This is a genomic window from Pseudovibrio exalbescens (genome assembly GCF_028737195.1).
In the GTDB taxonomy this organism is placed as follows: domain Bacteria; phylum Pseudomonadota; class Alphaproteobacteria; order Rhizobiales; family Stappiaceae; genus Pseudovibrio; species Pseudovibrio zosterae.
Map to the genome: position 1 here is coordinate 115,344 of NZ_JAQZAJ010000005.1, position 113,088 is coordinate 228,431.

112 protein-coding genes and 1 riboswitch (2 of these 113 running past the window's edge) are annotated in these 113,088 nt (G+C 55.9%); of the genes, 57 read left to right on the top strand and 55 right to left on the bottom strand.

Annotation, left to right across the window (positions count from 1 at the left end; translation table 11 throughout):
- From PUV47_RS14630 to PUV47_RS14645, 4 genes are all read right to left on the bottom strand, one after another.
- Positions 1–1,819, bottom strand: partial view of an efflux RND transporter permease subunit gene (locus PUV47_RS14630; RefSeq protein ID WP_274219322.1) — the 5' portion only. 1,568 nt of this gene lie to the left of the window's left edge; the window shows 1,819 of its 3,387 coding nt (coding positions 1–1,819); it begins with the start codon at positions 1,817–1,819; its stop codon lies beyond the left edge, outside the window.
- Positions 1,820–1,862: 43 nt separating this feature from the next.
- Positions 1,863–3,242 carry an efflux RND transporter periplasmic adaptor subunit gene (locus PUV47_RS14635; RefSeq protein WP_274219323.1) on the bottom strand — a complete coding sequence of 460 codons (1,380 nt, stop codon included), beginning with the start codon at positions 3,240–3,242 and terminating at the stop codon, positions 1,863–1,865.
- A gap of 228 nt (positions 3,243–3,470) precedes the next feature.
- On the bottom strand, positions 3,471–4,460 hold the full coding sequence (locus PUV47_RS14640; protein WP_274219324.1) for an Hsp33 family molecular chaperone: 990 nt from the start codon (positions 4,458–4,460) through the stop codon (positions 3,471–3,473).
- Positions 4,461–4,782: 322 nt separating this feature from the next.
- On the bottom strand, positions 4,783–5,964 hold the full coding sequence (locus PUV47_RS14645) for an aspartate aminotransferase family protein (protein WP_274219325.1): 1,182 nt from the start codon (positions 5,962–5,964) through the stop codon (positions 4,783–4,785).
- 719 nt (positions 5,965–6,683) lie between these two features.
- Here PUV47_RS14645 and PUV47_RS14650 point away from each other — a divergent pair.
- The 3 genes from PUV47_RS14650 to PUV47_RS14660 all read left to right on the top strand — a co-directional run bounded on the left by PUV47_RS14650 (position 6,684) and on the right by PUV47_RS14660 (position 9,088).
- Positions 6,684–7,277 carry a GcrA family cell cycle regulator gene (locus tag PUV47_RS14650; RefSeq protein WP_274219326.1) on the top strand — a complete coding sequence of 198 codons (594 nt, stop codon included), beginning with the start codon at positions 6,684–6,686 and terminating at the stop codon, positions 7,275–7,277.
- Between the two features lie 520 nt (positions 7,278–7,797).
- Complete coding sequence (locus PUV47_RS14655) at positions 7,798–8,760, top strand: DMT family transporter (RefSeq protein WP_274219327.1); 963 nt, start codon at positions 7,798–7,800, stop codon at positions 8,758–8,760.
- Positions 8,756–9,088: a GcrA family cell cycle regulator gene (locus tag PUV47_RS14660; protein WP_337994507.1), complete on the top strand. Its 333-nt coding sequence runs from the start codon at positions 8,756–8,758 to the stop codon at positions 9,086–9,088. Before PUV47_RS14655 ends, PUV47_RS14660 begins: the two co-directional genes overlap by 5 nt.
- A 75-nt stretch (positions 9,089–9,163) precedes the next feature.
- Here the strand turns inward: PUV47_RS14660 and PUV47_RS14665 are convergent, their stop codons facing one another.
- From PUV47_RS14665 to PUV47_RS14705, 9 genes are all read right to left on the bottom strand, one after another.
- On the bottom strand, positions 9,164–9,736 hold the full coding sequence (locus PUV47_RS14665) for a DJ-1/PfpI family protein (RefSeq protein WP_274219329.1): 573 nt from the start codon (positions 9,734–9,736) through the stop codon (positions 9,164–9,166).
- A 404-nt stretch (positions 9,737–10,140) separates the two neighbouring features.
- Positions 10,141–10,836 carry a phosphate regulon transcriptional regulator PhoB gene (gene phoB, locus PUV47_RS14670; RefSeq protein WP_274219330.1) on the bottom strand — a complete coding sequence of 232 codons (696 nt, stop codon included), beginning with the start codon at positions 10,834–10,836 and terminating at the stop codon, positions 10,141–10,143.
- A 31-nt stretch (positions 10,837–10,867) separates the two neighbouring features.
- Complete coding sequence (phoU, locus tag PUV47_RS14675) at positions 10,868–11,569, bottom strand: phosphate signaling complex protein PhoU (protein ID WP_274219331.1); 702 nt, start codon at positions 11,567–11,569, stop codon at positions 10,868–10,870.
- Between the two features lie 36 nt (positions 11,570–11,605).
- Positions 11,606–12,352, bottom strand: a complete 747-nt coding sequence (gene pstB / locus PUV47_RS14680) for a phosphate ABC transporter ATP-binding protein PstB (RefSeq protein ID WP_274219580.1) — start codon at positions 12,350–12,352, stop codon at positions 11,606–11,608.
- Positions 12,353–12,457: 105 nt separating this feature from the next.
- Positions 12,458–14,278 carry a phosphate ABC transporter permease PstA gene (gene pstA / locus PUV47_RS14685; RefSeq protein ID WP_274219332.1) on the bottom strand — a complete coding sequence of 607 codons (1,821 nt, stop codon included), beginning with the start codon at positions 14,276–14,278 and terminating at the stop codon, positions 12,458–12,460.
- Positions 14,271–15,659: a phosphate ABC transporter permease subunit PstC gene (gene pstC, locus PUV47_RS14690; protein ID WP_274219333.1), complete on the bottom strand. Its 1,389-nt coding sequence runs from the start codon at positions 15,657–15,659 to the stop codon at positions 14,271–14,273. The genes pstA and pstC overlap by 8 nt, the downstream gene beginning before the upstream one ends.
- Positions 15,660–15,761: 102 nt before the next feature.
- The gene (locus PUV47_RS14695; protein ID WP_274219334.1) at positions 15,762–16,781 is read right to left on the bottom strand and encodes a substrate-binding domain-containing protein; all 1,020 of its coding nucleotides are present in this window, start codon (positions 16,779–16,781) and stop codon (positions 15,762–15,764) included.
- Between the two features lie 156 nt (positions 16,782–16,937).
- Entirely contained in the window at positions 16,938–18,305 is a 1,368-nt protein-coding gene (locus PUV47_RS14700; protein ID WP_274219335.1) for an ATP-binding protein, read from the bottom strand.
- A 369-nt stretch (positions 18,306–18,674) separates the two neighbouring features.
- Positions 18,675–19,172 carry an ATPase gene (locus tag PUV47_RS14705; protein WP_274219336.1) on the bottom strand — a complete coding sequence of 166 codons (498 nt, stop codon included), beginning with the start codon at positions 19,170–19,172 and terminating at the stop codon, positions 18,675–18,677.
- Between the two features lie 314 nt (positions 19,173–19,486).
- Here PUV47_RS14705 and PUV47_RS14710 point away from each other — a divergent pair, with 314 nt between their 5' ends.
- Positions 19,487–20,398: an MBL fold metallo-hydrolase gene (locus tag PUV47_RS14710; RefSeq protein WP_274219337.1), complete on the top strand. Its 912-nt coding sequence runs from the start codon at positions 19,487–19,489 to the stop codon at positions 20,396–20,398.
- A 128-nt stretch (positions 20,399–20,526) separates the two neighbouring features.
- Complete coding sequence (locus tag PUV47_RS14715; RefSeq protein ID WP_274219338.1) at positions 20,527–21,723, top strand: MalY/PatB family protein; 1,197 nt, start codon at positions 20,527–20,529, stop codon at positions 21,721–21,723.
- Between the two features lie 56 nt (positions 21,724–21,779).
- Here PUV47_RS14715 and PUV47_RS14720 read toward each other — a convergent pair whose 3' ends face one another.
- From PUV47_RS14720 to PUV47_RS14730, 3 genes are all read right to left on the bottom strand, one after another.
- Complete coding sequence (locus tag PUV47_RS14720) at positions 21,780–22,676, bottom strand: DUF1499 domain-containing protein (protein WP_274219339.1); 897 nt, start codon at positions 22,674–22,676, stop codon at positions 21,780–21,782.
- A 65-nt stretch (positions 22,677–22,741) separates the two neighbouring features.
- Positions 22,742–24,367, bottom strand: coding sequence for a long-chain-fatty-acid--CoA ligase (locus PUV47_RS14725; protein WP_274219340.1), 1,626 nt, complete (start codon positions 24,365–24,367; stop codon positions 22,742–22,744).
- 138 nt (positions 24,368–24,505) lie between these two features.
- A complete protein-coding gene (locus PUV47_RS14730; protein ID WP_274219341.1) occupies positions 24,506–25,225 on the bottom strand; it encodes an HAD family hydrolase in 720 nt (239 codons plus the stop codon).
- Positions 25,226–25,732: 507 nt separating this feature from the next.
- Between PUV47_RS14730 and PUV47_RS14735 the strand changes: the two genes are divergently transcribed.
- A complete protein-coding gene (locus PUV47_RS14735; protein WP_274219342.1) occupies positions 25,733–25,912 on the top strand; it encodes a hypothetical protein in 180 nt (59 codons plus the stop codon).
- A 56-nt stretch (positions 25,913–25,968) separates the two neighbouring features.
- On the opposite strand, the gene pdxH is transcribed toward PUV47_RS14735, so the two are convergent.
- Positions 25,969–26,607 (bottom strand): pyridoxamine 5'-phosphate oxidase, encoded by a 639-nt coding sequence (gene pdxH / locus PUV47_RS14740; protein ID WP_274219343.1) that lies wholly within the window; start codon positions 26,605–26,607, stop codon positions 25,969–25,971.
- A 180-nt stretch (positions 26,608–26,787) separates the two neighbouring features.
- On the opposite strand from pdxH, the gene PUV47_RS14745 reads away from it, so the two are divergent.
- Both PUV47_RS14745 and PUV47_RS14750 read left to right on the top strand, forming a co-directional pair.
- Positions 26,788–27,177: an RT0821/Lpp0805 family surface protein gene (locus tag PUV47_RS14745; RefSeq protein ID WP_274219344.1), complete on the top strand. Its 390-nt coding sequence runs from the start codon at positions 26,788–26,790 to the stop codon at positions 27,175–27,177.
- A 198-nt stretch (positions 27,178–27,375) separates the two neighbouring features.
- Positions 27,376–28,377: a J domain-containing protein gene (locus tag PUV47_RS14750; RefSeq protein WP_274219345.1), complete on the top strand. Its 1,002-nt coding sequence runs from the start codon at positions 27,376–27,378 to the stop codon at positions 28,375–28,377.
- 59 nt (positions 28,378–28,436) lie between these two features.
- Here PUV47_RS14750 and PUV47_RS14755 read toward each other — a convergent pair whose 3' ends face one another.
- The 3 genes from PUV47_RS14755 to PUV47_RS14765 are packed head-to-tail and all read right to left on the bottom strand — an operon-like array spanning position 28,437 to position 31,862.
- Positions 28,437–29,303 carry an SDR family oxidoreductase gene (locus PUV47_RS14755; RefSeq protein ID WP_274219346.1) on the bottom strand — a complete coding sequence of 289 codons (867 nt, stop codon included), beginning with the start codon at positions 29,301–29,303 and terminating at the stop codon, positions 28,437–28,439.
- A gap of 32 nt (positions 29,304–29,335) precedes the next feature.
- A complete protein-coding gene (locus PUV47_RS14760) occupies positions 29,336–30,064 on the bottom strand; it encodes a crotonase/enoyl-CoA hydratase family protein (RefSeq protein ID WP_274219347.1) in 729 nt (242 codons plus the stop codon).
- A 19-nt stretch (positions 30,065–30,083) separates the two neighbouring features.
- Complete coding sequence (locus PUV47_RS14765; RefSeq protein WP_274219348.1) at positions 30,084–31,862, bottom strand: acyl-CoA dehydrogenase family protein; 1,779 nt, start codon at positions 31,860–31,862, stop codon at positions 30,084–30,086.
- A gap of 160 nt (positions 31,863–32,022) precedes the next feature.
- On the opposite strand from PUV47_RS14765, the gene PUV47_RS14770 reads away from it, so the two are divergent.
- The 12 genes from PUV47_RS14770 (at position 32,023) to PUV47_RS14825 (ending at position 44,432) form a co-directional block, all read left to right on the top strand.
- A complete protein-coding gene (locus PUV47_RS14770; RefSeq protein ID WP_274219349.1) occupies positions 32,023–33,012 on the top strand; it encodes an L-threonylcarbamoyladenylate synthase in 990 nt (329 codons plus the stop codon).
- A gap of 452 nt (positions 33,013–33,464) precedes the next feature.
- Positions 33,465–34,394 (top strand): histone deacetylase family protein, encoded by a 930-nt coding sequence (locus PUV47_RS14775; protein ID WP_274219350.1) that lies wholly within the window; start codon positions 33,465–33,467, stop codon positions 34,392–34,394.
- 54 nt (positions 34,395–34,448) lie between these two features.
- Positions 34,449–34,703 (top strand): exodeoxyribonuclease VII small subunit, encoded by a 255-nt coding sequence (locus PUV47_RS14780; RefSeq protein ID WP_274219351.1) that lies wholly within the window; start codon positions 34,449–34,451, stop codon positions 34,701–34,703.
- A gap of 652 nt (positions 34,704–35,355) precedes the next feature.
- Positions 35,356–37,263 (top strand): 1-deoxy-D-xylulose-5-phosphate synthase, encoded by a 1,908-nt coding sequence (gene dxs / locus PUV47_RS14785; protein ID WP_413697788.1) that lies wholly within the window; start codon positions 35,356–35,358, stop codon positions 37,261–37,263.
- 119 nt (positions 37,264–37,382) lie between these two features.
- Positions 37,383–38,786 (top strand): MFS transporter, encoded by a 1,404-nt coding sequence (locus PUV47_RS14790; RefSeq protein ID WP_274219353.1) that lies wholly within the window; start codon positions 37,383–37,385, stop codon positions 38,784–38,786.
- 469 nt (positions 38,787–39,255) lie between these two features.
- The gene (locus tag PUV47_RS14795; protein ID WP_274219354.1) at positions 39,256–39,741 is read left to right on the top strand and encodes a copper chaperone PCu(A)C; all 486 of its coding nucleotides are present in this window, start codon (positions 39,256–39,258) and stop codon (positions 39,739–39,741) included.
- Positions 39,742–39,748: 7 nt separating this feature from the next.
- A complete protein-coding gene (locus tag PUV47_RS14800; RefSeq protein WP_274219355.1) occupies positions 39,749–40,357 on the top strand; it encodes an SCO family protein in 609 nt (202 codons plus the stop codon).
- Positions 40,358–40,591: 234 nt separating this feature from the next.
- The gene (locus PUV47_RS14805; RefSeq protein ID WP_274219356.1) at positions 40,592–41,323 is read left to right on the top strand and encodes a TlyA family RNA methyltransferase; all 732 of its coding nucleotides are present in this window, start codon (positions 40,592–40,594) and stop codon (positions 41,321–41,323) included.
- A gap of 51 nt (positions 41,324–41,374) precedes the next feature.
- On the top strand, positions 41,375–42,631 hold the full coding sequence (locus PUV47_RS14810) for a class I SAM-dependent RNA methyltransferase (protein WP_274219357.1): 1,257 nt from the start codon (positions 41,375–41,377) through the stop codon (positions 42,629–42,631).
- A gap of 11 nt (positions 42,632–42,642) precedes the next feature.
- Positions 42,643–43,692, top strand: coding sequence for a class I SAM-dependent methyltransferase (locus PUV47_RS14815; protein WP_274219358.1), 1,050 nt, complete (start codon positions 42,643–42,645; stop codon positions 43,690–43,692).
- A 101-nt stretch (positions 43,693–43,793) separates the two neighbouring features.
- Positions 43,794–44,093 (top strand): hypothetical protein, encoded by a 300-nt coding sequence (locus PUV47_RS14820; protein WP_274219359.1) that lies wholly within the window; start codon positions 43,794–43,796, stop codon positions 44,091–44,093.
- Positions 44,094–44,141: 48 nt separating this feature from the next.
- Positions 44,142–44,432 (top strand): DUF1330 domain-containing protein, encoded by a 291-nt coding sequence (locus tag PUV47_RS14825; RefSeq protein WP_274219360.1) that lies wholly within the window; start codon positions 44,142–44,144, stop codon positions 44,430–44,432.
- Between the two features lie 8 nt (positions 44,433–44,440).
- Here PUV47_RS14825 and PUV47_RS14830 read toward each other — a convergent pair whose 3' ends face one another.
- The 7 genes from PUV47_RS14830 to fabI all read right to left on the bottom strand — a co-directional run bounded on the left by PUV47_RS14830 (position 44,441) and on the right by fabI (position 50,733).
- Positions 44,441–45,169, bottom strand: coding sequence for a class I SAM-dependent methyltransferase (locus tag PUV47_RS14830; RefSeq protein ID WP_274219361.1), 729 nt, complete (start codon positions 45,167–45,169; stop codon positions 44,441–44,443).
- Positions 45,170–45,324: 155 nt separating this feature from the next.
- Positions 45,325–45,873, bottom strand: coding sequence for a hypothetical protein (locus tag PUV47_RS14835; RefSeq protein ID WP_274219362.1), 549 nt, complete (start codon positions 45,871–45,873; stop codon positions 45,325–45,327).
- Between the two features lie 32 nt (positions 45,874–45,905).
- Complete coding sequence (ribB, locus tag PUV47_RS14840; RefSeq protein WP_274219363.1) at positions 45,906–47,225, bottom strand: 3,4-dihydroxy-2-butanone-4-phosphate synthase; 1,320 nt, start codon at positions 47,223–47,225, stop codon at positions 45,906–45,908.
- Between the two features lie 195 nt (positions 47,226–47,420).
- Positions 47,421–48,506: a chorismate synthase gene (gene aroC, locus PUV47_RS14845; protein WP_274219364.1), complete on the bottom strand. Its 1,086-nt coding sequence runs from the start codon at positions 48,504–48,506 to the stop codon at positions 47,421–47,423.
- Between the two features lie 134 nt (positions 48,507–48,640).
- Positions 48,641–49,072 (bottom strand): N-acetyltransferase, encoded by a 432-nt coding sequence (locus tag PUV47_RS14850; RefSeq protein ID WP_274219365.1) that lies wholly within the window; start codon positions 49,070–49,072, stop codon positions 48,641–48,643.
- Between the two features lie 3 nt (positions 49,073–49,075).
- Positions 49,076–49,699, bottom strand: coding sequence for a histidine phosphatase family protein (locus tag PUV47_RS14855; protein ID WP_274219366.1), 624 nt, complete (start codon positions 49,697–49,699; stop codon positions 49,076–49,078).
- Positions 49,700–49,911: 212 nt separating this feature from the next.
- Positions 49,912–50,733: an enoyl-ACP reductase FabI gene (gene fabI / locus PUV47_RS14860; protein ID WP_274219367.1), complete on the bottom strand. Its 822-nt coding sequence runs from the start codon at positions 50,731–50,733 to the stop codon at positions 49,912–49,914.
- A 175-nt stretch (positions 50,734–50,908) separates the two neighbouring features.
- On the opposite strand from fabI, the gene PUV47_RS14865 reads away from it, so the two are divergent.
- On the top strand, positions 50,909–52,321 hold the full coding sequence (locus tag PUV47_RS14865) for an FAD-binding oxidoreductase (RefSeq protein ID WP_274219368.1): 1,413 nt from the start codon (positions 50,909–50,911) through the stop codon (positions 52,319–52,321).
- Positions 52,322–52,369: 48 nt separating this feature from the next.
- On the opposite strand, the gene PUV47_RS14870 is transcribed toward PUV47_RS14865, so the two are convergent.
- Entirely contained in the window at positions 52,370–53,125 is a 756-nt protein-coding gene (locus tag PUV47_RS14870) for an SOS response-associated peptidase (RefSeq protein WP_274219369.1), read from the bottom strand.
- 88 nt (positions 53,126–53,213) lie between these two features.
- Between PUV47_RS14870 and PUV47_RS14875 the strand changes: the two genes are divergently transcribed.
- The 4 genes from PUV47_RS14875 to PUV47_RS14890 all read left to right on the top strand — a co-directional run bounded on the left by PUV47_RS14875 (position 53,214) and on the right by PUV47_RS14890 (position 55,279).
- Positions 53,214–53,726 carry a hypothetical protein gene (locus PUV47_RS14875; protein ID WP_274219370.1) on the top strand — a complete coding sequence of 171 codons (513 nt, stop codon included), beginning with the start codon at positions 53,214–53,216 and terminating at the stop codon, positions 53,724–53,726.
- Between the two features lie 33 nt (positions 53,727–53,759).
- Complete coding sequence (locus PUV47_RS14880) at positions 53,760–54,152, top strand: NUDIX hydrolase (RefSeq protein WP_274219371.1); 393 nt, start codon at positions 53,760–53,762, stop codon at positions 54,150–54,152.
- Positions 54,153–54,288: 136 nt separating this feature from the next.
- Complete coding sequence (locus PUV47_RS14885) at positions 54,289–54,741, top strand: TIGR02301 family protein (RefSeq protein ID WP_274219372.1); 453 nt, start codon at positions 54,289–54,291, stop codon at positions 54,739–54,741.
- Positions 54,742–54,994: 253 nt separating this feature from the next.
- Positions 54,995–55,279 carry a hypothetical protein gene (locus PUV47_RS14890; protein ID WP_274219373.1) on the top strand — a complete coding sequence of 95 codons (285 nt, stop codon included), beginning with the start codon at positions 54,995–54,997 and terminating at the stop codon, positions 55,277–55,279.
- Between the two features lie 2 nt (positions 55,280–55,281).
- Here PUV47_RS14890 and PUV47_RS14895 read toward each other — a convergent pair whose 3' ends face one another.
- Positions 55,282–55,923: a LysE family translocator gene (locus PUV47_RS14895; RefSeq protein ID WP_274219374.1), complete on the bottom strand. Its 642-nt coding sequence runs from the start codon at positions 55,921–55,923 to the stop codon at positions 55,282–55,284.
- Positions 55,924–56,101: 178 nt separating this feature from the next.
- On the opposite strand from PUV47_RS14895, the gene PUV47_RS14900 reads away from it, so the two are divergent.
- On the top strand, positions 56,102–56,743 hold the full coding sequence (locus tag PUV47_RS14900; RefSeq protein WP_274219375.1) for a hypothetical protein: 642 nt from the start codon (positions 56,102–56,104) through the stop codon (positions 56,741–56,743).
- On the opposite strand, the gene PUV47_RS14905 is transcribed toward PUV47_RS14900, so the two are convergent.
- Positions 56,740–57,390, bottom strand: a complete 651-nt coding sequence (locus PUV47_RS14905; protein WP_274219376.1) for a class I SAM-dependent methyltransferase — start codon at positions 57,388–57,390, stop codon at positions 56,740–56,742. The two genes, PUV47_RS14900 and PUV47_RS14905, sit on opposite strands and share 4 nt — an antisense overlap.
- Positions 57,387–58,568 carry a DUF3419 family protein gene (locus PUV47_RS14910; protein ID WP_274219377.1) on the bottom strand — a complete coding sequence of 394 codons (1,182 nt, stop codon included), beginning with the start codon at positions 58,566–58,568 and terminating at the stop codon, positions 57,387–57,389. Before PUV47_RS14910 ends, PUV47_RS14905 begins: the two co-directional genes overlap by 4 nt.
- Before the next feature lie 320 nt (positions 58,569–58,888).
- On the opposite strand from PUV47_RS14910, the gene PUV47_RS14915 reads away from it, so the two are divergent.
- The 5 genes from PUV47_RS14915 (at position 58,889) to PUV47_RS14935 (ending at position 63,404) form a co-directional block, all read left to right on the top strand.
- Positions 58,889–59,740 (top strand): YgfZ/GcvT domain-containing protein, encoded by an 852-nt coding sequence (locus tag PUV47_RS14915; RefSeq protein ID WP_274219378.1) that lies wholly within the window; start codon positions 58,889–58,891, stop codon positions 59,738–59,740.
- A gap of 30 nt (positions 59,741–59,770) precedes the next feature.
- A complete protein-coding gene (locus PUV47_RS14920; protein ID WP_274219379.1) occupies positions 59,771–60,442 on the top strand; it encodes an HD family hydrolase in 672 nt (223 codons plus the stop codon).
- Positions 60,442–60,957, top strand: coding sequence for a tyrosine phosphatase family protein (locus tag PUV47_RS14925; RefSeq protein ID WP_274219380.1), 516 nt, complete (start codon positions 60,442–60,444; stop codon positions 60,955–60,957). Before PUV47_RS14920 ends, PUV47_RS14925 begins: the two co-directional genes overlap by 1 nt.
- A 13-nt stretch (positions 60,958–60,970) precedes the next feature.
- Entirely contained in the window at positions 60,971–61,954 is a 984-nt protein-coding gene (locus tag PUV47_RS14930) for an NUDIX hydrolase (protein WP_274219381.1), read from the top strand.
- Positions 61,955–62,189: 235 nt separating this feature from the next.
- Complete coding sequence (locus PUV47_RS14935; RefSeq protein ID WP_274219382.1) at positions 62,190–63,404, top strand: cell wall hydrolase; 1,215 nt, start codon at positions 62,190–62,192, stop codon at positions 63,402–63,404.
- Between the two features lie 27 nt (positions 63,405–63,431).
- Here PUV47_RS14935 and PUV47_RS14940 read toward each other — a convergent pair whose 3' ends face one another.
- On the bottom strand, positions 63,432–64,433 hold the full coding sequence (locus tag PUV47_RS14940) for an MDR family oxidoreductase (RefSeq protein ID WP_274219383.1): 1,002 nt from the start codon (positions 64,431–64,433) through the stop codon (positions 63,432–63,434).
- A 74-nt stretch (positions 64,434–64,507) separates the two neighbouring features.
- Positions 64,508–64,642, bottom strand: a complete 135-nt coding sequence (locus PUV47_RS14945) for a hypothetical protein (protein ID WP_274219384.1) — start codon at positions 64,640–64,642, stop codon at positions 64,508–64,510.
- 324 nt (positions 64,643–64,966) lie between these two features.
- Here PUV47_RS14945 and nadA point away from each other — a divergent pair, with 324 nt between their 5' ends.
- From nadA to PUV47_RS14970, 5 genes are all read left to right on the top strand, one after another.
- Positions 64,967–66,013 (top strand): quinolinate synthase NadA, encoded by a 1,047-nt coding sequence (nadA, locus tag PUV47_RS14950; RefSeq protein ID WP_413697792.1) that lies wholly within the window; start codon positions 64,967–64,969, stop codon positions 66,011–66,013.
- 108 nt (positions 66,014–66,121) lie between these two features.
- Positions 66,122–67,759, top strand: coding sequence for an L-aspartate oxidase (locus PUV47_RS14955; protein ID WP_274219386.1), 1,638 nt, complete (start codon positions 66,122–66,124; stop codon positions 67,757–67,759).
- A complete protein-coding gene (gene nadC / locus PUV47_RS14960) occupies positions 67,756–68,616 on the top strand; it encodes a carboxylating nicotinate-nucleotide diphosphorylase (RefSeq protein WP_274219387.1) in 861 nt (286 codons plus the stop codon). Before PUV47_RS14955 ends, nadC begins: the two co-directional genes overlap by 4 nt.
- A gap of 148 nt (positions 68,617–68,764) precedes the next feature.
- Positions 68,765–69,022, top strand: a complete 258-nt coding sequence (locus PUV47_RS14965; protein WP_274219388.1) for a helix-turn-helix domain-containing protein — start codon at positions 68,765–68,767, stop codon at positions 69,020–69,022.
- A 134-nt stretch (positions 69,023–69,156) separates the two neighbouring features.
- A complete protein-coding gene (locus tag PUV47_RS14970; protein WP_274219389.1) occupies positions 69,157–69,414 on the top strand; it encodes a helix-turn-helix domain-containing protein in 258 nt (85 codons plus the stop codon).
- Between the two features lie 91 nt (positions 69,415–69,505).
- On the opposite strand, the gene PUV47_RS14975 is transcribed toward PUV47_RS14970, so the two are convergent.
- Positions 69,506–71,179 (bottom strand): 4Fe-4S dicluster domain-containing protein, encoded by a 1,674-nt coding sequence (locus tag PUV47_RS14975; RefSeq protein ID WP_425313774.1) that lies wholly within the window; start codon positions 71,177–71,179, stop codon positions 69,506–69,508.
- Between the two features lie 377 nt (positions 71,180–71,556).
- On the opposite strand from PUV47_RS14975, the gene PUV47_RS14980 reads away from it, so the two are divergent.
- From PUV47_RS14980 to PUV47_RS15000, 5 genes are all read left to right on the top strand, one after another.
- Complete coding sequence (locus PUV47_RS14980) at positions 71,557–72,504, top strand: uracil-DNA glycosylase (RefSeq protein ID WP_274219390.1); 948 nt, start codon at positions 71,557–71,559, stop codon at positions 72,502–72,504.
- A 245-nt stretch (positions 72,505–72,749) separates the two neighbouring features.
- The gene (locus PUV47_RS14985; protein ID WP_274219391.1) at positions 72,750–73,607 is read left to right on the top strand and encodes a S49 family peptidase; all 858 of its coding nucleotides are present in this window, start codon (positions 72,750–72,752) and stop codon (positions 73,605–73,607) included.
- 45 nt (positions 73,608–73,652) lie between these two features.
- Positions 73,653–73,850 carry a hypothetical protein gene (locus tag PUV47_RS14990; protein ID WP_274219392.1) on the top strand — a complete coding sequence of 66 codons (198 nt, stop codon included), beginning with the start codon at positions 73,653–73,655 and terminating at the stop codon, positions 73,848–73,850.
- 299 nt (positions 73,851–74,149) lie between these two features.
- Complete coding sequence (locus PUV47_RS14995; protein ID WP_274219582.1) at positions 74,150–75,079, top strand: glycine--tRNA ligase subunit alpha; 930 nt, start codon at positions 74,150–74,152, stop codon at positions 75,077–75,079.
- Between the two features lie 229 nt (positions 75,080–75,308).
- The gene (locus tag PUV47_RS15000; RefSeq protein ID WP_274219393.1) at positions 75,309–75,902 is read left to right on the top strand and encodes a hypothetical protein; all 594 of its coding nucleotides are present in this window, start codon (positions 75,309–75,311) and stop codon (positions 75,900–75,902) included.
- Between the two features lie 39 nt (positions 75,903–75,941).
- Here PUV47_RS15000 and PUV47_RS15005 read toward each other — a convergent pair whose 3' ends face one another.
- Positions 75,942–76,496 (bottom strand): NAD(P)H-dependent oxidoreductase, encoded by a 555-nt coding sequence (locus PUV47_RS15005; protein ID WP_274219394.1) that lies wholly within the window; start codon positions 76,494–76,496, stop codon positions 75,942–75,944.
- A 111-nt stretch (positions 76,497–76,607) separates the two neighbouring features.
- Here PUV47_RS15005 and PUV47_RS15010 point away from each other — a divergent pair, with 111 nt between their 5' ends.
- From PUV47_RS15010 to PUV47_RS15035, 6 genes are all read left to right on the top strand, one after another.
- Complete coding sequence (locus PUV47_RS15010; RefSeq protein ID WP_274219395.1) at positions 76,608–76,958, top strand: winged helix-turn-helix transcriptional regulator; 351 nt, start codon at positions 76,608–76,610, stop codon at positions 76,956–76,958.
- A gap of 112 nt (positions 76,959–77,070) precedes the next feature.
- Positions 77,071–77,382, top strand: a complete 312-nt coding sequence (locus tag PUV47_RS15015) for an ArsR/SmtB family transcription factor (protein WP_274219396.1) — start codon at positions 77,071–77,073, stop codon at positions 77,380–77,382.
- Complete coding sequence (locus tag PUV47_RS15020; protein WP_274219397.1) at positions 77,375–78,427, top strand: permease; 1,053 nt, start codon at positions 77,375–77,377, stop codon at positions 78,425–78,427. The genes PUV47_RS15015 and PUV47_RS15020 overlap by 8 nt, the downstream gene beginning before the upstream one ends.
- Before the next feature lie 79 nt (positions 78,428–78,506).
- Positions 78,507–79,748, top strand: coding sequence for an MFS transporter (locus PUV47_RS15025; RefSeq protein ID WP_274219398.1), 1,242 nt, complete (start codon positions 78,507–78,509; stop codon positions 79,746–79,748).
- A 204-nt stretch (positions 79,749–79,952) separates the two neighbouring features.
- Positions 79,953–80,450, top strand: coding sequence for an arsenate reductase ArsC (locus PUV47_RS15030; protein WP_274219399.1), 498 nt, complete (start codon positions 79,953–79,955; stop codon positions 80,448–80,450).
- A 114-nt stretch (positions 80,451–80,564) separates the two neighbouring features.
- Positions 80,565–81,335: a hypothetical protein gene (locus PUV47_RS15035; RefSeq protein ID WP_274219400.1), complete on the top strand. Its 771-nt coding sequence runs from the start codon at positions 80,565–80,567 to the stop codon at positions 81,333–81,335.
- Here the strand turns inward: PUV47_RS15035 and PUV47_RS15040 are convergent.
- Positions 81,332–81,775: a GNAT family N-acetyltransferase gene (locus PUV47_RS15040; protein WP_274219401.1), complete on the bottom strand. Its 444-nt coding sequence runs from the start codon at positions 81,773–81,775 to the stop codon at positions 81,332–81,334. The genes PUV47_RS15035 and PUV47_RS15040 overlap by 4 nt on opposite strands.
- Before the next feature lie 100 nt (positions 81,776–81,875).
- On the bottom strand, positions 81,876–82,277 hold the full coding sequence (locus PUV47_RS15045) for a DUF1353 domain-containing protein (protein ID WP_274219402.1): 402 nt from the start codon (positions 82,275–82,277) through the stop codon (positions 81,876–81,878).
- Between the two features lie 316 nt (positions 82,278–82,593).
- Between PUV47_RS15045 and glyS the strand changes: the two genes are divergently transcribed.
- Positions 82,594–84,831 carry a glycine--tRNA ligase subunit beta gene (gene glyS, locus PUV47_RS15050; RefSeq protein ID WP_274219403.1) on the top strand — a complete coding sequence of 746 codons (2,238 nt, stop codon included), beginning with the start codon at positions 82,594–82,596 and terminating at the stop codon, positions 84,829–84,831.
- A gap of 78 nt (positions 84,832–84,909) precedes the next feature.
- Here the strand turns inward: glyS and PUV47_RS15055 are convergent, their stop codons facing one another.
- Complete coding sequence (locus PUV47_RS15055) at positions 84,910–85,821, bottom strand: LysR substrate-binding domain-containing protein (protein ID WP_274219404.1); 912 nt, start codon at positions 85,819–85,821, stop codon at positions 84,910–84,912.
- Between the two features lie 99 nt (positions 85,822–85,920).
- Here PUV47_RS15055 and PUV47_RS15060 point away from each other — a divergent pair, with 99 nt between their 5' ends.
- Positions 85,921–86,103 (top strand): hypothetical protein, encoded by a 183-nt coding sequence (locus tag PUV47_RS15060; RefSeq protein ID WP_274219405.1) that lies wholly within the window; start codon positions 85,921–85,923, stop codon positions 86,101–86,103.
- Positions 86,104–86,151: 48 nt separating this feature from the next.
- On the opposite strand, the gene PUV47_RS15065 is transcribed toward PUV47_RS15060, so the two are convergent.
- From PUV47_RS15065 to PUV47_RS15085, 5 genes are all read right to left on the bottom strand, one after another.
- On the bottom strand, positions 86,152–86,634 hold the full coding sequence (locus PUV47_RS15065) for a DUF962 domain-containing protein (protein ID WP_274219406.1): 483 nt from the start codon (positions 86,632–86,634) through the stop codon (positions 86,152–86,154).
- A 168-nt stretch (positions 86,635–86,802) separates the two neighbouring features.
- The gene (locus PUV47_RS15070; RefSeq protein WP_274219407.1) at positions 86,803–88,383 is read right to left on the bottom strand and encodes a Na+/H+ antiporter NhaC family protein; all 1,581 of its coding nucleotides are present in this window, start codon (positions 88,381–88,383) and stop codon (positions 86,803–86,805) included.
- A 100-nt stretch (positions 88,384–88,483) separates the two neighbouring features.
- Positions 88,484–88,682: riboswitch (Lysine riboswitch) on the bottom strand.
- Between the two features lie 189 nt (positions 88,683–88,871).
- Entirely contained in the window at positions 88,872–91,172 is a 2,301-nt protein-coding gene (locus PUV47_RS15075; RefSeq protein WP_274219408.1) for an NADP-dependent malic enzyme, read from the bottom strand.
- Between the two features lie 111 nt (positions 91,173–91,283).
- Positions 91,284–91,937, bottom strand: a complete 654-nt coding sequence (locus PUV47_RS15080; protein WP_274219409.1) for a ceramidase domain-containing protein — start codon at positions 91,935–91,937, stop codon at positions 91,284–91,286.
- A 126-nt stretch (positions 91,938–92,063) separates the two neighbouring features.
- On the bottom strand, positions 92,064–92,642 hold the full coding sequence (locus tag PUV47_RS15085) for a glycosyltransferase (protein WP_274219410.1): 579 nt from the start codon (positions 92,640–92,642) through the stop codon (positions 92,064–92,066).
- Between the two features lie 118 nt (positions 92,643–92,760).
- On the opposite strand from PUV47_RS15085, the gene PUV47_RS15090 reads away from it, so the two are divergent.
- Entirely contained in the window at positions 92,761–93,885 is a 1,125-nt protein-coding gene (locus tag PUV47_RS15090; RefSeq protein WP_274219411.1) for a PA0069 family radical SAM protein, read from the top strand.
- Between the two features lie 60 nt (positions 93,886–93,945).
- Complete coding sequence (locus PUV47_RS15095; RefSeq protein ID WP_274219412.1) at positions 93,946–94,590, top strand: ribonuclease HII; 645 nt, start codon at positions 93,946–93,948, stop codon at positions 94,588–94,590.
- Between the two features lie 59 nt (positions 94,591–94,649).
- Here PUV47_RS15095 and PUV47_RS15100 read toward each other — a convergent pair whose 3' ends face one another.
- From PUV47_RS15100 to PUV47_RS15135, 8 genes are all read right to left on the bottom strand, one after another.
- Positions 94,650–95,135, bottom strand: coding sequence for an ATP F0F1 synthase subunit B (locus PUV47_RS15100; protein WP_274219413.1), 486 nt, complete (start codon positions 95,133–95,135; stop codon positions 94,650–94,652).
- 13 nt (positions 95,136–95,148) lie between these two features.
- On the bottom strand, positions 95,149–95,706 hold the full coding sequence (locus PUV47_RS15105) for a F0F1 ATP synthase subunit B (protein ID WP_274219414.1): 558 nt from the start codon (positions 95,704–95,706) through the stop codon (positions 95,149–95,151).
- Between the two features lie 102 nt (positions 95,707–95,808).
- A complete protein-coding gene (locus PUV47_RS15110; protein WP_008549639.1) occupies positions 95,809–96,036 on the bottom strand; it encodes a F0F1 ATP synthase subunit C in 228 nt (75 codons plus the stop codon).
- Positions 96,037–96,119: 83 nt separating this feature from the next.
- The gene (locus PUV47_RS15115; RefSeq protein WP_274219415.1) at positions 96,120–96,887 is read right to left on the bottom strand and encodes a F0F1 ATP synthase subunit A; all 768 of its coding nucleotides are present in this window, start codon (positions 96,885–96,887) and stop codon (positions 96,120–96,122) included.
- A 48-nt stretch (positions 96,888–96,935) separates the two neighbouring features.
- Positions 96,936–97,316: an AtpZ/AtpI family protein gene (locus PUV47_RS15120; RefSeq protein ID WP_274219416.1), complete on the bottom strand. Its 381-nt coding sequence runs from the start codon at positions 97,314–97,316 to the stop codon at positions 96,936–96,938.
- Positions 97,317–97,511: 195 nt separating this feature from the next.
- A complete protein-coding gene (locus PUV47_RS15125) occupies positions 97,512–100,970 on the bottom strand; it encodes a chromosome segregation SMC family protein (protein WP_274219417.1) in 3,459 nt (1,152 codons plus the stop codon).
- A gap of 75 nt (positions 100,971–101,045) precedes the next feature.
- The gene (locus PUV47_RS15130) at positions 101,046–101,687 is read right to left on the bottom strand and encodes a thioredoxin domain-containing protein (protein WP_274219418.1); all 642 of its coding nucleotides are present in this window, start codon (positions 101,685–101,687) and stop codon (positions 101,046–101,048) included.
- A 176-nt stretch (positions 101,688–101,863) separates the two neighbouring features.
- Positions 101,864–102,529, bottom strand: a complete 666-nt coding sequence (locus PUV47_RS15135; protein WP_274219419.1) for a thioredoxin domain-containing protein — start codon at positions 102,527–102,529, stop codon at positions 101,864–101,866.
- Positions 102,530–102,859: 330 nt separating this feature from the next.
- On the opposite strand from PUV47_RS15135, the gene PUV47_RS15140 reads away from it, so the two are divergent.
- Positions 102,860–103,372 carry a hypothetical protein gene (locus tag PUV47_RS15140; RefSeq protein ID WP_274219420.1) on the top strand — a complete coding sequence of 171 codons (513 nt, stop codon included), beginning with the start codon at positions 102,860–102,862 and terminating at the stop codon, positions 103,370–103,372.
- Positions 103,373–103,544: 172 nt separating this feature from the next.
- Here PUV47_RS15140 and PUV47_RS15145 read toward each other — a convergent pair whose 3' ends face one another.
- Complete coding sequence (locus tag PUV47_RS15145) at positions 103,545–104,063, bottom strand: DUF721 domain-containing protein (RefSeq protein ID WP_274219421.1); 519 nt, start codon at positions 104,061–104,063, stop codon at positions 103,545–103,547.
- Between the two features lie 147 nt (positions 104,064–104,210).
- Here PUV47_RS15145 and mutY point away from each other — a divergent pair, with 147 nt between their 5' ends.
- Positions 104,211–105,260 carry an A/G-specific adenine glycosylase gene (gene mutY, locus PUV47_RS15150; protein WP_274219422.1) on the top strand — a complete coding sequence of 350 codons (1,050 nt, stop codon included), beginning with the start codon at positions 104,211–104,213 and terminating at the stop codon, positions 105,258–105,260.
- Positions 105,261–105,308: 48 nt separating this feature from the next.
- Here mutY and PUV47_RS15155 read toward each other — a convergent pair whose 3' ends face one another.
- Both PUV47_RS15155 and PUV47_RS15160 read right to left on the bottom strand, forming a co-directional pair.
- The gene (locus tag PUV47_RS15155; protein WP_274219423.1) at positions 105,309–106,403 is read right to left on the bottom strand and encodes a TRAP transporter substrate-binding protein; all 1,095 of its coding nucleotides are present in this window, start codon (positions 106,401–106,403) and stop codon (positions 105,309–105,311) included.
- A gap of 163 nt (positions 106,404–106,566) precedes the next feature.
- Positions 106,567–108,045 carry an AMP nucleosidase gene (locus PUV47_RS15160; RefSeq protein ID WP_274219583.1) on the bottom strand — a complete coding sequence of 493 codons (1,479 nt, stop codon included), beginning with the start codon at positions 108,043–108,045 and terminating at the stop codon, positions 106,567–106,569.
- A 287-nt stretch (positions 108,046–108,332) separates the two neighbouring features.
- Between PUV47_RS15160 and PUV47_RS15165 the strand changes: the two genes are divergently transcribed.
- Positions 108,333–109,313, top strand: coding sequence for a DUF2332 domain-containing protein (locus PUV47_RS15165; RefSeq protein ID WP_274219424.1), 981 nt, complete (start codon positions 108,333–108,335; stop codon positions 109,311–109,313).
- A 233-nt stretch (positions 109,314–109,546) separates the two neighbouring features.
- Complete coding sequence (locus PUV47_RS15170; protein ID WP_274219425.1) at positions 109,547–110,662, top strand: adenosylhomocysteinase; 1,116 nt, start codon at positions 109,547–109,549, stop codon at positions 110,660–110,662.
- Positions 110,663–110,694: 32 nt separating this feature from the next.
- Here PUV47_RS15170 and PUV47_RS15175 read toward each other — a convergent pair whose 3' ends face one another.
- Positions 110,695–111,033 (bottom strand): hypothetical protein, encoded by a 339-nt coding sequence (locus tag PUV47_RS15175; RefSeq protein WP_274219426.1) that lies wholly within the window; start codon positions 111,031–111,033, stop codon positions 110,695–110,697.
- 208 nt (positions 111,034–111,241) lie between these two features.
- On the opposite strand from PUV47_RS15175, the gene PUV47_RS15180 reads away from it, so the two are divergent.
- Positions 111,242–112,369: a site-specific DNA-methyltransferase gene (locus PUV47_RS15180; RefSeq protein ID WP_274219427.1), complete on the top strand. Its 1,128-nt coding sequence runs from the start codon at positions 111,242–111,244 to the stop codon at positions 112,367–112,369.
- A gap of 244 nt (positions 112,370–112,613) precedes the next feature.
- Positions 112,614–113,088: the 5' portion of a hypothetical protein gene (locus PUV47_RS15185; RefSeq protein ID WP_274219428.1), read on the top strand. It continues 233 nt past the right edge of the window; the window shows 475 of its 708 coding nt (coding positions 1–475); its start codon is at positions 112,614–112,616; its stop codon lies off the right edge, out of view.

The following is a 113,088-nucleotide window of genomic DNA, read 5'->3' on the forward strand; positions in this document are numbered from 1 at the left end:
CGCGCAAAAACGACTGTACCGGCTTATCACGAAACCATGCAAAGCCCCGATCAAACGCTTCACGGAACCCGCCCCGGTCATTGTGGTCAAGGCCCATGCGTTCCTTGCGCTGGCGTATGATCATCAAGAGCGTTTCAAGGGCCAGTGCAAGACCAAAGAGCGCCACCATCAGGGCAAGTTCGAAGGTGAAACCAAAGGTCTGCTTCAGCCCCCCGATGCTTGCGGCCAGCGGTTTCAGCCAGGGCGCGATGGAGGCTGGATCTGCTACAGCAATGGTCAGCAGGAACACGGCAGGTACTGCTCCCACAAAGATAACGCGCCACCAGCTCCAGCCTGGCTTGGAGTTCAGCGAGTGTGCCAAATGGCCGGGCAAAACGAAAAAGCACTCCAGCAGACTGGCGATTACCACGGCAATCACCACCACGGGAAGCACACCCATGATCTGACCCATGGTGTCGCCCAGCATGAGAATGGGGCCAAAGGCAGCGATTGTGGTGGTTCCAGCCGCAATGATGGGCCAGAACATGGTGTTGGCTCCCAGAATGGCGGCTGTGATGGGCGGTTCGCCCCTGCTCGACAAGGTCGCCGTGTGTTCCCCCACCACAATGGCGTCATCCACGATCACCCCAAGCATCATGATCAATGCGAAACAGGAGATCATGTTGATGCTCTGTCCCAGCCCCCACATGATGCCAAGGGTCGCCATGATGGCCACCGGAATACCGGCGGCAACCCAGAACGCCACTCGCGCATTGAGGAAAAGGAACAGGACCGCAATCACGATCAGGAGACCGCCAAGGCCGTTCTTGACCAGCAGCATGATGCGCCCTTCCACCCGGTCGGCGGAAACGTTGTACATGACCAGTTCAAGGCTTTGCGGCAGCTGCGGCCGGATTTCTTCCAGATACCCCTTCACAATGGCGGAGGCTTCCAGCGTATCCGAGTTTTCAGCGCGTTGAATACGCAACTCAATGGCTGGGTCCTTTCGTGAAAGACCAAGCACGTCATCATCGTCAAGGTTGCGTTCCACGCTGCCAATGTCCGCAAGCCGGACCTTTTCTCCGCTCGGAAAAGTCTTGACCGCGATCTTGGCAATGTCCATCGGATCGGAAGTATCCGCGACCGCGCGCACCTGCCGTTCCACCGCACCTGTCAGGTTGCCAGCGGGAATGTCCTCGGAGTTCTCCTCAATGCGGCTGGCGATATCCGCCACGGTCAGGTTGAGGCGGCGCAGATTTTCTTCCGGCACCTCAACCAGATACTCCTCATCACGCATCCCGGTAATCGTCACCTTGTCGATACCCCGCGCAATGAGATCATCGCGGATGTCCTTGGCAAAGATCTTCAGAGCCTGTTCGGTGAACGGACCTCTGAGCGCAATGCGGGCAACGTTGTCATAATAAGCTGCGAAGGAGACTTCTGGCGTGTCCGCGTCGTCCGGCAGCGTTGTGATGGAGCTGACGGCTTGCTCTACATCGGACAGCGCTTTTTGCATGTCGGTCCCCTCGATAAAATCGAGCGAAATGGTGCCGCCACCTTCCCGAGCGTATGAGGTCACCTCATCGAGACTGTCAAGAAAGCGCAGCTCCGGTTCGACAGCAGCCAGAATGTTGGCTTCCACATCTTCGGCGCTGGAGCCGGGCCATGAAATGCTAACCGTAATGGAGCTTGTGGTGATGGTTGGAAAGAACTGCGTGTTCAACTTGACGAGAGCAAATACCCCAAAGAGCACCAGCACGGTCATGAGCAGATTGGCAGCATTGCGATGGCGCACAAACGCGCCAATCAGGCTGACCGTAGACTCTCTGGCCTGAAGCATGGTTCGGGGTCTCCCTCATCTCTTCGTCAATCACTCAAACAGATCAATTGGTACCCGCGGCCTGTTCACTGACTACGCGCAGTTTCAAGCCCGGCCCAGCTTCGGGAATGCGAGAGGATACCAACCGCTCACCGCTTTGCAGGTCTCCGCGCACCAGAATGGCGTTGTCGTCAAAGGCGAGCGGCTGGACATCACGCCGTTCCATGCGGCTGTCCGCATCGATCACATAGACCTTGTTGCCGTCATAAAGGGCTTCTTCGGGAATGCGGGCCACGCCGGTATAGGTGCGATCTGGCAGCTCTACCTGCACGAACGCACCGGGTCGGATCAGGAGGTCCTTGTCCTCAAGTGACAAGCGCGCAAAAACGTCGACGCCGCCGCGCGAACGGGCAATGTCCGCCCCCGCGCGTTCAATCACGGCGTCATACTCCAGCGGCGTGTCTCCAATGTTCCAGATCACTTTCACCGGACGGCCCGCCAACGGTTCCCTGTCGGCCAACAAGCGACCGTACTGGGCATCGGACAGGGTGAAGCGCACCTCCAGGAAATTGCGGTCATAGAGCACGGCTACCACGTCATTCTGGTTGATCATGCGGCCCATTTCCACGGCCTCTGTGCGCACCACGCCTTCAAACGGTGCCAACAGGGTGGTGTCCTCAACGTTGCGTTCTGCCTGTTCAAGCTGCCATTGCGCCCGTTCGATCGCCGCTTTCTGCTGCTCGATCTTGGCTTCTTCCACTGCCAAGGTGTTAAGCGTCTGTTCCAGGTTCTGTTGTCTTTGCGAAAGGATCAGCTTGCGTTCATCCACGGACCGCTCTGTAGCAGCGCCGCGCTGAAACAGCTCCTCTACACGCACCAGATCGCGATCTGCGAAAGCAACCTGCTCTTCAATGCGCACAATGTTGTTCTTCTCGATGCGAAGCTGACTTTCCAGCTGAACGAGACGGGCTCTTGCTTCCGCCAGTGTGGCCATCGCTTCCGTCCGCGCCCCTTCATAGGAGAATGGGTCGATCTGGAGCAGCGCTTCGCCAGCGCCAACCACTCCGCCAGAGCGAAGATTTGGGCTCACCATGTCCACTTCGCCGCCCACAAGCGCCCGCAGATCCACTTCGCGCCCCGCGACCACCTCTCCATAGACGGTGAGCAAGGGGGCGTAGTCTCCGATCTCGACCGCCATGGCCCTAACGGCAAACTCCCGTTCGGCGGCAGGGCGCGTTGCCACTTCCGGCTTGGTCGCGATCAGATAGCGCATCCCCATTACGGCGATCACCAGAATAACCAGCGCAATCAGCCCTTGAAGGAAGGCCTTTCCCGTTTTGACAAGAGGTGACCGGCGGTGATGTGTGGGCGTGTTTGCAGTGCGCGGCTGAAGAGCATCTGCACCTCTGTTTTGTTTGGCCTCATCTTCCAACGAATTCAGCATACCACGGGCCTACCGATCAAATAGCTTCGCCTGTCCTTGTGATGACGACCGTCACCACGGCGAGCAACAGCTCAAGTGTTTCACTAGGTTTCTACATTAGTTGCCGCAGCTTGGATTATCCAGCAAGCTTTAAAGTGTGACAAAGTGTAAATGCACCTAGGAAGTTTGATGTAAAAAGGGCAGATCCGAGGATCCGCCCTTCACATCTTCTTGAGCTGCGCCAGTCGATTAGGCCTTGAAGACCACTTCCGGGTCCAGATTGTAATCCGTACCGCAGAAATCGCACTTCACCGCGATGGCACCTTCCTCAGTCATTTCGGAACGATCCTGCTCTCCCAGCCCCTGCAGCATGGAGACAATCTTGTCTTCCGAACAAGTGCAGCGATCACTCATCACGTGCGGTTCAAACGCCTTCACACCGCGCTCGTGGAACAGCCTGAACAGCAGCTGTTCAACGGGCAGGGCCGGATCGGTCAACTCCACATCCCGCACCGTATCCACCAGCGAGCGCGCTTCCAACCAGGCATCATCCTCGTCGATCTCGTGCATCTCGGTGCCATGCGGGGCGTCGCCCGGATGAATGTCGGCCTGTCGCATCCGCTCGGGTGAATGGGGCAGGAACTGCACCATGATGCCCCCTGCACGCCACTGGTGCGTGTTCGGGCCTTCGTCCTGACGGGTCAACACTTCGCCCACGGCCAAGCGCACACGGGTCGGAATCTGTTCGGAGCGCAAGAAGTAATCGTGCGCTGCCTCTTCCAGAGAAATGCCGTCCAGCACCACAATGCCCTGATAGCGGCTTGTGTATTGGCCTTGATCGATGGTGAAAGCCAGATGGCCGCGGCCCAGCAGGAATTCCGGCCGGAAGTCCTCCTTGGCGGCGACTTCTGCCACTTGGTTGGCGTCGAAGGTTGCGGTTGCGCGCAGGCCATCAGGCGCGTTGAAGTCCACCACCATCATGGAGACCGCCCCGTCCGTCTGGGTCTGCAGCGTCAAACGCCCGTCAAATTTCAAGGTGCTGCCCAGCATCGCCGTCAGCGTTACCGCCTGTGCCAGCAGCTTGTTCACCGCCTCTGGATAGTTGTGACGGCCCAGAATGCTGTCCAGCACCGGGCCAAGGGTCACTGCCCGGCCACGAACATCCAAGGTTTCAACGGCGAACGGAACGACGGCGTCATCTCCGGCCAGCGGTTGATTGGCAGTTGAGTTCTGATCCACAGTATATGCCTCCGGCAGCAAGTCCGCTCCCCCACACACCTCAATCAAGCCGATGCGCGAGGTCGGTTGTCTGCCTCTCGTTCTATCAAAATTGGGCTCGTTCACAACCAAAGGGTCGTGTCGCGTGTGCGATGAGCCAGAAGGCAGTAAAATAGGCACTGCCCTCCAAATTACTAGGGTGGCGGGTGTTAAGCACGCCAGCGCTCACGCGCGGTTATGCCGGATCAAAGGTCGTTTGTCACCTTCTGACCCGCACCAACTTGCTGTTTGGCACCGAGATGTGAAAAGGGCCGGTGCTCATTTCCAGCCCGGCCCCCTCAACTCAGTCTTTGGCCTCAACTTTCGAGGCCGCCTCGGAAATCATTTCCGTGAGAAGCCTGATCTCCTCTGCCGTGATTGTCATCGGCGGCATGATGCGCAGCACGTTGTCTCCGGCGGGCACTGGCAGCAGTCCCACCGAGCGCATGGCTCCAAGCACTTCAGCTACCTGCGGTTTGCACTTCAGGCCCAGCATCAGGCCAGAGCCGCGCAGCTCCTCAAAGACCTCGGAATGACGGTCGACCACTTCCGCCAGGCTTTGCTTCAGCAACAGGCTCTTGCTCTGAACACCTTCCAGAAAGCCGGGTTCTGTCACCACCTCCATCACGGCCTTGCCAACGGACATGGCCAGGAGGTTCCCGCCATAGGTGGTGCCGTGCGTACCGGGCACCATGGCAGAAGCAGCTTCATCTGTTGCGAGGAAGGCTCCAACCGGAAAGCCACCGCCAATGCCTTTTGCAATGGCCATGATGTCTGGCGTGATCCCTGCCCACTCATGGGCGAAGAGCTTGCCAGTTCGGCCCACACCGCATTGGATCTCGTCCAACACCAAAAGCAGCCCGTGCTCGTCACACAGTTCACGCAGGGCACGCAGGAATGAAAGTTCCACCGGGCGAACGCCGCCCTCGCCCTGCACAGGCTCGATCAAGATTGCCGCCGTCTCAGGGGTGATCGCTGCCTTGACCGCCTCCAGATCTCCAAGAGGCACCCGGTCAAAGCCTTCCGGCGCCGGGCCAAAGCCTTCAAGGTACTTTTGCTGTCCGCCTGCTGCCAGCGCGGTCATGGTCCGGCCATGGAACGCGCCTTCGAAAGTGATGACACGAGACTTTTCCGGATGCCCTTGCGCATAATGGTAGCGGCGCGCGGTCTTCAGCGCGCCTTCAATCGCTTCAGCGCCGGAGTTACAGAAGAAAACCCGGTCCGCGAACGTATTTTCGACCAGCAGAGCGCCCAGCTCTTCCTGCCCCTTTACCTGATAAAGGTTTGACACGTGCCACAGCTTGCCGGCTTGTTCCTGCAGCGCCTCAACAAGTTTGGGATGGGAGTGCCCCAATCCGCTCACCGCAATGCCAGAGGCGCAATCCATGTATCGTCGGCCATCGGTCGCAATCAGCCAGACGCCTTCACCGCGCTCGAACTCGATGTCCGCGCGTGCATAGGTCTGAAAAAGCGACGAAGTCGACATCAGGATACTCCCTTTTGGAACGGCCGGGCCGTTGTGAGCGAAACCATTTTTTGCTCAGATTGTGTCAGGAAAGATCGCCACCAACAGCGATCAGGAGGATTAGAACCTCAAGGTTAAAACCCAAGATATTTCACTTGTCAATCATCCATGCCTTGAGCTTTTCTCTTGTAAACTCAAGTTCAAACTCTGGATTTACCTGCCTCTTGCCCCGCGGGCCTTTCAGGCAAACTCTGCTCTTTCCGCCTTTACCAGCCCTGAGCGCGGTCATCACCAGAGTTCTGCACAGAACACAGTTTTAAGCCCTGCGTTTTGCTGTGAAAAGAGCCGGAAAACAATATTTGCCACTTTTGTTTGACGTTCGTGCTGATAGTGTTTAAGGGTCTCAGCGTCAGACGAGAGGGCCAGCCAAGCGGCGGTTTTTCTGGCCTTTTGAAGCTTGGAAACACCTGTGTTTCCGGGTCGTGTATTGCTGGCAATCTGCGGAATTGGAGGGCTTGTAGCGCCTTGCCTATTCTGGGGAAAAGGATGGTCATCCCCATATCAGTATGGAGGCCTCCTTGCTCAGCCAAGTCGCCATATAGTATGGTGCGGCCTTAGCGATACATCATCTCGTATATACTGTTGCTGCAGATGTTGTGCCCGGGGTAAGGGCCAAACGAGAAAACTCGGCACTGCAATGACTTGCGCAGCAAGACCTAAGGGAAGACGGGGGCCTATTTATGAGCTGGACGACAGAACGCGTGGAACTCTTAACCAAACTTTGGGCAGAGGGATTAAGCGCCAGCCAGATCGCAGCGGAACTCGGGAATGTCACCAGAAACGCCGTAATCGGTAAAGTACATCGCCTTGGCCTTTCCGGTCGGGCCAAGTCTTCTAGCTCAACCGCAAAGCCTCGCCGTGCAGCAGCGCCAGCAGCCGAAACTGCTGCAAAGCCAGCCGCTGCCATAGCAGAGAGCGCGCCAGCAGCGGAAGCACCCATCGCAGTTACCAAGGTTGCAGCCAGCGTGCAGCGCCGGACCATTCAACCCGCTGTCGCAGGGGCGACAGCGTTGAAAATCACACCGGAAGAAGACGACATTGTCGGCGATCTCACCCCAGTTGCAGCCACCGAAGTGGTTGTTCCTGTGTCTGAGCGTGCTTCAATTTTGACGCTGACCGAACGCACCTGCAAATGGCCAATTGGCGACCCGACGGATGAGGACTTCCACTTCTGTGGTCACTCCTGTGATGCCGCCTCTCCTTATTGCGAGTATCATCGCACGATCGCGTATCAGCCGGTTAACGACCGACGCAGAGAACGCAAGAGCGCCTGAGCAACAGCTTTATAGAATTCAAAAAGCCGCCCAGTGAGGCGGCTTTTTTGTTGCCCGATTGAGACTTTCGCCGTCAGCTCCGCAGGACGGTCAGCTCCGCCACCAACCATTCGCTTGTAAACCAGCTGTCTATTTGACGGCCAACGGCAGCCTCTGTTTTTCTCATCTTACGATTATTGATTGTATCGTTTAACCAGTGAACTGCGCCGACAAAAAAACAATATTCCCAAAACATTATCAATAGAAATAAGAAATCTAGTTAGATTAAAATATTTCTTCTGTATTTGCAAAATGAACCTTTGGTTCAATTGCAACACCCGCAAAGTAAACCTAGAGTTTTATGCGTAAAAACAAGTAAATCATGTTTCGAAACTGATGATCCGAACGGAAACGTCCAGCGCAACCTTATAGTTACAGGATCACCCATGTTGACCAATATAAAGTACGCTCCACTTCAGGACTTGTCTTTCAGCAACCGTTGCGAGCCACTGAAAAAACAAACTCTTGAGCGAAGCGCGGCATGAGCACGCGCCTCCTTCACTCCGGACACGCCCAAGTTACCATTGTACTCTTGGGCGTTCTGTTTGCAGCCATCTGGAGCCTGTCTTTTGTGGCCACCAAGGCCGCTCTTGCGGATTTGGGGCCGGCGAGCCTTGCCTCCGGGCGGCTGCTGCTGGCGGGCATCTTGTTGAGCGTCTTGATCCACCCGCGCCTCTACGCCTTCTTTCGCGGACTGAACCGCTCTCAAATGCGGCGCGTCCTGCTGGCGGGACTTTTATCCCAGGCGGGTTACCTGACAGCAAGCTATTGGTCGCTACTCCATCTGCCGACCTCTCTGGTCAATATCGTGGTGTCCTCGCTGCCACTTGCGACCGTTCCCTTTGCCTTTTTCATACTGCATGAACAGGTTCGGGCCATCACCGTGGTTTCGTTTATCCTAAGCATGACAGGGGTAGCGGTTACCTTGATGTCCGGCAGCGATTTTCTGGCAATTGAGCCAGACTTCATTCTCCCGTCTGCCATCCTGTTTGCCTCAGTCTTGATGTTGGCCTGTGGCAACGTGATTGTGAAACCGCTTATCAACCCAACAACCCTGCTGCCCATTTGTGCCCTGCAGTTCCTGAGTTCCGGTCTTTTGGTCAGCGGATTGGCCGTGGTGAGCGAACCGCTTCCCACACTGCCGGGTATATGGCAAGCGGCACCCTATATCGGGTTTCTCGCCGTGATCGGCAGCATTGTTGGAACCCTCATCTGGTTCAAGATACTGGAAAAGCTACCGGCGAACACGGCAAGCGGTTTCTTCATCCTTACCCCGGTGTTCGGCATTCTTCTTGGGCGGTTTGTCTTTGGCGAGGAGATAACGACAAACAAGGTTGTCGGCGTGATCATTATTGGCCTTGCCATCTTGTTGCAGGCAACCCGGTCGTATCTGGAAAAACGTCGCCTGATGACAAAGGCAGAGGCAGGGATGCAGCGACATTAGGCGCAAGGTTGCGGCCAGCGTGCAGCGCCGGACCATTCAACCCGCTGTCGCAGGGGCGACCGCGTTGAAAATCACACCGGAAGAAGACGACATTGTCGGCGATCTCACCCCAGTTGCAGCCACCGAAGTGGTTGTTCCTGTGTCTGAGCGTGCTTCAATTCTGACGCTGACCGAACGCACCTGCAAATGGCCAATCGGCGACCCGACGGATGAGGACTTCCACTTCTGCGGTCACTCCTGTGATGCCGCCTCTCCTTATTGCGAGTATCATCGCACGATCGCGTATCAGCCGGTTAACGACCGTCGCAGAGAACGCAAGAGCGCCTGAGCAACAGCTATAAAGAATTCAAAAAGCCGCCCAATGAGGCGGCTTTTTTACTACATCCATCGTGGGCTTGAGCGCTTACGCATGTTCGGCGGCCAGCCAGTTCTGCAATTCACCCAATGCCGCTTCAGGAACCCCGGCACTTTTCAGCACTTCAGCAGCAAAAGTCACAGGGGACGTTCCGGCCGCAGTAACAATTCGGTCGCTGGATACTGCCTTTGGCGTTTCCTTGTAATTTTCTGCGCCGTTGTAGTCCGTCACGTGGGTTTGCAAAAACTCCAGAGCATTGGAGGTGTGGGCGACACCGTTCAACAACCCGGCACGTGCGAGCGCTAATGTGCCTCCGCAAATACCGGCGATGGTCGCGCCCTCTTTGTGACACCGGGCCAGAAGATCCGCAATATCCGGAGCGTTTTCGGTTTCCCAAATGCTGCCGCCGACGACAACAACAACCTCAGGCTTCCAAGCTGCCAGCTCATCTAGCCCGTGAGGCACCATGGCCTTCAGCCCGCCGAGAGAGGTGACCTCGCCTGCTCTATGGGCAAAAAAACGCGTTTCCGCTCCATAGTAAGGACCGCCCGTACCCGCAATCAGTGCATACTCCCAGTCGGCAAACCCTTCGGTCAAAATCAGCGCAACCTTTGCCATCATATCTCTTTCACAGCTCGTATAAAGACGCGTGCCAGTGATCACTGTTCGGCAATCCTGTCAAGCTCATGGTCTGCCGCCCCACAAGTGTTGGCGCGAACCATACGCCGCAAACTATCCGCAGCGCCTCCCATTATGAAAGAAAGCCCGCCATCTTGGACAAGGAAGAGTGTCGGCGTGATCATCATTGGCCTTGCCATCGTGTTGCAGGCAACCCGGACGCATTTGGAAAAGCGGCGCCTTACGACAAAGGCGGAGGCAAGGATGCAGCGACATGAGGCGCAAGGGTTTGGGCCAGCAGCGCAGGCCGAGCCTATGAAAAACCCCGCCACGATGTGACGGGGTTCTTTCTTTTGCCTTTCAAAATGCTGTGCCCTGCTCTGTCTGCGGCAGGCACCCGCTTCTGATCAGCTGTTCAGGAACTGGTCATTGAAGGCGTAGCCTGCACCGCGAACGGTGCGGATCGGGTCCTTCATCCGGCCCTTGTTGATTGCCTTGCGCAGGCGTCCAACGTGTACGTCCACTGTGCGTTCGTCCACGTAAACGTCGTGCCCCCAGACACCATCCAAGAGCTGCTCGCGGGAGTACACACGCCCCGGTGAGGACATGAGAAACTCCAGCAGGCGGAACTCAGTAGGGCCAAGGTGAATTTCCTTGCCCGTCCGATGGACCCGGTGGGTTTCACGATCCAGCTCAATGTCACCCGCCTTGAGAACGGTAGATACGCTCTCAGGTTTGGTGCGGCGCAAGATGGCACGCACGCGTGCCATCAGCTCCGGAATGGAGAACGGTTTGACCACATAGTCATCCGCCCCCGTTGCGAGACCACGCACCCGCTCAGATTCCTCACCACGCGCGGTGAGCATTATGATTGGCATGCGTTCCGTTTCAGTCCGCGCTCTCAGGCGTCGGCACAATTCAATGCCGGAGAGGCCAGGGAGCATCCAGTCCAGAAGAAGGAGATCTGGTTGACTCTCCTGTAGTCGCAGCTCCGCCTCATCACCGCGGTCGCAAACGTCAACCTTGTACCCTTCAGCTTCCAAATTGTAACGCAGAAGAAGGCTTAACGGCTCTTCGTCTTCCACGATCAGAATTTCAGGCATTCCAGTTAGTCTCTTTCACATCAAGCACAGCTTATGGCAGCGTTACGTCAGTTTCGTCTTTCTTGGGACGATCTGCAGGCAAGTGGTCGCCAGAAACCATGAAGTAAATGTTCTCCGCAATATTGGTCGCATGGTCGCCGATGCGTTCAATGTTCTTTGCGCAGAACAGAAGGTGCGCACACATGGTGATGTTGCGCGGATCTTCCATCATGTAGGTCAGAAGCTGACGGAAGAGCGAAGTGTACATGGAGTCAATCTGCTTGTCTCCTTTTTGTACCTGCTCGACAGCTTCCAGATCACCGGTGGTATAGGCATCAAGAACAGCTTTCAGCTGAGCAAGAGCCAGCTCAGCCATGTGTTCAACACCTACTGCCAGTGTCTTGTTATTGAAGTCACTCTCGATTGCCTGAGCGCGCTTGGCGATGTTCTTTGCCATGTCGCCCACGCGCTCCAGATCGTTGGAGATGCGCAGGGCAGCAAAGATCTCGCGAAGGTCGCGCGCTACTGGCTGGCGACGTGCGATGACCACGATGCAACGCTCTTCGAGCTGGATCTGCATTTCGTCCAGTCGCTTGTCTGCTTCGATGGTGCGCTCGGCAAGAGCCAGGTCATGGCGCAGAAGCGCCTGCACAGAGTCGTTGACGAGAGTTTCAGCCAAGCCACCCATCTCAACAATACGGCTCGCCAGATCCTTCAGGTCCTCATTGAAAGAGGAGACGATATGATCGCTCATTTTTTTACCTGTTAGTTGTCGCAGTTAATCGAGATGCTAGCCGAAACGACCAGTGATGTAATCCTGCGTACGCTGATCCTTCGGGTTAGTGAAGATATCATTGGTCTTACCTTCTTCTACCAGATAGCCGAGGTGGAAGAACGCAGTGCGCTGCGAGACACGGGCGGCCTGCTGCATCGAGTGGGTTACGATAACAATGGTATAGTTTTCACGCAATTCGTCGATCAGCTCCTCAACTTTCGCGGTAGCGATCGGGTCAAGCGCGGAACATGGTTCGTCCATCAGAATGACTTCCGGGGACACGGCAATTGCACGCGCAATGCAAAGACGCTGCTGCTGACCACCAGAAAGGCCAGTGCCAGGCTCATCAAGGCGGTCTTTCACTTCCTCAAAAAGACCAGCCTTTTGAAGCGATGTCGCAACGATCTCTTCAAGGTCACTCTTGGACTGTGCCAGACCGTGAATGCGCGGACCGTAAGCCACGTTCTCGAAGATGGACTTCGGGAACGGGTTCGGCTTCTGGAACACCATGCCAACGCGGGCACGCAGTTCCACAACGTCGATCTTCGGATCGTAGATGTCTTCGTTGTCGAGCACGATCTCACCGCCTACGCGGCAAATGTCGATGGTGTCGTTCATACGGTTCAAGCAGCGCAGGAACGTGGACTTACCACAGCCAGATGGGCCGATCAGGGCTGTCACGTTGCTTTTGCGCACGTTGAGATCCACACCGAAAAGCGCCTGCTTTTCACCGTAGTGGACAGTCACCTGGTTGGCGCGCATCTTGATCGGCACACCATCTTCAGTCACTGGAAGGGCGCCGTTCAGGTCTGCTTGTTGTACGTTGCCTGCAGTCATTTCCATAGCCATAACCTCAGCCTTTCATTATTACCAACGGCGTTCAAAGCGCTTGCGCAGAACGATAGCAATGGCGTTCATTGTGATCAGGAAGCCCAGCAGAACCATGATGGCTGCGGACGTTTTCTGCTGGAAGGCAGGTTCCGGGAAGTCTGCCCACATGAAGATCTGCACCGGCAGAACGGTAGACGGATCCACCGGACCACCTGGAATGTCCACGATAAACGCGACCATACCGATCATCAGCAGAGGAGCGGTTTCACCAAGTGCCTGCGCCATACCGATGATGGTACCGGTAAAGATGCCTGGCATTGCCAGTGGCAGCACGTGGTGCAACACGGCCTGAAGACGGGATGCACCCACACCCAGTGCCGCTTCGCGGATGGATGGTGGCACAGCTTTCAAAGCTGCGCGGGACGCAATGATGATGGTTGGCAGGGTCATGAGTGCCAGCACCATACCCCCTACGATCGGCGCAGAGCGCGGCAGACCGAAGGCGTTCAGGAACACGGCAAGACCAAGCAAACCAAACACGATGGAAGGAACAGCCGCAAGGTTGTTGATGTTCACCTCAATGAGGTGCGTCCAACGGTTCTTTGGGGCGAACTCTTCCAGATAGATGGCAGCCGCCACACCGATTGGGAAGGACAGAGCCAGAGTGACAACCATGGTCCAGAAGGACCCGACAACTGCACCCCAGATACCCGCCATTTCAGGTTCACGGCTTGCACCTGCGGAGAAGAAGATGGAGTTCACACTGGATGTGATCGCGCCCTGCTCGAGCAGGTAATCGGTATATGCGATTTCCTGGTCGTTGAACTTGCGCAATGCTTCCGGTGTTTCGATCTCATCGATGGTCCACTCACCGGCAGGGATTGTGCCAGCGATGCTGAACGGTACCAGCACTTCAGCTTCCACTGAGGTCGCATCAATTGCTGTAACCTTCGCCGTACCACCATTGACGTTGATCAGGAAGGACGGCAGACGGGAGCTCAGTACCTGACGCTGTTCCAGAGAGTTCAGACGGCCCTGAAGCTCGGCGAGATCAGCCTCAATGCCCTGAATGGCGACCTGAAGACGGCTTTTCATGTCTTCGGTTGCAGAAATCTCATTTTCAAGACGCTGACGCACCAACTCGTCCGCATCGGCCATTTGCTCTTGCAGACCGGAGATGCGCGCGTTCAGGCTGTCCTCAGATGTACCGCGCAGGGTAAGGTCGCGCTGTACTGCGGCCAGCTGGCTTTCGAGATATGCACGAAGCTGGTCCCGAATGAAGTCAAAGTCGCCGTCATCTGAAGTAACGGAGATGGTTCCTTCGGTCCCGGAAACGGTCGCCGTACCGGTGGTCTCCTTGGTGTTGATCTCAGTGACCAACCCCTTCGCATAGAGATCAGCGAAGTCAGAGAGCGGCACCTGAACCGGTCCCTTGGATCCCAGTATCGACGGATCATCCAGCACTTCATTGCGCAGGACGATGTTGGCACCAGAAGAAACCAGACCATAAAGAACGCGGCGGTCTGTCCGACTGGTCGCGAAAGGTACAGCCTCCTTGAGACCATCACGGATGATGGTGTTGTAGGAAGCAGAACCCGGATTGGAAGGATCCACCTCTTCGTCGGTCAGGTTCAGGTCGAGCGTCACGTAGTTATAGTAGAACGCCGGGATACCCTGACTCACGATCGTGGTGAGCAGCAGCACCAGAAAGGCCGCAGCTACAAGGATCGCGCTCAGACCATAGGCTTTGAAGCGTGCCTCAGTGCTATAGCGGGCTTTGAGGCGCTTCCGAGCTTCATCCGAGGTATGAATACCCACACGAGAAGAAGCTGTGTTCTGTTGGGCAAGACTAGTCATACTGTTCCCTGTACTTCTTCACGACGCGCAGTGCGAAAACATTGAGTGCAAGGGTGATACAGAAGAGCAGCAGACCAAGCGCGAACGCGGCTAGGGTCTTTGCACTGTCAAACTCCTGGTCACCAACAAGCAGGGTCACGATCTGCACGGTCACGGTGGTTACAGCTTCAAGCGGGTTGATTGTCATGTTCGCAGCAAGGCCTGCGGCCATCACCACGATCATGGTCTCACCAATGGCGCGGGAGATTGCCAGGATCAGAGCAGAAACAATGCCCGGCAGCGCTGCTGGAAGAACAACACGGCGAATGGTTTCAGACTTTGTTGCGCCAAGGCCTGCAGAACCGTCGCGCAAGGACTGGGGCACTGCATTGATCACGTCGTCCGAAAGGGAGGAAACGAACGGAATGATCATGATGCCCATCACCACGCCAGCTGCAAGAGCAGACTCGGAGGACACGGTAAGACCAAAGCTTTCACCCCAACCGCGGATGAAAGGCGCCACCGCCAACGCGGCAAAGAAGCCGTAGACCACAGTCGGGATACCAGCCAAGATTTCAAGCATGGGCTTGGCAACGGCGCGCACCGGCTGGGCGGCATAATCTGACAGGTAGATAGCTGAGAGAAGACCAACTGGTGCTGCTACAAGGATAGCAATGAAGGTGATCAGCATGGTGCCCACGAGCAGTGGGATCGCGCCAAACACTTCTGAGTTGGTTCCGGTTGCTTCTGCGCCTGCGCCAATGAACGCGCTCTGCGGGCTCCAGTGAGTTCCAAACACGAAATCAAGAATCGGAACCTGCTGGAAGAAGCGAAGGCTTTCAAAAATGAGAGACAGAACAATGCCGATGGTGGTGAAGATCGCCACTGCGGAACACAGGATGAGCAAAGCCATCACAGAGCGTTCGACGAAGTGACGCGCCCGCATTTGCGGCTGAATGGTGCGAACACCATAGAAGAAGCCACCCGCGACCAGAAGCGCCATGATAACACCCATGAGGATGTTACTTGTCGTGTTCAAACTCTTGTAGATCTCAGCTGCATGTTCTTTGCCAGCATCCACGAAGCCAACAATGCCGCCGAACGCAAGCGCACGGGCATCACGCAGGAACGCTTCGACTGCAGGTTTGGACAACCCGCTCATGAAGTCGGCGCTCTGGCTGCTCACAATGTTGTTCATGATGTTAGGCGCAACAATCACCCAGACAATAAGGGCAATCAGCGCTGGAACCACGGTCACAATTGCAAGAAAACCGCCATGGTAACCAGGGCGGGAATGCAAAGCGGACAACTGACCGTTAACAACTTGGAGTGATCTCGATCGGCCATAGAAAGTGGCCAGAACAAACACTGCAATTAGGATGAAGAAGTAAGTCCAGAACATCTAAATCTGGCCCTTTTAAAGAGATCGGTACAAAATTCGGCTGGATCGGAAGCCAAAAAGAGCCGGCCCGCAAACGCGGACCGGCCCGTTCTAATCAAGCAATTAGAACTTCAGTGGAGTCATCGCTGCTGCGGAAGCTGCAACTTCTGCACGACGCTCGTCTGACAGCGGGATCAGACCCTTGTCAGCCAGGTAACCTTCGCTACCCCAAGTGTCTTCGTTGGTGAACTCAGCAACGTATTCTGCGATGCCTGGGATCACGCCAACGTGCTCTTTCTTCACGTAGAAGTACAAAGAGCGAGATACTGGGTAAGAAGCGTCAGAGATAGCTTCGAAAGTTGGTGCAACGCCACCGATGCTTGCGCCCTTAACCTTGTCAGCATTCTGATCAAGGAAGGAGAAGCCGAAGATGCCGAAAGCAGCTGGGTTAGCGTTGAGCTTCTGAACGATCAGGTTGTCGTTTTCGCCAGCTTCAACATAACCGCCGTCTTCACGGATTTCGGTGCAAACGTCGCCTTCCAGGCCAGCTTCTGCTGCGCCAGGAACTGCTTCACAGCCTTCTTCCATGACCAGCTCTTCGAAAGCGTCACGGGTACCGGAGGTCGGAGGAGGACCGAGAACTTCGATCTTCTCGTTTGGCAGAGAAGGATCGATTTCAGACCAGTTGGTGTATGGGTTTGCAACCAGCTTGCCGTCAACTGGAACCTGCTTTGCAAGTGCCAGGAAGATCTGCTCGCGAGTTACGTCCATGGAAGGACCAGTGATCGCGTTTGCAAGTACGATACCGTCGAAACCAACGGTAACTTCTACTGGAGTTACACCGTTACCCTGACAAGATACCAGTTCCTTCTCCTTCATACGACGAGAAGCATTGGTAATGTCTGGAGTACCTTCACCGACGCCTTCACAGAACAGCTTGATGCCGCCGCCAGAGCCAGTGGATTCTACTACTGGAGTTTTGAATTCAGTCTTCTGACCGAACTGCTCAGCAACTGCTGTAGAGAACGGGAAAACTGTAGAAGAACCAACGATCTGGATCTGATCACGTGCCTGTGCGGAACCTGCTGCAATGGTTCCAGCAAGAGCGAGCGCTGCAACGCCTGCGAATGCTTTGATTTTCACCTTAAGTCTCCTTGGGAGTCTAGGTTGTAAACTGAATGAGAACCCGCGGCCATCCCTGCGAGTCCCGCGTAACCTAACCGTCACGGGTGATGTTTATATGAAGGTTTTATTTCAGTTTAATGACACACCAAGGCCTTGAAAACTCTAGGGTAATGATTAGGTTTCCAAGTCAGTTAAATGTTTTACAGCGCCCGGAATTAACACGGAAAATGAGGCCCCGGAACCTGGCTCACTCTCAATTTCCAAGCGAGCTCTGTGGCGCGTAAGGATGTGTTTTACAATAGCTAATCCGAGGCCGGTGCCCTTCATCTGACGGCTGGTTTCAGTGTCAGCGCGATAGAAACGCTCCGTCAATCTGGGCAGGTGCTCCTGATCAATTCCCGGCCCATAATCACGAACCTCGACGATCCAGCTGACGCCTTCCTGCCGCTCTTGATCCCTTTTAAGGGTCACGTCGACTCGCCCACCGCTGCCGCCGTACTTCAGAGCGTTCTCAATCAGGTTATCGATCACCTGCACAAGCTCGTCACGCTCGCCGCGCACATCAACCCGCTCATCAGGCAGGGATAAATTAACAGTAACACCCTGCTCTCGCGCAAGCGGCGCCAGTGCATCCGAGGAATGTTGAATCACATGACGCAAGTCCAACACTGATTCCGGTTGAACGTGCACCTTCATTTCAATGCGAGACAGAGACAGAAGGTCATCAATGAGCCGTCGCATGCGCTCCCCCTGATCCAACATGATCTGGAGAAAGCGATCTCTGGCCTGCGCATCTTCCCGAGCGGGCCCCTGCAAGGTTTCAATGAAGCCTGTCATTGAGGCAAGCGGAGTGCGCAGCTCATGGCTGGCATTGGCCACGAAGTCCGCACGCATACGTTCGAGGCGGCGTGATTCCGTAAGGTCCCGGATCACGACAAGTATTAGACCGGGTCGGGATTGGCCCGTTGATTGATTGCGCGTGCCGGACACAGACCACAGCGGAGCAATATGCGCTTCCAGCCAAAGCTCCATGGGCACCTTCTCAGACCACTCAATAATCTCGGAGGGGCCACCTTCGCTGACGCGGTCCAAAGCCTCCAGCAAGGAAGGCGCGCGAATGCGAAAGGAGAGTGGGTCACCGACGGCGATCATGCCGAAGCGTTTTTGCGCGGCCAGATTCACATAGCGCGTCGTTCCGCGGTCATCGACAACAAAGCAGGGATTCGGCAGCGCGTTCACCGCAGATTTCATGCCGCGATCCACGATCTCCTCGGCGGCACGCCGGGACGCCCCGCTTGGGGGCTTGAGAATTGTGCGGCTTTTCATGCCGCCCCCAATAATCACCGTGAACACCAGAGCAAAACCGGTGAAAGCAGCCCAGAGCGGCACATTGAATGCGACTTGAAACAGTCCAAACACCAGCGCAACAGCCAGCAGAACCCACCGAACATCGATGGTCTTTCTGTAAACTGTTTGCCGATTGAGCCGTATTCCAAGGGGCTCATTAGACAGCTGGGGACGCTCTGAATACTCTTCGGACATTTAAGACCAATTATTTTTTTAACGCACGACGGCTCGCGGTGGGACCGACAACTCGACGAGTAATTGCCGAAGCTTAGCAGAGCCTGCATGACATTCTCGCGACGAGAAAGCCAAATTTCGCAGGTCTTATACTGCTGATTTCGTAGGGTGTTGACGATCTTTACTCATTTTAGCCGCCAAACAATATTTTGCTCTACGCAATAGTATCTAACGTGCAAGACGAGACGCTTCGGAGCCTGTGAAATATAAACAGAATTTGATCAAACATGATAGCCAGCAAATAATCTCATGAAAAGCCGCGAAAAGACTCCAGCATCCGCCAGCACAACAAGATGACCGGCTAAATCTAGTTTTCAAACTGAGAAATGCTCAACGATCGTTCTGAATGCGCTTTTTGAAGCCCCTCAGAATGAAGGCCCACCCTGCTCCGGAGCTCATCGCCTCCAGATAGCCTGGCCACCCTTCGCCATACCGTTCGAAGTGAACATGTTTGACTTCGAAGCGCGTATTATTGCCTCCAGGCGCAAAGCGAAAGATGACTTCACCTGCTTCCTCTGGCAGGGGAATGAGCAGGCTGTTCGGGGAGATTTGCCAAGCAATGCGGAGCGAGTCACCGGGCAGCCGTTTAAGGACAGTGCCCCATATCAGACGGCGGCCATCCGGCAGGTCCTCAAAGCACAGCCCGCGCTCTCGTGCCTCCATGCCCACGACGCCTTGCCCCATCTCGGAGAATCGATACTCCATGGGCCACCAGCGATCGATTTCACGCTCGAACACCTTGAATGCCGTTTCAGGAGCACACGGGAGCAACATGTGATAGGTGCATTCTTGGCGACTGCCATGCATGAAGGACTGATGATCAGCCATGAGCATCTCCGACTTCTCCTCCAATTTTGATCGCCCCTGAGAAAGTAACCATCTAACAATTAAAGGTGGCACAAGACAGTTTGACTACACCAAGTGGCGAGCCCCGTCATTACGGTAAGGTCATTTCGTCCTACGCATTTCTCGGTATTCTTAACGCTTCACCAACGGTGCCGTGACGCATGCGCTCAGGTCTGCGCTGGCCAACGCAAAACAGCGCCCGCCAGCGCAAAAAATACGCCTTTCATGCAAACCAACGTTTAGTTGCGCTTGCCGCGCGCGCATTCTATGACTGCCCCAACTGGGGAGACGACAGAATGACAGAACTCACCTTTGACCGTGACTTCGATCCCGCCTACGGAAGCGCTGTGCAAGTTGCACCTCGGGTTCAACGCGTGACCTGCCAAAACCCTAGCCCGCTTACGTTTTTCGGCACCAACTCCTATCTGATTGGTGAAAATGAGGTCGCTGTTCTTGATCCCGGCCCCGAAAATGACGATCACTTGGCGGCTCTTCTTTCGGCTATTGGCGGGCGGCCTGTGAAGGCCATTCTGGTCAGCCACACCCATGTGGACCATTCTCCGCTCTCACGGAAACTGCAGGCCAAAACCAAGGCGCCAATTTTCGGTTGTCCCCCTCATATGCGTGCTGAAGCGTTTTCAGATATGCCCGAAAATCCCATGGAGGCGAGTGCTGATCTGGACTATCAGCCAGACCGAATCCTTGGCGAAGGCGAGCGTTTTCATGTGGATTCGCTGGAGCTGGAAGTAGTGCCAACTCCCGGTCATACCGTGAACCATTTGGCCTTTGCGCTCACCGAGCAGGACCTCCTGTTTCCTGCTGACCATGTGATGGCATGGGCGACGACGGTGGTCGCGCCGCCAGACGGCGCGATGGGCCTTTACATGAACTCGATCGAGCGCCTCTTGGAACGCCCGGAGCGAAGATACCTTCCTGCACATGGCGGCGAAATTGCAAAGGCGCATCAATACCTTGAGGGCCTGCGCGCGCACCGGCTCAGCCGGGAAGCCGCCATCATTGAGCGCCTGAAGGCGGGCGACAAGACCATTCCCGAGATGGTTGAAGTGATCTACGCCGACGTGGCGAGGAACCTTCACGGCGCGGCCGCCCTGAACGTTCTGGCTCACCTTGAGGAGCTGTGCGCACGCGGTGAGGTTGACTGCGAAGGCCCCATCTCTCTTGAGAGTTACTACCGCTTTCTGGCGTAAAACTCAGGCGTATTGCGAAGAGCCATGGCGGTTTTGTCGTGTTGAGGCCTTGGAAAAAAACAGCGCACCTTTTAGCGTTGATGGCTGAATAGTCTTTAACCCCCTTATCCCCCTAGACGTGGACATCCATGACCTTTGATTTTGATAGAATAATCGACCGTCGAAACACCAACTCCCTCAAATGGGATCTGATGGAAGCGCGTTATGGAGTTTCCAAGGACACCGGCATTCCAATGTGGGTTGCGGACATGGACTTTCTGCCGCCGGATGCTGTCAACGAGATGCTTCAGGCGAACGCGGCCCACGGCATCAACGGCTATTATGGAGATGAGAGCTCCTACCAAAATGCCATTGTATCCTGGTTGGACCGGCGCCATGGGTACACGGTTGATCCCGCTTGGATCACTACTGTCCCCGGAGTGGTTCCCGGTTATTCCCTCGCCATTCAGGCTTTTTCAGAACCGGGCGACGGCGTACTCGTGTTCTCACCGGTGTATCATGCATTTGGCCGTGCGATTGAGGCCAATGGCCGCAAAGTCGTAGAAAGTGAATTGGTTCAAAGGGATGGCCAGTATCACATGGACTTTGAAGGCCTTGCTGATCTGGTTGACGAGCGCACCAAGATCCTTCTGTTGTGCTCTCCGCACAATCCCGGCGGGCGTGTTTGGACCGAGGAAGAGCTACGCGAACTCTGCGACTTCTGCCTCAAACGCAATATACTTATCATCTCTGATGAAGTGCACCACGATCTGGTGTTCGATGGGCACCGGCATGTTGTGACGGCCACCCTGTCTGAGGAAATTGCAGCCAACACCATCACCTTTGCTGCTGCATCCAAGACCTTTAATCTGGCAGGTTTCATGACCGCTGCGGCGATCATTTCCAACCCGGAGATCCGCAGAAAATATGTAAGGCAGGTACATGCTTGCGGACTTGGGCCGAACCGGCTCGGCATTCTTGCAACCGTTGCCGCATACGATCATGGCGAGCTGTGGCTTGAAGCGTTACTCCCCTATCTCAAACACAATGAGGAAAGGTTCGCGGAGGGATTAGAGGCAGCTATTCCCGGCGCAAAAGTCATGCGGATGCCAAGCACTTACCTCTCCTGGGTCGATATGTCGGGCGTAGATTTGGAGTTCAAGGAGATCGTCAACCGGATCGAACAAGAAGCCCAGATCGCGACCAATCTGGGAGCAGCGTTCGGCAAGGGCGGCGAGCAGTTCATGCGCTTCAATCTGGCCTGCCCAACGAGCGTGGTGAAGGACGCACTCGGGCGCATTGAGCACGTGTTTGAAGACCTTCGCACGCAGGCCACAATCGGGTAACCTGTTGCGAAAACTTAAGAAAGAAGGCCGCTCATTGAGGGCGGCTTTTTTTTGTGCTAGTTCAGCGTGGGCTTCAAACCGGGTACAGGTGTGAAGTCTGAGATGGGATCTTCCTCGAGAAAGTCCGGCATTGGTCCGACATCGGACAGAGGCTCATCATCACTGACAGCCGCCTCAGCCTCGAAAACCGGTGTGACGCCGTAGGTTTCAAGCAGTACGCTGTCCAATAACTCCAAAAATTCCCGGATATGGCGCGCATTAGCGCCTAGGTCATGCTGACCGAACCGTGAAGCGGAGCGAATGTCCATCAACGCGCCAACACGGTCTGGCGTGATCCGCATGGAGAAGTCATCCTTGAAGGCAATTACAGGCGTTGTCACCTCCGCCAACAGCAAGGAAGGCTCATCCGCAAGATCAGGCGGCTGGTTGCTGACGATTTCCCATCCGAGACGGCCCATTGTTTCTTGCGCGGCACGGTGCAGTTCATGCGGCGAAATGCGGAATCTACGTGGCACTACATCCGGATAGCCGGTTTTTTGCAGGTCCTGATGCTGCGGAGTAAATCGATCGCTGGCTGTCGCGCCAATGGTAAGCGGAGGCGGGTTCACCATGTCGGTTGAGACGTCATTGATGTTTGGATAGGCAGAGGCACTCCAAACCCCAAAAGCCAATGGAACCAATGCAATACAGCCGTAAAGGAACCCCCAGAAGGCATTGGCGAAACCTTTTCCGCCATCGCGCCACAGATCAACCACCGCATAAAGGGACATAAGAATGCAGAGGCCAGCCAGCGCACTCCCAAACAACATCACGATGACGAGAGTGTTGGCGTTAATGAGTTCCCACCGGTGGGCAAGAACCGCAACGACAAGGGTGGGAATGGAAACAGCGCCGATCTGACGGCTTCGCCATGCGGCCTTGGAGATTCGCAATGGCAAGCGGCTGACAATCACCCTGTCTACTCCCTGTTCCAAGTCTTATGGGGCCCGGCAAAGACCGCGCCCCAATTTCTACAGGCTCAGACAGTCGGCAGTTCATACTCCCGGAACTGTTCACGAAGCGCCGTTTTCTTGATCTTACCGGTTGCCGTGTGTGGCAGCTCTTCTACAAACACCACATCATCCGGCATCCACCACTTGGCGATCTTACCCTCCATAAATGAAAAAATGCTATCCTTGGCAATCTCTTCCCCCTGTTTTGGTACGATGACCAGCAGAGGGCGCTCATCCCACTTGGGGTGATGAATGCCAATCACAGCGGCTTCCGCCACTTGTGGATGCCCAACAGCAAGATTTTCCAACTCAATGGAAGAAATCCACTCGCCGCCGGACTTGATCACGTCTTTGGAGCGGTCAGTGATTTGCATGTAGCCATATTCATCAATATGGGCAACATCGCCGGTGTCGAAGTAGCCTTCGTCATCGAGTGGATTTCCGCCCTCACCCTTGAAGTAGGACTTGGTAATGGCTGGCCCGCGCACCATGAGCTTGCCGTAGGTCTTGCCATCCCACGGCTGTCGGTTGCCTTCATCGTCCGTGATCTTCATTTCAACACCAAACGGCGCATGCCCTTGTTTTTCCTGAAGGTCGAGACGGGCATCCCCCTCCAGATGGGCCAGTTCCGGCTTGATGGAGCAAATGGTGCCCAAGGGGCTCATCTCTGTCATGCCCCATGCATGCATGACGTGAACGCCATACTTGTTTTCAAAGGCCTCCATGATCGTGCGAGGGCACGCGGCACCACCAATCAGAACACGCTCAAGATGCAGGAGTTCCTTGCCACTTTTCTCAAGGTACTGAAGCAGCATGAGCCAAACAGTCGGCACGGCCGCCGTGAAGGTTACCTTTTCGCTGTCCAACAATTCCCAAATGGCTTCGCCATCCATGCGCGCGCCCGGCAGCACCATTCCAGAGCCATTAAGAGCCGCAACAAATGGCAAGGCCCAACCATTGGCATGGAACATCGGCACCACAGGTAGAATGCGGTCTCTACTGCCCAGACCCATCATGTCTGGCAGGCAGCCTGTCATGGCATGCAAAATGTTGGAGCGGTGCGAGTACAGGACCCCCTTGGGGTTTCCTGTTGTGCCGGAGGTGTAGCACAGGCCTGCAGCTGCGTTTTCGTCCAACTCTAGCCAACGGAAGTCACTGTCTGCTGCGGCAATGAAGCTCTCGTACGCGACTGCCGGCAGATCCGTAGCTGGCATATGTGCATCATCCGTGAGAACAACGACCTTCTCAACCGTGTTCAGCTTGTCCCAAATGGCTTCAACCAGCGGAACGAAAGTCAGGTCGACAAAGATCATTCGATCTTCGGCGTGATTGATGATCCATGCAATCTGCTCTGGAAACAGCCGCGGATTGACCGTGTGGTAGATCGCTCCAACGCCCATGATGCCGAACCAGGCCTCAACGTGGCGGCTGGTGTTCCACGCGAGCGTGGCGATGCGGTCCCCCATTTTCACGCCACTCTGATCCAGCCTTTTGGCCAGCTGCAGCGAACGCGCCCGCAATTGAGCGTAGTTGACCCGGGTGATATCACCCTCAACCGAACGCGTTACAAACTCTCGATTTGGAAAATTCAGCGCTGCGTGGTCAATCAGTTTTGAACACACCAGTGGCCAGTCTTGCATGAGACCTAACATAGTTCCCCCCATATTGTATTGGACTGTCATGTTTCCGTTTACGGAACACTCTGCCAAGGGGAACTATGCTCTGTCTAGTCAAAGGCCCTTACCAAATGGGCGGATAAGAGACATTTATTTCAATTGCTTCGGACGTGATCAGAGGTTCAGCGCCATGTCCCGCAGGCCCAGAACCTGTTTCAGCCCAGCAAGAGTTGAAAGGGTCACGTCACTGTGGCCTTCAAATTCTTCCGCAGACAACACGCCCGTGGCAACACCAACGCGAACCATCCCCGCCTTGTGAGCTGCATGCATGTCATGAAGACTGTCGCCCACCATGGCGATGTGCTTTGGTTCAATGCCAACACGTTCTGCAAAGGCAAGGAGCTGCCCTGCTTCCGGCTTGGCGCCAAAGCCACTGTCAAAGCCAGCGATAAAGCAGAAGTAATCTGCAAGGCCAAGTTGTTTCAACTGAGAGATCGCCGATTCTTCGCTGCCGTTCGTCGCAAGACCAATAGGCAAGCCCGCCTGGTTGATCCGTTCCAACACCTCTTTCACATCTGGAAAAGCGGTAATGGTTTCGGCAGCCTTCTCAACGGTCCAACGTTCGATTTGGGAAACCAATTCCATGTCGCCCTCGCGCCCGAGCATTTTCAGCCAAGGCTTGCTCTGTTCAACGAGTGTGGTGACGCGGATTGGGCTGTGAGGGTGAAACGCTCCGGCGTGGAAATCATAGCCAGCTGCCTCACCCATTTCGTGCGCCAGAGCCTCATCTCCATCCGCGAGATTGAACAGCATGTACTTGTATGCCGGAGCCCATGTGCGATCCAGGTCGGTAAGGGTTCCGTCACGGTCAAAAACAATGGCTTTGATAGTCAAAGGGGCCTTCTTTCTCTTTGCGAGAGGTTGGTTTGAGTCTTGGATTGCGCGCGGCAGGATGTGCCACCAATGGCACAGCATTAAGGTAAGTCGGCGTCTGTGGATGAAACTACGGGTTCAAACCTACGGCTTGCCGTGGAGATGGTGTGCCCATCGGGCAACATCACGCGATCAATTGTCACTCAGGAAAATTCCCGATTCTGAGAAAGGTTCGCTTCAACGTGACACGAAGTCGCTCGCCGAAGGTCTAGGTCCTTGTATTTCCTTGCATACTGCCCCTCCCTCAGAATCTATTCCGTAAAGGTAATTATGTAAAACAACATATGTGGGAAACATAGACCGAGACATTCCGTCCTGTAGTTTCGTTAACCGGAATGGGTTCATCATGATCTTGCCTGATTTGGAGAGCATTCCTTTAGGTGGAACCCTATACACGAAATGACGCGGGGAACTGCACGCAGAAGATGCGGTCTCTCGCCAGCAGCAGAGTCCTGAGGGACAAAATAGATGGTTAGCGCACAAGCACTTGCACCGAAGAAATCCGAAAAGCCAGACCTCGACGCTTACTACAAGCCGGTCGGCATCAATGCCATCAATGCAGCAAGCTGCGACTGCTGCTGCTCCAAGGAAAAGAAGCAGACGTCCGCCAAGGATCGCAGCTTCGAGTATCCGCTCCCAACAGACTGATAAGTTCTAACGCAAGAGACAGTCCTCCACATGGACTGTCTCTTTGCTGTTTTAGATCACGGATAGAGGCGCTCTTTATCCCAACCGTCTTCCAGCGTTGAACGACGGAAGACGAACCGGTCGTGAAGGCGGAACGTTCTGTCGTGCCAGAACTCGATTTCGAGTGGCTCGACGCGGAAGCCTGACCAATGGTCCGGGCGCGGAATGTCGCCGATTGCGAATTTCGCGGCGTAGCGCGCCACTTCCTTCTCCAAAGCGAATCTGCTTTCCAGCGGCCGAGATTGCTTTGAAGCCCATGCTCCGATGCGGCTGCCGCGCGGACGGGACTTGTAGTAATCGTCCGCCTCTTCATCGGTCACCCGTACAACCGGACCGCGTACCCGAATCTGACGGCGCAGACTCTTCCAATGGAAACACAGGGCCGCTTTTGGGTGAGACAACAGCTCCTCCCCTTTGGCACTGTCGAAATTTGTGTAGAAAACAAAGCCCTTTTCATCAATTCCCTTCAAGAGAACCATACGGACGTTCGGCAGGCCGGTCTCATCAACCGTAGCGAGTGACATGGCATTTGGGTCATTGATCTCTGATTTCTCAGCTTCTTTCAGCCAATCCGCAAACAGTCTAAAAGGTATGTCCTCGTCATCCGGGTAACCTTTTGTAAACAAGTTTTCTAGATTTTCGTTTACATCGCTCATTGTTGTGTTCTCGCAGCTTTGGGCATGGATCTGTGAAATTCAGGCAATCACTAGATAAGCGTTTTAGAGAGGGCCGACGGTCCGATGCAAGTGTTGAAAGTTACTTATAGCAAACTGCGACAACTTAGCCAGATTGGTCTATGCGTGCTTTCGCTGCTTTTAGTGTCAGGCTGTTCACAGATGTCCTTCACCTTGGGAAACTCTGAATACACCGAGCCCAAGGACCTTACGGAGACACTTTCTTCGACCGAAGCCCAACCGGAAGCAGCAATAGATGGCACCGATCGGGATCTGATTACCTTAAAAATCGCCGAGGCTCTGCAGGAGAAGGAAAACGGTGTTTACACCGCAGAACCCGTCGCCTGGAACAATCCGCGCAGTGGCAACAGTGGCACCATAACCTCCATCTTCCAGATCGATGTTGAAGGCATGTCAGGCTGCGCCGACTTCATCACCAGTGCCAACACCGTGGGCGGTGTACGTGCCTATCATGGCCGAACCTGCCCAGACGGTGCCAACAACCAGAAAATAGTGCGTCTTGCCCCCTTCTCCAGCGGCGGACAAGGCTAATACTCTGGGATAGCGCCCGAACCAGCTGCAAACGGCTGCCTTTTCTTAACGAACTGGCTATACATCAGCTTGGCGACGGGCCTCTGGAGAAACTAATCATTGCTTCCTACATTGAGTAGTACTCTAATGCCTCCTGACAATCTGGCATGTGTACATGTGCGCACGCACACTTAACCCTTGTGTTCTGATGGCTGACCTATGAGAGATCCCTATTCCGTTCTCGGTATCGACAAGAAAGCAACTGCTGCTGACATCAAGAGCGCATTCCGAAAGCTGGCTAAAAAATATCATCCTGACCAGAACAAGGACAATCCGAAGGCTCAGGAGAAGTTTGCCGAAATAAACTCAGCCTATGAGATCCTTGGTGACGCGGAAAAGCGCGCCCAGTTTGATCGTGGCGAGATTGATGCAGATGGCAAGCAGCGCTTCTACAGCGGTGGCTTTGAAGGCTTCCATGGCTACAATGAAACGGCCGACCCTCGAGGTGGCTTTCGCTTCGATCAGGCCCGCGGTGGCGGTGGCGGCGGCGGCGGTTTCGACGACATTCTAAATGACATTCTCGGCGGTTTTGGCGGCGGCCGGCGGCGCAGTGCATGGAGCGGCAGCGCAGGCGCTGGTGACTTCTCTCAAACCGGCGCAGCAGGCGGCAAAGCGCGTCAGGCAAAGCGCGGCGCGGACGCAAGCATTGTGACCCGTGTTCCCCTGGAGGATCTGGTCCAGAACGGCAAGACCCGCGTCAAGCTGCCGAACAAGAAGACCGTTGAGGTCAAGATCCCACCGGGCACCCGTGAAGGTGACAAGATACGCCTCAAGGGCCTCGGTTTTGCGAGCGAGCCCGGTGGCCCTGCGGGTGATGCACTCGTTGAAATCCGGTTTGAGGAGCACCCAATCTACACCGTTGATGGCGATGACCTGCGCGTTGATTTGCCGATTGCTCTTTACGAAGCGGTGCTTGGTGCCAAAGTGAAGGTGCCGACGTTGGATGGTGCCGTGAATCTGACCATTCCTGAGTATGCCAGCGGCGGCAAGGTGATGCGCCTTCGTGAGAAGGGTTTGCCGAAGAAGTCCGGCGGACGTGGTGACATCTACATCACTTTGCGCATCAAGATGCCTGAGCGCCAGGACGACGAACTCAACACGCTCATGAAGGCGTGGAAGGAAGTTGCACCTTACAAGGCGCGCGGCCCTGAATACGATTAGGGCGCGGTCATGCCCCCCAAAGAAAAGCCCGCCGAGTTGGCGGGCTTTTTTAGTTTGACCTAGTCCTTGACGACCGCCTTTAACGAGGCGGGTGCCGGAATGTCATCTGGTACGAAGAAGTCCTGGAACAGATCCATCTCCGGGTTGACGCGGTACTGATCGAAATCAGTAACACCGGTGTCGGCCAGCAGGTTGTCATCGATGAAGAAGTTGCCTGAGCATTCTTTTGAGGAACGGTTGAAGATCTCATAGGCGGCGTCCGCCATGATTTGCGGCGTGCGGCTGGCCTGCATCATCTGATCGCCACCGAGCAGGTTGTTGACCGCAGCTGTTGCGATGGAAGTGCGCGGCCACAAGGCATTGACGGCAATGCCCTTGGGGCGCAGTTCCCCCGCAAGACCAAGAACCACAAGGCTCATGCCATATTTGGCTATGGAGTACGCGGTGTGGTTCTTGAACCACTTTTCCTGCATGTCGAGCGGCGGTGACAGCATCAAGATATGCGGGTTATCCGAGTTCTTCAGATAAGGGATCGCCAGCTTTGAGCACAATAGGGTGCCACGGGTATTGATTTGGTGCATGAGGTCAAAGCGCTTCATGTCAATCGCTTCAACAGGGGTCAGATTAATAGCGCTGGCGTTGTTGACCACAATATCGATGCCGCCAAAGGTTTCAGCGGTTTTCGCCATGGCTGCAGCGACGGACTCATCATCGCGCACGTCCACTACCAGTGGCAGAGCCTTGCCACCAGCCTTTTCGATTTGCTCTGCTGCGGTATAAATGGTGCCTTCCAGCTTTGGATGTGGCTCCGCCGTCTTGGCTGCGATGGTGACGTTGGCACCATCTTGAGCGGCCTTCAAACCAATGGCCAAACCGATGCCGCGAGAAGCGCCGGTGATGAAAAGTGTTTTACCCTTTAAGGACATTTGTCCCCTCCCTAAAAAAATAGTGCGCAGGACTACTTCTGCATGAACGCGATGAACGCCTGCTTGGCTTCCTCCGAGCGCAAGCGCTCGCCAAACAGGCCGATTTCTTCCGCAATTCGGGCTTCCAGAGGTGCTCTGTTGCCGCGCACCAAATCGCGAGACAGCTTCATTGCCTCAGCAGGCATCTGCGAAATGCGCGTTGCCAGTTCCAGCGCTTCCGTTTCGAGGTCTTCTGGAGAGACCACCTTGTTAACGAGCCCCGCTTCACGTGCGCGCTCAGCGTCGAACTTTTCGCCAAGACACAGCAACTCGAACGCGCGCTGATGCCCCATGATCGCAGGAGCCAGCAAAGTGGAACCCGCTTCCGGCACCAGACCGAGATTGACAAATGGCGTTTTGAAAGTGGCCTGAGTGGAGGCAACGACCATGTCACAATGCATCAGCATTGTGGTTCCCACACCGACGGCCAGGCCGTCGACGCCCGCAATTGTTGGCTTTGGCAGGTTCGGCAGAACCTTGAGAAACTCGGCCACCCAGCCACCAACTTCGCCACCCATTGCGAACTTCATGAAGTCGCCAATGTCGTTGCCAGAAGAGAACGCCCCTGGAACGCCCAAGATCAGATTACACCCGACAGTATCGTCATCACGGCTCAATGCCTCGGTGATGCCCTTGTACATATCTGAGGTGATCGCGTTCTTCTTTTCTGCGCGGTCCATCCGGATGACCTGAACCGCGCCCTTCATTTCGATGGTAATCATGTAGCAGCCCTTTCGAGGTTTAAGCGAATTCCGCCATATTGACCGAAAGTACGCCTTCGCCTGATTCAATCACGGCTTCCTTCAGGCCTGCTGTTTCACCGAGTTCTGTCTCTGCGAAGGCACGTGCCAGCTGTACACGACGTTTGTGGGCAAGTTCATCTTCCCCCTTAGACGCAATTGCGCCCTTGGCGAGCATTGCACCACCCAGAGTGAGGCCCGCAAGCTTCAGGAACGGAGTTGCACCAGCAAGGGCTTCGCCGGTTTTGCCCGCGCCTTGCGCCTCCAGAAGCCAAAAGGCTGCAGCTTCAAAGTCATCAATTGCGGACTTCAGCTTGCGAGCAGTATGGCCGAGATCAGAGGTGTTTTCTGCGCTCACGGCGGCTTCCACCTCACGCAGCTCTGCAACAAACGCCTTGAGGTGCTCACCGCCAGACAGAGGCAACTTGCGCATGACGAGGTCCATGGCCTGAATGCCGTTGGTCCCTTCATAGATTGGTGCAATACGCGCATCTCTGAGATGCTGGGCGGCACCAGTTTCTTCTACAAACCCCATGCCTCCGTGCACCTGAATGCCGATGGAGGCAACATCTACACCGATATCGGTGGAGTAACCCTTTGCGATTGGAGTCAGCAGACCAGCACGCTCGCTCCAGAACTTTTTCTGCTCTGGGTCTGTTGCGGCCTTCGCCATATCCAAGGCGTGGGCACAAGCGAAACAGATGGCACGGGCGACTTGTGCCTTGGACTTCATGGAAAGAAGCATGCGCTTGACGTCCGGCAGCTCAGCAATCGGGCTCATGCCTTCCTCAGTAGAGCCCGGTGCCTTGCCTTGACGACGCTCAAGGGCATAGGCCAGCGCTTCCTGGAAGGCGAGCTCTGCAATGCCAAGGCCCTGCACACCAACAGCGAGGCGGGCGTTGTTCATCATGGTAAACATGCAGGCAAGGCCGCGGTTTTCTTCACCAACGAGGTAGCCAATGGCGCCGCCCTCGTCTCCATAAACCATTGTGCAAGTTGGCGAGCCATGGATACCGAGCTTGTGCTCGACACCTGCTACACGGACGTCATTCAGCTCTCCAAGCGAGCCATCTTCGTTGACCATGTACTTCGGCACCACAAACAAAGAGATGCCGCGTGTGCCTGCAGGCGCATCCGGAAGGCGCGCCAACACAAGATGAACGATGTTGTCGGTCATGTCGTGGTCGCCATAGGTGATGTAGATCTTTTGGCCAAAGATCTTGTAGGTGCCATCCCCTTGAGGCTCTGCCCGCGAGCGCAGCGCACTAAGATCGGACCCCGCCTGAGGCTCAGTAAGGTTCATCGTGCCGGTCCACTCACCTGAAATCAGTTTTGGCAGGTAGGTGGACTTGAGGTAATCGGAGCCATGGGTTTCAATCGCCTCCACCGCCCCGATTGTCAGGGTCGGGCCGAGCGTAAAGGCCATGCTGCCGGAGTTCCACATCTCCATCACAGCCACATGAAGCATGTTGGGCAGACCCTGCCCGCCGAACTCAGGCGAACCCGTCAGCGAGTTCCAGCCGCCCTGATACCAGTTGGTGTAACACTCTTTCCAGCCCGGCGTGGTTTTCACCCACCCATCTACCAGCTTGGCACCATCCAGGTCGCCTTTGCGGTTCAATGGCGCGATCTCTTCCTCTGCAAACTTGGCTGCTTCAGAAAGAATTGCGTCCACCAGATCATCCGTCAGCTCTTCATTTCCCGGCATGCCCTGCAGCTGCTTGAGGCCGGTCACTTCTCTAAGGGTAAAAGCAATTTCATTAACTGGTGCGCGATACATTTTGTCATCCTCCCGAACAGCGGCTTGACGAAAAGCAATTTGCCCCCCAAAACGCCGCAGTTAACTCGTGTTGCCTCGGACATTAGTACGCTTAACCTTATCGTCAAGCTTTCCGCTGGGGCAGATACACCTCTACATTGGTCGAACTACGGATTAGAGTATGGAACGCTGGCGGCTGGCACCCTCAAACCTTGATTTTGAAAAGGATGAGAGATTTGCTCGTGTTTGCGAGGCATTAAAGGCTGGGCAACTGGTCGCGGTGCCTACCGAAACCGTTTACGGCCTTGCCGCAGATGCTACCAATGGACTGGCTTGTGCTGGCATTTATGAGGCGAAGGGACGCCCTCAGTTCAACCCGCTCATCTCCCATGTGGAAAGTGTAGAGGCTGCGCGTTTGCACGGTGTCTTCAATGAGGATGCTGACAAACTGGCAGCTGCCTTTTGGCCGGGACCACTGACCCTTGTGTTGCCGCGCCGCGAAACATCCAATGTAAGCACACTCGCCACAGCGGGTCTCGACAGCATTGCCATCCGCGTTCCCAATGCACCGATCATGCAGGCGCTTGCCCGAGCCACCGGCTGCCCTCTGGCCGCTCCAAGCGCTAACCTCTCCGGTCGCATAAGCGGCACGACAGCCGACGACGTGATCAACGACCTCGAGGTGCACCTTGCATTCATTATCGATGCTGGCGCAACCACAGTTGGGGTTGAGAGCACCATCATCTCCCTGATCGGGGAACAGCCAACCCTGCTGCGCCCCGGCGGCATTGCGCGCGAAGATGTTGAGAAGGTGCTGGGCAAGAAGTTGGTGCGGGCAGGTACAGATGATAGTGCCCCAGCAGCGCCCGGCATGCTGACATCCCACTACGCCCCAAGAGGCTATGTGCGCCTGAATGCCAGCGAAGTGTATGAAGGGGAAGCATTGATCAACTTCGGCTCAGCACAGTTGGCCGGTCAGGACAAGGCAGCGGCGGTCATCAATCTAAGCACTGAGGGCTCGCTAACTGAAGCGGCAAGTCGCTTGTTCATCGCTCTGCGGGAAGCGGACAAAGCAACAACTGTGGGAATAGCCGTCGTCCCCGTGCCAGAAGAGGGGCTCGGGGAAGCAATCAACGACCGCCTCAGTCGCGCTGCTGCACCGCGGACATGAACAACTCCACAACCTGCAAGAAACATCCCAACAAATAGCAATAGATAAAATTGTAATTACTGATCAGAACTATTGCAATAAGGCAACACCCACCCCAAAAATACGCAAATAACCTTAGATCACGCACGATAGTTTGACTTAAGACCTTCTCAGCGGTTCCCAAGTTAACCTTTGTTGTTTACCATCAAATACATGAAGTGAGCGATGCTGCGGACCTCCCCCACGAGCATGAAGGCATGCTCGCACCTTGGCCCGGGGCGGTGTGCGTACTACACGTCCCGGCACTTTCTTTCCTAGCGTTATCATACGGAAGACGTAGGGTTTTGTTTTGCAAAGCCCTCTCGGCAATTGGTCTAGACTGGCTCTAATCCAGCTGATCTGGAGTTGACAGATTGGTGACACTCTGGTGCTTCTAAGGACAATACTTAAGCCATGCTTCTTGGACAGGTCTATTGTCTACACTTTATCTGCATCATCCGAGTTTTCTGGAGCATCTGACGCCCATTGGGCATCCAGAACGCCCAGACCGCCTGCGTGCCATTGACCGCATTTTGGAAAATGAACGCTTTCAAACACTAGAGCGCGATCTCGCGCCGATTGGCCGTTTTATTGACGCAGCAAGGGTACACCCTTCTGCCTTTATCAATCGGCTGCACACGCTCTCCCCAGATGAAGGCCTCGTGCATATCGATCATGATACCACCATGTCGCCCGGCACATGGGAAGCGGCCATGCGCGGAGTTGGAGCCTCCTGCCAAGCGGTGAATGAGGTGATGACCGGCAAGGTTGTGAACGCCTTTGCCAGCATACGGCCACCGGGGCATCACGCCGAGCGCGCACGCGCCATGGGCTTTTGTTACTTTAACAATGCAGCCATTGCAGCGCGCCATGCCCAACAGGAACATGGGGCGGAACGAGTCGCCATCATGGACTTCGACGTTCACCACGGCAACGGTACACAGGAAATCTTCTGGGACGACCCCACGGTCATGTATACCTCAACTCACCAGATGCCACTCTACCCCGGCACCGGGCACAAGACCGAGTGCGGTGAGCATGAAACGATTGTCAACGCGCCAATGACAGAGGGTATGGGCAGTGACGAGTTCCGTGATGCCATGAATTCTGTCATTCTTCCCAAAATTCGGGCGTTTGAACCTGACCTTATCGTCATATCTGCAGGCTTTGACGCCCATGAACGGGACCCGCTGGGCGGCCTGCGTTTGAAAGAGGTTGATTTTGCCTGGGCCACCCAAGTCCTGATGGACATTGCCGACAAACACTGCGAGCGGCGCGTTGTGTCGCTGCTGGAAGGCGGTTATGATCTTGAAGGTCTTGCGCGGTCTGTCGCTGCGCATGTAATGACTTTGATGAACCAGTGAGAGTTTGACTCGGGCTGACATCACTTATGGCAATAAAAATCGGAAAGAGAATACGTGACGACAGACGAAAACGAACAGACCTCTGTTGAGGCTTTGTCTTTCGAAACAGCTCTGGCGCAGCTCGAAACAATCGTTCGCGACTTGGAACAGGGTAACGTGCCTCTGGAAAAGAGCATCGAGCTTTATACGCGCGGCGAAGCTTTACGCAAGCACTGCGACAAACTCCTCAAAGCTGCCGAGGCGCGTGTAGAAAAGATCCAACTTGATACGGCCGGAAAGGCCGCTGGCGTTGAGCCATTGGGCGAATAGTCTGGCGACGTGCCCTGAAAATTATCAAACCCGCTTCGGCGGGTTTTTTGATTCACCGTGCAAGATCGCGGGCCATATCGCACCCAGAAGAATCGATTCCTAATATATCCCCACGAAATTTGCATGCTAGCTACAGGTCAACAACTTTGAGCTGCACCCGCTTAGGGGACTGGAGCACAAGACTTAAATTGGCCGACCAAAGAAATCGATAACAATGATTCAGCTATAACGGCATTCATTCATAAATTAATCATATAACCCACGTAAACGATTCATGTATACGGGTATGTTATTGATAGTGCTCTAGTGAAATGAAATGCTGGAAAGCATGGTTTCTGGGGCTTAGACAAAAAAAAGAGGGCCGCGTAAAAACACGGCCCTAAGTCGATCACTGTGCACGTGGCCCCATCGACCACGGAGAATGGGATAAGCGGTTTTACGACAAAATGCATCACCCTACGGGGTGAGATCTCCGCAATTTCCGATAGAACTCCCAAAATTTAAGTAATCTAACCAAATTGACCAATATTTCACCGCCCCTTGCCTAACTTGAGTGCGTGAACCTATCTAATAATTGCCTGCGTTAAACGACTATTGTAAGCGTGGAGGTCGAAGACGGGCATCAATAAAGACTCAAGTACCGGTGACAAGAATGAAATTTCCTTTGCTCGACAGCATCTCCAGTCCAGCTGATCTGAAGCACATTCCCGAAAACAAACTGCGGGATCTCGCGGACGAGCTGAGAGGTGAGTTGATCGACGCAGTTTCGGTGACCGGTGGTCACCTGGGCGCCGGCTTGGGTGTTGTTGAGCTGACGCTCGCCCTTCACTACATCTTCGACACGCCGAAAGATCGCTTGATCTGGGACGTGGGTCACCAGTGCTATCCCCACAAGATTTTAACGGAACGCCGTGACCGGATACGCACACTGCGTCAGGCTGGCGGCCTGTCTGGTTTTACTAAGCGCGCAGAAAGCGAATACGATCCGTTTGGCGCAGGACACTCCTCAACGTCTATCTCTGCCGGGCTCGGCATGGCTGTGGCGCGAGACTTGTCCGGAGACGACAACAACGTGATCGCTGTCATTGGCGATGGTGCCATGTCCGCTGGCATGGCCTATGAAGCCATGAACAACGCCGGAGCGTTGAAGAGCCGCTTGATCGTGATCTTGAACGACAACGACATGTCGATTGCTCCACCAACCGGCGCCCTGTCGGCCTCCCTCGCCCGCCTCGTGTCCGGGAAGACCTACACCTCTATCCGCGATGTAGCCAAAAATCTGGCACGCGCACTGCCAAAGCCGCTTCAGGAAAAGGCCGCTCTGGCTGAAGAATATGCTCGCGGCTTCCTGGCGGGTGGAACCCTGTTTGAAGAGCTTGGCTTCTATTACGTTGGTCCAGTTGACGGCCACAATCTGGATCATCTGCTACCGATCCTGAAGAACGTGCGTGATGCGCAAGATGGACCCATTCTGGTGCACGTTGTCACCCAGAAAGGCAAAGGCTACCTGCCTGCAGAAAGCGCGAGCAACAAATATCATGCCGTTGCGAAGTTCGATGTGGTCACCGGCAAGCAGTCCAAGCCAAAGGCGAACGCGCCCAGCTACACCAAGGTGTTCGCGCAAAGCCTCATTGAAGAAGCCAAACGCGATGACAAGATCGTCGGCATCACAGCCGCAATGCCAGATGGAACTGGCATGGACCTGTTTGGCCAAGCGTTTCCGAAACGGACTTTTGATGTCGGAATTGCCGAGCAACATGCAGTGACTTTTGCTGCAGGCCTTGCCACGGAAGGGTACAAGCCGTTTTGTGCGATCTACTCTACGTTCTTGCAACGCGCCTATGATCAGGTGGTCCATGATGTGGCCATTCAAAAGCTACCGGTCCGTTTCCCAATTGATCGCGCTGGTCTTGTTGGTGCCGATGGCGCGACCCATGCGGGGTCTTTCGACACAGCCTATTTGAGCTGCCTGCCCGGTTTTGTGGTGATGGCTGCAAGCGATGAAACCGAACTCATGCATATGGTGGCAACCGCAGCTGCTTATGACGAAGGGCCGATCTCCTTCCGCTATCCTCGTGGAGAAGGCGTCGGCATGGAACTGCCAGACCGCGGCACCGTGCTTGAAATTGGCAAAGGTCGCATCGTCAAGGAAGGAACCCGCGTAGCCCTCCTCTCCTTCGGCACGCGCTTGCAAGAATGTCTGGACGCCGCCGAGAACCTCGACGCAGCAGGCTTGAGCACAACTGTTGCAGATGCACGCTTTGCAAAGCCCCTGGATGTTGACCTTCTGCGCCAGCTTGCCACCAACCACGATGTCCTGATTACGATTGAAGAAGGCTCTATTGGCGGTTTCGGCAGCCATGTGGCGCAGTCGTTGGTGAACGCAGGCTTGCTGGATCGTGGCCTCAAAGTGCGCTGCATGACGCTGCCAGACACCTATCAAGACCACAACAAGCCAGAGATCATGTACGCAGATGCGCAGCTCACTTCCGCAGGCATCATGAAACAGGTATTCGAGGCCTTGGGGCGTTCCGAGGAAAGCTCTGCAAAACTGGCATAAACTCTTTCCCGATGTGATCCCGCACTTGATTGTCATCGAGCTTTCTGGCTCGATGCGCCGACGTAGTATACTCATCTCCTGTTTAGTTGAAACGAACTAACGTTCCTGAAAGTTTGCCCATGGCGCAGCTACTGGTCCCGATCGGCGCATTGCTGATCTCAGTGGTCCTCATTCTTGCCGGACATGGCTTGAGTTCCACCCTGATCCCACTTCGCGCGGAACTGGCTTCCTTCAGCGACTTCTCGATCGGTCTGATCTCATCGTCGTTTTACATCGGCTATGTTGCTGCCTGTTTTTACTCTCACAATTTCATCATGCGGGCGGGGCATATTCGCACGTTTACGGCCCTTGTTTCCATCATGTCGGGCGCGGCCCTGCTGCATCCGCTGATCGTTGATCCAGTTTGGTGGTTTGCCTTCCGTTGCCTTACAGGCTTTTGCTTTGCTGGTATGAACCTTGTCGTCGAGAGCTGGCTGAATGAACGGACAAGCAACGAGAACCGTGGCGCGGTGATGTCGATCTATGTTGTGCTCACCTTCCTGGCGGTTATTGTCGGCCAGCTGAGCATGATCGGCTTCGATATCGCAACCTTTGCGCCCTTTGCTGTTGCCTCGGTGCTGGTGAGCATGGCCGTGGTGCCTGTCGCCATGACCAACGCGACCCAGCCCGCACCGCTCGCAGTCGTCAGCTTTAACCCCATCAAGCTCTACAACACCTCCGCGATTGCGCTGTTCGGGTGTTTGTTGATCGGTCTTGCCAACTCCTCCGTCTGGACGCTGGTACCGCTCTACGCGTCTCAAATGCAGTTTGGAACCAGCCAAGTAGCTTACCTCGCCGCAGCCGTAGTTGTTGGCGGCGCAGTCATCCAGTGGCCAGTGGGACGCCTTTCAGACAAGGTCGACCGCCGCTTGGTGATTGTTGGTCTTGGCATTGCCTCTGCGGTGACCGCGGCAATGCTGTTCTTCATTCCGAGCCCTGCCTTCGCCATCACCATGGTGGTTTTCATCTTGCTCGGCATGGCCACTCAGCCAATTTATGCCGTTATCGTTGCCCACGCATTCGACCATACGGCAGCAGACGAGTACGTGCAGACCTCCTCCGGCATTTTGATGGCTTATGGCGTGGGCTCAATCGTGGGCCCTATTGCCGCCTCCGCCTTGATGGTTTCCATCGGCCCCGGCGGCCTTTTCGTTTGGGTTGCCGTTGTTGAGGTGGTGCTGGTGCTTTACGTGGTGAGCCGCCTGTTTGTGCGTCCAGCCGTGGAAGAAGCCGACAAGACAGACTTCGAATTCACGTCGACTGCAAACGTTGGTGCCACCATCACACCAGAACCGCTTGACCCTGAAGCCGACAACGTTATCGCGCCGGAAGAATTCCCCGCCTATGACGGCGAGGATGCGTTGGCAGCCGATGAAGCCATGTCCATTTCCACCGAAGAAGAGGGCGAGTACTTTGTTCAGGACTTCCATAATCCTGAGCAGGAGTTCACCCCTGTTGAACAAAAGGAAGATGGACAGGCCTAGCCAAAATTGCTTATATCACCGCCATGGTGAGGACTCCGGGTTTCCTGCAACAACTGCGACTTGAGCGCAAGCCTCTCGCGATACTGGCGGGGCTGGCTCTCGCAGCACGCGTGTTGCTGTTGTCTCTCGGGGTCATAAGCGCATCCGACCCAGCTCTTGCCGGTCTGGGGCACCTATGTGCCCCTTCCGGATATTCAGCACAAACGCCTGTTTCTGATCAGGAGCCCACAGCAGATTTATGTCTGTGCGGCGTCTTGTGCGCGCAAAACACCGCGAGCAAGCTCTTCACGCATCTCAGCGACCTTCCTGTCGTTCAAGCTGGTGCGGTTAAAGTTGCTGGAACGCTAGCGCCACCACAGAACCACAGCACCTTTGAGAAGCCGTTTTCCCACTTCAGCATTCGTGGCCCACCTTTGGCTGTTTGATCTCCTTAAACCAACGACCAGATCAAACACTCAAGGAAAAGACCATGTTGAACCTGAAAACCGCTGGCATTGCGCTGGCGCTCGCACTTTCACCTCTGTCGTTTGCACAGGCCCATGATATCAAGCTAGGCGAGGTATCCATCTCCAACGCTTGGACCCGCGCCACCCCGCCTAAGGCAAAAGCTGGTGGCGGCTTTCTGACCATTACAAATGGCGGTTCGCAAGCCGTTGTGCTCAAGAGCGCAGCTTCCGATGTGGCCAAGCGTACCGAAATTCACGAAATGGCGGTTACTGACGGCATCATGAAGATGCGGGAGATGAAAGATGGCCTCTCAATCGCTCCAGGCGAAACACTGGAGCTGAAACCTGGCGGCTACCACGTAATGTTCATGGGTATTCATGAAGCATTCACCGAGGGTGAAACGGTATCGGTAACGCTCATGTTTGAACCGGGCGGCCCGGTTGACGTTCAGATGCCTGTTCACAAAATGGGCGTCAAGTCTGCCATGAAGCACCATTCAACTCATTGAGGTCGCCATGAAAACGTCTCGGATTATCCGTTACACAGCTTGGGCAGCAGTCGCTGCCCTCGCCTTTGCGGTCGCCGCTGTTTCCCTGATCAGCTGGCGCTCTGACAGCACAATTCCCATGGCACCGGTCGCCAACATTGGTGGCCCCTTTACGCTTGTGAACGGGGAAGGCAAAACCGTCACGCAGGAAGACCTGAAGGGCAAACCATCGCTCATGTTCTTTGGCTTCACCTATTGCCCGGATGTGTGTCCAACCACCCTCTTTGAAATGCAGGGCTGGATTGAGGAGCTGGGTGCGGAAGCAGACAAGCTGAACTATGTTTTCGTCAGCGTTGACCCGGAACGCGACACACCTGAGGTCATGTCCGATTATGTCTCTGCATTTGACAGCCGGATCACCCCGCTCACAGGTACACCTGAAGAGATTGCTGAAGTGGTGAAATCTTATCGAGTGTATGCGCGCCGGGTTGAATTGGACGATGGCGATTACACCATGGACCACACTGCGGGCGTTTACATGATGAACCCAGCGCAGGAGTTTCTTGGCACAATCAGCTATGGCGAACCCCACGACGCAGCCGTCGAAAAGATTCGCAAACTGATTGAGCAAGGCTAAACAGCAGCTCACCTAAAGAGCGCGGTTGTCTGGTATGGCTCTAAAAGTCAGGCCCCAAACCTCTCAATTGGCCGGGGTCTGGATACCTAACCCATGGCTTGCACACCAAAACGCTGGATTTCCCGGCTTGGGTTCTGGTGCAGCGGCACTCCATCACGTATTGATGCGCCAATAGTTGCCACCAAAGGCAACATGACTGTGTTTTATGGCCTGAGCCAAGGACAACAATAAACAATGCGCCTGGACCAATATCTGGTGGAGCGGGGACAGTTTGAAACACGTGCCCGCGCTCGAGATGCCATTTTGCGTGGCACAATTGAGGTTGACGGACACCCTGCCAAAAAGCCTTCTCAGAACGTGGCTGAAGGCTGTCTGGTGGTAATCAATGACCCTGCTCAGACTTATGTTTCTCGATCTGCCTTGAAGCTCAAGGAAGGGCTCAAGATTTTTGAGCTGTCGCCCAAGGATCAGATCTGCGTCGATCTGGGGGCTTCCACGGGCGGCTTCACACAGGTTCTGTTGGAACAGGGCGCGCGGCGGGTCCATGCCATCGACGTTGGGCATAACCAACTGCATGCCTCACTTGCTGCAGATCCACGGGTGAACCAGCGCGACGGTGTCAACGCACGCATCCTTACTCTGGCAGACCTTGAAAACCAAAGCCCGACTTTCCTCGTGAGCGACATCAGCTTTATATCGCTGCGACTTGCTTTGCCTCCCGCTTTGGAGCTTGCAAAGGCTGGTACGCAAGGCGTGTTCCTGATCAAGCCTCAGTTCGAAGCGGGCCGTGAGGCGATCGGCAAGGGTGGCATCGTCAAGCCAGAGATTGGAACGCGCGTAGCCGAAGACCTCTACACTTGGTTCGAGGAACAGCCGGGCTGGCGTGTGCTCGGCATGATCCCCTCGCCCATTCTAGGGGGAGACGGAAACAGGGAATTTCTGCTCGCGGCCTGCAAAGACCGCTAAAGTCTGCTAGAGAAGCCCGTGACAAAATAATTTCTAATAGAGAGAGCCCTCATGAGTGCACCTGAGCTGCAGAGCCTTACCATTGACCGTCTGGCTCACAAGGGCGATGGCGTGGCAAACCTGAACGGTGAGCAAATCTTTGTTCCTGGTGCGCTGCCCGGGGAAGCCGTTACGGTTAAGCTCAAGGGGGATCGCGCCGAGCTGGTCGAAGTGACAACTGCCAGCCCCGAGCGCGCCGAGCCGATCTGCAAGCACTACGGCTCCTGTGGTGGCTGTACCCTCCAGCATATGTCAGCGGAGAGTTATAGCGACTTCAAGCGGAACTTGGTCGTCGATGCGCTCAAGGCGCGTGGCATCGAGGTGGCGGTGGACCCTGTTGTCACCTGCGCTCCCCAAAGCCGTCGCCGTGCTGTCTTTACCGCTGTACGCGCCGGCCACAAGGTGCTTCTGGGGTACCATGAGGCAAAGTCTCACCGCCTGGTGGACGTAGAAGAATGTCCCGTTCTTGTGCCTGAGATAGTGTCTGCGCTACCCAAGCTGCGCCGCCTCGCCAGCGAAGTAATGCCGCGCAAGGGAGACTTGAAGTTCACTGTAACAGCCACGCTAAACGGACTTGATGTTGCAATTCAAGGCCTTGGAAAGAACGCAGAGAAGCATTTTCTGGCCCTTTCTCAAGCAACCATGGAATACGGCTTTGCCCGGCTGACGGCGGATGGTGAGACCATCTTGGAGATCAAACCACCTCAGCTCGACATGGGCGGCACCATGGTGACCGGTCCTTCAGGCGGGTTCCTTCAAGCTACCAAGCATGCAGAAGACGTCATGGCCGAACTTGTCATGGAAGGCATCGGAAAGGCAAAACGCGTTGCGGACCTTTTCTCCGGAACAGGCACCTTCACATTTCGTATTGCCAAGGTTGCTTCTGTCCACGCAGCAGAGAGTGATGCACCTGCACTCAAGGCGCTGGACACTGCCCGACGGGTCGCCAAGGGTCTGAAACAAGTCACGACCGAGCGGCGCGACTTGTTCCGTCGCCCCCTCAACGCCAAAGAGATGGACAACTTCGGCAAGGGCTATGACGCGGTGGTATTTGACCCCCCTCGAGCCGGAGCCCAGGCACAGGCCAAGGAACTTGCAAACTCTCCGGTCAAGCGGGTTGTTGCGGCCTCGTGCAACCCGGCGACGCTGGCCCGGGATCTGAGAGAACTGTTGGACGGCGGCTACGTGCTGAAACGTGTCACGCCTATAGACCAGTTCCTCTACTCGCCCCATATTGAGGTTGTCGCCCAATTGGAGCGTGCTGACTGAGGAGAAGCAAAATGGCCCGACCGTCGCCCCTGGTAATTGCTCGCAAGTCTGGATACCTGATGGAGCAAGGGGCGCGGGTTGCGTTCTACGCACTTTACGAGCGCGCCATGGGCCGTATTGCACGCAAGTACCCTATCGCTCCAGAGGGCAAGGCGCGTCCCAATGGCCCGTTTCCTGACCGCCAGAAAATGTTTGCGGACATTATGGAGGTCTTCGACCGGGACTTTCGCAATGTGGAACGCGGCATCTATCCAATACAACGTGGGCCTTACAAGGATATCGGTGAGCTGCTTTCCACCGGTCGCCGATTCCTTGCGGATGTGCCCAAGGTCGCCTCACGGCGAGCTGAAGGCCGCCATCAGGAAGTCTCAGGAACCTCGCGCCAACTGCCACGCTATTACCGGCAGAACTTCCACTATCAAACAGATGGGTGGCTGAGCGAAGATTCTGCCCGTATCTACGATTTCCAAGTTGATGTGCTGTTCAAGGGCACCACAGCCGTAATGCGACGGCTGGCGCTAGCACAGATGGCGCAGGCCCTTCTGAACACGGATCGGCGAGAAGTTGCCTATCTGGATATAGCCTGTGGTACAGGCGGTCTCCTCAACCCCGCAACGCGGGCATTTCCCGGCTTGCGCGGCACCGGAATTGACCTTTCCGAGGAGTATCTTCGCGTCGCCCGAGAACGCAGCGCGACGACACGGTCCAGTTATGTCTGCGCCAACGCGGAAAGCCTCCCCTTTGCGTCGAACAGTCTAGATTTGATAAGCTGCGTCTACCTGTTTCATGAGCTGCCGCCCAAGACGCGCAGACAGGTAGCTGCCGAGATAGGACGCGTTCTCAAGCCAGGCGGGCAGTTTATCTTCATGGACAGTTTGTTGGTTGGTGATAAGCCCGAGTACGACGGTGCGCTGGAAGCCTTCCCTGTGCTGTTTCATGAGCCTTACTTTTCAACCTATGCACGGGAAGACATCGAAGGGTTGTTTGGCGCTGAAGGCTTGACGCTGGCGGCCACTGACCTCGCATTTGTCTCGCGCATCAACAGGTTTACCAAAACCTGATCGAACTTGGAAAATGCGGGGGAAATGGGCGAGGCTGTAACACTAAATTCACAGCATCGCCCTAGCGTCAGCCGCTCAAGCGGCTAATTGGATTTTTTAAGTTGATCAAGTGGTTCTATTGGTTCGGGGCATTCCTGTGCATCACCCTTGGGCTTCTGACCGTATGGCTTCCCATTCCAACCGGACTGCCTCTTTTAGTGCTCGGCTTTGTGTTGCTTATTGCAACCAGTCGTGGTGCCGCGCGGTGGCTACGCCATCGTCGGCGCACACACAATAAATTGAACCGATCCATTTCATGGATTGAAGACCGCAGCACTGGCAGGTTTCGGCGCATTCTCCTGCGTACACGCCCACGCTACTTCAAGAAGCTGATGAAAAAAGGCGAAGACAGCGACCTCTGATTGACTAGTATTTGAAGCTGAACTTGAGAACCAAATGAGGGAACTGCGTTGTCTGCCTACATTATTGTCGACACAAAAATTACCGACCCAGAAGCCTACGAAGAATACAAAGCGTTGGCGCGCCCGATTGCAGAGAAGTACGGTGCCATTTACCGGGCAAGGGGTGGCAAGATGAAAGTTCTGGAAGAGGAACTCTGGTCACCATCCCGTATCGTTGTGCTGGAATTTCCAACGATGGAAGCGGCAGAAACTTTTGCCAACTCACCGGAATACGCGCCAGTTAAAGCCATCCGCAACGCGAATGCTGACTGCACCCTCGTTATCGTTGAAGGCATCTAAGGCCCTGCTTAATACTTGCGGCCCGTTACAATGATGTACGGGCTGCCTTCGGCCGCCTCCGCACCGGACCAGTCGCCATACCAGGCGGCGGGCTCCAAATCGACAGCCTTAAAAAGGTTCACCAAGTGATCCTTTGGGACGAAGCGGCGCTGCTTGTTCAATGAGCATCGTTCGCCCTGGCTGTCGTAGTGGGTCTTCATGGACACCAAGCCATTTGTGTCGGGTCCGTCAAAGTCCTGCCAGAAGGCAACATCCTCGCCATCTGCGCTGCGGACCCGCATGGGCCGTTCATGCTGCGGCCAGCTCTCCCAAGGGCGTGCTGATGGATTTTGCATCCCAAAAGCAAAACGGCCACCGCTTTTCAAGTGCTCGGTGACCGTTTCCAATAGAAGAACCTGATCTGTGTCCGTGGTGAAGGCGTGAAAGGCGTTTCCACTGATGACAACTGTATCAAAACGCCTGTTGAGCCTTATGGTTCGTGCGTCTGCACCCACCCATGTCACGGCTCTCGTTCGCTTGATGGCCTGGGCTATCTTGCGTGGATTGCGGTCAACGCCCACAACCTCAACACCATTCTTGCTCAACTCATGGGCCAAGGCCCCCGTTCCACATGCGATCTGAAGGGCGCTTGATCCCGTCCGGCTCGCAAAGCCTAGAAGGAACTGATCGTCGTCGTCCCACGTTTTGTCCAGTGAAGAAAGCCGATGGTGGTCCGGCGCCGTGCTCGATTGGCTCATGTGCATCGCGATATCACCGTTTTTATTGGCCTACATAACGAAGCGTAAGCCCTCTAGTTTTAACAGAACGTCCACATGTTCCCAAGATTACCTGAAATATCGCCAAAACGGTGACGGCAAACACAAAAATATCACAGTGTTGCAACTTGAGCACGTCAAGCGGACCGGAAGCGCCTTAAACGGGAAAGAACTTGCTCGGCCGGCATGCGCAATGTGTGCATATTCACGATGATGGTCTGCATACCGTCTTCATCTTGCTTCAGCACCCAGTTTTTCATCATCACCATGCGCCAGAACGGCAGCTTCTGAGGCTTTGAAACAGCCTTTTGCAGGTCAGTGTTTAGCCGAATATGAAGCTTTGTCAGAAGGATAGATCGCACCGCGGTCGTATGCAAAGACATCTCGGTGATGCTAGCCCAGTCAATAAAGCCAATGCCGTCGACAAACAGGCCATCGCTGCGGCCACCTATCTGCGGCTCTTTAAGAACGGTTGGATAGAACCAGATGGCAACCGCTGCCGCACCAATTGCAAGAAGCGCGGCAAGCGGATACCCAAAAACAGAAAAAAGTATGGCACCAAGCGCAACAGCGCCCCCACCATAGACGAGCCCTTCCCCAGCCCCACGAGAATAGCCAGTTGCAAAGCTTTCAGGTTGCGGATTTGCAGCGTCATCCCACGGGTCTGAGAAATTCGTCTGTACCAAGGGTCAGGTCACTCCGAGGTTGGGAGCACCGATCAGTCTCCGGCGATCTCCGTGCCTTCAATTTCAATACCGAAGCCTTCAAGGCCGACGTAGTGGCGTTCGCGGCTGGCGATCACCCGAATTGAGGTGACGCCAAGGTCCTTGAGGATCTGTGCGCCAAGACCAATCTCACGCCACCCTTGCTCACGGCTTTGAGCGGACTGATGCTGCTCTTCTTCTGCCGCTTCCAGTCCTTCACGCGCGCGCTCAGCACGTTGAGCCACCCCAACACCACCTTCACGCAGGTACACAATAACCCCGCGACCGCGCTCAGCGAAGTCCTTCATCACATTGGTGAGAGACTTGCTGGTGCCAAAAACGTCATCAACAACAGCTTCACGCTGCAGGCGCACTGGCACGCTACGGCCATCCCGAATGTCACCATAGATAATGGCAAGGTGATCCATCTTGTCAAAGGGCGTGCTGAAAGAAATCGCGTAGGCAGGCCCGTGCGGTGTTGCAATCTGCTGTTCCGCACCGCGGGTCACGAAAGACTCGTTGCGCTGCCGCCAAGCGATGAGGTCTGCAACAGAGACCATTTTCAAGCCATGCTCTTCAGCGAAAGCCGCAACAGCGTCTCCACGTTTTACCGTGCCATCGTCGTTGACGAGCTCGGAAATTACACCAACTTCCGGGAGGCCAGTCAGCTTGCACAGATCAACAGCCGCTTCCGTATGGCCAGAACGGATCAGTACGCCGCCGTCTTTTGCGATAAGGGGGAAAACGTGTCCCGGCCGGACAAAGTCAGCTGCGCCCGCATTCGGGTTTGCCAACGCACGAACGGTGCCACAGCGCTCTTCAGCGGAGATACCTGTGGTCAGGCCCGGCCCGTAGTCCACGGAAACGGTGAAAGCGGTCGCCAGTGGCGCATCGTTGTTGCTTACCATCGGGTCCAGACGCAGGCGAGACGCGGTTTCGCGGGTCATCGGCGCGCAGACAATGCCTGAGGTATGGCGGATGATGAAAGCCATTTGTTCCGGCGTGATCTTGCTTGCAGCAACAATCAGATCGCCTTCGTTTTCGCGGTCGTCGTCATCGGTTACAACGACCATCTCACCGTTTTCAAAGGCGCGCAGCGCTTCAGCGACACGGGTCTGGGACACAGCATACTCCTTGGTTTCTTTAAGGCCCAAGAAATCGTTGGGGGTCACTTCCCCACCGGTTGCTTCGGCAATCTTTTGAGCCATTTCGCGGGAGACCCAAACACAAGGATCGTTGCACAAAGCTGTAACTGAGGCGGGGGAAAGCCCTGCCCGGCGTGCGAAGGCGCTTCGGCTTTCTGAGTTCTGTGCGAGCCACTTGTCGAGACGCATGGGTTTCCTGCGATTTCAGTTGAGGGAAGATTCAGAGATCTTTTCAGTGTGACTGAAAGGTGGTCTGCTTCCCATTAAAAATCAAGGTCTGATTTCGCAGTTCAGTCGATTGTCTGATAGTGAGCCCCCAAATTGCAAAAAGGCCACAGCTCAAAAGCTGTGGCCTCCGATCGTTACGCGCAGCAATGTCTGAGCTCAGCCAACCTGGCCGCGGTGACGCAGAAAGTGATCCGCAAGCACCAACGCCATCATGGCCTCTCCCACAGGAACGGCTCGGATACCAACACATGGATCGTGACGGCCCTTGGTCATCACATCCACCTCGTCACCTGAACGGGTAATTGATTTGCGCGGTGTCAGGATGGAAGATGTGGGCTTGATGGCAAAACGCGCCACCACTGGTGCCCCGCTTGAGATGCCGCCCAGCACTCCGCCTGCATGGTTGGACAGAAATTCCGGCTGACCATCTACCCCCATGCGCATCTCATCGGCATTTTCTTCGCCCGTCAGGGTCGCAGCTTCAAAGCCGTTGCCAATCTCAACACCTTTCACCGCATTGATGGACATCATGGCAGAGGCGATATCCTGATCCAGCTTGCCATAGACTGGCGCGCCGAGGCCTACAGGCACCCCTTCTGCAATGACTTCGATGACAGCGCCAACGGATGAACCCGCTTTTCGAATGCCATCCAGGTACTCCGCATAGAAAGCCGCGGCTTCTTTGTCTGGGCAGAAGAACGGGTTATCGTGCACCTCATTCCAATCCCAATTGTCCCGGTTTATCTTGTGCGGCCCCATCTGTACGAGCGCTGCACGAATGGTGACCCCCGGAATGACCTTTCGTGCCACTGCCCCTGCAGCAACACGGGCTGCGGTTTCCCGCGCCGAAGAGCGCCCGCCTCCCCGATAGTCACGAATGCCGTACTTAGCGTCATAGGTATAGTCCGCGTGACCGGGGCGATACCTCTCCTTGATTTCGGAATAGTCCTTGGAGCGCTGATCGGTGTTCTCGATCATCAATGAGATTGGCGTTCCGGTCGTTCGCAGAACGCCGTCTTCGTCTTCCATTGTGCCGGAAAGAATCTTTACCTGATCCGGCTCGCGGCGCTGAGTTGTATACTTGGACTGTCCCGGCTTGCGTTGATCCAGATACTGCTGAATTTCCTCGGCAGAAATGGCAAGCATTGGAGGGCAGCCATCAATCACACAGCCCAATGCCGGGCCATGGCTCTCGCCCCAGGTGGTAAAGCGGAAAAGGGTTCCGAAGCTGTTGTGGGACATTTCTTTCCAAAATCAAAGGCGCGGCACGTGCACGCGGGTTAGTAAAGTTCCCCGGTTGTAAGTTGGTTCGCCCATTCGGTCAATTGTGGGGGGAGGCAGAAGGACCGCTGTTTTTCTCAAGAGCTACGCCGCGTTTATTGCGCCCGCCACTCCATCAGCACCTCTGGGTGCCCGGTATGCGCGTCAAGGCGCTCCTCAACAACATTGAACCCCTGACGCAGATAAAACTCATAGGCTCCCTTGTTCGCCTTGTAGACGGAAAGCTCAAGCGTATCGCGCTGTGCCTTTGCGTGTTTCATCAGTGCATACCCAAGGCCCCTGCCCTGCGAATGCGGCGCAACAAAAAGCGCTGCCAGATTGTTCTCCAGAAGCGAGAGGAAGCCCAGCACTTGCCCTTCCTGAACGCATACCCACGTTTCACTGGCTGGCAAATAGGTGTCGCGCATGGCGGGAACCATGCTTTCCCAAAATCCGGCTTCGATGAAGTCGTGAGCCTTGATGGAGGCAGCGAGCCAGAGCGACAGAGCGCTTTCGACCTGCGCGCTCTCAAGCCTTTGAATTTCCATTATTTAAACCCAGCTTTCCTTGCCATCACGCCAAACCAGAAACTGGTCCTGAGGCACTTCAAGCGTTGGAATTTCAGTTGTGGGATAGCCAAGCAGCAAACCACGCAAAACCCGCATCACGCCGCCATGGGAGACAATGATCATCGGCTTGGAGCAGGACATGAGCCAGCCTTCAATCCGGTAAGACAGCATTTTGTAGCTCTCCCCCTCTGGCGGCACGAAGCCCCACTTGTCTGCCTTGCGGGCCTCGGCGAGTTCCGGGTTGACGGCCTTGATCTCCGGGATTGTCTTGCCCTCCATGGCACCGAAAGTGATCTCTTTCAGGCGGTCATCCAAAGCGTAGGCGTTTGCCTCCAACTCCATTTCCTCAAGAACCAGATCCATGGTCTGGCGGGTACGCAGCATCGGCGACGAGATGATCTCAAAGTCAGCGTGGCTCAGACCTTCCCGCTGCAAAAAGCCTTTGAGCTCCCTGCCATTGCGCCTTGCCTGCTCGCGGCCGGTATCGTTAAGCGGGATATCCTGCTGACCCTGCATGCGACCTTCCGCATTCCAGTCTGTCTGGCCGTGGCGTATGAAGATGATGGGGGTTGGTGCCAGACGCGCAATATTGGTGCTTTGTTCCATGAGCTAAACTACTGCTTTTTGTTTCAGGCTGATTTGCGGGATTAGTTCGACGTTTTATACCGTGCCGCAAAGCTTCGACAAGACTATGAAGCAGAAGTTTTAAACCCCCGCTCTTCAGAGAAATGAGCGCCGTTCCACACAAGTAAAGCATTGCTACAAAAAAGGGGCGCTCTCGAGCACCCCTTCTTAATTCCTGAGCATTGCGCTTGCAGTCAGTCCTTGAGAACCGTTGCGATGTCAGGCGCGTCAACAGCCTTCATGCCGACAACGTGGTAGCCGCAATCAACATGGTGCGTCTCGCCTGTCACGGCCTTGCTGTAATCGGACAAGAGGTACACGGCTGAGGTGCCCACTTCTTCGATGGTGACATTGCTGCGCAGTGGGGAGTTGTACTCGTTCCACTTCATGATGTAGCGCAGGTCGCCAATACCAGAAGCGGCCAGCGTCTTGATTGGACCAGCAGAAAGGGCGTTTACACGGATCTTCTGAGGACCCAGATCAACGGCCAGGTACTTCACACTCGCCTCAAGAGCTGCCTTTGCAACGCCCATAACATTATAGTTAGGCATTACCTTCTCAGCACCGTAATAGGTGAGCGTGAGCACGGAACCACCGTCTGTCATCAACTTCTCTGCGTGCTTTGTTACCTTCACCAGAGAATAGACCGAGATGTCCATTGTCTTCTTGAAGTTGTCAGAAGACGTGTCAAGGAAACGACCTGTCAGCTCGTCCTTATCGGAAAACGCAATAGCATGTACCAGAAAGTCGATCTTGCCCCACTTCTCTTCCAGGTTCTTGAAAACCTGTTCGACCGACGCATCATCTGTTACATCGCAATGACCTGCTACATACGCGTCGAGTTGCTCTGCAAGCGGCTCAACACGGCGCTTCAGCGGCTCACCCTGATACGTCAGAGCCAATTCAGCACCAGCTTCGCGCAATGCCTTGGCAATACCCCAAGCGATAGAGCGGTTGTTTGCAAGACCCATGATCAGGCCACGCTTACCGTCCATCAATCCTCGCGCTTCTGCCATATTTTTCTCCTGAGTGAATATCACTTGACCTACCAAGCAGTTTGAAATTGCTATTGCATACTGTTACGCCAGCTTCAAGCCATCGATAGGTATGTTCTAACAGCCATAGATGCTTTAAGAGCAGCGCTTATCTGATAGCGTTACTACGATCAATCCCTAACACAGCGACAATACCATGACACAAGACAGCCTAATCCGCGCTTTTCAAGAGTTGCTTGGAGAGGCAAACGTCCTCACAGAAGCAGCGGATCAAGCCCCCTATCTGGTGGAATGGCGTGACAAGTTCAAAGGCACAACTCCCATGGTGTTGCGCCCCGGTTCGACGGCCGAAGTTGCCGCGTGCATGAGGCTTGCAAACGAGCATGATCTTGTAATTGTCCCGCAAGGCGGAAACACCGGCCTTGTTGGCGCGCAAATCCCTAAAAACGGCGGAAGTGAAGTTGTTTTAAGCCTTTCTCGCCTCAACAAAATCCGCAATATCGACCCTTTGGGGCGGACCATGGTTGTTGAGGCTGGGGCCGTGCTTCAAACGATCCACGAGCGGGCCGAAGAGCACGATTTGATCTTCCCTCTGACGCTCGGCGCGCAGGGCTCCTGTCAGATCGGCGGCAACATTGCGACCAATGCGGGAGGCACCGCCGTACTGTCTTATGGCAACACCCGCGACCTTGTTTTGGGGCTTGAGGTTGTGCTTGCAAATGGTGAGGTTTGGGAGGGACTTCGCACCCTTCGCAAGGACAATACCGGTTACGATTTGAAACAATTATTTATCGGTTCTGAAGGCACTTTGGGGATCATTACAGCTGCAAGCCTGCGTCTTTTCCCAAAGCCTGCTGCCGTAGAAGTTGCACTGTGCGGCCTAGATTCGCCGCATCAGGCACTATCCTTGCTCTCGGTGGCCCAAAAGCACGCAGGTGCCATGCTGACCGGATTTGAAATCCTGCCCAAAATCGGCATGCAGTTCAGTGTACGCCATCAGGAAAATGCCCGTTTCCCCATGGCCGATGAGCATGACTGGTACGTTTTGGTAGAGCTATCTGCTGGCTCCAAGGACATCGACCTTGCCAGCTTGACGGAAGCCGTGTTTGAAGAAGCCTTCGAAGCTGAGCTTTTAAACGACGCCGTTCTGGCACAGAGCAATGCTCAAGCCGAAGACTTCTGGCGCCTGCGCCACGGCATGTCTGAGGTGCAAAAGCTGGAGGGCGGCTCCATCAAGCATGATGTGTCCGTCCCTGTGGCGAAAGTACCTGCGTTTCTGGAAGAAGCAATCGCGGCGGTTGAGACTTTTATTCCCGGTTGCCGTCCGGTCCCGTTTGGTCACATGGGCGATGGCAACATTCACTTTAACATCAGCCAGCCAGAAGGCGCTGACAAGCAGGCATTCCTTGCGCAATGGGATGCGGTCAATGAAATCGTCCACGGCATCACGGCCCAATATAATGGCTCAATTTCCGCAGAACACGGCATCGGCGTATTGAAGCGCGAGCTGCTTCCAACGGTAAAGAGCCCCGTCGAGATGAAGCTGATGCGGGCAATCAAAGAGACTTTGGATCCCAAGGCGCTCCTGAACCCCGGACGCATTCTCTGACAAACAAAGTAGAGCGCTCCTTGGGGCGCTCTTGCTACCTTATCAGGGCTAAAACAGATCGAGCTGGCCGTCGTCAGTACCCGTCTTCTTCTTGCGCGGAGGCTTGGCAGGCTTAGGCTCTGGTTTCTTTGGTTCCGTCAGTTCCACTTCCCGGATCAGGCCTTCGTCATCGTGGGATGCGCTGTTTACCCGCGTCGAAACAGGTGTAAACGACAACACGCCCTTGGGTGCCGGCTTCAAAAAGGTGACCGCCTCCCGCGCCATCACCGTACCGGTATCAAGCCACGCGTCGAACTGATGTGGCTCCAGCAGCGCTGGCATGCGATGGTGAATCGGTGCCATATCCTCATTTGCTTCAACTGTGATCATGGCGGCGGTGTCGATATCCCCACCTTCTGGGTGCGACCAAGTTTCCCACAGCCCTGCGAACGCCAAGGGCTGATTGTTGGCCGCGGAAATGTAGTAGGGCTGCTTGGGGGAAACGGCACGCTGCCATTCATAAAAGCCGTTTGCAGGTATCAAACAACGGCGGTGCTTGATGGCTGCTTTGAATGAAGGTTTTTCAAGCAACGTCTCCGCCCGCGCATTGATAAGCAGCGTGAAACTGGCAGGATCCTTGACCCAACTAGGCACTAATCCCCATCTTGCCAGTGCAAAATGACGTTGACCATGTTCGTTTTTTACTAGAGCAATCGGTTGCGTCGGGGCTATGTTGTACCGCGGAGGAAAATTCGGCTGCTCGATGTATGAAAAGAGCTCACGAACTTCCTCTGGGGATGCGGTAAGAGTATATCGGCCACACATGAACGATTGCCCTGACGATGTTTTAGTAAATTTGCAACGAGTTACTCTGTATAGACGCTAAAGTAGGTTTACAAGGCCGGAGGAATTGATGGAAGCGCTAACGGAGCAATTGGGACAAGGGGACATGTCTCCCGAAAACCTCGATCGCGCCAATATCAATCCGCAGACGGGCTTGGCTACAGATTATCTCAATCACTTCAATGAAGTAGTGATGATGCTGGAAATGCTCCCGGATATTCCGGATTGCGCCAGCGACGTGCTGTTGTGGGAGCCCTGCTCCTATGAAGAGCACTTTGAGAACTCCGGCTTTTCCGAGAAGAGGCTCGCTATTAAGGCTTACGGGGCTTGCCCAGAGCATCTGCGTGATGCGTTGTGCCAGACCGTTGCACTAATTGATGCTGAGGTTATTTCACTGAAAGCCCTCATCGAAAATGCTGAGGCACTTACCTCAGAGGTGCTTTTCGAGATCCAGCATCGCGCAACCACGTTTGTGAGACCCCTTATCAGTCAGGCCAGCGGCATCATCCACGGGCACGTGCCAGAGTCCTCCGATGATCTGGACGAGTTCACTCAGGCTGATGTGGACGCTCTCTTCCCATAACAAAAGGCGTCTACCGCGCTTGAGGGACTTGCAATGAAACTTGCCGCGAGCGTGTGCTGTTTCAGCTCCGACCAAAGCGTTTTGCTGGTAAGGCGGGCGAACCCACCTTCGCAAGGGCTCTGGGCCTTTCCCGGAGGCAAAGTTGATGCGGGCGAAACTCCCAAAGAAGCGTCTATTCGCGAACTTCATGAAGAAACTGGACTGAAGGTTCCAAGTGCCGAGCTGTGGCGGATCAGCCGACCGCAGCAGGGCGCGCTTGCACCAAACTATGAGATTCATGTTTTCTTCGCGTCCCAAGAAGTTACGCCGGTAACGGCCCGCACTGATGCCACTGACGCGGAGTGGTTTAAGGTGGATGAGGCCCTTCGGCTCCCCCTTGCTGCGGGAATTGACGCCTGTTTGCGCGATTTGCAGCGGGCCAATTAACCTGATTTTCGCTTCCCCCAGGCACATTGGAGTGCCCTTTAGGTTTTCACCGTGGAATTCGCGGTTTGGCCTTTTTCCATGCCTGCATCACACTGTAAAAAGATAGGGCGTAGTTTTGGCGCTTTGGGAGGAAGATGTGACACGAGCGATCAAGCAGATCAGCCTGGCATTGGCGGTCAGCATGGGCCTTCTGGCTCAAGCTCCGGTCGACGTTGCGCACGCCCAGTCGAACTCTGAAGCCTCAGAAAGCCAAAACACGGACCCAAAGCGCCCTAAAATAGAAGTGCCGCCCTATGAGGCTGACCTGATGCGCCTGGCTGAGATTCTTGGCGCCCTGCACTACTTGCGGCCGCTTTGCGGATATGACGAAAAGGAAGAGTGGAGCGGACGGATGCAAGCGCTCTTGAGCGCAGAAGTTACGAACGAGTTGCGCCGTCGCCGTTTCGTTGAACGCTTCAACCAGGGGTACAGAGGCTTCGCCTCCGTTTACCAACGCTGCACGCCTTCAGCTGAGGAAGCTTCACGTCGTTACGCAGCACAAGGCTCTAAGATTACGCAGGAAGTCACAGCTAAATACAGTCGTGACTGAGTATTATCCAAGTTACCCCTATTATCCACAGGTGAAAAATGTAGGGTTTTTGGATAACTTTCCCCAAGGCCCGTGTTAACCATAAATTTTCGAAGCTTTGGATGATCTTAAGTATTCTTTTACAGTTCGGTTTTCTTGGCGTTCCGTCGTGTTAGGGTCTTTCTTGTCGCGCCGCTGACTCGTTGGTTTGATTTGCTCAGGCCCCCTTGTTAGCGGCGTGTCACTAGAGGCAACACAAAAACGGCGGGACGGTATGATCAAAGATCAAACCCTTGATATCGCGATGGAAGAAGAGGTCGAGGAAATCGAAGTCAGCGATGCTGACATTCGGCGCCTTGCGCTTGGTTTCATCCACGAGGCCTGGGAAGAGGGTTTGTCACACGGCATCGACTCTGCGGCTATGGCACATGCGGCGCTTTTCACGGCCATGATGGATCTGGTGTCCATGTTCGGCGAAGAAGCGGTGACCAAGTTTGCAGAAGAGATTCCTGCCCGCGTTGAGCGCGGTGATTACTCCATCGATAGGAACCTGCACTAGATTTAGTGCAGGCTTCCTGCCAGCCATGCGGCGCGGATCAGGATCACCACGCCGAGCAGGAACAGCAGGGCTCCGGCCCCGCGATTGATCCAAGTAAGCCAGGCATCGTTGATGTGCTGGCGGAAGGTGGCGATAAGGGCCGATGCGGAGGCCCACCAGCTCATCGCCCCCAAAAACACTCCCGTGACGAGCGTGGCAGCTCCAACATAGTTTCCGGCTTTTGGGGCCAAGTGCCCTAAAGCCCCAAACAGCGTCAAAAAGCCAAAAATCGTGCCGGGATTGGTAATCGTCATGGCGAGCGCTGCAGCAAAACCCTGCGCCAGCCGGCTTTTCCCCGCTTCGGAACGCGAGATGTGGGGATGTGCGCGAAACACGCTGACGCCAAAGCCGAGCAGCAACATCCCTCCGACGATCTGGATCATCTCAAGATGAAGCGTGAGAAAGTTTGAGATGGTGGTGACACCAAACGCTGCGATGAGCGCAAATAGCGTGTCGGCAAACACAGCCCCCGCCCCTGCCAAGAAACCGGGTAGAAACCCAAAGTGCAAAGAACGGCTTATCACCATGATGTTGACCGGGCCAACCGGCGCTGACGTGGCGATGCCAATCATCATGCCGCCCAAGAGGTATTTCAATTCAAACAAACCGATGGAATTCCTAGTTAGACTGTGCTGATACCCTAGTTTCTCTCACTTTTTGTGATGAAATCCCCTGTCAGCCCAAGTCTGTGCAAAGCCTCTCTGCGGTTCCTTTAATCAGAGACATACTGCGATTAAACTGCCAATGTCTCAGCGATGGTTCGGGGCGCATTTGGAGAAAACGGTGAAATTTGCATTTTTTGTCACGGCTGTATTGGCATGCCTCATGCCTTTGACTGTTCATAGCGCAGTCGTCAAAACAGAAACCATCCGGATTACTCCACCTCCACAGGAAACTCCTCAGATTGACCCAGAAGACACGTTGAAATACCCAGAGGAACCCGCCGCAACCTCTGGCGACGCTCCGACTGTCTACTATGACGTCAATCTATTGCCAGAGCCTGTGCGTGCGACACGCAATGCCTTGGTCTCAGCCCTTCGCGAAGGCTCCATTGAAAAAATCGGGGCGATCATCGAGGCGCAGAAATTCCCGCCGCACCTTCTGTTCGGAGAGATGGAAGATCCAGTTACCTACTTGAAGCAGAGTTCAGGAGACGGGGAAGGCCTGGAGATCATGGCCATCATGGCCGACATTCTGGACGCGGGCTTTGTACGCTGGAATGCAGGCACCGAGAACGAAACATACATTTGGCCGTACTTCGCGCACTATCCCATGAACGAGCTTACAAACAAGCAGAAGACGGAGATGTTCCGCATTGTGACCGCCGCCGATTACTTCGAAATGAAGGACTACGGCACGTGGACCTTTTATCGTCTCGGCATCGCGGCGGACGGCCAGCTCATGTATTTCGTGGCAGGCGATTAGTTGGGGCTCAGCGTCCCTAGGGTGGCATAGCCGCGGTAGAGCGCCTTGTGGCTGGACTGTTTTCCATACTGCACTGCCAGCTGCTCCAAGAAACGATCCATGCCCGCTCGCGGCTCCACATGAAAAGCTGCCAACCATTTGAACAGCAACCGCTTGAAGAGCGCTGGCATGTTCTCTTGCTGGCCAAAGTCAACCAGATGGAGACGCCCGCTTTCGCCAAGAAGCCGCGCCCCTTGATCGAGAGCCGCCTGCCATGGCGGAATCATGGAGAGGCTGTAAGAGAACATCACATGATCGAACGACGAGATGCCGAACAGGGCCTCGGCATCCACTTGAGTAGCGTCGGCTTTCGCCAACTGGATGCGATCCGAAAGCCCAGCCTTGGCCACCGATTTGCGCGCAGTTGCCAGCATTTCTTCTGAAAGATCGATACCGTATAGTTTGGCCTGAGGGTAAAGGCGCGCGGCCTTCACGAGATTACGCCCCGTTCCGCACCCCATTTCCAGAATTGTCTCGCCTGGCTCTGCACGAAGATCTGCCAGGAGGCGATCACGGCCCAGAAGATAGTACTTGCGGCTCAGATCATAGATGTGGCGCTGATAGCGATAGATGTCGTCCATCAGCGCGGCAGAGGACCCACCACTCATTGAACGGCACCCTTGAAGGTGTAGATATGAAAGCCACCGTAGATGGAAGACCGATCCTGCATGTTCAAGCGCAAGCTCTTCTCTTCATCATAGACCCACTGGTCCAGAATCTCATCGCGAACCCGACCCGGCAAAATGGTTGGCTCACCCGCAGTGCGGTAAATAACTCTAGCTCCCGGCTTTGCAGTCTTGGTGATGTTCTCCCAAAGATCATTGAGCTGCTGATCCGTCATCCAATCCTGCGCGTCCAGAAGGACGTAGCCATCAAAGCCCTCGGATTGGTCATCTGCGAGATACTCCGTGAAAGAGCGATTGAGGACGCTGACGCGGTCCGCCCGTTCGCGGATCACGTCGAAATGACGCTCTTGCAGGTAGGGTGGCAAAGGACCTGCGGGGCTTCTTGTAGAGACCGTTCCGCCCTTTGAGGCGTAACCGCGGTTGAATGCTTGCCAAGCGAAATAATTTTCGCTCATGGGAAAGCCACAGGCCAGACGCTCTAGGCGCTGCTTGAGCACCAATGCCATGTTGCCGCCACCGGAAGCGGCCAACGCGTCATATTGCGCCGGTGGAATGCCAAGCCCATAAAGCGACATCTTTTTGGAGGTCGCCCAGCGCACAAGGCGCTTGTCAAACAACGGTGCCAAGGTCTTGTCGAAGAATGTGCGTTGCTCATCCATGGTCTTGGCCCGAGCGAGCTGCTTGAGATCGACCCCATATAGACGCGCAACCAAGTGACCTGCACCAATAAAGTAACCCAGCATGCCGTGGTGATAGAGATCACGCGAGAACAATGTAATGCGCTTGCGGCCCCACGCGGTAAGGTCCCGCCCTTCCCAATAGCTGCGACTAACCGGATCGATGGCCTCTTTCAGATAGCGGTTGTACAGATCGATGTTCGCCTTCTCGTCTGCGTGGCCGAAGAACTGATAGAAGCTCTTATAGTCCGGCAGCTCGCGAACGGCAGCAAGTTTGAGCCGGTTCAAGGCGATATGAGCGCGGTTCAAGTCCAGCGCGATAATCTCTTTAGGGTCCGTCGTCAGATAGGACATGACGTTACAGCCACCTGAGGCGATCGTGATAAGCCGGGAGCCCGGCTTGAGAGCCAGAGCCTCAATGTCGACTTCTGGGTCCTCCCAGATCTGCGGGTAAACCATGCCCTTGAAAGCAAAGGTAAACATACGCTCCAGCAAGCCGTCCCAAGTGGACGCATTTGATCGATGGACTGCGGAATTCAAACGCTGCTTAGATTGCTGCAAGGGGGACGACACAGAACCTCTCCCATTAGTTGGCTGTTGTCTTTACTCAGCGTCTATTTAAGGCAGCGGGGCGACACTTTGGTGACAGTTGCTTGACAGAACTACCGCTAACGTCTCCCGCTACACCAAAGGTATATTTTTCACAGCTCCCTCTTCAATGGAAAAACATTCTCTTGGAATTGCGAATGGTTCCGAGTTAAGTGCAACGCTAAGCAAGAGACTCGGTTGTTGGAAGGTGGACGATGCAGACCAAGGTTACATCCCTGAATACCCGTGGAGTGCTCCGCATTGGCGGCGAAGACGCCCTGCATTTCCTCAACAATCTGGTGACCTGCGACATAGAGAAGGTCAGCGCTGAAAGGGCAACCTTTGGCGCACTGTTGACCCCTCAGGGGAAAATCCTCTGGGACTTCTTTATCCATGCCGCACCTGAGCACAGCTTCTATCTCGAAGCACCGAAAGATGAACTGTCAGCTTTGCAAAAACGACTGACGTTCTACAAGCTCCGCGCCAAGGTTACCATCGACGATGTAAGCGATACTGTATTAGTAGCCGTAAGCTGGGACGGGCCATTGCCAGAGGGTTTCGTGCCAGACCCTCGCCTGAACTCCCTTGGTGGGCGAGCGGTTCTCCCGGTCGCAACGACATTGCCACTAGAGAAAACTGAGCTGTCTACACCACAAGCTTGGCATCAACACCGGTTATCCCTTGGAGTGCCGGAAAGCATGGCTGATTTCGCCCTCGGCGACACCTTCCCTCATGATGCAGACATGGACAGCCTCAACGGTGTTGCTTTTGAAAAGGGCTGCTATGTCGGTCAGGAAGTTGTTTCCCGCATGAAGCACCGCGGCACTGCTCGAAAGCGGATTGTTGTGGTTCAAGGCACATCTGGTCTTCCTGAGTCTGGAACTGAGGTGACTGCTTCGGGTAAGGTCCTCGGCGTAATGGGAAGCTCGGAAGGCGACCACGGCCTTGCGCTGCTGCGTCTTGATCGCGTTAAGCAGGCGATTGACGCCGGAGAGCCCATTCTGGCCGGAGATGTGGCACTTGAGGTCACCATTCCGGACTGGGCCGGATTCGACTGGCCTTCCTGATAGAAACAGCTTGATACCGCAGGAGTTCCAATGCCAGCCGACCGCCCTGATCTTCCGCCACGCGCGTGGCAACGAATGCTCTCGGGGCGACGTTTAAACTTATTGGACCCTTCTCCCTTTGACATCGAGCTTTCCGACATTGCCCATGGCTTGGCACGCGTAGCGCGCTGGAACGGTCAAACCATCGGAGAGCACGCGTTTTCCGTGGCGCAGCATTGCGTCATCGTTGAAGAGATCGCCATGATGCTCAAGCCGGATCTGGCGGCCAAGTGGCGCCTTGCAACACTTCTGCACGACGCACCTGAGTATGTGATTGGCGATATGATCTCGCCCTTCAAGACTGTCATGGGGGGCAACTACAAGCATGTTGAAGAACGCCTTCACGAAGCAGTGCATGTCAGCTTCGGGCTCCCGGCCCATCTGCCTCTCTATGTAACAAAGCTGGCCAAAAAGGCCGACATCATTTGCGCCTATCATGAGGCCATCGTGCTGGCAGGGTTTGAGGAAAAGGAAGCACAGAAGATCTTCGGCAAACCAAGAGGCCTCAGCCAGGAGCAGCTTGCCCGTGTACGCTCCAGCATGAACCCTCTAACCACTTCACAGGCACAAGAGCAGTTTCTGGAGCGGTTCGAACAGATCAACACGGAAGTTCACCTGGCCAGCCAGAACATCAGCATCATCAAGGAACGCGGAGTGTCCTGATGCTCCACGTTTGCCCTCTCTCCCAACTTGAGACTGTGGCAAGTGCCCATCCGTTCTCTGCATTGATCAGCTTGATGTCGCCGAGCATGGTGTTTCAGGTCCCCGGTTCGGCGGCTCGACTTCCCCATCTGACCCTGCGCTTCAATGACATTCCTGAGGAGCGCGAAGGCTATGTTGCCCCAGCGCCTCAGCATGTGGTGGAGCTGCTCCGATTTGCACAGACCCATATCACAAAGGGGCCAGTTCTGGTTCACTGCTGGGCAGGGATCAGCCGATCCACAGCAGCGGCCTACCTTATCGCCTGCGCTCGAAACGAGCCTGGGCAGGAAGCCAACTTGGCAGACAGGTTGCGTACACTTGCACCAAGTGCCACTCCGAACCCACTTCTCGTGAAGTATGCAGATCAGCTGCTTGAACGTGACGGCCGAATGATTGATGCTATTGCTCGCATCGGTCGGGGGGCCGACGCCTACGAAGGCACTCCGTTTTGCTATCCGGTCCAGCTTGCACCTTGAAGAGAGGAACCCAATGAGCCAATCAGGCGTGATGATCGAGATTGACCTCAACGCCGTGATTGTGTCCGTTGATCAGTCAACGCCTTACGTGCTCACCGTTCCTCATGCCTCACGCCAAGGTGAACAGGGTCTTCCGTATGGACCGTTCGACCCGCTCCAGCACCGCACCTTTGAAATCGGCCTGCGATCTTTTGTCGAGATGCAGACAGCGCTCAAATTGGGCCACGTTGAGCAGCTTTACACGTTTGGGGACAGGGGCCGGCACATGGTCAGCCCGGAAGCAAAGCCCCATGTGGTGTCCGTTGGTTACCTTGCCTTGACCCGCCAAACGCCCGAGTCCGATGAGATCCTGGCGGCTCAAGGCGCAAAGTGGCGGTCATGGTATGACTTCTTTCCATGGGAAGACTGGCGGCAAGGCAAACCTGCGCTTCTTGAGGAAGCCATGTTCCCGCTGCTGCGAGATTATTGCGACCAGCCTCATGGCCCAGACATGCCTTCTGGCACCATCAGCCACCGGGATCGCTTTCAGCTGAGTTTTGGCGCAGGCTCCGGTGTCTGGGATGAAGAGCGGGCTCTGGATCGCTACGAGATGCTCTATGGTGCTGGCCTTACCTACGAAGCCCGCCGGGATGGGCGCCCTGAGGCAAAGCACTGCGATGAGATCCCCCCATTCGGGGAAAGCATGACATTTGACCACCGGCGCATTTTGGCAACCGCCCTGTCTCGCCTGCGCGCAAAGCTGAAGTACCGCCCGGTGGTTTTCGAGTTGATGCCGCCAGAGTTCACGCTGACGGATTTGCAGCGCACTGTTGAGGCCATTTCCGGCCAGCATCTGCACAAACAGAACTTTCGGCGACTCGTTGAAGGAGCCCATCTCGTCGAGCCAACCGGGCGACTCTCTACCGCAACCGGGGGTAGACCCGCTGCACTCTACCAGTTCAGAAGAGATATACTCACCGAGCGCCCAACGCTCGGCTTGCGCGTCGGCAGACACTGAACCGGCTTTCGATCATACGCTCTAAGCACCTCATAATTAACCCTGTTTGCGTGAAACAGCAGTGCCCTTTGACGGCATTCTGCGCTTTTTCTGCGCTTTAACACCTTATCAAGGTTAATGGGCGAATATTTCCTAGCCTGCAAGGAAATGAGTTCGGGTGCCGCGTGAGTTTTTTGGCGTCCGGCGCAAGACAGTCCGCTGTCTTACTGCGCGAATTTGTTGGAGTTTAATGCGTATGTCGGGCCCAATACATTCAAAGCGTGCGCGCAAGCGTAGCACGTGGAAAAAGGGACTAGCTGTCTCTACGCTCACGACATTGGTTTACTGTGGTTCCACGCTCCCGGTTGCACAGCAGGATGTGCTGGAGCTGGTGATGGCAGTGGAGCAGCAAACCCCGCGCTGGATGCGCGCCATTGAAACAGCCAATCACGCCACGCTTGTTGAACCGACGCTCATTGGCTCTGCCAACACGGCAACACATGCCGCCGACTATGTGCTGAACTCACCAGCATCCAGCGGCAACGGCACACACCTTCCCGAACTCGCCTCAGTCCTTGCAAACGATGGCACCCACGATCCTTCACAGGGGCCGCGCGTCAACCGTTCCGCAAAAGGCGATCGTGGCTTCGCCATGGCGCCCGCTCGCCAGCCGCTGCAGGGCAGCGCCGGTTCCATCTTCGCTCTATCCAGTCTCCTGACCGGAGCTGCACGCGACACCTTACCCCAGGTCGCGTTTGTCTCGCCCGAGCACCTTCCAGCAAACGCCTCTTCAACCATGATGGCGAAAAACACGCGTGATGGAAAACCGCTCGATTTGACCGAGATGGCCATTGCCCGCAACAGCGCGGCGGCAAGCTTGTCTCTGGCATCAGCCTACGCCCCTTCTTCCACAGAGGCGCTTCGTGCCCCCTTTGATGCGCTTTTGGGTGGAACTGCTTCTGCTGCTGGTAAAACCCAATTGTCAGAGGAAGAACTTCAGGAACTGGCCAAGACCAACCCACACTGGTGGTACAAGGCCCCGCTTCCTGAAAGTGTTCATAGCTCCAAAGAAAAGCTCTGCCTTGCTGAAGCCATTTACTTTGAGGCGCGCGGCGAGCCATACAAGGGTCAAGAGGCTGTCGCTCAAGTGGTCTTGAACCGTGTAAAGAACCCGGCCTATCCGAACACCATCTGTAAGGTGGTCTATCAGAACCGGCATATGCGCAACGCTTGTCAGTTCTCGTTTGCCTGCGATGGCATTCCAGAGCGGGTTCAAAAAGGCCGCGCCTGGACCCAGTCTCAGGAGATTGCCGAAAAGGCAGTAAACGGGGAAGTGAACCTGAGCGAAGTGGATGCCTCCACCCACTATCATGCGACTTATGTGCGCCCTCGCTGGGCTGGCACCATGAAGAAGCTGAACCGTATCGGCAAGCACATCTTCTACAAGACCTATGGCGGCGGCTGGAGTTAATCCAGCCGCTCGGCTTTGGCGAAGCTCCTAGAGCTCAGAGTAGTCCACGATCAGACGACCGCGCACTTTGCCCTTGAGGATGTCCGCTGCTTTTTCCGGCACCTCAGAAAGCTTGATCTTGGAAGACAACGCGTCCAGCTTGGACATTTCCAGATCTTCCACAAGACGGCGGTATGCCTCTTGGCGGCGTTCAATTGGCGCCATGACTGAATCAACGCCCAACAATGACACACCGCGCAGAATGAACGGCATCACCGTTGCGGGAAGATCCATCCCTTGAGCCAGACCACAGGCCGCAACTGCACCGCCATAGTTGGTGCGCGCCAGCAGATTGGCCAGCGTGTGACTGCCTGCAACGTCGATTGCAGCGGCCCAACTTTCCTTGCCAAACGGGCGGCCCGGCTCAGAAAGTTCAGCACGGTCCATAACTTCAGAGGCACCAAGCCCCTTTAGAAAATCAGCTTCTTCCGGACGACCGGTGGATGCGATTACCGTATAGCCAAGCTTGGCCAAGATGCTGACAGCCACAGAGCCCACGCCGCCTGCTGCCCCAGAAACGGCAACTGGTCCCATGTTCGGCTTGATGCCATAGTCCTCCAGAGCCATTACGCAGAGCATCGCCGTGTAGCCTGCAGTGCCAATTGCCGCGGCACGTTCAGCAGAAAGACCTTCCGGACGCTTGATCAGCCACTCGCTTTTCAGACGGGCATACTTTGCATAGGCACCAGTGTGAACTTCACCAACGCCAAAGCCATTCATGATGACCTGATCACCTTCCTTGAAGCGATCGCTCTCGCTGGTGACGACTTCGCCGATAACATCAATACCCGGGACCATTGGGAACTTGCGCAGCACACCTGGATTACCGGCAAACGCCAAACCGTCCTTGTAGTTGACGGTAGAATTTACAACACGCACGACGGTGTCACCTGCGGACAGATCATCAATCGTGATATCGCGCCATTCAGCAGCATTCGGCTTCTTGGCGTCTTCTTCCTTCGTGATCCAGAAGGCTTTGAATTGTTCCATGTAATTTAAGCTCCAGCTTACGTTTTGTGGACGGGAGGCTCGCAGAGGTCATAGCTTGACGCAAGACCGTACACTTACCAGTGTTCAACAGTCCGCCATTCCCACGGAATTTTAGGGTAGCAGAACAGCCGAAACAGCGCCGTCCCCTTCTCAAAAAACAATTCCAACACCGCCCGCTTCTCCATCGATTTGCCGCTGCCATGAGCCATTTAGGGCTCTAGGAACAAGGGCGCAGGCACAATTAAAGAAAAAAGTTCCGACACAAACCCGCAGCATTGCCTCAGTATTTCAGCAACTTAGGAAAAATCGAGAGACAAATGGAATTTTATTTCCATGCAGATGCAATATGAGGCTTGGCAAGTAGGAATACCTGCGTATATGTTATAGTCAAATTGAGCATAAGGATGGCGGCCGGGCCGCATTTTTTAGTGACCACCTTATACTCAAATTGAGCATATGTCAGAGTTACCGGTTAGATCCCTAAGGAACAGCGTATGACAATCTCTGCAAACGCGGCACGTATCGACGACCAGATGCAGGAACACAAGCTTACCGCGCTTGAGAAATTCGGCCCTGTGGCCCGCCCTTCCCTTGAGTACACCGCGGAAGTGGCACGTGAGACCGCGCCAATCTATGAGAAGGTCAAGGACTTCATTCCTGAGATCGAATGGGCGGCCCTTGCGCCACTGGTGCATGCCATCAACAAACTCAAGAAAGAGCGCAACGCCGTCATTCTGGCGCACAATTACATGACGCCGGACATCTTCCACGGTGTTGCCGACATCGTTGGCGATAGCTTGCAGCTTGCCAAGGAAGCCGCCAAGACCGAGGCTGAGGTGATTGTTCAGTGCGGTGTGCACTTCATGGCTGAGACCTCCAAGATCTTGAGCCCCGAAAAGACCGTACTCATCCCGGACATGGATGCCGGGTGCTCCCTGGCAGAATCCATTACCGGAGCAGACGTGCGCCGCCTTCGTGAGGCCAATCCGGGCGTGCCGATCATCACCTACGTGAACACCTCGGCAGACGTTAAAGCCGAATGCGACATCTGCTGCACCTCTTCCAATGCTGTGCAAGTGGTTGAAGCGATGGGTACCGACAAGGTGTTTCTGGTGCCTGATCAATATTTGGCTGCCAACGTTGCTCGAAAGACCGATGTGGAAGTTCTGACATGGGCAGGCTCTTGTGAAGTTCATGAGCAGTTCACAGCTGAAGAACTGCGTGAATACCGCGAGATCGATCCAGACGTTAAGATCATTGCCCACCCAGAATGCCCACCAGAAGTGGTTGATGAGGCAGACTTTGCAGGATCCACCGCACACATGATTGACTGGGTTAAGGATAACCGGCCGGAAAAGGTGATGATGATCACCGAGTGCTCCATGGCGGACAATGTGGCAAGCGCTACACCGGACGTGAAGTATATTCGGCCTTGTAACCTTTGTCCTCACATGAAGCGGATCACGCTCGCAAAGATCCTCGATACGCTGGTGGACATGAGTGGAGAGGTTGAGGTTGACGAAGAGATTGCGGCACGGGCGCGCGTATCCGTTGAACGCATGATCAATCTCAAGAACTAGATTCCTCTGGTATAAAGTGCTAAGCCGCCGGTCATAAAACTGGCGGCTTCATCCGTTCCGGGTAGCCGTCCACGCCTGACCCCACTTTAACTCGACAGTTGAACAGCTATGACACAGATTGCCTCCTTTCTCGCGCCAAACCTATCGTTGAACGGCGTTGACGATGTTGTGATTCTGGGAGGCGGCCTTGCGGGGCTGTTTTGCGCGTTGAAATTGGCGCCGCGGCCGGTCACCATTGTGACAAATGCGCCCATTGGGGGCGGTGCCTCGTCAGCTTGGGCTCAAGGGGGGATTGCCGCAGCTGTTGCTGAAGGCGACACCGCCGAAGAGCACGCCCGCGACACCATTGCGGCAGGCGATGGCATTTGTGAGCACTCCATTGTTCACGGCATGACCGCTGAAGCAGCGGACCGCATTCACGACCTGCTCTCCTATGGCGTGCCTTTCGACAAGGATCTGGCTGGCAAGCTGGAACTCTCTCGCGAGGCCGCGCATACAGCAAACCGCGTGGTGCGCGTTCGCGGCGACATGGCAGGCAAATCCATCATGGAATCCCTGCTGGCGGCCGCACGAAATACGCCGTCCATTCGAGTGATTGAAGGCTACATCGGCAGTGAACTCCTCACGGAAGGCCGTTATGTGGTGGGCATTACCGCCCGTCGTCGCGGTGGCACGCAGCGGATCACCATTCCCGCTCGCGCTGTGGTTCTGGCGTCCGGGGGCATCGGTCACCTTTTTGACGTAACCACTAACCCGCGCGAGGCAAATGGCCACGGCCTTGCAATGGCGGCTCTTTCCGGCGCGTATGTGGCCGATGCGGAGTTTGTACAATTCCACCCAACCGCGCTCAACGTTGATCTGGACCCTGCGCCGCTTGCCAGCGAAGCCTTGCGCGGTGAAGGCGCGCGCTTGATCAACGCGGATGGCACACGCATCATGGAGGGCGTCCATCCGGATATGGAGCTTGCACCACGAGATGTGGTGGCTCGTGCCATCCACCGGGAGCTGATGAAGGGTGGCAAGGCTTTCATGGACTGCCGCGAAGCCATCGGCGCTTCCTTCCCCGAGCACTTCCCTACCGTTTATGAGGCATGCAAGTCTGCTGGCCTCGACCCTGTCACACAGCCGATCCCGGTTTGCCCGGCAGCTCATTATCACATGGGCGGCGTCATGGCGGATGCCTCAGGCCGCACTTCCGTTGATGGTCTGTGGGCCGCAGGTGAAGTGGCTGGAACGGGTGCGCATGGCGCAAACCGGCTCGCCTCCAACTCCCTGCTGGAAGCTGTTGTGTTTGCAGCACGCATTGCTGAGGACATTCAAGGATTGATGCCGCATCCGCGTGTGCGCCATTGGGCTGAGATTGATGACCGCGAGGATCAGGCTTCCAAGCGTAACCCGCAGGAACGCGCTGTAGTCGCTCTTGTGCGCCGCGTAATGGCTCAGCATGTGGGCGTTGAACGAAATGCAGAAGGTCTGCAGACGGCGCTTGCGTTGATCAGCAAGGCAGAAGAGCGCTGCCACCGCAGTTCCATCCGCAACATGGTGGTTGCCGCAAAGATTATCGCCGGCTCCGCTCTCATGCGTGAAGAAAGTCGCGGCGGTCACTACCGTTCTGACTTCCCTGAGAAATCCGCGCAGTGGGCGCACCGCTCCTACGTCAAATACAGCCAAATTCAAGCCTTGGCCGCTGATGCGCTGGAAAGCGACGTGGGCCGCGCTGCTGTCAAAGAGGAACACACCCTATGACTTCGCCCTTGCCAGAGCTTCCACGCCTTCTCGTTGATGAGGCAGTCAAAGCGGCCCTTCTTGAAGACTTTGGCCGCGCAGGCGACATCACCAGCCAGGCCACAATTCCAGAAGATGCTTGGGCCAAGGCGTCACTCGTGTCACGCCAACACGGCGTTCTGGCAGGCATTGATCTAATGATCAGTGCGTTCTGCCAGAGTGATCCAGAGTTCCTGCTGGAGATCCATGAAGATGATGGCAACCATATCGAACCCGGCAGCGTTGTCGCGACAATTGAGGGCCCTGCCCGTGCCTTGCTTTCCGCCGAGCGTGTGGCATTGAACTTTTTGGGTCATCTTTCCGGCATTGCAACCGCAACCAATCTGTTTGCGCGCAAGATCGAGCATACCAAGTGCAAGATCGTGTGTACCCGAAAGACAACGCCAGGATTGCGGGCTTTCGAAAAGTATGCGGTGCGGTGCGGTGGGGGGGCCAACCACCGCTTCGGACTGGATGACGCCATTTTGATCAAGGACAACCACATCGCTGTTGCAGGTGATGTCGTAACCGCGATTTCCCGTGCCCGTGATTTCGCCGGTCACCTTGTTCGCATTGAGGTAGAAGTGGATACGCTCGATCAGATGCGTGATGCACTCACTGCAAAGCCTGACGTGATCATGCTGGACAACATGGGGCCAGAGCTGCTTGCTGAGGCGGTTGAGATCAACCAAGGTCAAGCCATTCTGGAGGCTTCCGGCGGCATCAATCTGGACAGTGTTCAAGCGATTGCAGAAAGCGGCGTTGACCTGGTCTCGACTGGCTGGATCACCCACTCTGCCCCTGTTCTTGATCTCGGCCTCGACATCAAGATCGGGTAGAGCAACAGATCCACAAAACTTCCCCAGAGGCTGATCAAGTTAAAGCCTCTGGTCGGATAAATTGCCGCTACGCAACATATCTATATTCCCCTCATATCGACTTTAGTATAAACCGCAGTTAACTCTGAAGTCATATGGGGCATAACTCATGCGCAGCATTCAACAAGCGCCGGACACTCTCACTGTGCAATCCTTGCAATCACTTGGCCGCAGCATTCGGCAGATCCGCAAGGCGCAACATCTCACCCTGGAAGATCTGGCGGAGCAGATGGGGACTTACCCCTTGCTGTTGAGCCGTCTTGAGGCCGGGGATGCGCGGGTTCCTGTAGGAACCTTGATTACTGCGCTGCAATATCTGGGCATCAGCAATCTTCTCGCTGAGGAAGATACTGCGAACTGCGCCTGAGGTATTGTGCGCACCGCATTCTGAAAAGCCACTTCTGACTGCGCGGTAAGGCGCAGCGAAGCTTCACCGGATTTTCCGGAATCTCAGCTTGCTTTATGCAGTCACGAGCACGCAGACATCAGGGAGGATAACTCATGCGCGCCATCAATCATCTACCGTGCATCCTTACGGTGCAAACACTCAAGACGCTTGGTCAGGGCATCAGGGAAATTCGTGAGGAAGCGGGCCTTTCTCTCGATGCTTTTGCCAAGCAACTCATGGTGCCCCCTGCGCTGGTGAAACGCCTTGAAGCAGGTGATGCCAATGTGCCAGTGGGAACGCTGGCCTCTGCTTTGCAGGCACTTGGCGTGGAGATCTCGCTTTCGGCCAAAGCAGATGCGGGTGCTGCCTGATCACAGCGGATCACTTCATCGCTGCCAACGAAAAAGCCCCCGCTCCAAGCGAGGGCTTTTCTTGTTTGATCAAAGGCCAATGCCCGCCTGATCACATGTTCGGATAGTTCGGCCCGCCGGTTCCCTCTGGAACTGTCCAGGTGATGTTGCCATTCGGATCCTTGATGTCACAGGTCTTGCAATGAACGCAGTTCTGAGCGTTGATCTGGAAGCGCGGCGCGTCTTCACCCTCTTCAACCCATTCGTAAACACCTGCCGGGCAATACCGGTTTGACGGACCTGCATACACATCATGCTCAGAGAGCTTCTGCAGGGCTTCATCCCGCAGTTTCAGATGGATCGGCTGGTCCTCCTCGTGGTTCGTGTTCGACAAGAACACAGAGGACAACTTGTCAAAGCTGATCTTTCCGTCGGGCTTTGGATACTCGATTTTCTTGCAATCCTTGGCAGGTTTCAGGCTCTGCGCATCTGTCTTGCCATGGGACATGGTGCCGAACAAGGAGAACCCCATCAGCTCGTTGGTCCACATGTCGAGACCGGAAAGCGCCATGCCGAACACTGTTCCGAACCGGGACAGGAGCGGCTTCACGTTGCGAACCTTCTTGAGGTCCTGACCGATTTCGCTCTCGCGCCAAGCGGTATCGAACGAGGTAAGCTCCTCTTGCGCTTCACCCTTATTCACGGAGGCAAAAACAGTTTCCCCCGCCAAAATGCCGGAGAGCATGGCGTTGTGAGAGCCCTTGATGCGGGGAACATTTACGAAGCCTGCGGAGCAGCCAATGAGAAGGCCGCCCGGGAAAGAAAGCTTCGGCACGGACTGATATCCCCCTTCGGAGATGGCGCGCGCACCGTAGGAAATGCGCTTCCCGCCTTCGAAAACATCGCGAATGGCCGGGTGGGTCTTGAAGCGCTGGAACTCCTCAAACGGGGACATGTAGGGATTCTGGTAGTTCAGGTGCACCACGAATCCCACGGCGACCTGATTGTCTTCCAGATGATAAAGGAACGAGCCGCCCCCGGTCTTGTTGTCCAGCGGCCAGCCCAAGCTGTGCTGCACAAGACCCTGGTTGTGCTTCTTCGGATCGATCTCCCAAAGTTCCTTGATACCGATGCCAAACTTCGGATGGTCGCTGTCGCGGTCCAGATCAAACTTCTCGATGAGCTGCTTGGCAAGAGAACCGCGAACCCCTTCACCAATGAGCACATACTTGCCGAGAAGCGCCATTCCGCGCATGTATGCGTCCTTGGAGGTGCCATCGCGCGCAACACCCATGTCGCCAGTCGCGACACCGATGACCTTGCCTTCTTCGTTGTAGAGCACCTCTGCAGCGGCAAAACCCGGATAGATTTCGACGCCCATTGCCTCGGCCTTCTCGGCGAGCCAGCGGCATACGTTTCCAAGGGACACGATGTAGTTGCCGTGGTTGTTCATGAGCTTAGGCATCAGGAAGTTCGGAATGCGAACGCTGCCTGCAGGCCCCAAAGCAAGGAAGTGGTCAGCCTTCACTTCCGTTTTGATGGGCGCACTATCATCTTTGCGCCAATCGGGGAGAAGTTTATCGAGGCCAATCGGGTCAATAACCGCGCCGGAGAGAATGTGCGCGCCAACTTCGGAGCCCTTCTCCAGAACGACAACGCTGATATCCTCGCCCTTTTCCTGAGCAAGCTGCTTAATCCGGATCGCGGCAGAAAGGCCAGCAGGGCCTGCGCCAACGATCACAACATCAAATTCCATCGATTCGCGTTCTGGCAGTGCGTCCGCCATTATCAACTCCCTCTGGGCCGCCAAATGCCCTTAGTTTCGACTGCTATAGTTCCTGCAAATTTTTGTGCAGTGCGCCCGAACTATATGTTTTTTCGATCTGTTCATTTCGGTGTAATTGAGAAAAAAACTCACCGCAATGCGTTTTAAGGAGCAATCTGGAGCGGTTTTCTGCAAGAAAACCCATTCTACCAAACGTTGAGCGGGTGGTTTCTCCCCATTGTAAACAGGCGCTTTTTCGGAATTCGCTGAACCATGCTCATTTAAATGGCCTGGATTTGCCAAATGCCCAGCTTAGCTAATAGTTTGACATTTACGCGCCCCTCGCCCATGGAGAGACGGCGTTTGACCAGACTTATTCCCGGCGACTTCAGGAGACCATGAGCGAGTTATCCCCCACCGATCCTGCAATGCTTGAGGCCTATCTGGAGTTCCTGATAGCCGCTGGCGTGGATTGCCCACTGGATGACGAACCTGTTGATCGCTATGCCCAATCGGCACAGCAGCTGAGCCAGCGCGCAGCAAGCACCCGAGAGCCGCACCCGAGCACACCGGGCAACCAGCAGCCTTCCGGGCGCATTTATGCCCCCGTTCAGCAGGCGCGGGAGGCAGCCGCCAATCAAGATATGCGCGCGGCGGCCAAGGCCATTCTCGACCGGACCAAGCGCAGCTCCGATGCCCCCGCAAGTGGCCCGAATGCTCAAGTTTCTGCAGTTATTCCAGATCACAAGGTGGTCAGCTCGGCGCGAGAAGCTGCTGCGAGCGCCAAAACGCTGGATGAACTCAAAGATATCCTCGCGCGCTTTGACGGCTGCAACCTGAAACAGACCGCCAAGAACCTCGTTTTTTCTGACGGTAATCCTCATGCGCGGATCATGATGATCGGTGAGGCTCCCGGCCGGGATGAGGACCTTCAGGGCGTGCCTTTTGTTGGACGCTCCGGACAGTTGCTGGACCGTATCATGGCGGCTGCTGGCCTGGACCGTTCGCAGGTTTACGTTGGCAACGTGGTGCCGTGGCGACCACCAGGGAACCGCACGCCAACGCCGCAGGAAACAGAGATCTGCCGGCCCTTCATTCAAAGGCAAATTGAGCTTGTAAATCCGAGCATTGTGGTTTTCCTCGGTGCCGCTTCCGCTCAGAGCCTTGCGGGGGCACGAGACGGCATTCGCAAACTGCGCGGCCGCTGGATGACCTATGATCAGGGCGGCATCGAGCGGCAGGCCATTGCGACCTTCCATCCGGCATATCTGTTGCGAAACCCGATCGAAAAACGGTTTGTCTGGCGGGACATGCTGGCGATCAAGAGCGCGTTCACACAGCTTTAGCCCCCTCAAGTTATCCCCCTCGCGTTCATGCAGGCCAGCGGGCTGGGCTCGTTTTCGTGCCCTAAAGTTATTCCCCTATCCGGAAAAAATCGATATTTCGCTTTCTATCAGGGGGTAACGGGAACTGCAGGCTTGCAGCAACCCATGGGCTGGCCCACTTAACATTGGGGAATAAGGCACGTACGCGGTTTGCGTTGATCGTGCGTTGGTTTGAATAAAACGAGTAGATTTTAAGAGGAAACGCCGTGTTGAAGAAGCTGCGCAAATTACTTCCGGGCAAATGGGGTCAATCCAAACCAGTTATCCCCGTCGTGCGGCTTCATGGTGCAATAGGCATCTCATCTCCTCTGCGTCCCGGCCTGACACTGGCGAGTGCGGCTGGTCCGTTGGAGACCGCTTTCAAGATGAAGGAGGCTCCTGCCGTTGCTCTGTCCATCAACTCTCCGGGCGGCTCGCCCGTTCAATCCAACCTCATCTTCAAGCGCATCCGTGCGCTGGCTGAGGAGCATGAAAAAGACGTTCTGGTGTTTGTGGAAGATGTGGCGGCCTCCGGCGGCTACATGATCGCCCTGGCGGGGGACGACATTTACGTGGACCCGTCCTCCATTGTCGGGTCGATTGGCGTCGTCTCCGCCGGTTTCGGGTACACCGGCCTGATTGAGAAGCTAGGCGTCGAGCGCCGCGTCTACACCGCTGGCGAAAAGAAGGTCACGCTTGATCCATTCGCCCCTGAGAACAAGGGCGATATCGAGCACCTGAAGTCCTTGCAAAAGGAAATTCATGAGGTCTTCATCGACATGGTAAAGAGCCGCCGTGGCGACGTGCTGGCAGATGATCCGGACCTGTTCTCAGGTCTATTCTGGACGGGTGCCAAGGCACAGGACCTTGGTTTGGTCGACGGCATCAGCGATGTGCGCAGCACCATCAAGGAGCGTTACGGCAAAGACACAGAGCTGAAACTGATCGATGGGAAGCGGAAATTATTTGGGCGTCTTCTTGCGCAATCCCAAATCGCGCCCTACCTTGGGAGCGTAGAGGGTCTTCCCGAGACGACCATATCCGTGATGGAAGAAAAAGCGCTCTGGGCGCGATATGGTCTGTGAAGCTGTCCTGCGAGGGCCCCTTAACGACTTGAGGAGTCCCTTGGTATGACCGAAGTACTTGGTAGCATTGCGTTGTTGGCTGGTGGTGTGTTGCTTTACAAAACCGTAAAGCGGGAAATGGAACGCTTCCAGGAAACAATGGCGCAACCAGTCTATGCCAAGGCACGCAAGGTTCGACCAGACGCATCCTACACCCGTCTGGTTCAGGACCCAGTGACCGGCAAGTACCGCCCGATCGACTGAGGCTTTCCCAAAAGTCGTTATGTATAAACGTTCAGGCGTGCGGGTTTTCGCGCGCCTTTGTTTTTTGAACGGCCAAGTGCTGCTGTCTGTTCCAGCCCTTTCGCCTCACCGCTCAAGATTGGCGCTCCACGCGCATTACCTCTTGCTAAAACGGGGTGTTAGGCATAGCTGCGCTTGACCTTCGCGTTTTGTCGTGGCACCAGTCCAGCCAACAGTTTTTTGCGTGTTCTGCGCGCCCCACGTTTTCACAGCGACTTTAGGAAGCTCTCGAAATGTCTCGCGACGATGTTCCAGCTCACATGCAGCCAACCAAGTCTTTTCAGGGTCTGCTTCTGACCCTGCAACAGTTCTGGGCCGACAAGGGTTGCGTTATTCTGCAGCCTTACGACATGGAAGTTGGCGCAGGCACATTTCATCCGGGAACCACCCTGCGCTCTCTTGGTCCGCGCCCTTGGAAAGCTGCCTACGTTCAGCCCTCTCGTCGCCCAACTGATGGCCGGTACGGTGAAAACCCAAACCGCCTGCAACACTACTACCAGTTTCAGGTGATCCTGAAGCCTTCCCCTGAGAACCTTCAAGAGCTGTATCTGGAGTCACTGCGGGCCATTGGCATCGATACAGATCTGCATGACGTGCGTTTCGTGGAAGACGACTGGGAAAGCCCAACCCTTGGCGCTTGGGGCCTTGGCTGGGAGTGCTGGTGTGACGGTATGGAAGTTTCCCAGTTCACTTACTTCCAGCAGGTTGCCGGTTTTGAGTGCAACCCGGTTTCCGGTGAGCTGACCTACGGTCTTGAGCGCATCGCCATGTATGTTCAGGGCGTCGACAACGTTTACGACCTGAACTTCAATGGCCGTGAAGGCGACGAAAAGGTCACTTATGGTGACGTGTTCCTGCAAGCCGAGCAGGAATACTCCCGGCACAACTTCGAGCATGCAGACACTGAAATGCTGTTCCGCCACTTCAAAGACCACGAGGACGAGTGCAAGCGTCTTCTGGAAGCAGGCCAGAAGGCCATGGAAGAAGCGGGCGATGGCCTCTACAAAATGGTTCTGCCAGCCTACGACCAAGCCATCAAAGCTTCTCACGTATTTAACTTGCTGGATGCGCGCGGCGTGATCTCCGTGACCGAGCGCCAAAGCTATATCCTGCGGGTGCGCGAACTTTCCCGCGCTTGTGGTGCTGCCTTTTTGCAGACCGAAGCGGGCGGCGTCGGTTACAAGGGCTGAGCCCTACGCGACACGTGAACAGAGTTCAAAGCCGATCCTGTTGGGTCGGCTTTTTCTTTGGTATGGCCTTGCGAGAACCGGCACCCAGCCTATCTGAGGCCTAACCATATTTTTCCTGAAGGCCCTGCCCGTGCTGTTCACCATTCTGGCATTGATTGCCTCGCCTCTTCTCATTTTCCATAGCGGTGGCTGGAGGAAGGTGTTTCCCGCCTTCTTTTTTGTATTACTCATGCTTTTTGGAGGGGTGTGGTATGGCGCGCCCTGGTTCTTGCCAGCAGCGGCCATCGCAGCGATTTTTTACGCTGTGTGCGGCGTGATCTGGATCCCACTGGCAAAGCTGCATCCTTCTCCCACCTATCGCATCTTCAACGACTACGCGCTGACTTTCTGCGTAGCGGTGATTACTGTTTGGGCGGTATGGCCGCGTGACCCCGCCCTCGATCTGGCCAAGTTTGAGGCGCTTGCAGGAAATGGAGCGCCCAAACTGGTTGCAGTGAATGATGCTGTGACGGCTGAGGGCATTTCCAGCGTCTGCGCCGTGCCACCGGGCTTGCTGGAGACGGCTATTCATGACGAAGACCGCAAGCTGCTGTTGGCGACCCGGCTGGTGCCTTCGGGCCCTAGCGCTGGCTTTCTGACGTTTCATGATGGTGTCGGCACCATGCTGTCGCGCATGATGTTTCCGGTCGCCACTGGCGCTGTGCGCTGGAAAGCAAGCCTTGAAGCCATTCAGGAGAGCGGTCGTCTGTGCGCTCCCATCGAGCAGTTCTCCGTATTGGCAACGCCCATGAGCGACCATTTGATGATCGCGCTGCCGGAGTAAAAACGGCGGCCAATGGCCGCCGCTGGTTTGATCGCAGGATCACAGATCGAACGTCTTCTTCAAGTGCTCTGCGTAGCGGGATGCATCGCTCGCATAGTCTGCGTTCTTTACGACGTCATGGCTGGAGAACAACGGCAGCACCTCAAACCCGCAGTATTCGTGGGACTTGATGATTGGAAGAAGCATGTCTTCCATGCTCTTGCCGCGGTAGAAGCCGTCTTCATCACCAAAGTTCTCCTTTGGTGAATTCCAAGTGGTGGAGAGCATCAGTTTCTTGCCCTGCATCATGCCACCTGAGCCGTATGGACCATCGGTGAAGCCGAAGAAGTCGCCAAACCGGTAGACTTCGTCCAGATACAGCTTCATGGCAGATGGCGGCATGAACCAATAGATCGGGTACTGATAGATGACCACATCCGCCGCCTTGAACTTGGCGATTTCCTCATCGACGTCGTAGCCTTCCTCGATGATCGTGGTGGTTACTTCATACTTGGTAGAGAGCATTTCCACGGCCATATCAAACAGGCCACGGTTAAACTGACCGCCAGAAAAAGCCTTGGTTTCAGTGCCCAGAATGATCAGTGCTTTTTGCATTGCTGCCTCGTCCTTCAAGTGGGTTGCGTAAGGTGTTGGCACTGGGGTATCATTGGTGGTACATACTGTAAACCAGTACATTTTTTTGTACCACCTATCGAGAGGCAGCTTATGCACAACAGCGAAGACGGACATATGGCGGTTTGCCTTGAGCCTTGCCCGATCGAGAAGGCCATGCGGGTGATTGGAGGAAAGTGGCGCGCGTCGCTGCTCTGGCATTTGAAGGACGGTCCAGTGCGCTTCAACGAACTCTGCCGCATCTTGGGCGGGGCCACCAAAACCATGATCGACAAATGCCTGAAGGATCTTGAAGCCCACGGGCTCGTCAAACGCGAGGTCCAGTGCGAGCGTCCAATAGCCGTGACCTATGAGATCACCGAGTATGGCCGCACCACCTTGGCTTTCCTAGATGAGTTGCGGCGCTGGTCTGAAGAGACCATGAAAGAACAAGAAGCCGCCTGAACTCACGCCTGACCGCTGCTGTGAGCCGCGCGCCCACGCAAAGCTTAGGTCGCGCTTGCGTTTGACCAAATAAAACTATAAAACTAGTTTTATCGAATCGTAAGGAGCCGACATGGAATGGGATCAAGCAGCAGCGGGCTTTGCCGCCATGGGATCGGAAGCGCGGCTTCAAGTGCTGCGCGCGCTCGTGCGTGCAGGTGACCGTGGCATGACCGTGAGCGAAATTCAGGAGAAGACGGGCATCGCACCGTCGACCCTTGCGCATCACCTGAAGACGATGGGGGACGCGGGGTTGATTTCGCAGCAAAAGGCGGGACGCTCTGTTATCAACACGGCAGCTTTTGACCATCTGAACCGGCTTGCGAACTTCATCTTGAGCGAATGCTGTGCGGATGTGCGGCCCAAGGCGGTGAATGATGACTGAAGCAACAAGCTGCTGCACGCCAGCGCGCCCACATTGGACCGCACGCCTCAAGGTGTTGCAGTCGCCCATCACGGTGATTGTGCTCATCTTCGCGGGCGTTGCGCTGCTGGACCCGGCGCGACTGGGCGAGACCGCGCTGTTTGCGGCCAATGCCCTTCTCAATACCCTGCCCTTTATCGTTTTTGCCGTGCTGCTGATTGCCTATCTGAAGGCAGCAGGTGCTGAGGCGATGATTGCCAATGCCTTCAAGGGACACGAAACACGCATGATCCTGCTGGCGGCCGCCTTTGGCGGGCTGGCCCCGTTTTGCTCTTGCGAAGTGATCCCTTTCATCGCGGGCCTTCTTGCCCTGGGTGCGCCGCTCTCTGCCGTCATGGCGTTTTGGCTGTCTTCGCCGCTGATTGACCCGCCGACGCTTTTGATTACGGCGGCGGCACTGGGCTGGCCGTTTGCCATTGCCAAGGCTGTGTCTGCTGTGGCGCTGGGGCTGTTCGGCGGGTTTGCCGTGAAGGCCCTGATGAAGCACGGCGCGTTTGCTGCCCCCTTGCGCAAGGCGTCCACATCAAGCTGTGGCTGTGGCCCCTCCCCCTTTGATGGCCGTCCGGCATGGGCGTTCTGGGGTGACGAAAGCCGCCGCACTGTGTTCCGCTCTGAGTTTGCCAGCAACGGCTGGTTCCTGTTGAAGTGGTTGGCGCTGGCCTATGCGCTGGAAGCCATGCTGGTGACCTACGTTCCGGCCCAGTTAATTGCCAGCGTTGTGGGCGGAGATGGCATTGTGCCCATTGCCACGGCTGCACTTGTGGGCATGCCGGCCTACCTGAACAGCTATGTGGCCCCGGCGCTGCTGGCGGGCCTGATGGAACAGGGCATGAGTGCGGGGGCCGCGCTGGCCTTTCTGGTGGCAGGTGCCGTGAGCTCCATCCCGGCCATGGCGGCGGTCTGGTCGCTGGTCAAGCCGCATGTCTTCGGCGTTTATCTCGGCCTTGGCGTGTTTGGTGCCATCCTCTCCGGGATCCTTTTCCAAATGATGATGCCGGTCTCCTGACCGGCACTTTCTCTTCAAAAAACCAAAGGCTTGTTTCCGCTCCCCCAAAGAGCGACGTGCCCCTTGCTGTGCTGATCTCATGAAAACGACAAAACAACTCCCCATGCTGAAAGACCGAGCCATCATCTTGCTCGCCATTGGCCAGACCCTTGGCTGGGCCGGGCTCTACTACACTTTTCCGGCGTTGATCTTGCGCTGGGAGCACGCCTTTGGCTGGAGCAAGGCGGACCTGACCGGCGCCATCACGCTGGCAGTCCTGATTTCCGCGGTGTTCTCTCCGCTGGCTGGCCGCGTGATCGACCGGGGCTACGGCACCCAGATGATGGGCGGGTCTGCGGTGCTGGGTGGCATTGGCCTGATAGCGCTGGCGCAGGTGACCACCCTTTGGCAGTTCTATGGGGCGTGGGCGGTGATGGGCGTTGCCATGGCGGGCTGCCTCTACGAGCCCTGCTTCGCCATTTTGAACCGGGCACGGGGCATGAACGCCAAGAAGGGCATCATCTCCATTACGCTGGCTGCAGGTTTTGCCAGCACCCTTTGTTTTCCGGTGATGTATGCCGTTTCCGAGGCCTATGGCTGGGAAAACGCCGTGCTGTTTGCTGCGGGGCTGGTCATCTTCGTTGTCGCGCCGCTGTTGTGGCTGGGGACGCGCATGCTGGAGGCAGAAGGCATGGAAGAAGTCGAGACGCATGCGCAGGAAGCGGCGACGGGCACCTATGACTTCCTGAAAGGCTCTGTCTTCTGGTTTCTGGCCATCGGCTTTTCGTTGGGCGCGGTGCTGCACGGGGCAACCTTGCACCACCTGCTGCCGATCCTGGACAGCAAGGGTGTCTCCGCCGAGTTTGCCATTCTGATCGCTTCGCTGATTGGACCCATGCAGGTTGCTGGGCGGATCATCATCATGATGTTTGAACGGCACCTTTCGTTGAACGCGGTGGTGAGCGGGGCGTTCTTGTTCATGTGCGCGGCGATTGTGCTGTTGCTGATCTCCGCTGGTGCGCCATGGCTTTTGGTCGGATTTGTGCTTCTGTTTGGTGGCGCTTATGGCACCACTAGCATTACGAGACCGCTGACCACGCGGGCCATTCTGGGCGGCAAAAACATTGGCTCCAAGTCAGGCGCGCTGGCCATGCCGTATCTGATCGGCTCAGCCTCGGCGCCCTACCTTGGCTCGCTCCTTTGGGGCGCAGGCGGTTATGACCTGATGCTGTCCGCACTGGTGGTTTCCGGCCTTGCTGGCCTTGTGCTTTACACCGCAGCCTATCGCGCTTCCCAGCGGGGCGCGGGCACCATTGGGAAACCAACTACACAGCCAAGTTAAGGCTCTGGCAAGGGCAGATGACGAACAGTGCTGGTGCCTTAGCCCCAAATTGGCATATGATCACCTCCGAAACTGGCGGGCGGGTGCCTTAACATCATCCTGAGGGGACGCGCTTGCCAGACCCTGCGAATTGAAAAAACAACAAGAAACCGCAGAAAAGCCCAAGCCGGTGCGCTGGCAAACGGGCTGACCGGAGACACTCCAATGAGTCATCCAGAATACAACGTGCTCTTTCTATGTACCGGCAATGCCGCCCGCTCCTTGATGGCGGAGGTCATTCTCAACACAGGAGGGCGCGGGTGGTTCCATGCTTTCTCGGCGGGATCACACCCCATGGAACATGCGCACCCCATGGCGATTGAGTTGCTCGACAAGCTTGACCTGCCTACTGGCGGCCTGCGCCCCAAAAGCTGGGATGAGTTCGCCAAGCCGGACGCGCCGAAGATGGATTTCGTTTTCACCGTATGCGATGCAGCTGCCGGTGAAACCTGCCCCATTTGGCCCGGTGCGCCCATGAGCATTCACTGGGGGGTGCCAGACCCGAAAATCGTTGAGGGAACGGAGGCGGAAAAGCGCCTTGCCTTCAGCGAAGCCTATCGGATGCTGAACAACCGCATTTCCTTGTTCCTGAGCTTGCCAATTGCCTCTCTCGACGAGATGACCCTGCGCAATCAGCTTCAAGAAATTGGCGAGACGCAGTAAGGCCTCTGGCCACGGAACTGGAAGGCGCTAGTTACCAGCCTGATTGGCGGAGGAGCGCGCCATTGCCCTTCAAGGGGCAGGTGGGCGTGCAACGGAACAGCTTTGCGAGGCTCTATGTACAGACCAATCTTCTCACTCTGCCTGCTCGGTGCGGCCTTGTTTGCGAGCAGCATTCCCCACCTTGCCAACGCCCAAGACCGAAGCGTGAATGAGGAACGCATCTCTTTTCAGCAAGGGGCGTTTGGGGCGGAAATCCGAGGCACCATAAAGGGCGCGGAGATCAAGGATTACCTGATTGGTGTTGAAGGCGGGCAAATCCTCACCGTCACCATGAAAAGTGACAGTGCTGCCAGTTACTTCAACGTGATACCGCCCAGCGAAAGCGACGCGGCCACCTTTATCGGCTCCACAAGCGGCGAAAGATATAGAGGGCTTTTGGCCGAGGGCGGCGACTACACCATCCGGGTCTACATGATGCGCAGTGCTGCCCGTCGGGATGAAGAGGCGAACTATGCCATTGACGTGGCCGTGAGATCAGAAGGCGTGAGCGCGCAAGGGCCCGGTGCAACTGATGCGCTGATCCCCAACACCCTGTTTCATGCACGCGGTGAGCTGAGGTGTGCCATTGCGACTGCACCGGACGTCAACAGATGCTCCTTCGGGGTGATCCGCCGCGGCGAAGGTTCAGCAACAATTGTGGTGACCAAGCCCGACCTGACCACGCGCGGCTTGTATTTTGAGAAAGGCAACTTCACCCGCGCCGATGACTTCAACCCCATGAACGCAGAGGAAGTGCGGCAAGCCACCCGCGAAGGCGATGAAACCATTGTCCAACTCGGGCAAGACCGGTTTGTGATCTATGATGCGATCCTGTTTGGTGGCTAAAGAGCCCGCTTAACAGGCTTGCTCATGAAAATGCGGTTGCCTTCCGACCCCGTGACCTGCCAGCCCAGACGCTCGTAAATGGCCACGTTGTCTGGCATCAAACGATGGGTCGTCAAATCGATGCTGGCCGCGCCGAACTGCGCTGCATGCGCCTCGACCGTAGCCACGAGTGCGCGTGCAAGCCCCTGCCCCGCCGCTTCCGGCCTGACCGCCAGATTGGCAATATGCACCACGTCTTCATGTTGCCCGGCAACAATGCCAGCCATGATGTTGCCTTCGTGCCGGACGACCCAGACATGGCGTGCTGCAATGTCTTCTGCCAGCCCATCGGCAACCGGCGGCAAATCATCCACGATGCCGACATACCGGGCATAGGCTGCAAGGACGCAGGCCCTCAAGCCCTCCGCATCCTCTGGTGTGGCGCGCTCTATTTCAGGCACACTGTTCCCTTTCTGGTTACTGCGGCAGGTATGCTGCTGGAAATGGAGCGCGCTTGCAATCTCGCCAAACCTGAAAGCTGTGCGGAATGGGCGAACCGCCCTAGTCGAACAGCGGGCCGCCGAACATGCGCACTGCCCTGTACATGGCATGGCGGCGGATGTAAGGCACCTTCAGAACCTCCATGGCTTCCAGAAAGATGTCATCGGCCTGCTTGCGCGTGGGCTTTTCGGGGCCGTTTGGCCCTCGGATCACGCCAAATTCGTAGAGATAATCATGAACCACTGCAGCTTTGGCATGAAGGCCACCTGGAGAAATGAGCCAACGGAACGGGCGTGGCACGGAGGCCAGGTCCGTCTCGAAGCCCATGGGCACCAGCACATACCGCGGTCCATCCTCACTGCCCAGATAATACCGGAAAGAGCAGAGCAGCTGATACATGCCCGCGCCATCCTTCTCGCGTTGCAGAACACGGATATCAAGTGGATCTGTGAAACTGGACATGGGCTGGGCATCCCCTTTGCTCGGCACCAAAGCAGAAATGACTCGCTCAAGAATAGCTGCATGATGAACAAGGTGCCCGTTTAAAGTGTTGTTGTTCCGAGAATTTGCGGTGCCGCAAGCAACGATCAGGCCTCAATATCCGCCAGATATCCAGCTGTTCACCTGCTCGCTGTGGGTGATAGCTCACGACAGACGGCTGCCCTCGTGAATCTCACCGGTAAAACACTGCAAAGGGGTGACTTTTCTCTCATTCGTTGCTAGGCACTAGCCCAACGTGTTTTGCAATTTGACGATCAGTTAAAGGCGTAATTTTCCGATGCCCGATCTTCTCCTCGAACTCTTCAGCGAGGAAATCCCTGCCCGTATGCAGCGACGTGCCGCTGAAGACCTGAAATCACTGGTGACCAACGCTCTTGTTGATGCTGGCCTGACCTATGAAGGTGCGAAGGCGTTTGTGACGCCGCGCCGTCTGGCCCTGCAGGTGGCGGGTTTGCCTACCGGCTCTCAGGCAACGCGCGAAGAGCGCAAGGGTCCACGTGTTGGCGCACCGGAAAAGGCACTTGAAGGGTTCCTGCGTGGTGCGGGCCTTGCCTCCATTGAAGAGGCGCAGGTGCAGAGCGACCCCAAAAAGGGTGAGTTCTACGTTGCCGTGATTGAAAAACCGGGCCGCGACACCACCGACATCGTGGCAGACGTGATGCCGGGCATCATCCGCAACTTCCCATGGCCGAAGTCTCAGCGCTGGGGTACAGGCAGCCTGAAGTGGGTGCGCCCGCTGCATTCCATCGTGTGTACCTTTGGACCGGAAACGGAAGAGCCTGAAGTGATCCCCTTCGAGGTGGATGGAATCAAGTCTGGCAACATGACCAAGGGCCACCGTTTCATGGCACCCGAGGCGTTTGAAGTGCGCCGTCTTGAGGACTACCAGAGCAAGCTGGAAGCTCACAAGGTGGTGCTGGATACGGAACGTCGCAAGGACATGATCCTGCACGATGCCAAGAACGCTGCGACTGCGCTTGGCCTTGAGCTGGTTGAAGATGCGGGCCTACTGGAAGAAGTGGCGGGCCTGAACGAGTGGCCTTCGGTGCTCATCGGTTCCTTTGAGGAAGACTTCCTTGAAATTCCAGATGAAGCGGTTCAGCTGACCATCAAGGTGAACCAGAAGAATTTCGTGCTTCGCGATCCCAAGAGCGGCAAGCTTTCCAACAAGTTTGCGCTGACCACCAACATTGAAGCCAGCGATGGCGGCAAGAAGATCATTGCTGGTAACGAGAAGGTGGTGCGGGCACGCTTGTCTGACGCCAAGTTCTTCTGGGATACAGACCTGAAGACCAAGCTGGAAAGCAACCTGACCAAGCTGGAAGACATCGTGTTCCACGAGAAGCTTGGCACCGTTGCAGCGCGCACCCAGCGTCTGGAACACCTTTCCGCTGAGATCGCACCGCTTGTGGGTGCAGACGTGGACAAGGCGCGCCGCGCGGCAAAGCTGGCGAAGGCTGACCTTGTTTCTGCAATGGTCTACGAGTTCCCTGAGTTGCAGGGTTTGATGGGCCGTTATTACGCCGAAGCACAGGGCGAAGACGCCGCTGTTTCTCAGGCAATCGAGGACCACTACAAGCCAGCAGGTGCTGCGGATGACGTGCCGACCGGCCCTGTTTCAATTGCTGTGGCACTGGCGGACAAGATCGACATCCTCACCGGCTTCTGGGCCATTGACGAAAAGCCGACCGGCTCCAAAGACCCTTACGCCCTGCGCCGTGCCGCGCTCGGTGTGATCCGTCTTGTGCTGGACAATGACCTGCGCCTGCCACTACGCGACGTGCTGGTGCAGAGCCTGCGCCGGAACCTTGCGGATGTTGCAGCTGCACGCGGTGAAGGCGCCCTGAAGGACCTGCCATTCATTGGCAAGGGCGAAGCAGGCGAGAGCGTTGTAAAGGAGATCTTCGCTCTGGTTTCCAAGGCTGCTGACACGGTGCTCGACAAGATCTCCGACAAGGTGCCGGAAACCCCACTGGAAAGCGGCCTGATTGATGATCTGCTTGGCTTCTTCGCGGACCGCCTGAAGGTGGTTCTGAAGGACAAGGGCGTTCGCCATGACCTGATCGATGCGGTTTTTGCCCTGGGCGATCAGGACGACGTGGCGCTGATCGTGAAGCGCACGGAAGCACTGGGTGAGCTGCTGGGCTCTGAAGACGGTGTGAACCTTCTTGCAGGCTACAAGCGGGCAGCAAACATTCTGCGTGCGGAAGAAAAGAAGGACGGCGCGCCTGTAGAGGGCGACCCATCTGACGCGCTGCTTTCCGAGAAGGCTGAGATTGAACTGACAGGTGCAATCAACACCGCCATCAAGGAAGTTGCACCGCTGGTTGCAGCAGAAGACTATTCTGGAGCGATGGCCGCATTGGCCAAGCTGCGCGGCCCGGTGGATGCGTTCTTTGTAGACATTCACGTGAACGCGGAGGACGCAGAGGTGCGCCAGAACCGCCTGCGCATTCTCTCGCAGATCCGTAGTGCCATGCATCAGGTTGCCGACTTCTCCAAGATCTCCGGCTGAGCCTGATCCACACCACCACGATGACAGAAAGGCCCGCGCGTTTGTTCGCTGCGGGCCTTATCTTTCTTGGGTACACGGTTAGCGTGGCAGGGCTTCTTGCAGCTCCACGTCGCTGCTGAGCTTGTGCTTGAGCCATTTGTGGAACTGCAACACGCTCTTGTTTCGCAGCGCTCCGTGACGGGTGACGAACCAATAGGCGATACCCGTTGGCACGCGGTGGCGGAATGGCGCCACCAGGAGGCCTGAATGAAGCGCATCTGCTGCCAGCGTGTCCCACCCCAGGAACACCCCCTGCCCGCCAATGACCGCCTCCAAACACAGGGATGAGTTGGAATAAGCTGTGCCCTGCGAGATGATGGAGGACTTGAGGCCCAACGGCTCCAGCCATGTGTCCCACGTGAACTGGGAGTGCATGTCTCTGACAATGGGCATACGCGCCAGATCAGAAGGATCCTTGAGCTGCTCGGCAAGGGATGGGCTGCAGACGGGAAAGATATAGTGATTGCAAAGCTTGTCCGCTGTCACATCGCCCTCAACCTTCTTGGTGACGCGAATGCCCACATCCACATCAGAGGTGTTGAGGTCGACGATCTTTTCGCTCGCTTCAACACGCAGGCGGATTTCCGGATGCTGCGTGACGAAATCATTGAGGCGCTTAACCAGCCATTTTTCCGTAAAGACGGGTGCTGCGGAAATAGTGAGCGTTTCCTCCCGGTCGCGATCTGCCAGTGCAATGGCCTCTGAAAGGCGGTGCATGCCAGCGGTAAGCCCCTCGCAGATGAGGGCTCCGCTGTCTGTGAGCACAAGACCACCGCCCGGTTTGCGCGTGAAGATGGTGCGGCCGAGCTGCTCTTCCGTCCGATGAATCTGCTGGCTGATGGCGCCGCTGGTGACGCCCATTTCTTCGGCGGCCGCCTTAAGGCTACCTAAACGGCCGACGGCTTCGACTGCCCTGAGGCCTGCCAAACTGACTTGATTGAGGTTTCGCATATAGCGCCGCTAAAGTGGTGTTCAGAAATCAGAGATGGCGCAAGCTTAAATGTGTTCTCATATTGATGCCATTACAAACAAAAATAAATGAGACCCCCAATGACAAAATTGTTCAAGACACTCTCTCAGACCCTTGGCGGCAATCGGGCCGTCTCGCAGAAGTCCAAGCCAGCCCAGCGGGCAGGCTACTGCGACAACCCACTTTCGCATCCGCAGTTGCGTCAGATGACGCGCCACCAGCTGGATGACGTTTATATCGATCCGCGCAACATCGGGTCGTGAGCGAGTGCGCCGGTTCCCATTCCTCCACCGGCGCACTCGACGACATCCTTAGTACGGGATGCCAACCTTCCTGTAGAGGAAGTGCAAGAGCCATGCAGGACCAATCAAAAGGAACTGCACATCCTTGAAAAAGGATGGCTTCTTGCCTTCGATCTTGTGGCCGATGAACTGGCCAACCCAAGCCACAACAAAGACGATCAGAGCCGTTTGCCAAAGCGGCAGGCTGAAGCTGTAGCTGGCGTTGATCCAGAGGCACAGCGCCGCAATGGCTGCCATGCCAACGGCCAAGGTGACGGACAGCGTTAGATAATACAGCACGGCAAGGCCAAGCACGATGGTGCACCAATTGAGATATGGCACACCCTGAAACACTGCGGGCACCGGCAGGCTCCACAGCAGCGCTGTGACCGTCCAAACGATGACCGGAACGCAAATCCAGTGAATGAGCTTGTTGTGGCCGTTCTGATGACTGTCGCCATATTCGGCAAGCAGGCGGTCGATGCGCCGCCGGCTGGTATCTGAAACTCCCATGTTTCCCTCCCAGTTTACATGGAGGTCTTAAGGTGCCGCAGGGTGATGGCAGTTACAACTGCGGCCTTCGGGGGAGTTAGAACTGCGAAAGGCCAGTGCCTGACATGAATACAGCGGCCCCGAAACCGAGGCCGCTGTTTGTTTTTCTGGAAGGTTTATTGCTTTGAGTTAGTGCGCAAGCTTCTCGCTGCCTTGGGTGCTGGTGCTGGCGAGCCGACGCAAAACGAGCACCACGAGCACCAGACCGACCAGTGCGACGCCCAGCCCGGCCAGCAGTGACCCGGTGAGGCCAACGGTGAAATAGCTGGCCATGCTGACCAGAGCTGCAAGCAGCGCATAAGGCAGCTGGGTGGCCACGTGGTCGATGTGGTGACAGCCAGACCCCGTGGAAGACAGGATGGTGGTGTCGGAGATGGGTGAGCAATGGTCACCAAACACACCGCCTGCCAAAACCGCAGCCATGGCTGGCATGAGCAGCTCGGCATCCAGATGGAAGGCCATGTTGGCCGCGATGGGCAGCATGATGGCGAAGGTGCCGTAGCTGGTGCCCGTGGAGAACGCGGCAGCAGCGGCGATGAGAAACGCCAGCACCGGAACGAAAGCGGACGGCAGGTTGCCACTGGCGAGACTGGCCAGATACTTGCCGGTTTCAAGATCGCCAATGACGCCTGCGATGGTCCAAGCCATGAGCAGAATGTAGACCGCTGGCAGCATGGACTGCAGGCCCTTTACGAACGCCTGCCCGATGTGTGCGGTTGGTACGCCCTGCACCATCAGAAGCGCTACGGTGAACGCGACCGTGACAATGCCTGAGGTTGCCATGGCCCATGCGCCATCGGCATTTTCAAGCGCGCCAATGAGCGTGAACGCTTCGCCGTTGGCCGCAAGACCGGAGGCCCCCGAATACATCATCAAGCCAACAACGAGCGCCACGAGCAAAAGGAGCGGCCCCACGAAGTTGAACACCTTGCCGGTTTCAGCTTCTGGCAGACCTACATCTTCGCCCGGAGGAAGCCCCTTGGACGGGTCCCAGAGCTTGCCCTTTTGGGCCCGGTATTCGGCGGAGGCCATGGGACCAATATCGAGGCGCATGACAGCAACGCACAGCAACAGGCCGAAGGATACAAGCGCATAATAGTTCAGCGGGATCATGGAGACGAAAGCGGACAGTGCGCTGTATTCGACCACCTCGTTGGCCACAAGAATGCCCGCCAGAAGGGACATGATGTAAGCCCCCCACGTGGAGATTGGCGAGATGACGCAAACAGGAGCGGAAGTGGAATCGATACAGTAAGCCAGTTTCTCACGGGAGATCTTGTAGTGATCGGTCACTGGACGCGCCACATTGCCCACCAGCAGCGCGTTGAAATAGTCGTCGATGAAGACGATCAGCCCCAAGAAGATGGTCATGAGCTTGGCGTCGCGGGCGCTGGCAATGCGCTGGTGTGCCCACTGAGCCAAAGCGCGAGTGCCGCCGCTGACGGAGATGAGCGCCATCAGCGCGCCCATGCACAGCAGGAAGCTGACCGTATAGATGTTCCAGAGGGCTAGCTCCGAGCCATCCCAGACAAGCCCTGTGGCGCGGTCGATGACTTCGAAAAAGGTGCCGCTCAATGAGAAGTTGGTGAGCATCAAGATGCCCATGAGAATGCCAAGTCCCAGGGAGATCAGAACTTTGCGGGTCACAATCGCCAGAGTGATCGCAACGAGCGGTGGAAGAATGGAGAGTGCCGAGTCGGCATAGCTCATCAACGCCATCGTTTTTACTTCTTATGTCTAAACGATGGAGGCTTCTGAAGAAGGCGCAGCGGCCTCATAAAAACACCTGCCTGAACGCGGCAGCTCTTCTTATCTCAGTAGCGCTCCATAGTCATTGTTGCCCCCGCATGCTGCGGGAATTCCTATGGCAGTGCTGCACCTGTTTGATGCAGCCCCAGGACCTGAGGATGACGCCTCAAATCCTTCGGCATCGGCACCTTTCCGCTGGGGTTTTCGGGGGTCAGCCCTCGACCAGCGTACTGATTGCACGACGCTCCTCTACTTGCTCTCGATTTTTAAAAGAGAACAACCCATTAATGGCCGGGGAGTGCCCCCCAGATCAATACTTGATTGCACGTAGGCGGACGGCAAAAACACAAGAAACCGTGATGATGCCGACCACAAACCGCCATGTTTCGCAAGGTCAACGCCAAAGACGCTGCCAGTTTGCCGCCTGCCTGTGACAAACGGCTGCGCCCCTAGTCTTCATCGGGATGGGGCTGGGCATCCACCGCTGAAAGGGCTGTCATGTTGACAATGCCTCGAGAGGTGATGGACGGGGTGATGATGTGGGCTGGCTTGGCAGTGCCAAGCAAGATTGGCCCCACATGCAACGCATCCGTCATCGCCTTGATGAGGTTCAGCGCAATGTTGGAAGCATCCAGCGTTGGGAACACCAGCAGGTTGGCCGGACCGGACAGGCGGGAGTGTGGCATGTAGCGCTTCAGCACCTCTTCACGCAGAGCTGCGTCACCATGCATTTCGCCGTCCACTTCCAGATCCGGACATTCCTTCCAAAGCATCTCCAAGGCATCGCGCATCTTGCGCGCGGTAACCGTGTCACGAGACCCGAAGTTGGAGTGAGACAGAAGGGCGGCGCGCGGCGTGATGCCGAACCGCTGGATCTGCTGTGCGGCGGCCTTGGTGATCTGCTTGATCTCCTCGGCACACGGGCATTCGGAGACGTAGGTATCAGCGAGGAAGAACGCCCCCTTGCTGTTGATCAGCAGCGACAAGGTGGAGAAGTCCGCCACCCCGTCCTTTCGACCCAAGATGTTTGAGATGTCGCGCAGGTGCTTGTCGAACCGACCTTCAAGGCCGGTGATCATGGCATCTGCCTCGCCGCGGTGAACGGCAATGGCCGCGATGACCGTGTTGTTGGTGCGTACCATGGTGCGAGCGGCTTCCGGCGTTACGCCCAGGCGGCCAACCAGCGAGAACAAGGTGTCGACATACTCGCGGTAACGCGGATCGTCTTCCGGGTTGATGCACTCAAAATCGACACCCGGGCGGATCTTGAGGCCGAAGCGCTCGCAGCGGGTCTTCAATACGTTCGGACGCCCGATGAGAATAGGTGTTGCCAGCCCCTCTTCAATTACCACCTGCGCGGCGCGCAGCACGCGCTCGTCTTCGCCATCTGAATAAATGACGCGCTTCTTGTCCATTTTGGCCTGCTGGATGATCGGTTTCATCACCAGACCAGAGCGGAACACGAAGCGGTTCAGCTTGTCCATGTAGGCTTCGAAGTCTTCAATGGGACGGGTGGCAACGCCGGAGTCCATGGCGGCCTTGGCAACTGCTGGCGCGATACGAAGGATCAGACGGTTATCAAAAGGCGACGGAATGAGGTAGTTGGGGCCGAAGGTGTGCGTGACGCCGCCATAGGCCTTGGCAACCACGTCTGTGGGTTCTTCGCGGGCAAGGCCTGCAATCGCCTCAACCGCTGCCAGCTTCATTTCCTCGTTGATGGTGGTTGCGCCCACATCCAACGCCCCGCGGAACATGTAGGGGAAGCAGAGCACGTTGTTGACCTGGTTCGGATAGTCAGAACGGCCGGTACACATGACCACGTCATCGCGCACCGCAAGCGCGTCCTCCGGCATGATTTCCGGGTTCGGGTTGGCAAGCGCCAGAATGAGCGGCTTGGCAGCCATTTTGGCCACCATCTCCGGCTTCAAAACGCCTGCTGCCGACAGGCCCATGAAAACATCCGCCTCGCCGATCACATCATCCAGCGTGCGCTTGTCAGTCTTCTGGGCGAAAACCGATTTCCACTCATCCATGAGGCTTTCGCGGCCCTCATAGACAACGCCTTCAATATCCGTCACCCAGATGTTTTCACGCTTGGCGCCCAATGAAACCAAGAGGTTGAGACAGGCGAGCGCTGCGGCGCCCGCCCCTGAGGCAACGATCTTGGCATCTTCCACCCGTTTGCCAGCCAGCTCCAAACCGTTGCGCACCGCCGCCGCCACAATGATGGCCGTCCCGTGCTGGTCGTCATGGAACACCGGAATGCTCATGCGCTCGCGAAGCTTGTTCTCGATCATGAAGCATTCAGGGGCCTTGATGTCCTCAAGGTTGATGCCGCCGAAGGTAGGCTCCAGTGCTGCGACCGCGTCCACAAACCGGTCAACGTCGCGCTCGTCCACCTCAATGTCGAACACATCAACGCCTGCGAACTTCTTGAAGAGAACGGCCTTGCCTTCCATCACCGGTTTTGATGCCAGCGGGCCGATGGCCCCAAGCCCAAGCACGGCGGTGCCGTTGGAAATGACCGCAACCAGATTACCGCGCCCCGTGTAGTCCGCGGCCTTTTCCGGGTTCTTTGCGATTTCAAGGCAAGGGGCAGCCACACCCGGTGAATAGGCCAGCGCCAAGTCGCGCTGGTTTCCGAGCGGCTTGATGGCCTGAATTTCCAACTTACCCGGACGTGGGAACTGGTGATAGTAGAGAGCGTTTTCGTCCAGATCGCGTGTTGCGGGTTTCTTCGGGTCGGTCATTTCAGGTCTTCTTGTGTTGGCATGTGGTACGAACAGACAGAGTGCGCAGGAGTTCACAGAATGGAGCGTGCCCTCTGGTTTTAAGCGGGACACAGCATCACGCAATTCACCTTACGCATTTTTCCTCTGCTTAAAGCGGATAAAGGCGCGCGTGAGTACATACAAAACGATCGCATTGAAGATATGCCACAAGAAATGTGTTCCGAAGCTGATTTGCGCGCATACCGGTTCGTCCAATGTTCGGAATGTCAGAGAGACCGTAAAGACAGCGCCCGCAATTGCCAGTGATTTGGCTGTTTCAGGATCCTTGCGCATGAGGATGGCAGCAAAGCCCCACATGGCGAGGAGCGCGGGCACATAGCCGCCAGAAGAACCGAGATAGGGTTCTATGAACTGCGGTGCTCCGAGCAACACACCAAGAAAACCGAGAGTGGCGACGATGCTTTGCAAAATGCCTGAGTGCAGGTAATGCCGCGTCGCCAGATAGAAGTAGGCCAGCATGAAGAACATGATGGGGATTACATCCAGGAGCATGGCCCAGATGGTGGCATAGGTATGAAACAGGAAAGAACCTGTGCCGATAATGGCAATCAAGGCAATGAGGATGAAGGAGCCGGCGTCCTTGTTCTCCTGCCTTGTCCAGACCGCGAAAGCCAATAGAGCTGCAACTATGAAAGCAAGGTTGGTGACCGCGTTTATCGGTTCGGCCCAGAACTCAAAGCCCATCCGCTCGCAATACGCGTCTACCTGTCGCAAAAGGTCCATGCATTCCCCCCAATGCCTGCGTCCTGTCTACGCACTATTAGGTATGTGATCTGGCACAGGATGCAACCATGGACGCAGTTTGAGCCCATAAAAACGCGCGGCCTTACGCCAATTGCGGAGAGGAACTTATTGTGAGGCGATGCGAATGGCTGCGGCGCGCAAGGTGGTGGGGCGACCCTGCCGCAGCTTGCGCAGGATCTGCGCTGGCGTGGGCGCGCTGATTTTGGCCGTGCGGTTGGAATTGCGCAGCAGTGCAGATCTTGAGGCCAGAAGTCCCTGACATGTATGGGTGATGCCGAGGACTTGCGAGGAAAAGTTCACAAGCGTTTCCTTGAGGCGGACCTTAAAGCCGAAGTCATCACTCTTGTAGCGCAGCACAGCAAGCTGGGTATCCGCGCTGGACCGCTGGGCGCGTTCAATAAACGCCATGGCTTCGTTCTGCCATCCCTGTTCAAGAATGACATCCGGCCGCAGGAACAAGAACCACTCCCCGCGCCTTGCGTGTTCCAAGGCAAGTTCCACCGTGGGCACATTTCCCTCAGCGCACGAAACCCATAGCGCGCCGGAGGCGTCGGCTATCTCGTGAGTGGCATCTGTGGAACCGCGATCAACTACAATTACCTCGCGCAAGACGCCTTCAGCAGCGGCGGGCACGAGGGAAGACAACGTATGTACGAGACATTGCTCGCTGTTGTGGGTTGTCATGATCACACTGAGCATGCTGGAGTTTTAGACCGGCTCAACTGCGCTGAAAAGAACCGTCTTGAATTTTATTGAAGAATGGTAGATGTTCCTCTTATGTTCTCATAAAGGTGCTTCAGCAATGGGCAAATCGGTTCAAGCCTTTGATAGTAACGAGCTAAACGCTGAGGGCGCGGGTCATTTTCCTGCGAATCTGGTCAGCGGCCGCGGCGCGGCGACGAACCCGGCAGCGCGTTTTGAAAAAGAGCAGCGTGAACTTGAGGATGACGGCTGGGGACTTCTGGAGGATCTGCCGCCCATAAAAACCGAATGTCAAAACGAGGTGACCCGCACGGTGATCACCCGTAACACTTCGCCTGACTTGCCTTTTGACCGTTCCATCAATCCCTACCGGGGCTGTGAACACGGCTGCACCTATTGTTTTGCCCGTCCCTCTCACGCCTATATCGGCTTGTCACCGGGGGTGGATTTCGAAACACGCCTCTACTCCAAGGGCAATGCGGCTGACGTGTTGGAACGGGAACTCTCCAAGCCCTCCTATCAGCCGAAACCGATCGCGATTGGAACGAACACCGACCCGTATCAGCCAGTCGAGCGCAATCTGAAGATCATGCGCGGCATTCTCGAAGTTCTTGAACGCACCGGACATCCTGTGACCATCGTTACCAAATCGGCGCTGGTCTTGAGGGACAAGGATATTCTTTGCCGCATGGCTGAACGGAATCTCGTTTCCGTTCGCCTTTCCATCACCACCGAAGACAGGAAGCTGGCGCGCTCCATGGAGCCGCGGGCATCAACACCGGCCAACCGCTACAAGGCCATTAGAGAACTTGCTGAGGCAGGTGTGCCAACGGGTGTTTTGATCGCGCCGGTGATCCCCGGTCTGACCGACCATGAACTTGAAGCGATACTGGCAAACTGCAAGGAAATGGGCGCGGCGGCGGCGGGCTATATTTTGCTACGTATGCCAAGAGAAGTGAGCGAGCTTTTCAAGGACTGGCTGCTGCGCGAAGCACCAGGCCGCTATCGCCATGTGTTGTCTCTGATGCGCTCCATGCGCGGAGGCAAAGACTACGATGCAGAGTGGAACCGGCGCATGCGCGGTGCGGGCCCCTACGCTGATCAACTCTCCAAACGCTTTCAACTGACCTGCAAGCGCTTGGGGCTTTCAACTCGGGGGTCTAAGCTTTCTACCGAGCATTTCATAGGGCCTGAAAAAGGCGGTGTGCAGCTTTCCCTGTTCTAAAACCGTCTGGACGGTACAGTTCCTCTTGATCCTTTAATCCGTTCAGGTAACAAATGCGATATGGCGTATACACAGACCCTATTTGACAGTGCATTTCCCGAGGCTCCTGACGCCCAGTGGGAACGCTCTCTACGCAATGAGCTTGGTGGCCCTTTCGCAGGGGTGGACGAAGCAGGACGCGGGCCATGGGCCGGGCCGGTCGTGATAGCGGCTGCCGTGCTTGACTATGACAATTTGCCCGTCGACCTCAATGACTCCAAGAAGCTGAGTGAAGCAAAGCGTGAAGCGCTCTACAGCGAAATCATGGAAAAGGCGCAGGTCAGCGTCTGCGTTCAGTCCCCAAAGACAATCGACCGACTTAACATCCGTGCGGCGACCCTTGCCGGGATGGCCCTCTGCATCCGTGCCCTGCCCGTCATGCCCGTCAAGGCATTCTTCGATGGCCGGGATGTCCCATCAGGAGTAACTGTTGAGGCACAGGCACTGGTTAAGGGGGATGGCCGCTGTCTGGCGATCTCGGCAGCCTCCATTGTGGCGAAGGTAACCCGCGACCGCTTGATGGTGAAGCTTGATGCCTGCTGTCCGGGATATGGCTTTGCCAAGCACAAGGGCTACGGCACGAAGGACCATCAGGAAGCGCTCCTGAAGTTGGGCCCGAGTGTCCATCACCGCCGTTCGTTCCGGCCGATCAAGGACATGAAATAAAAAAGGCTCCGCGCTAGCGCTGGAGCCTTCTTCAAAACTCTTGTCAGCTTAATGACCGCTTAGTTCAAGCGGGCAGAAATCTGCTTGATGCTCTCAGACACAACTTTGCTCTTTGTGTCCGCATCGCTGAGGCTGGATGTGACGATTTCTTCAGCCGCAGCAGCAGCGACTTCCGCTGCACGTGCCTTGACTTCAGCGATTGCGTTGGCTTCCGCCTGACCAATCTTTGCTTCAGCCGCTTTTGTGCGGCGTGCAATCATCTCTTCCAGTGCTTCGTTCGCTTCAGCAGCCATACGCTCTGCTTCAAGCTTGGCATCAGCAACGATTTGCTCGGCTTCTGCTTCGGCTTCAGTGCGCTTGCGCTGATACTCAGCCAGGATAGACTGAGCTTCCTCACGAAGCTTGCGGGCTTCATCAAGTTCGGTCTTGATGTTGTCAGCCTGCTTGTCCAGTGCGCCGCCGATCTTCGACGGAACTTTCAGCCACTGCAGCAATGCAAAAAAGAGAATGAGGCCGACGAATGCCCAAATGGTATCGTTAAACATACCTTCGTTCTCCTTAGTTCATTACTTTTTCAACGGCCTTAGACACGGTTGCTTTCGCAGGTGCCCGACCGCCGATCAGCGCTTTAACGAGTTCGCCCGTCGTGTCAGCAGCAATATCCCCAACCTGAGCGAGGCTATCAGCCTTGATCTTGGAGATGCTCTGCTCTGATTCAGCGAGCTGAGCTGCAAGCTTTGCTTCGGCAGCTGCACGAGCTGCTTCGGTTTCCGCTTTCAGCTTTTCACGCGCGTCATTGGCCATGGTGTTGGCCTTTTTGCGCGCATCCGCCAGAGCCTTCTCGTAGCTTGCGATTGCATCGTCGGTTTCCTGCTTCAAGCGGCCCGCTTCTGCCATATCACCAGCAATACGATCACGACGGTCTTCAAGGATGCCGCCGATCCGTGGAAGAACGACCTTGGACATGATCCAATAGAACACGCCAAAAGTAATCGCCAACCACAACAGCTGAGAGGGATAGGTCGTACTGTCGAAAGGAGGGAAATTGGATCCGCCCCCATGCGCCTCAGTAGCAACCAAGGTTCCAGTAGTGTGTTCGCCCTGGGTATTCGACATCACCTTCTCCGTAAACGCTCGGTAGACGGTTTACCTTGAATACGGCGATGCTCATGAGAGCATCGCCGAAACGGTAACACGTCTGGATCTAAAGTCTGTCGCTTATACAGCGAAGAGCAGAAGAAGAGCGACCAGAAGCGAGAAGATGCCGAGTGCTTCTGTCACAGCAAAGCCGAGGATGAGGCGACCGAACTGACCGTCAGCTGCGGACGGGTTGCGCAGTGCGCCAGCAAGAAAGTTACCGAAGATGTTGCCGAGGCCGAGAGCTGCGCCGCCCATTCCGAGGCAAGCGATACCAGCACCGATATATTTTGCAGCTTCTGCTTCCATGACACGTGCTCCTAAAAACTAGCAAATTTCGTCGTCTGTGACGTTTGATTTTGGGTTAGACAACCCGGGAACTGCAGGCTCTGTTAGTGGCTCGGGTGGAGCGCATCTGCCAGATACATACAGGTAAGAACGGTAAAGACGTAGGCCTGAAGGAAGGCTACCAGGAACTCAAGTGCCGTGATGGCAACTGTGAGCAACAGAGGCAGCACTGCAGCGCCGATGCCGATGGCACCTGCACCGGTGAGCATGACTACGAAGCCTGCAAACACCTTCAGTGTGATGTGACCGGCCAGCATGTTCGCAAACAGACGAACAGAAAGGCTGACTGGACGAGACAAGAAAGAGATCACTTCAATCGCGGTCACGAGCGGCACAACATAGGCCGGCACACCGCTTGGCACGAAGAGCTTCAGGAAGCCAGTGCCATGCTTGAAGAAACCGTAGATTGTCACCGTCAGAATGACGAGCATCGCCAGAGCGAAGGTCACGATGATCTGACTGGTTACTGTGAAGAAGAATGGAATCATCCCGAGCATGTTTGCCGTAAAGACGAACATGAAGAGGGTGAATACCAGAGGGAAGAACCGCATTCCCTCGTTGCCGGCGGAACCGCGTAGGGTTGCTGCAACAAACTCATAGGACATTTCGGCCATGAGCTGCATGCGGCTTGGCACCAGGCCTCGTCCGTTGGTTGAAAGGACCAAGAAGAGTGTTGCCACAGCAACGGTCACAACCATGAACAAGGTGGCGTTGGTAAAGGAGAAGTCCATTCCAGCAATGTTCAAATCAAAAATCTTATTGATATGAAACTGATGGATCGGATCAATTCCGTTGCTTGATGTTCCAGCCACAGGTTTTATCCCCTGAAGTGCCCAAATTTAGCGCAAGCGCTGTTCGGATTAGTCCTGCTTCTTGTGAGAATTCATTCTCCGCTCCGGCTCAGCAACTCTGCCGAGAGCCCGAAGCAGGTTCAAAATCCCCGCACCGAAGCCAAGCATCAGGAACACAATCAGCCCCCAAGGCTTGGTACCGAGCCAAGTATCAGCCATCCAGCCTATCCCCGCACCCACAAGTACGCCGGCGACAAACTCTGACGACAGCTTCAAAGCCTGAGTTACCCCGGACAGTGCACCGGATGTATCCTGAGCCTTGGCGTCTTTCGACGTTTCGGTCTCTTGATGCTGTTCCAGCGTTTTCCCGAGTTGCTCTAGTCGCTCAGTCAGGTGACTGTCAGAAGCAGCTGGATTTTTCTTGGTCTGCTCTGGGTCGTCTGAAGCCATCACACGAATAACCCCTTATTATGTGCAGCAGAAAAACCACCGACTCCTTGAAGTCGCCGGAACCATAGTTGGCAGGCACTCCCGTGTCAAGATACATCAGGCATACATTAACCGATTGAAATATTTAGAAAATTTGGGAGAATTAACAGAGAATGCTTACGGCATCCTCCGAGTTTTACGTTGTTTTACTCAGACTCAGTCAAATTCGCGAAAGCTTTCCGCTGTCTGTAGATCTACTGAAACAAGTTGTGAGACCCCGCGCTCTGCCATCGTGACGCCGAAGAGCCTGTCCATCCGGGCCATCGTGATCGGGTTGTGGGTGATCACCACAAAGCGCGTTTCAGTATCTTGAACCATTGTCTCAAGCAGGGCGCAGTAGCGTTCCACATTGGCATCATCAAGCGGTGCATCGACCTCATCCAGCACACAGATAGGGGCTGGATTCGTGAGGAAAACTGCGAAAATCATCGCCATCGCCGTGAGTGCCTGCTCTCCACCTGACAAGAGCGTCATTGTCTGTGGCTTCTTGCCGGGAGGGCGGGCAAAAATCTCCAAACCGGCGTCCAACGGATCCTCAGAATCAACCAGCTTCAGTTCTGCCGTACCACCCCCAAACAAGTGTGAAAACAGACGCTGGAAGTGGTTGTTTACCACTTCAAAAGCCTGCAAAAGGCGCTCTCGGGCCTCGCGATTGAGGTTGGAAATGCCGCCTCTGAGGCGTTTTATCGCCTCGATGAGGTCGTCACGCTCCACAACCAAAGTGTCGCGGCGCTCCTGAACTTCGCGCATTTCTTCTTCTGCCCGAAGGTTAACGCCGCCAAGTCGTTCGCGTTCTCCCTTAAGCCGCTCCAACCTTTTTTCGGTGGCTGCGGCATCGGGTAGCGGTGCTCCTTCTTTCAAACCGGCAACTTCCGGCAGCTCCGCGATGGAAACCTCCAGCGCCTCGTCGACCCGAGTCTCGGTCTCTTTCTTGCGCAGGCGTGCAGCTTCAAGGCGCTCTTCGGCGCGAATCTTCCGCTCACGCGCACCTGACAGGCCTTCAATGGCCTCCTTGGCCTTCCGGTCGGCTTCGGCTAGCGCTTTTTCAGCGTCCACCAGAGCGTCATCGGCGGCGCGCTTGCGCTCTTCTACCTTTGCAAGTTCACGGGTCAGCTCTACACGCTTTTCCTCAATCTCCTCAGGACTTTCCAGCAATGTTTGGCGCTCTTCCTCATTCTCGGAGCGGCGCTGGCGGAGGGTTTCAATCTGCTTGTCGGCGCCTTGTGCCCGCTGCATCCAGCTTTGCCGTTCCCGCAGAATGGAAACGAGGCGGCTTTTGCGAAGCTCGCTCTCGCGGCGAATACTTTCAACGCTGGCGCGCGCACTGGACAGCACACTGCGCGCTTCTGACAGCTGCTCGGCAAGGCCCTGAAGTTCCTCGGAAAGCTCATCAAGCGCTGGCAGCTCTTCCAACTGCATCTGGGCTTCCTCAAGATCTGCGCGCAGCTCTTCCAAAGCCTCTTCAGCGCGCGCGACCTGCTCCTCCAACCCTTCTTTTTTAACGGTAAGCTGAGAATGCGCCCGCTCGGCCTGTGTCACCGCATCGCGGGCACGGGTGACAGAGGACTGGGCCTCCCTCACCTTCTGCTTGGCTCCCTGCTCCTGCCCGGACAGGTGCTTGACGGCCTGCGCGGCTTGATCGGCCTGCGCCTGAACTTCCATCACCCGTTCTTGCGCGGCTTCAATCTCGCCGGCAAGCTCTTGAAGCCGGTTCTTTTGGGCGAGCCGCTGTGCGGCAGGCGTTGGTGCCTCAGCGGCAACGCGAAGACCATCCCAGCGCCAAAGATCTCCCTCTCGGGAAACCAGACGCTGCCCCACCTTCAGTTTTCTGGCGAGACCCGGGCCTTCGGCAGCGTCCACCAGACCGATCTGGTCGAGACGCCGGATCAGCTTTTGCGGTGCCTCCACGTATTGAACGAGCGGCTCACTGCCTTCTGGCAAGGCCGGATCATCAAAGTCACGATCTGCACCGCCCCAGTGGGCTGGAGCCTGTTCGTCGAGCGGCACCTCAAGATCTTCCCCCAAAGCCGCCCCCAAGGCCTTTTCCAAGCCCCTGGCAACTTTCAGCTCGTCAACGGCGGGTGTCCAGTCGCCAGAGATGGTGCTGGCGAGGATCTTTTCCAGGGTTCGGCTCTCCGTTTCCAGACGCGTGACATCCCCGCGTGCATCAGAGAGCGGCTGTCGCAGCGCAGCTTCCCGCTCTCGGGCTTTTTGAAGAGCCTCTTCCAGATCAGCGGCAACTTCTTCCGCCTCGGTGAGTTCTTCTTGAGCCATTTCCAAGGCTTCCCGCTGCTCGGCCACTTCCGTTGCCATGGAAAGCTCTTCAGAAATTGCGTCGAGGGTAGCCTTGAGCTGGGACATTTGCTCAGACTGACGGGTGAGCCGTCCCTTGCCATCTTCGATAGAGCGAAGGAGTTGCTGGCGCTTTGCCATGAGACCGGCATGGTCCCGTGTCTTCTCCGCATGATCAGCTTCCAGAGCGGAAACGGTGCGCTGCGCCTCCTCTGCGCGCTCCTGAGCGATCATGGCGCGCTCTTCCACGCTCTCATTTTCTTCCGTCAGCAGCTGCTCTTCTTCTTCCAGCGCTTCCAGTCGCTCGGCGTTCTCCGTGGTGAGCTGCTCTTCGCGCTCTATGTCCTGATCCAGCTGGCGGATACGCTCATTGAGGTCGGTCAGGCGCTCCCGCACCCGGCGATCCTCCGCATCCAGCTGGTTCTTGGCAATGACAATGCGCTGGAGTGCAGCACCAACTTCAGCAGCCGCATCACGCAGCTTGGGCACCTCATGCGCCGCGATCGCCTGATCCTTGGCCGTGCGCGCCTGCAGGCCTGCAATGTCGGTGAGAGCGAACTCGGCTTCGGCGTATTGGGCCTGAGCTTCCTGAAGCGCGGCGCTGGCATCCTTCCAACGCAAATAAAGAATGGTGGCCTCAGTGCGGCGAATGTCCCAAGACAGATTTCGGTAGCGGCTTGCTTGGCGGGCCTGGCGCTTCAGGCCCTCGAGCTGGGCTTCAATCTGCACCAACACGTCTTCAAGGCGCTCCAAGTTCCCCTCAGCGGCACGCAGGCGGATTTCCGCCTCATGCCTGCGGCTATGCAAGCCGGAAATGCCTGCTGCTTCCTCAAGGATCTTGCGGCGCGAGGTGGGCTTGGCCGAGATCAGTTCGCCGATTTGCCCCTGTCGCACCATGGCTGGCGAACGCGCACCGGTGGACGCATCTGCAAACAGCAGCTGCACGTCTCGCGCACGGGCGTCCTTGCCATTGATCTTGTAGACAGAGCCAGCTTCGCGCTCGATACGGCGGGTTACTTCGAGCTTGTCGGCGTCATTGTACCCCGTGGGCGCCAGACGGAGTGAGTTGTCGAGGAAAAGTGTGACTTCAGCAGTGTTTCGGGCGGGACGGTTGAGACTGCCGGAAAAGATGACATCGTCCATGCCGGAGGCGCGCATGTTCTTGTAGGAGTTTTCTCCCATCACCCAGCGCAGCGCTTCTACGAGGTTGGACTTGCCACATCCATTTGGGCCGACCACACCGGTGAGCCCGTCTTGAATGACAAATTCCATGGGTTCAACGAAGGACTTGAACCCAAGAACGCGGAGCCGTTCAAACTTCATGCCCCGCGCCTTTGTTTCAAGTGGAAATCAGCATATGCCAAGCCATGGAGCCGACACGTCGTGCCGGCAAACACATCAAAGGTGTTTGTCCACGTACTCGCTGATTTCTTCAATTGAGAGCGCCCCGCTCACTTTTTCGCCATTGATAAAGAATGTCGGTGTTGACCTTACATCAAGCGCCTTGCTTGCGTGATCCCGACTTGCGGTCACTCCGTCCAGAATTTCCTGATTCGTCAAGCAAGCTTTCACCTCATCTTCGGTAAAGCCAATCTGCTTGCCCATATTCAACAGGGCGTTATACGGGTTGTCGGTGAAAGCCCAGTTGCGCTGCTGCTCAAACATCAGAGAAACAACATCAAAATACTTGTCGTCAGCAGAGCAGCGCGCAAGCATTGCCCCTGCTGCGGCGACAGTATCCAGCGGGAACTCGCGGAAGATCAGACGCGCCTTGCCGGTGTCGATGTATTTTTCCTTGAAGGCCTTGTAGGTCTCGCGATGGAAGGTGGCGCAGTGGCTACAGGTGAGCGATGCATACTCGATGACAGTGACAGGCGCATCTTCCCGACCAATGGCTTTGTCTCCCAGCGGGCCTGCTGTCATCAGATCGTCTTCGTTCACAGACTGAGCCCATGCAACCGGCCCTGCGGCGAGGAAAGCCGCGCCAGCCACAGTAGCAATGGCGGTGCGCTCCAAGAAACTTCTTCTGGTCAGTGTCACTTTGTCGGTCCTGTATCCGTTAAACTCGGTAGATATGAATGGCAGCATGCCCGGTTCTGGTCAACCAGACCGTTCAATTGTGTTCACATCTCGCCAGTGAACAGTGCGTTCCACTCACAGATGTTCACGGTGCCGTGAACATCTGCCATCACATCCGAGGGTTGGACCCTGACCGCTTAAAGGTATTGCTGGAAGATCTTTTCCCATTCTTCCATGCCGCGGTACCCGACCACTTTTTCGCCATTGACGAAGAAGCTTGGCGTGCCCGTGATATTGAACTCCTTGTTGCCACGGTCCCGCGTTTCCGTCAGCGCATCAAGCACGGTCTGGTCGGTGATGGCCGCATCCAGCTTTTCCTTGGACAAGCCAACCTGTTGCCCGATCTTCTGAAGCGCTTCATATGGGTTGTCGGTAAAGGCCCAGTCCTTTTGAGTTTCGTACATGAACTGAAGGAACTCCGGATACCGGTCCGCAGGAAGCGCACGGCCCATCATGAAGCCAGCTGTTGCAACCGCATCCAGCGGAAATTCGCGCACGATGTAGTGAACCTTGCCCGTATCGATGTACTTCGCCTTGATCTCAGGGAAGACGGTGGTCTTGAACGTTGCGCAGTGCCCGCAAGTCAGGGATGAGTACTCGATCATGGTGATCGGTGCTTCTTCACTGCCATAGGAAATGTCGCCCAATGGGCTGGGGACTGCCAGCTCTGCTGGATCAAAAGTTTCCTGCGCCCATGCGCTCGGCATGCCTGCGGAGATGACCACGCCCACTACAGCGGCCGCCAAGGTTGCCTTCAGGAATTGTCTACGGCTCTGGTTCACGTCAAATATCCTTTGATCCATTCTGGCGCTTAAAGACAAGCGCCCTGCCCTTCAAACTAGTCGGATTGCAGCATCAGCACCGCCTGCCAACTTGCCCATTTCCGTCTTTAGCCCGAATTTGAGTGCTAATCGCGACACTTTCCTGCGACTTACTAACGCGCGCGGCACGCTGAAAGCCCCTAGGTCACCTTGCTCTTACAAGACAAAGCTGTGGCACTGCTAACAAGAATCCCATTTCGAGACGTAGTTATGGGCAAAACCGGCATAACACCTTTACTTTTGTACTAAGAGTCAGGCATTTAGAAGACAGGGTGATTTCATATACGATTTGTTAACTAACGAGCGGGTGACATGGTGCGGATTACTACTATGTTGGTCACGGCGATTGCCTTGGCTGGATGTCAAGCTTCCATGAAGGAAGACTTCGTTGAACCAGTAGCGCAGGCCCCCGCACCTGAAGAAAACGTCGCCGCCGCCACCGATACCTTGCCCAGCTTTACACCCCAGGCCTATGCCGGCTCTACGGATCTGGACTCCCTGACCGGCATGCGCTGGGAAGTGAAAGAAGGGGATAGCGCTCCGGCCGGAACCTGTTTCCTGAGCTTCTCCAAAGCCAACAGCGAGCAGGGACAAGTGCTGCGCACCCTCGGCGCAGGCATCTACAGCGGAAGCGTGAATGCAGACGGCTGCACCAGCGCGGAACTGGCCAAGGCCAGCTACTGGAGCATTACCGGTGACAGCATTGAACTGCACTCCGCGACGAACGGCACGACGGCCTACCTTTTGATGGAACGCCCAGATTTGCTGCTCGGCTACACAGCCAATGGCGCTGATCTGGTTGTGAGCCACGCAATAGGCCAGTAAACCACAAACAATCCATTATCGATTTTGATGAGAGAGGCGCAGCGGGGACGGTGCGCTTTTTTCGTGTGAAGTGAGCGCCGGTCTTGGCCACTAGGCTGCTGTTGGGCCGCAAGAGGGCCGCAGCTGGGGCAATGACGCGCCCCGGTACTTCTAATTTGGGCTCGTTGCGGAGTTAGTCCTCAACGCGCGCTGCGATCTCAAGACCGAGCTTCTCCAGAGCCGCCTGAAGGCGCGGGTTACCTACCCGTTCAACCTGTTCCTTGATCTTCTGCTTTTCCTCACTGGAAAGCTCTTTACGCTTGGGAGCAACCGGTTTTGGCTTGCGCACCAACGTGCGTTGCATGATACGGATACGTTCTACCGCGTTCCAACCAAAGAACGCGTTGATCCGTTCACGCAACTGGGGGAGCTCGTGAGACAGAAGCAGAGCCGATGGGGCATCCGCATATACAAGGAGCGTCGCAGGTTCAAGAACCGGCTCGCCATCCGCCGTCTTGCGGCGAGGCCATATAAGCTGTCCGGGCTGCACGCGTTCTGCGTATCGTTCTCCGACCAGCTCCGGCCAGGCACTCAGCAACTCGGAAGTCGCGAAGCCCCTTTTTCGCGCGACCGGATGCATTGTCTGGCCAATCAGCTCTCCTAGCTGTCGACCATCTGCTCCGGAACGCTTGACCTGTGCAGTTGTCTTCATAATTTAAACCACGCCATGGAAATAAGGCACTTATGTGTCCTGCTATTCCTATTAGTTCTAATTGAGCCCTAACTTTCGCGGTACCTCAAATTACCAAGGGTTCCTTGATAATCTGGGGGGCAATCTTACAAGAGCTCTGACTAACTCATGCAAGAAACTACAACACTACTTTACTGGTATGACAGAAATTTCCGTAACCTTCCATGGCGCACTGCGCCAAACGCGGATCTTTCCGGTGCAAAACCAAACCCTTATCACGTTTGGCTTTCGGAAATCATGTTGCAACAGACTACCGTTGCTACAGTCATAGACTACTTTTTAAAGTTTACAGTTCAATGGCCCAACCTAGAAAATCTTGCGGAGGCAGAAGAAGAAGATGTGTTGAAAGCTTGGGCAGGTCTTGGATATTATTCCCGGGCGAGAAACCTGCATCGCTGCGCAAAACTAGTAATGCGCGAGTATAACGGACGTTTTCCGGAAGAAGAGCATAAATTACAAGCACTTCCGGGAATTGGGCCTTACACTTCTGCCGCGATTGCTGCAATTGCGTTCAACCAACACGCGGCTGTCGTTGACGGCAATGTGGAGCGTGTGATTAGCCGGCTCCATGCAATAACTGACCCCTTACCTGGTGCAAAACATGTGATTAAGTCCCATATGGGGACACTTACTCCACACGATCGGCCCGGAGATTTCGCTCAGGCTGTCATGGATCTGGGCGCTACCGTATGCACTCCGCGATCGCCAGCATGCACGATTTGTCCGTGGGTTGACGTATGTGTAGGGCGCAAACAAGGCATTCATGAGACCCTTCCGCGCAAGGCACCAAAGAAAGTCAAGCCCACACGAAAGGGAATGGCCTTCATTGTCAGGAGAGCGGATGGCGCGACCCTCTTGCGACGCCGCCCGGACAAGGGGCTGCTGGCCGGAATGAGTGAACCGCCTACATCGATCTGGGCTGAAGATATGTCACAAGATGATTTAAGTTTAGCGCCGTTCAACCTTGAATGGATACGTGCCAGCACGCAAGTTAAACATACTTTTACGCACTTTCATCTTGAGCTGGCAATCTGGTTCGCCGAGCCAAATGAAGCTTTGGAAATACCTGAGGGTTACTGGTGGTCAACTCAGGAAGAACTTGATGGAGAAGCTTTGCCGACTGTCATGAAAAAAGCCGTCAGGACCCCTTTGGCCTGATCGCCAAAGGGGTGCACTTCCGGTCCGGTCGCCCTGGGGGTAGGGTTCCTATGTTTCGGTTGAGCTGTTGCGCAAAGCACTGAATGGCTCTTGCGCCACGCGAGACAAGTTGACCAGCCGCGCCTGAGCAGACTTGTAGCCTTGATAGACACGCTCCGTGAGGCCATCCTGCCCGGCATAGCCCATCATCACGTCTTCACAGGTGTCCATGAACGCTTCCTGAACTTCCTGCGGCAAGGGGCGGACGGGGAATTTCTTGTCTTCCTGCAAGGACTGCAGTGCGACGGCGTTTTGCCAGGTGAACTCAGCGGCCAACAGGTCGTTTTCAGCATGGGCAGCTGAGGCAAACAGCAGCTGATCTTCCGGTGTCAGCGAACGCCAGAAGTTGAGGTTCACCCCCATGGAGCAAGCAATGCCACTGCCGTTGAAACCGGGATAGGCGCAGTATTTTGTGACTTCATGCAGGCCAAGCCCCATGGCTGCCCACGGTCCGGCCCAGTCTGCCCCATCAAGTCCACCGGACTTCAGGGCGGTGCGAATTTCATTTGCCGGAATGGTGATGGCCATGCCGCCCAAGCGGCGCAGCACTTCACCGGCCAACCCCGGCAACATCATCTTGAAACCGCGCAGGTCGTTGACAGTCTCAATGTCGCGGCTGAACCAACCGCCCACCGTGTGGGTGGTGTGACCCGCCATGAACGGCTTGATGTCGAACTGGCCCGCAACTTCGTCCCAAAGCTCCTGCCCGCCACCCCAGTGGATCCAGGCCTGATATTCGGTGTGCGTCATGCCGCCGGGCACGCCACCAAAGAAACTGAAGGCCTTGTGGTTGCCGTTCCAATAGTCATCTGAGGCGTGATAGAGCTCAGCCGCGCCGGAAGATACGGCGTCAAAGGCTTCAAACGCTGGCACCAGTTCGCCTGCCGGATAGACATTCACCTCAAACCGGCCACCAGAGCCGGCATTGATGCGCTCGGCAATTCGTCCGGCCGCGACGGAAAAGCCCGGCAGAGTACGAGGCCAGCATGTAACCATGCTGAGCTGGCGGCGGTTCATCACCTGAGCAGGGGCTGCGAGTGGCGCGGCAACCGCGCCTGCGCCAACCATTGCACCAGCTGTTTTCAGAAACCTACGACGATTCAAGGCGGACTCCCGAGTTTCGGCGCGGCTTCCAACGCAGCACACGGATTTTGGATGCGCGCCTGAAGCTTGCCGGATCTAAGATCTGCCTTGAGCTATAAAAAACAAACCTCGCGGGAAACTGAACTCCCGCGAGGCTCCTGAAAATTTTGGTAGATTTGCGGCCCTATTGGAACGCAGTCTCGGCAAAGCTGCGGAGTTTGCGGGAATGCAACCGCTCCAGCGGCATCTCTCGCAGGATTTCCATGGTTTTGATTCCGATTTCCAAATGCTGCGAAACCTGACGGCGGTAGAAGTCTGTCGCCATGCCCGGCAGCTTCAACTCGCCATGCAGAGGTTTGTCGGAGACACACAGCAGCGTGCCATAAGGAACACGGAAGCGGAAACCGTTGGCCGCAATGGTGGCGGACTCCATGTCCAGAGCGATGGCGCGGGACTGAGAAAAACGCTGGACCGGCTCGCGATGGTCGCGCAGTTCCCAGTTGCGGTTATCAATGGAGGCCACGGTACCGGTGCGCATGACGCTTTTCAGCTCAAAGCCCTCGTAACCCGTCACCTTTTCAACGGCTTCTTCCAGCGCTACCTGCACTTCTGCCAGTGGCGGGATCGGCACCCATGTTGGCAGATCCGCATCCAGCACCTTGTCCTCGCGCACATAACCGTGGGCCAACACATAATCACCGAGCTGCTGGCTGTTGCGCAGCCCTGCGCAGTGACCAAGCATCAACCACGCATGCGGACGCAGCACGGCAATGTGGTCGGTGATGGTTTTGGCATTGGATGGCCCCACACCGATATTCACCATTGTGATGCCGGAGTTGTCTTCACGCACAAGATGATAGGCGGGCATTTGCGGCAAGCGCCCCAGAGGTTCGCCAGAGGATGGCTCGCTCTCACCGGAGCGGGTGACCAGATTGCCGGGCTCGACAAAGGCCTTGTATCCGCTGTTGGGGTCCTTCACCAGCTCACGCGCCATCTGGGCAAAGCCATCAATGTAGAACTGATAGTTTGTGAAAAGCACGAAATTCTGGAAATACTTCGGCGCGGTCGCCGTGTAGTGCTGCAAGCGGTGGAGGCTGTAGTCTACGCGCGGTGCCGTGAACGGCGCCAGCGGTTGCGGCCCCTCGCCCGGATCAAACGTTCCGTTTGCAATGGCATCATCCATGACGGCAAGGTCGGGCACATCAAAGATATCGCGCAATGTAAACTCAGGATTTGCAGCGAAGGCGCCCTCTACATGGGCCCCATCATAGAAAGCAAAGTGCAGTGGAATGGGCGTATCGCTATAACCAATTTCCACCGGGGCATTGTGGTTCCTGAGCAATAGCTCGATCTGGTCTTCCAGATAGGAACGGAACAAGTCAGGCCGCGTGATTGTGCTTGTGTATTTACCAGGCCCCGCAACGAAGCCATAGGACAGACGCCCATCGGCACGGCTGTGGCTTGCCAGTTCAAAGCGAAGCTCGGGATAGAAGGCTCTTACACGCCCTTCAGGGGTGGAGCCTTTGGCGATGCGCTCAAACTCGGCACGCAGAAAAGCTGTGCTGGTGTCAAACAACTCAACGAGATAGCTGACAGCGGCTTTGGCATCTTCAAATTTACGGAAGGGTTTTGGGTCGGGTATCAGGATGGAACGGTTTTCCATCTGAACGTCGCTACCGGATATAGTCGACACGTCTTTTTCTCCTAGTTCGTGTCGCTCTATGTCTGCCTTAGGTCAATGACAACGTCAAGACAATTACCTAGCGTTTTGAATATTTTTGCCGCCAACGAGATATTTTTCACAACTATCCCGAGATTTTAAGGTCAGCTTTTTCAATCAAAAAGCACTAATTGGCACATCACAGGGCGCACTGCATGCATCCGGGCCTATTTACAGGTGTAGTCTACCTGTTAGACTTAAGCTTTATTTGAGCTTTCGGCGGTGGACTTATGCAGGTTTTGGATGAAGCTATCACGACAGGCTACAGGGCCTTTGCCAAACGAGAAGCTCACGGGCATTCGCCAACCTATGAGGCATGGGCCCTAAAGATCGCGGAGAGCTCTGAAGCTCATCAGTTTCTGCTGAACCTGCCGCCTGAGAAGCGCCAACCCAACCTTCTGTTTGCCGCCATCAGAGCTGTTACGGGCACCGTTCCAGAGGCCGATGACCTGCCGCGCCTGCTGCAAACCCAATCCGCTGACATTCGAGCTGTGATGGCAGCACGCATGACACAAACCAACGAGCCCAACCGTTGTGCTGTTCTGCTGCCACAGTTGTTGGCGCTTCCGCAGCCCCTTGCCTTGCTTGAAGTGGGGGCGTCGGCAGGCCTTTGCCTGCTGCCGGACTACTATGACTATGAGATTGGCGGCCGCAAACTTGCCGCGCCAAACCCGCAGGCGTCTGGCGTTCCCTCAGTCATGCTTCATTGCGAGGCACCAGAAGCCTATGAGCTGCCCTGTGCACACCTGGAGGTGGCGTGGCGCGCGGGCCTTGATCTTGCGCCCATAGACCTGAGAAGCGTTGAAGAAGCGAACTGGCTACGCACACTAGTGTGGCCAGAACAGACAGCGCGTCTGGAGCGATTGAACGGCGCGATTGAGATCGCGCGGCAGATCAAGCCACCACTCCACAAAGGCGACCTTACCAAGGACCTGAAAGGCCTGATGGAAACCGCGCCACCGGACGCGACGCTGGTGGTGTTCCATAGCGCCGTCTTGAACTATGTGCAGGATGCTGCGCAACGTCAGATCTTTGCCGAGACAATGCTGGCTTCTGACGCCGTTTGGCTCAGCAATGAATCCCCGCGGGTCTATCCCTTCCATGAGGCTCATGGACTGGATGCCCCTGCCCCCGGTCTGTTCCTGCTTTCCAAGAACGGCAAGCCCAAGGCTTGGACAGGGCCGCATGGCCAGTCCTACACGCCGGTTTAGTTCTCACCAGTTTCGGCTGCAGCAAACTGGCACCAGTCCGGCAGCTTACCGCAAGCGCTTCGGACCGCAGAGAGCGTACCATGTTGATCCATAAAGGCTGAATGCTGCATATCATGAGGAGTAACTGGGCTTCTCGTCTGGACAAACGCCCTCCTGACAAATACTTTGCGCCAAAATACGTAGAGCGTGAGATCCTGCGCTGTCCCCTTCACATCAAACGTTGAAATTCCATCATGCCAAAATCCAGATTTCCCATCGAGTGGGTTGAGCAGCACATGCCACGCACCCGCCGTTCGCTTGAGGGGTTGCCAGACCTCGCCGGTGTCCGCCTTGCAATGAGCATGCATTTGGACATCAAGACCCTCCCCCTTGTGAAAGGGCTCGCCCGCAAAGGAGCAGAGCTTTACATCACCACATGCAATCCGACGACGGTACGCGATGATGTGGTGGAAGGCATGCGCAAGGCCGGAGCGCAGGTGGAAGCGGGCGAAGGCATGAGCGATGCGGACTGGCAGTCGGCCATTGCAGGCGGTCTTGAGTGGGGCCCAACCCACTTCAGTGAAATGGGGTCGGACTACACCCACTATCTGATCGCCAACGGCCTCGCGTTTCCTGAGATCAAAGCGGGCCTTGAGGCGACTGGCTCTGGCATCAACCGTTTGCAGGGCAAGCTCCCGCCATGGCCGATTTTCAACTGGGACGATGTTCCAGTGAAGGAAGGCTTACACAACCGCCATATGGTGGGCCTGACAACATGGCATGCGTTCTATAATGCAACCTTGGTCAGCCTGCACGAAAAGCGGGTGCTGGTTGTTGGCTACGGCACGGTTGGCCAAGGGCTGGCCGCAAGCGCAAGGGCCTATGGTGGCACCGTGATGGTTGCGGAAGTCGATCCCGCCCGGCTGCTTCAGGCTCGATATGATGGATGGCAAACAGGCACTGTTGAGGAACTTGCGCCCCATGCCGATGTCATTGTCACCGGGACTGGCGCGCATCACGTACTGCCCGGAGACGTGATTGCAAAGCTAAAAGACGGCTGCTTCATTCTCAATTCCGGTCACAAGATCGATGAGATTGACCTCAGCGCGTTTGGCGGCTGCCCTTCAGAAGAGCCCGTGCCGTTTGTCACCCGATACCGCCTCGCCTCTGGCGCACATGTGCATCTGTTTGCAGGTGGAGCCATGGCGAACCTGACGGCTGGCGAAGGGGACAGCCTCAATGCCTTTGACCTGACCCTTGCCATTCTGGCTGAAGGGATCGGCCATATTCTGGGTGAAGGTGAAAGGGCCGAACATGGTGTGCACCTGTTGCCCCGTTCTGTGTGGTCGCGGGCCTGCCCGGACGCCTGATTGGCCCTTGAAGCCAAGACGCGCTTCAAACCCTAGAGAAAACGGCCCTGCCATTTTTGGCGGGGCTTTTTTTTTGGTGCTCTGAGCTGGTTCACGGAGCCGAGATGCAAGCCGCGTGCAGCATCGCACGCGCTGCAATCATGGGTCATTACCGTCTCTTGCACAAACAAATGTCCCGCTTCGCCCGTTACCTCAAAACAAATCACCACCTCCTTGAGCTTATTGAAGATCTGGCGAGTGGGTGATTTGCCCCTTCCCGAGCAGCTGCCGGTTAACTGATTTGGCTTTTCCCGCTTCTTCAGGCTGTTTATATTTACCAGTTCCACGCCTTGGACAAAAAAATATGCGGCGATCAGCTCTGCAATTTGCAAGCGAGTTGAGACGCACTTAAGCAATCAGAAACTTTTAACCCAAGGTATCCCGAGGCTAATAGTTAACCGGCTTTAACTTAATGGCGCTTCTTTGAAAGTCTAAATAAACCGTTGAATCCATTAAAATAAAAGAATTTCGACGTTTACCTCCGATTTACCATATCCGGTAACCATAAGCCTCAAGATTTGCGTGAGGTAATGCGTCGCAATGAGAGTACAGCGTACCGGGGTGTCCATGGCGGCACCCCACCATTCATCAAAGCCGGATTGGCTCGACACCATCATCAAAGGGGACTGTGTAGCGGCCCTTAACAAGCTGCCAGCACACTCTGTTGATCTTGTCTTTGCTGATCCACCATACAACCTTCAGCTTGGCGGAGATCTTCATCGGCCAGACCATTCAAAGGTGGACGCCTGTGACGATCATTGGGACCAGTTTGCTAGCTTCGAGGCGTATGACGCCTTTACGCGGGCTTGGCTCCTCGCCGTCAAACGTGTTCTGAAGCCAAATGGCTCGCTCTGGGTCATCGGCTCCTATCACAACATTTTCCGCGTCGGCTCGGTTCTGCAGGATCTGGGATACTGGATCAACAACGATGTCGTGTGGCTGAAGACGAACCCAATGCCCAACTTCCGTGGCAAGCGGTTCACCAATGCACACGAGACGCTGATTTGGGCGACCCCCAACCAGAACAGCAAGCCAACGTTCAACTACGATGCCATGAAGACGTTCAACGACGACGTCCAGATGCGTTCAGACTGGGTTCTGCCGCTCTGTACGGGTCACGAACGCCTCAAAGACGAAAACGGCGACAAGGTCCATCCGACCCAGAAGCCGGAGAGCCTCCTGTATCGCGTATTGCTCTCCACTTCGAACCAGGGCGATGTGATCCTTGACCCGTTCTTCGGCACCGGCACCACAGGTGCAGTTGCCAAGAAGCTCGGCCGCCACTTCGTCGGCATTGAACGGGAGGACGCCTACATCAAGGCAGCTTCCGAACGCATCGACCGGGTTACCCCGGCAAACGATGACTTCCTGCAGATGACCAGGGGCAAGCGGGCTCAGCCTCGTGTGCCGTTCGGCAACCTGCTGGAAACCGGCCTTTTGAAACCGGGGGCAGAACTGACTGACGCCCGGGGCCGTTACAAGGCAACGGTTCGCGCCGATGGCTCGCTGATCTGCGGTGAGCACTCCGGTTCGATCCACAAGGTTGGCGCTCTTGTTCAGGGCCAACAAGCCTGCAACGGCTGGACTTTCTGGCACATCAAGCGCGGCACCTCGCTTGAACCCGTGGACGCCCTACGAGACATCGTCCGCTCAAACATGCCGCGCTAGATAACAACTTCATAATGGCCATATTGCCTTGCCCCGCCTCCCACTTGGGACGCGGGGCCTTTTTCTTTTTACGCCGGGCACTTGCAGGTTCTTCTTAAATTAGGTTTCACGCCTTCCCGCAAAGCGCGTCTTCCTTAGCACTTGAGTATCGCGTTCACGCGATCACCTGCCCGCACCTTGCCGGCCTTCTGTCCCATGGGGAGGGCGTGGGTGATCTTCATCACTTGCGAGGAAGTTCCCAGCGATGTCTGTCAATCCGACACCCATTTCCGTCATCTCCATGGACAACCTGCTGTTTGGCACGATCCGCCTGACAGGGACGGGCTATGAGGCCCAGCAATTTCCCAGCCTTTACTTCATGGCGGACAACAACCGCTTTGTTCGGCTGCGCCCGTTTCACCGCTCAGGGTTTTGCATTGTGGATCGGCCAAGCCGTTTCATTTTCATCGAAGCGTCCTATGGCAATCCAAAGACGGCAGTCTACCAGTGTGAACTTGGTGACACCAAAGCGGGCATTCAGGCCACTTTGGAGGCGTTGCCTGTTACTCAGGTGCAAGCAAAACCGCAGAACCCCAGTGGCCTCAACCTTTATTATGTGACCGACGGCGCGTTCAACGGCACCATGTGGTTCACCTCCCCCACAACGCAAAACACGCTCTGCCCGGTGGTGGTTCGCGACTTTACCGATCGGACCCGAGCACCCCATCTGGGTCATTCGC

Excerpts from the sequence above, each read along its gene's own strand:
- PUV47_RS14955 (WP_274219386.1), top strand. The coding sequence starts at position 66,122 with ATGACACAGATTGCCTCCTTTCTCGCGCCAAACCTATCGTTGAACGGC.
- PUV47_RS14965 (WP_274219388.1), top strand. The coding sequence starts at position 68,765 with ATGCGCAGCATTCAACAAGCGCCGGACACTCTCACTGTGCAATCCTTG.
- PUV47_RS15085 (WP_274219410.1), bottom strand. The coding sequence starts at position 92,642 with ATGACAACCCACAACAGCGAGCAATGTCTCGTACATACGTTGTCTTCC.
- PUV47_RS14790 (WP_274219353.1), top strand. The coding sequence starts at position 37,383 with ATGGCGCAGCTACTGGTCCCGATCGGCGCATTGCTGATCTCAGTGGTC.
- PUV47_RS14655 (WP_274219327.1), top strand. The coding sequence starts at position 7,798 with ATGAGCACGCGCCTCCTTCACTCCGGACACGCCCAAGTTACCATTGTA.
- PUV47_RS15025 (WP_274219398.1), top strand. The coding sequence starts at position 78,507 with ATGAAAACGACAAAACAACTCCCCATGCTGAAAGACCGAGCCATCATC.
- PUV47_RS15125 (WP_274219417.1), bottom strand. The coding sequence starts at position 100,970 with ATGAAGTTTGAACGGCTCCGCGTTCTTGGGTTCAAGTCCTTCGTTGAA.
- PUV47_RS14990 (WP_274219392.1), top strand. The coding sequence starts at position 73,653 with ATGACCGAAGTACTTGGTAGCATTGCGTTGTTGGCTGGTGGTGTGTTG.
- PUV47_RS14815 (WP_274219358.1), top strand. The coding sequence starts at position 42,643 with ATGGCCCGACCGTCGCCCCTGGTAATTGCTCGCAAGTCTGGATACCTG.
- PUV47_RS15065 (WP_274219406.1), bottom strand. The coding sequence starts at position 86,634 with ATGGGAGTTTCAGATACCAGCCGGCGGCGCATCGACCGCCTGCTTGCC.
- PUV47_RS15120 (WP_274219416.1), bottom strand. The coding sequence starts at position 97,316 with ATGGCTTCAGACGACCCAGAGCAGACCAAGAAAAATCCAGCTGCTTCT.
- PUV47_RS14645 (WP_274219325.1), bottom strand. The coding sequence starts at position 5,964 with ATGTCGACTTCGTCGCTTTTTCAGACCTATGCACGCGCGGACATCGAG.
- PUV47_RS15140 (WP_274219420.1), top strand. The coding sequence starts at position 102,860 with ATGGTGCGGATTACTACTATGTTGGTCACGGCGATTGCCTTGGCTGGA.
- PUV47_RS14745 (WP_274219344.1), top strand. The coding sequence starts at position 26,788 with ATGTCCTTCACCTTGGGAAACTCTGAATACACCGAGCCCAAGGACCTT.
- PUV47_RS14855 (WP_274219366.1), bottom strand. The coding sequence starts at position 49,699 with ATGGAACAAAGCACCAATATTGCGCGTCTGGCACCAACCCCCATCATC.
- PUV47_RS15005 (WP_274219394.1), bottom strand. The coding sequence starts at position 76,496 with ATGCAAAAAGCACTGATCATTCTGGGCACTGAAACCAAGGCTTTTTCT.
- phoU (WP_274219331.1), bottom strand. The coding sequence starts at position 11,569 with ATGAGCGATCATATCGTCTCCTCTTTCAATGAGGACCTGAAGGATCTG.
- pstB (WP_274219580.1), bottom strand. The coding sequence starts at position 12,352 with ATGCGCGCCAACCAGGTGACTGTCCACTACGGTGAAAAGCAGGCGCTT.
- PUV47_RS15160 (WP_274219583.1), bottom strand. The coding sequence starts at position 108,045 with ATGGAAAACCGTTCCATCCTGATACCCGACCCAAAACCCTTCCGTAAA.
- PUV47_RS14875 (WP_274219370.1), top strand. The coding sequence starts at position 53,214 with ATGGAAGCGCTAACGGAGCAATTGGGACAAGGGGACATGTCTCCCGAA.
- PUV47_RS14915 (WP_274219378.1), top strand. The coding sequence starts at position 58,889 with ATGCAGACCAAGGTTACATCCCTGAATACCCGTGGAGTGCTCCGCATT.
- PUV47_RS14800 (WP_274219355.1), top strand. The coding sequence starts at position 39,749 with ATGAAAACGTCTCGGATTATCCGTTACACAGCTTGGGCAGCAGTCGCT.
- PUV47_RS14970 (WP_274219389.1), top strand. The coding sequence starts at position 69,157 with ATGCGCGCCATCAATCATCTACCGTGCATCCTTACGGTGCAAACACTC.
- PUV47_RS14805 (WP_274219356.1), top strand. The coding sequence starts at position 40,592 with ATGCGCCTGGACCAATATCTGGTGGAGCGGGGACAGTTTGAAACACGT.
- PUV47_RS14795 (WP_274219354.1), top strand. The coding sequence starts at position 39,256 with ATGTTGAACCTGAAAACCGCTGGCATTGCGCTGGCGCTCGCACTTTCA.
- PUV47_RS14980 (WP_274219390.1), top strand. The coding sequence starts at position 71,557 with ATGAGCGAGTTATCCCCCACCGATCCTGCAATGCTTGAGGCCTATCTG.
- pstA (WP_274219332.1), bottom strand. The coding sequence starts at position 14,278 with ATGACTAGTCTTGCCCAACAGAACACAGCTTCTTCTCGTGTGGGTATT.
- PUV47_RS14810 (WP_274219357.1), top strand. The coding sequence starts at position 41,375 with ATGAGTGCACCTGAGCTGCAGAGCCTTACCATTGACCGTCTGGCTCAC.
- PUV47_RS15135 (WP_274219419.1), bottom strand. The coding sequence starts at position 102,529 with ATGGATCAAAGGATATTTGACGTGAACCAGAGCCGTAGACAATTCCTG.
- PUV47_RS14765 (WP_274219348.1), bottom strand. The coding sequence starts at position 31,862 with ATGTATCGCGCACCAGTTAATGAAATTGCTTTTACCCTTAGAGAAGTG.
- mutY (WP_274219422.1), top strand. The coding sequence starts at position 104,211 with ATGCAAGAAACTACAACACTACTTTACTGGTATGACAGAAATTTCCGT.
- PUV47_RS15145 (WP_274219421.1), bottom strand. The coding sequence starts at position 104,063 with ATGAAGACAACTGCACAGGTCAAGCGTTCCGGAGCAGATGGTCGACAG.
- PUV47_RS15030 (WP_274219399.1), top strand. The coding sequence starts at position 79,953 with ATGAGTCATCCAGAATACAACGTGCTCTTTCTATGTACCGGCAATGCC.
- PUV47_RS14725 (WP_274219340.1), bottom strand. The coding sequence starts at position 24,367 with ATGTTAGGTCTCATGCAAGACTGGCCACTGGTGTGTTCAAAACTGATT.
- PUV47_RS14930 (WP_274219381.1), top strand. The coding sequence starts at position 60,971 with ATGAGCCAATCAGGCGTGATGATCGAGATTGACCTCAACGCCGTGATT.
- PUV47_RS14830 (WP_274219361.1), bottom strand. The coding sequence starts at position 45,169 with ATGAGCCAATCGAGCACGGCGCCGGACCACCATCGGCTTTCTTCACTG.
- PUV47_RS15090 (WP_274219411.1), top strand. The coding sequence starts at position 92,761 with ATGGGCAAATCGGTTCAAGCCTTTGATAGTAACGAGCTAAACGCTGAG.
- pstC (WP_274219333.1), bottom strand. The coding sequence starts at position 15,659 with ATGTTCTGGACTTACTTCTTCATCCTAATTGCAGTGTTTGTTCTGGCC.
- aroC (WP_274219364.1), bottom strand. The coding sequence starts at position 48,506 with ATGTCCCACAACAGCTTCGGAACCCTTTTCCGCTTTACCACCTGGGGC.
- PUV47_RS14710 (WP_274219337.1), top strand. The coding sequence starts at position 19,487 with ATGACAGAACTCACCTTTGACCGTGACTTCGATCCCGCCTACGGAAGC.
- PUV47_RS15180 (WP_274219427.1), top strand. The coding sequence starts at position 111,242 with ATGAGAGTACAGCGTACCGGGGTGTCCATGGCGGCACCCCACCATTCA.
- PUV47_RS14995 (WP_274219582.1), top strand. The coding sequence starts at position 74,150 with ATGCAGCCAACCAAGTCTTTTCAGGGTCTGCTTCTGACCCTGCAACAG.
- PUV47_RS15035 (WP_274219400.1), top strand. The coding sequence starts at position 80,565 with ATGTACAGACCAATCTTCTCACTCTGCCTGCTCGGTGCGGCCTTGTTT.
- PUV47_RS15165 (WP_274219424.1), top strand. The coding sequence starts at position 108,333 with ATGCAGGTTTTGGATGAAGCTATCACGACAGGCTACAGGGCCTTTGCC.
- PUV47_RS14700 (WP_274219335.1), bottom strand. The coding sequence starts at position 18,305 with ATGTCCGAAGAGTATTCAGAGCGTCCCCAGCTGTCTAATGAGCCCCTT.
- ribB (WP_274219363.1), bottom strand. The coding sequence starts at position 47,225 with ATGCGTCTCGACAAGTGGCTCGCACAGAACTCAGAAAGCCGAAGCGCC.
- PUV47_RS14890 (WP_274219373.1), top strand. The coding sequence starts at position 54,995 with ATGATCAAAGATCAAACCCTTGATATCGCGATGGAAGAAGAGGTCGAG.
- PUV47_RS15080 (WP_274219409.1), bottom strand. The coding sequence starts at position 91,937 with ATGGACCTTTTGCGACAGGTAGACGCGTATTGCGAGCGGATGGGCTTT.
- pdxH (WP_274219343.1), bottom strand. The coding sequence starts at position 26,607 with ATGAGCGATGTAAACGAAAATCTAGAAAACTTGTTTACAAAAGGTTAC.
- PUV47_RS14865 (WP_274219368.1), top strand. The coding sequence starts at position 50,909 with ATGACACAAGACAGCCTAATCCGCGCTTTTCAAGAGTTGCTTGGAGAG.
- PUV47_RS15095 (WP_274219412.1), top strand. The coding sequence starts at position 93,946 with ATGGCGTATACACAGACCCTATTTGACAGTGCATTTCCCGAGGCTCCT.
- PUV47_RS14935 (WP_274219382.1), top strand. The coding sequence starts at position 62,190 with ATGTCGGGCCCAATACATTCAAAGCGTGCGCGCAAGCGTAGCACGTGG.
- PUV47_RS14755 (WP_274219346.1), bottom strand. The coding sequence starts at position 29,303 with ATGTCCTTAAAGGGTAAAACACTTTTCATCACCGGCGCTTCTCGCGGC.
- PUV47_RS14850 (WP_274219365.1), bottom strand. The coding sequence starts at position 49,072 with ATGGAAATTCAAAGGCTTGAGAGCGCGCAGGTCGAAAGCGCTCTGTCG.
- PUV47_RS14635 (WP_274219323.1), bottom strand. The coding sequence starts at position 3,242 with ATGCTGAATTCGTTGGAAGATGAGGCCAAACAAAACAGAGGTGCAGAT.
- PUV47_RS15045 (WP_274219402.1), bottom strand. The coding sequence starts at position 82,277 with ATGTCCAGTTTCACAGATCCACTTGATATCCGTGTTCTGCAACGCGAG.
- PUV47_RS15110 (WP_008549639.1), bottom strand. The coding sequence starts at position 96,036 with ATGGAAGCAGAAGCTGCAAAATATATCGGTGCTGGTATCGCTTGCCTC.
- PUV47_RS14880 (WP_274219371.1), top strand. The coding sequence starts at position 53,760 with ATGAAACTTGCCGCGAGCGTGTGCTGTTTCAGCTCCGACCAAAGCGTT.
- PUV47_RS14735 (WP_274219342.1), top strand. The coding sequence starts at position 25,733 with ATGGTTAGCGCACAAGCACTTGCACCGAAGAAATCCGAAAAGCCAGAC.
- phoB (WP_274219330.1), bottom strand. The coding sequence starts at position 10,836 with ATGCCTGAAATTCTGATCGTGGAAGACGAAGAGCCGTTAAGCCTTCTT.
- PUV47_RS14665 (WP_274219329.1), bottom strand. The coding sequence starts at position 9,736 with ATGATGGCAAAGGTTGCGCTGATTTTGACCGAAGGGTTTGCCGACTGG.
- PUV47_RS14945 (WP_274219384.1), bottom strand. The coding sequence starts at position 64,642 with ATGGCTCATGGCAGCGGCAAATCGATGGAGAAGCGGGCGGTGTTGGAA.
- PUV47_RS14870 (WP_274219369.1), bottom strand. The coding sequence starts at position 53,125 with ATGTGTGGCCGATATACTCTTACCGCATCCCCAGAGGAAGTTCGTGAG.
- PUV47_RS15000 (WP_274219393.1), top strand. The coding sequence starts at position 75,309 with ATGCTTTTTGGAGGGGTGTGGTATGGCGCGCCCTGGTTCTTGCCAGCA.
- glyS (WP_274219403.1), top strand. The coding sequence starts at position 82,594 with ATGCCCGATCTTCTCCTCGAACTCTTCAGCGAGGAAATCCCTGCCCGT.
- dxs (WP_413697788.1), top strand. The coding sequence starts at position 35,356 with ATGAAATTTCCTTTGCTCGACAGCATCTCCAGTCCAGCTGATCTGAAG.
- PUV47_RS15105 (WP_274219414.1), bottom strand. The coding sequence starts at position 95,706 with ATGTCGAATACCCAGGGCGAACACACTACTGGAACCTTGGTTGCTACT.
- PUV47_RS14940 (WP_274219383.1), bottom strand. The coding sequence starts at position 64,433 with ATGGAACAATTCAAAGCCTTCTGGATCACGAAGGAAGAAGACGCCAAG.
- PUV47_RS15015 (WP_274219396.1), top strand. The coding sequence starts at position 77,071 with ATGGAATGGGATCAAGCAGCAGCGGGCTTTGCCGCCATGGGATCGGAA.
- fabI (WP_274219367.1), bottom strand. The coding sequence starts at position 50,733 with ATGGCAGAAGCGCGAGGATTGATGGACGGTAAGCGTGGCCTGATCATG.
- PUV47_RS14705 (WP_274219336.1), bottom strand. The coding sequence starts at position 19,172 with ATGGCTGATCATCAGTCCTTCATGCATGGCAGTCGCCAAGAATGCACC.
- PUV47_RS15055 (WP_274219404.1), bottom strand. The coding sequence starts at position 85,821 with ATGCGAAACCTCAATCAAGTCAGTTTGGCAGGCCTCAGGGCAGTCGAA.
- nadA (WP_413697792.1), top strand. The coding sequence starts at position 64,967 with ATGCAGGAACACAAGCTTACCGCGCTTGAGAAATTCGGCCCTGTGGCC.
- PUV47_RS14760 (WP_274219347.1), bottom strand. The coding sequence starts at position 30,064 with ATGATTACCATCGAAATGAAGGGCGCGGTTCAGGTCATCCGGATGGAC.
- PUV47_RS14920 (WP_274219379.1), top strand. The coding sequence starts at position 59,771 with ATGCCAGCCGACCGCCCTGATCTTCCGCCACGCGCGTGGCAACGAATG.
- PUV47_RS15075 (WP_274219408.1), bottom strand. The coding sequence starts at position 91,172 with ATGACCGACCCGAAGAAACCCGCAACACGCGATCTGGACGAAAACGCT.
- PUV47_RS15010 (WP_274219395.1), top strand. The coding sequence starts at position 76,608 with ATGCACAACAGCGAAGACGGACATATGGCGGTTTGCCTTGAGCCTTGC.
- PUV47_RS14715 (WP_274219338.1), top strand. The coding sequence starts at position 20,527 with ATGACCTTTGATTTTGATAGAATAATCGACCGTCGAAACACCAACTCC.
- PUV47_RS14750 (WP_274219345.1), top strand. The coding sequence starts at position 27,376 with ATGAGAGATCCCTATTCCGTTCTCGGTATCGACAAGAAAGCAACTGCT.
- nadC (WP_274219387.1), top strand. The coding sequence starts at position 67,756 with ATGACTTCGCCCTTGCCAGAGCTTCCACGCCTTCTCGTTGATGAGGCA.
- PUV47_RS15020 (WP_274219397.1), top strand. The coding sequence starts at position 77,375 with ATGACTGAAGCAACAAGCTGCTGCACGCCAGCGCGCCCACATTGGACC.
- PUV47_RS14910 (WP_274219377.1), bottom strand. The coding sequence starts at position 58,568 with ATGTTTACCTTTGCTTTCAAGGGCATGGTTTACCCGCAGATCTGGGAG.
- PUV47_RS14770 (WP_274219349.1), top strand. The coding sequence starts at position 32,023 with ATGGAACGCTGGCGGCTGGCACCCTCAAACCTTGATTTTGAAAAGGAT.
- PUV47_RS15060 (WP_274219405.1), top strand. The coding sequence starts at position 85,921 with ATGACAAAATTGTTCAAGACACTCTCTCAGACCCTTGGCGGCAATCGG.
- PUV47_RS14650 (WP_274219326.1), top strand. The coding sequence starts at position 6,684 with ATGAGCTGGACGACAGAACGCGTGGAACTCTTAACCAAACTTTGGGCA.
- PUV47_RS15070 (WP_274219407.1), bottom strand. The coding sequence starts at position 88,383 with ATGAGCTATGCCGACTCGGCACTCTCCATTCTTCCACCGCTCGTTGCG.
- PUV47_RS14925 (WP_274219380.1), top strand. The coding sequence starts at position 60,442 with ATGCTCCACGTTTGCCCTCTCTCCCAACTTGAGACTGTGGCAAGTGCC.
- PUV47_RS14905 (WP_274219376.1), bottom strand. The coding sequence starts at position 57,390 with ATGAGTGGTGGGTCCTCTGCCGCGCTGATGGACGACATCTATCGCTAT.
- PUV47_RS15100 (WP_274219413.1), bottom strand. The coding sequence starts at position 95,135 with ATGTTTAACGATACCATTTGGGCATTCGTCGGCCTCATTCTCTTTTTT.
- PUV47_RS15170 (WP_274219425.1), top strand. The coding sequence starts at position 109,547 with ATGCCAAAATCCAGATTTCCCATCGAGTGGGTTGAGCAGCACATGCCA.
- PUV47_RS14975 (WP_425313774.1), bottom strand. The coding sequence starts at position 71,179 with ATGGCGGACGCACTGCCAGAACGCGAATCGATGGAATTTGATGTTGTG.